Origin of the sequence: Achromobacter agilis, from assembly GCF_900496965.1 — a bacterium.
GTDB lineage: Bacteria > Pseudomonadota > Gammaproteobacteria > Burkholderiales > Burkholderiaceae_B > Achromobacter > Achromobacter agilis.
The window spans coordinates 168,781-282,178 of record NZ_UFQB01000002.1 but is presented as its reverse complement, the minus strand read 5'-3'; the positions used below and the strand labels follow the sequence as shown (position 1 = coordinate 282,178).

102 protein-coding genes and 1 tRNA gene (2 of these 103 running past the window's edge) are annotated in these 113,398 nt (G+C 66.6%); 70 read left to right on the top strand and 33 right to left on the bottom strand.

Features of this window, described 5'->3' with window-relative positions; all coding sequences use genetic code 11:
- From xseA to pcaF, 5 genes are all read left to right on the top strand, one after another.
- On the top strand, window positions 1-747 hold the 3' portion of the coding sequence (gene xseA, locus AGI3411_RS03475; RefSeq protein WP_129526019.1) for an exodeoxyribonuclease VII large subunit. The gene continues 621 nt to the left of window position 1, outside the view; 747 of the gene's 1,368 nt are visible here — the last part of the coding sequence; its start codon lies off the left edge, out of view; its stop codon occupies window positions 745-747.
- 141 nt (window positions 748-888) lie between these two features.
- Entirely contained in the window at window positions 889-1,467 is a 579-nt protein-coding gene (gene sodB / locus AGI3411_RS03470; RefSeq protein ID WP_043542151.1) for a superoxide dismutase [Fe], read from the top strand.
- 276 nt (window positions 1,468-1,743) lie between these two features.
- On the top strand, window positions 1,744-3,426 hold the full coding sequence (locus tag AGI3411_RS03465) for a methyl-accepting chemotaxis protein (RefSeq protein WP_129526018.1): 1,683 nt from the start codon (window positions 1,744-1,746) through the stop codon (window positions 3,424-3,426).
- Between the two features lie 73 nt (window positions 3,427-3,499).
- Window positions 3,500-4,894 carry a chloride channel protein gene (locus tag AGI3411_RS03460; RefSeq protein WP_129526017.1) on the top strand — a complete coding sequence of 465 codons (1,395 nt, stop codon included), beginning with the start codon at window positions 3,500-3,502 and terminating at the stop codon, window positions 4,892-4,894.
- 156 nt (window positions 4,895-5,050) lie between these two features.
- Window positions 5,051-6,256, top strand: a complete 1,206-nt coding sequence (gene pcaF / locus AGI3411_RS03455; RefSeq protein ID WP_129526016.1) for a 3-oxoadipyl-CoA thiolase — start codon at window positions 5,051-5,053, stop codon at window positions 6,254-6,256.
- Window positions 6,257-6,346: 90 nt separating this feature from the next.
- On the opposite strand, the gene AGI3411_RS03450 is transcribed toward pcaF, so the two are convergent.
- Entirely contained in the window at window positions 6,347-6,859 is a 513-nt protein-coding gene (locus AGI3411_RS03450) for a DUF192 domain-containing protein (protein ID WP_129526015.1), read from the bottom strand.
- Window positions 6,860-6,948: 89 nt separating this feature from the next.
- Window positions 6,949-7,194: a cold-shock protein gene (locus AGI3411_RS03445; protein WP_006220277.1), complete on the bottom strand. Its 246-nt coding sequence runs from the start codon at window positions 7,192-7,194 to the stop codon at window positions 6,949-6,951.
- Window positions 7,195-7,420: 226 nt separating this feature from the next.
- On the opposite strand from AGI3411_RS03445, the gene clpS reads away from it, so the two are divergent.
- From clpS to AGI3411_RS03380, 13 genes are all read left to right on the top strand, one after another.
- On the top strand, window positions 7,421-7,735 hold the full coding sequence (clpS, locus tag AGI3411_RS03440; RefSeq protein ID WP_006383989.1) for an ATP-dependent Clp protease adapter ClpS: 315 nt from the start codon (window positions 7,421-7,423) through the stop codon (window positions 7,733-7,735).
- A gap of 156 nt (window positions 7,736-7,891) precedes the next feature.
- Window positions 7,892-13,132 (top strand): alpha-2-macroglobulin family protein, encoded by a 5,241-nt coding sequence (locus tag AGI3411_RS03435; protein ID WP_129526014.1) that lies wholly within the window; start codon window positions 7,892-7,894, stop codon window positions 13,130-13,132.
- Window positions 13,129-15,351, top strand: coding sequence for a penicillin-binding protein 1C (gene pbpC / locus AGI3411_RS03430; protein ID WP_129526013.1), 2,223 nt, complete (start codon window positions 13,129-13,131; stop codon window positions 15,349-15,351). Before AGI3411_RS03435 ends, pbpC begins: the two co-directional genes overlap by 4 nt.
- 55 nt (window positions 15,352-15,406) lie before the next feature.
- Window positions 15,407-17,719: an ATP-dependent Clp protease ATP-binding subunit ClpA gene (gene clpA, locus AGI3411_RS03425; RefSeq protein WP_165359047.1), complete on the top strand. Its 2,313-nt coding sequence runs from the start codon at window positions 15,407-15,409 to the stop codon at window positions 17,717-17,719.
- A 19-nt stretch (window positions 17,720-17,738) separates the two neighbouring features.
- Entirely contained in the window at window positions 17,739-19,055 is a 1,317-nt protein-coding gene (locus tag AGI3411_RS03420; RefSeq protein ID WP_129526011.1) for a paraquat-inducible protein A, read from the top strand.
- A gap of 34 nt (window positions 19,056-19,089) precedes the next feature.
- Complete coding sequence (locus AGI3411_RS03415; RefSeq protein ID WP_129526010.1) at window positions 19,090-20,751, top strand: PqiB family protein; 1,662 nt, start codon at window positions 19,090-19,092, stop codon at window positions 20,749-20,751.
- A gap of 6 nt (window positions 20,752-20,757) precedes the next feature.
- The gene (locus AGI3411_RS03410) at window positions 20,758-21,477 is read left to right on the top strand and encodes a PqiC family protein (protein WP_129526009.1); all 720 of its coding nucleotides are present in this window, start codon (window positions 20,758-20,760) and stop codon (window positions 21,475-21,477) included.
- 158 nt (window positions 21,478-21,635) lie between these two features.
- The gene (putA, locus tag AGI3411_RS03405; RefSeq protein WP_129526008.1) at window positions 21,636-25,457 is read left to right on the top strand and encodes a trifunctional transcriptional regulator/proline dehydrogenase/L-glutamate gamma-semialdehyde dehydrogenase; all 3,822 of its coding nucleotides are present in this window, start codon (window positions 21,636-21,638) and stop codon (window positions 25,455-25,457) included.
- 239 nt (window positions 25,458-25,696) lie between these two features.
- A complete protein-coding gene (locus tag AGI3411_RS03400; RefSeq protein ID WP_129526007.1) occupies window positions 25,697-26,842 on the top strand; it encodes a branched-chain amino acid ABC transporter substrate-binding protein in 1,146 nt (381 codons plus the stop codon).
- Between the two features lie 155 nt (window positions 26,843-26,997).
- Window positions 26,998-27,927 carry a branched-chain amino acid ABC transporter permease gene (locus AGI3411_RS03395; RefSeq protein WP_129526006.1) on the top strand — a complete coding sequence of 310 codons (930 nt, stop codon included), beginning with the start codon at window positions 26,998-27,000 and terminating at the stop codon, window positions 27,925-27,927.
- On the top strand, window positions 27,924-29,012 hold the full coding sequence (locus AGI3411_RS03390) for an ABC transporter permease subunit (RefSeq protein WP_129526005.1): 1,089 nt from the start codon (window positions 27,924-27,926) through the stop codon (window positions 29,010-29,012). Before AGI3411_RS03395 ends, AGI3411_RS03390 begins: the two co-directional genes overlap by 4 nt.
- Entirely contained in the window at window positions 29,009-29,809 is an 801-nt protein-coding gene (locus tag AGI3411_RS03385) for an ABC transporter ATP-binding protein (protein ID WP_129526004.1), read from the top strand. Before AGI3411_RS03390 ends, AGI3411_RS03385 begins: the two co-directional genes overlap by 4 nt.
- A complete protein-coding gene (locus AGI3411_RS03380) occupies window positions 29,806-30,537 on the top strand; it encodes an ABC transporter ATP-binding protein (RefSeq protein WP_129526003.1) in 732 nt (243 codons plus the stop codon). The genes AGI3411_RS03385 and AGI3411_RS03380 overlap by 4 nt, the downstream gene beginning before the upstream one ends.
- Before the next feature lie 285 nt (window positions 30,538-30,822).
- On the opposite strand, the gene AGI3411_RS03375 is transcribed toward AGI3411_RS03380, so the two are convergent.
- From AGI3411_RS03375 to AGI3411_RS03365, 3 genes are read right to left on the bottom strand one after another with little or no spacing between them, the layout of a single operon-like run.
- Window positions 30,823-32,061 carry a CaiB/BaiF CoA transferase family protein gene (locus tag AGI3411_RS03375; RefSeq protein ID WP_129526002.1) on the bottom strand — a complete coding sequence of 413 codons (1,239 nt, stop codon included), beginning with the start codon at window positions 32,059-32,061 and terminating at the stop codon, window positions 30,823-30,825.
- Between the two features lie 20 nt (window positions 32,062-32,081).
- The gene (locus tag AGI3411_RS03370) at window positions 32,082-32,882 is read right to left on the bottom strand and encodes an enoyl-CoA hydratase/isomerase family protein (protein ID WP_129526001.1); all 801 of its coding nucleotides are present in this window, start codon (window positions 32,880-32,882) and stop codon (window positions 32,082-32,084) included.
- Window positions 32,883-32,924: 42 nt separating this feature from the next.
- Window positions 32,925-33,920 carry a Bug family tripartite tricarboxylate transporter substrate binding protein gene (locus tag AGI3411_RS03365; protein ID WP_129526000.1) on the bottom strand — a complete coding sequence of 332 codons (996 nt, stop codon included), beginning with the start codon at window positions 33,918-33,920 and terminating at the stop codon, window positions 32,925-32,927.
- A gap of 130 nt (window positions 33,921-34,050) precedes the next feature.
- On the opposite strand from AGI3411_RS03365, the gene AGI3411_RS03360 reads away from it, so the two are divergent.
- A complete protein-coding gene (locus AGI3411_RS03360) occupies window positions 34,051-34,755 on the top strand; it encodes a GntR family transcriptional regulator (protein ID WP_129525999.1) in 705 nt (234 codons plus the stop codon).
- 29 nt (window positions 34,756-34,784) lie between these two features.
- Here AGI3411_RS03360 and AGI3411_RS03355 read toward each other — a convergent pair whose 3' ends face one another.
- On the bottom strand, window positions 34,785-36,068 hold the full coding sequence (locus AGI3411_RS03355; protein ID WP_129525998.1) for an MFS transporter: 1,284 nt from the start codon (window positions 36,066-36,068) through the stop codon (window positions 34,785-34,787).
- A gap of 119 nt (window positions 36,069-36,187) precedes the next feature.
- Here AGI3411_RS03355 and AGI3411_RS03350 point away from each other — a divergent pair, with 119 nt between their 5' ends.
- The gene (locus AGI3411_RS03350) at window positions 36,188-36,778 is read left to right on the top strand and encodes a TetR/AcrR family transcriptional regulator (protein WP_129525997.1); all 591 of its coding nucleotides are present in this window, start codon (window positions 36,188-36,190) and stop codon (window positions 36,776-36,778) included.
- A 174-nt stretch (window positions 36,779-36,952) separates the two neighbouring features.
- The gene (locus AGI3411_RS03345; protein ID WP_129525996.1) at window positions 36,953-37,174 is read left to right on the top strand and encodes an XRE family transcriptional regulator; all 222 of its coding nucleotides are present in this window, start codon (window positions 36,953-36,955) and stop codon (window positions 37,172-37,174) included.
- Window positions 37,175-37,234: 60 nt separating this feature from the next.
- Here AGI3411_RS03345 and AGI3411_RS03340 read toward each other — a convergent pair whose 3' ends face one another.
- Together AGI3411_RS03340 and AGI3411_RS03335 are read right to left on the bottom strand one after the other, a co-directional pair.
- The gene (locus AGI3411_RS03340; RefSeq protein ID WP_129525995.1) at window positions 37,235-38,524 is read right to left on the bottom strand and encodes an Nramp family divalent metal transporter; all 1,290 of its coding nucleotides are present in this window, start codon (window positions 38,522-38,524) and stop codon (window positions 37,235-37,237) included.
- Window positions 38,525-38,655: 131 nt separating this feature from the next.
- Window positions 38,656-39,081, bottom strand: coding sequence for an OsmC family protein (locus AGI3411_RS03335; RefSeq protein WP_129525994.1), 426 nt, complete (start codon window positions 39,079-39,081; stop codon window positions 38,656-38,658).
- Between the two features lie 264 nt (window positions 39,082-39,345).
- On the opposite strand from AGI3411_RS03335, the gene AGI3411_RS03330 reads away from it, so the two are divergent.
- From AGI3411_RS03330 to AGI3411_RS03305, 6 genes are all read left to right on the top strand, one after another.
- Entirely contained in the window at window positions 39,346-40,500 is a 1,155-nt protein-coding gene (locus AGI3411_RS03330; RefSeq protein WP_129525993.1) for an ABC transporter substrate-binding protein, read from the top strand.
- 188 nt (window positions 40,501-40,688) lie between these two features.
- Window positions 40,689-41,612: an ectoine/hydroxyectoine ABC transporter substrate-binding protein EhuB gene (gene ehuB / locus AGI3411_RS03325; RefSeq protein ID WP_129525992.1), complete on the top strand. Its 924-nt coding sequence runs from the start codon at window positions 40,689-40,691 to the stop codon at window positions 41,610-41,612.
- Between the two features lie 10 nt (window positions 41,613-41,622).
- Entirely contained in the window at window positions 41,623-42,276 is a 654-nt protein-coding gene (gene ehuC, locus AGI3411_RS03320; protein WP_129525991.1) for an ectoine/hydroxyectoine ABC transporter permease subunit EhuC, read from the top strand.
- Window positions 42,273-42,944: an ectoine/hydroxyectoine ABC transporter permease subunit EhuD gene (ehuD, locus tag AGI3411_RS03315; RefSeq protein ID WP_129525990.1), complete on the top strand. Its 672-nt coding sequence runs from the start codon at window positions 42,273-42,275 to the stop codon at window positions 42,942-42,944. Before ehuC ends, ehuD begins: the two co-directional genes overlap by 4 nt.
- Window positions 42,941-43,714 (top strand): amino acid ABC transporter ATP-binding protein, encoded by a 774-nt coding sequence (locus AGI3411_RS03310; protein ID WP_129525989.1) that lies wholly within the window; start codon window positions 42,941-42,943, stop codon window positions 43,712-43,714. The genes ehuD and AGI3411_RS03310 overlap by 4 nt, the downstream gene beginning before the upstream one ends.
- Before the next feature lie 113 nt (window positions 43,715-43,827).
- A complete protein-coding gene (locus AGI3411_RS03305) occupies window positions 43,828-44,940 on the top strand; it encodes an NADH:flavin oxidoreductase/NADH oxidase (protein ID WP_129525988.1) in 1,113 nt (370 codons plus the stop codon).
- Window positions 44,941-44,942: 2 nt separating this feature from the next.
- Here AGI3411_RS03305 and AGI3411_RS03300 read toward each other — a convergent pair whose 3' ends face one another.
- Entirely contained in the window at window positions 44,943-46,043 is a 1,101-nt protein-coding gene (locus tag AGI3411_RS03300; RefSeq protein ID WP_244240239.1) for a maleylacetate reductase, read from the bottom strand.
- On the bottom strand, window positions 46,040-47,032 hold the full coding sequence (locus AGI3411_RS03295) for a tripartite tricarboxylate transporter substrate binding protein (RefSeq protein WP_129525987.1): 993 nt from the start codon (window positions 47,030-47,032) through the stop codon (window positions 46,040-46,042). Before AGI3411_RS03295 ends, AGI3411_RS03300 begins: the two co-directional genes overlap by 4 nt.
- 154 nt (window positions 47,033-47,186) lie before the next feature.
- On the opposite strand from AGI3411_RS03295, the gene AGI3411_RS03290 reads away from it, so the two are divergent.
- Complete coding sequence (locus AGI3411_RS03290) at window positions 47,187-48,146, top strand: LysR family transcriptional regulator (RefSeq protein WP_129525986.1); 960 nt, start codon at window positions 47,187-47,189, stop codon at window positions 48,144-48,146.
- Here AGI3411_RS03290 and AGI3411_RS03285 read toward each other — a convergent pair.
- The 3 genes from AGI3411_RS03285 to AGI3411_RS03275 all read right to left on the bottom strand — a co-directional run bounded on the left by AGI3411_RS03285 (window position 48,143) and on the right by AGI3411_RS03275 (window position 50,088).
- Window positions 48,143-48,793 carry a dUTPase gene (locus AGI3411_RS03285; RefSeq protein ID WP_129526127.1) on the bottom strand — a complete coding sequence of 217 codons (651 nt, stop codon included), beginning with the start codon at window positions 48,791-48,793 and terminating at the stop codon, window positions 48,143-48,145. The two genes, AGI3411_RS03290 and AGI3411_RS03285, sit on opposite strands and share 4 nt — an antisense overlap.
- Window positions 48,794-48,899: 106 nt before the next feature.
- Window positions 48,900-49,436 carry a hypothetical protein gene (locus tag AGI3411_RS03280; protein ID WP_129525985.1) on the bottom strand — a complete coding sequence of 179 codons (537 nt, stop codon included), beginning with the start codon at window positions 49,434-49,436 and terminating at the stop codon, window positions 48,900-48,902.
- Between the two features lie 13 nt (window positions 49,437-49,449).
- Window positions 49,450-50,088 (bottom strand): DedA family protein, encoded by a 639-nt coding sequence (locus AGI3411_RS03275; protein ID WP_129525984.1) that lies wholly within the window; start codon window positions 50,086-50,088, stop codon window positions 49,450-49,452.
- 106 nt (window positions 50,089-50,194) lie between these two features.
- On the opposite strand from AGI3411_RS03275, the gene AGI3411_RS03270 reads away from it, so the two are divergent.
- The 6 genes from AGI3411_RS03270 to AGI3411_RS03245 all read left to right on the top strand — a co-directional run bounded on the left by AGI3411_RS03270 (window position 50,195) and on the right by AGI3411_RS03245 (window position 55,593).
- Window positions 50,195-51,235, top strand: a complete 1,041-nt coding sequence (locus AGI3411_RS03270; protein WP_129525983.1) for a metal-dependent hydrolase — start codon at window positions 50,195-50,197, stop codon at window positions 51,233-51,235.
- 136 nt (window positions 51,236-51,371) lie between these two features.
- Window positions 51,372-52,139, top strand: coding sequence for an IclR family transcriptional regulator (locus AGI3411_RS03265; protein WP_129525982.1), 768 nt, complete (start codon window positions 51,372-51,374; stop codon window positions 52,137-52,139).
- A gap of 31 nt (window positions 52,140-52,170) precedes the next feature.
- Window positions 52,171-52,875, top strand: a complete 705-nt coding sequence (pepE, locus tag AGI3411_RS03260) for a dipeptidase PepE (protein WP_129525981.1) — start codon at window positions 52,171-52,173, stop codon at window positions 52,873-52,875.
- Entirely contained in the window at window positions 52,872-53,801 is a 930-nt protein-coding gene (locus AGI3411_RS03255) for a DUF1177 domain-containing protein (RefSeq protein ID WP_129525980.1), read from the top strand. Before pepE ends, AGI3411_RS03255 begins: the two co-directional genes overlap by 4 nt.
- Complete coding sequence (locus tag AGI3411_RS03250) at window positions 53,798-54,487, top strand: AroM family protein (RefSeq protein WP_129525979.1); 690 nt, start codon at window positions 53,798-53,800, stop codon at window positions 54,485-54,487. The genes AGI3411_RS03255 and AGI3411_RS03250 overlap by 4 nt, the downstream gene beginning before the upstream one ends.
- A gap of 119 nt (window positions 54,488-54,606) precedes the next feature.
- Window positions 54,607-55,593, top strand: a complete 987-nt coding sequence (locus tag AGI3411_RS03245; RefSeq protein ID WP_129525978.1) for a Bug family tripartite tricarboxylate transporter substrate binding protein — start codon at window positions 54,607-54,609, stop codon at window positions 55,591-55,593.
- A 311-nt stretch (window positions 55,594-55,904) separates the two neighbouring features.
- Here the strand turns inward: AGI3411_RS03245 and coaBC are convergent, their stop codons facing one another.
- From coaBC to AGI3411_RS03225, 4 genes are all read right to left on the bottom strand, one after another.
- Entirely contained in the window at window positions 55,905-57,104 is a 1,200-nt protein-coding gene (gene coaBC / locus AGI3411_RS03240; RefSeq protein ID WP_129525977.1) for a bifunctional phosphopantothenoylcysteine decarboxylase/phosphopantothenate--cysteine ligase CoaBC, read from the bottom strand.
- A 168-nt stretch (window positions 57,105-57,272) separates the two neighbouring features.
- Window positions 57,273-57,800: a signal peptidase II gene (lspA, locus tag AGI3411_RS03235; RefSeq protein WP_129525976.1), complete on the bottom strand. Its 528-nt coding sequence runs from the start codon at window positions 57,798-57,800 to the stop codon at window positions 57,273-57,275.
- A gap of 2 nt (window positions 57,801-57,802) precedes the next feature.
- Window positions 57,803-60,664 carry an isoleucine--tRNA ligase gene (ileS, locus tag AGI3411_RS03230; protein WP_129525975.1) on the bottom strand — a complete coding sequence of 954 codons (2,862 nt, stop codon included), beginning with the start codon at window positions 60,662-60,664 and terminating at the stop codon, window positions 57,803-57,805.
- Window positions 60,654-61,619, bottom strand: coding sequence for a bifunctional riboflavin kinase/FAD synthetase (locus AGI3411_RS03225; RefSeq protein ID WP_129525974.1), 966 nt, complete (start codon window positions 61,617-61,619; stop codon window positions 60,654-60,656). The genes ileS and AGI3411_RS03225 overlap by 11 nt, the downstream gene beginning before the upstream one ends.
- Before the next feature lie 124 nt (window positions 61,620-61,743).
- Between AGI3411_RS03225 and purN the strand changes: the two genes are divergently transcribed.
- A complete protein-coding gene (purN, locus tag AGI3411_RS03220) occupies window positions 61,744-62,409 on the top strand; it encodes a phosphoribosylglycinamide formyltransferase (protein WP_129525973.1) in 666 nt (221 codons plus the stop codon).
- 709 nt (window positions 62,410-63,118) lie between these two features.
- Window positions 63,119-64,414, top strand: coding sequence for an RsmB/NOP family class I SAM-dependent RNA methyltransferase (locus AGI3411_RS03215; protein WP_341867897.1), 1,296 nt, complete (start codon window positions 63,119-63,121; stop codon window positions 64,412-64,414).
- Between the two features lie 22 nt (window positions 64,415-64,436).
- Here the strand turns inward: AGI3411_RS03215 and AGI3411_RS03210 are convergent, their stop codons facing one another.
- Window positions 64,437-64,832 (bottom strand): hypothetical protein, encoded by a 396-nt coding sequence (locus tag AGI3411_RS03210; protein ID WP_129525972.1) that lies wholly within the window; start codon window positions 64,830-64,832, stop codon window positions 64,437-64,439.
- 352 nt (window positions 64,833-65,184) lie between these two features.
- On the opposite strand from AGI3411_RS03210, the gene AGI3411_RS03205 reads away from it, so the two are divergent.
- The 3 genes from AGI3411_RS03205 to AGI3411_RS03195 are packed head-to-tail and all read left to right on the top strand — an operon-like array spanning window position 65,185 to window position 68,995.
- Window positions 65,185-66,393 (top strand): DesA family fatty acid desaturase, encoded by a 1,209-nt coding sequence (locus tag AGI3411_RS03205; RefSeq protein ID WP_129525971.1) that lies wholly within the window; start codon window positions 65,185-65,187, stop codon window positions 66,391-66,393.
- Window positions 66,390-68,684, top strand: a complete 2,295-nt coding sequence (locus AGI3411_RS03200) for a UvrD-helicase domain-containing protein (RefSeq protein ID WP_129525970.1) — start codon at window positions 66,390-66,392, stop codon at window positions 68,682-68,684. The genes AGI3411_RS03205 and AGI3411_RS03200 overlap by 4 nt, the downstream gene beginning before the upstream one ends.
- Window positions 68,685-68,689: 5 nt before the next feature.
- Window positions 68,690-68,995 (top strand): chorismate mutase, encoded by a 306-nt coding sequence (locus tag AGI3411_RS03195; RefSeq protein ID WP_129525969.1) that lies wholly within the window; start codon window positions 68,690-68,692, stop codon window positions 68,993-68,995.
- 54 nt (window positions 68,996-69,049) lie between these two features.
- Here the strand turns inward: AGI3411_RS03195 and AGI3411_RS03190 are convergent, their stop codons facing one another.
- From AGI3411_RS03190 to dapC, 5 genes are all read right to left on the bottom strand, one after another.
- Entirely contained in the window at window positions 69,050-70,984 is a 1,935-nt protein-coding gene (locus tag AGI3411_RS03190; protein ID WP_129525968.1) for an ABC-F family ATP-binding cassette domain-containing protein, read from the bottom strand.
- Entirely contained in the window at window positions 70,981-71,877 is an 897-nt protein-coding gene (gene prmB / locus AGI3411_RS03185) for a 50S ribosomal protein L3 N(5)-glutamine methyltransferase (RefSeq protein ID WP_129525967.1), read from the bottom strand. The genes AGI3411_RS03190 and prmB overlap by 4 nt, the downstream gene beginning before the upstream one ends.
- A gap of 97 nt (window positions 71,878-71,974) precedes the next feature.
- Window positions 71,975-73,129, bottom strand: a complete 1,155-nt coding sequence (gene dapE / locus AGI3411_RS03180) for a succinyl-diaminopimelate desuccinylase (protein WP_129525966.1) — start codon at window positions 73,127-73,129, stop codon at window positions 71,975-71,977.
- On the bottom strand, window positions 73,129-73,950 hold the full coding sequence (dapD, locus tag AGI3411_RS03175) for a 2,3,4,5-tetrahydropyridine-2,6-dicarboxylate N-succinyltransferase (protein ID WP_043547594.1): 822 nt from the start codon (window positions 73,948-73,950) through the stop codon (window positions 73,129-73,131). The genes dapE and dapD overlap by 1 nt, the downstream gene beginning before the upstream one ends.
- A 24-nt stretch (window positions 73,951-73,974) precedes the next feature.
- Complete coding sequence (gene dapC / locus AGI3411_RS03170; RefSeq protein WP_165359046.1) at window positions 73,975-75,171, bottom strand: succinyldiaminopimelate transaminase; 1,197 nt, start codon at window positions 75,169-75,171, stop codon at window positions 73,975-73,977.
- Between the two features lie 45 nt (window positions 75,172-75,216).
- Between dapC and AGI3411_RS03165 the strand changes: the two genes are divergently transcribed.
- From AGI3411_RS03165 to AGI3411_RS03155, 3 genes are all read left to right on the top strand, one after another.
- Window positions 75,217-75,303 (top strand) — tRNA-Leu (locus AGI3411_RS03165).
- 431 nt (window positions 75,304-75,734) lie between these two features.
- Window positions 75,735-78,446, top strand: a complete 2,712-nt coding sequence (locus AGI3411_RS03160; protein WP_129525964.1) for an autotransporter family protein — start codon at window positions 75,735-75,737, stop codon at window positions 78,444-78,446.
- Between the two features lie 284 nt (window positions 78,447-78,730).
- The gene (locus tag AGI3411_RS03155; protein ID WP_129525963.1) at window positions 78,731-79,099 is read left to right on the top strand and encodes a hypothetical protein; all 369 of its coding nucleotides are present in this window, start codon (window positions 78,731-78,733) and stop codon (window positions 79,097-79,099) included.
- Here AGI3411_RS03155 and AGI3411_RS03150 read toward each other — a convergent pair.
- Window positions 79,096-79,338, bottom strand: a complete 243-nt coding sequence (locus AGI3411_RS03150) for a toluene tolerance protein (RefSeq protein ID WP_129525962.1) — start codon at window positions 79,336-79,338, stop codon at window positions 79,096-79,098. The genes AGI3411_RS03155 and AGI3411_RS03150 overlap by 4 nt on opposite strands.
- Window positions 79,339-79,958: 620 nt before the next feature.
- Between AGI3411_RS03150 and AGI3411_RS03145 the strand changes: the two genes are divergently transcribed.
- From AGI3411_RS03145 to AGI3411_RS03100, 10 genes are all read left to right on the top strand, one after another.
- On the top strand, window positions 79,959-81,416 hold the full coding sequence (locus tag AGI3411_RS03145; protein WP_129525961.1) for an MFS transporter: 1,458 nt from the start codon (window positions 79,959-79,961) through the stop codon (window positions 81,414-81,416).
- The gene (locus AGI3411_RS03140; protein ID WP_129525960.1) at window positions 81,413-82,954 is read left to right on the top strand and encodes an FGGY family carbohydrate kinase; all 1,542 of its coding nucleotides are present in this window, start codon (window positions 81,413-81,415) and stop codon (window positions 82,952-82,954) included. The genes AGI3411_RS03145 and AGI3411_RS03140 overlap by 4 nt, the downstream gene beginning before the upstream one ends.
- Window positions 82,951-84,627: a glycerol-3-phosphate dehydrogenase/oxidase gene (locus AGI3411_RS03135; protein ID WP_129525959.1), complete on the top strand. Its 1,677-nt coding sequence runs from the start codon at window positions 82,951-82,953 to the stop codon at window positions 84,625-84,627. Before AGI3411_RS03140 ends, AGI3411_RS03135 begins: the two co-directional genes overlap by 4 nt.
- Window positions 84,628-86,184, top strand: coding sequence for an FAD-binding oxidoreductase (locus tag AGI3411_RS03130; protein ID WP_129525958.1), 1,557 nt, complete (start codon window positions 84,628-84,630; stop codon window positions 86,182-86,184).
- A 2-nt stretch (window positions 86,185-86,186) separates the two neighbouring features.
- Window positions 86,187-86,771 carry a glycerol-3-phosphate responsive antiterminator gene (locus AGI3411_RS03125; protein WP_129525957.1) on the top strand — a complete coding sequence of 195 codons (585 nt, stop codon included), beginning with the start codon at window positions 86,187-86,189 and terminating at the stop codon, window positions 86,769-86,771.
- 212 nt (window positions 86,772-86,983) lie between these two features.
- On the top strand, window positions 86,984-87,691 hold the full coding sequence (gene aqpZ / locus AGI3411_RS03120; protein ID WP_129525956.1) for an aquaporin Z: 708 nt from the start codon (window positions 86,984-86,986) through the stop codon (window positions 87,689-87,691).
- Window positions 87,692-87,804: 113 nt separating this feature from the next.
- Window positions 87,805-88,494 carry an MgtC/SapB family protein gene (locus AGI3411_RS03115; protein ID WP_129525955.1) on the top strand — a complete coding sequence of 230 codons (690 nt, stop codon included), beginning with the start codon at window positions 87,805-87,807 and terminating at the stop codon, window positions 88,492-88,494.
- 77 nt (window positions 88,495-88,571) lie between these two features.
- Complete coding sequence (locus tag AGI3411_RS03110) at window positions 88,572-89,135, top strand: cytochrome b (protein ID WP_129525954.1); 564 nt, start codon at window positions 88,572-88,574, stop codon at window positions 89,133-89,135.
- A gap of 94 nt (window positions 89,136-89,229) precedes the next feature.
- Entirely contained in the window at window positions 89,230-90,087 is an 858-nt protein-coding gene (gene kdsA, locus AGI3411_RS03105; protein ID WP_129525953.1) for a 3-deoxy-8-phosphooctulonate synthase, read from the top strand.
- 102 nt (window positions 90,088-90,189) lie between these two features.
- Complete coding sequence (locus AGI3411_RS03100) at window positions 90,190-90,498, top strand: carbohydrate isomerase (RefSeq protein ID WP_129525952.1); 309 nt, start codon at window positions 90,190-90,192, stop codon at window positions 90,496-90,498.
- Between the two features lie 18 nt (window positions 90,499-90,516).
- On the opposite strand, the gene AGI3411_RS03095 is transcribed toward AGI3411_RS03100, so the two are convergent.
- Complete coding sequence (locus AGI3411_RS03095) at window positions 90,517-91,002, bottom strand: GNAT family N-acetyltransferase (protein WP_129525951.1); 486 nt, start codon at window positions 91,000-91,002, stop codon at window positions 90,517-90,519.
- A gap of 172 nt (window positions 91,003-91,174) precedes the next feature.
- Between AGI3411_RS03095 and AGI3411_RS03090 the strand changes: the two genes are divergently transcribed.
- On the top strand, window positions 91,175-92,812 hold the full coding sequence (locus AGI3411_RS03090; protein ID WP_129525950.1) for a PqiB family protein: 1,638 nt from the start codon (window positions 91,175-91,177) through the stop codon (window positions 92,810-92,812).
- A 9-nt stretch (window positions 92,813-92,821) separates the two neighbouring features.
- On the opposite strand, the gene AGI3411_RS03085 is transcribed toward AGI3411_RS03090, so the two are convergent.
- Window positions 92,822-93,385, bottom strand: a complete 564-nt coding sequence (locus AGI3411_RS03085) for a shikimate kinase (RefSeq protein WP_244240238.1) — start codon at window positions 93,383-93,385, stop codon at window positions 92,822-92,824.
- A 32-nt stretch (window positions 93,386-93,417) separates the two neighbouring features.
- Between AGI3411_RS03085 and AGI3411_RS03080 the strand changes: the two genes are divergently transcribed.
- Entirely contained in the window at window positions 93,418-93,675 is a 258-nt protein-coding gene (locus tag AGI3411_RS03080) for a hypothetical protein (protein WP_129525949.1), read from the top strand.
- Window positions 93,676-93,696: 21 nt separating this feature from the next.
- Here AGI3411_RS03080 and AGI3411_RS03075 read toward each other — a convergent pair whose 3' ends face one another.
- Window positions 93,697-94,005 carry a hypothetical protein gene (locus tag AGI3411_RS03075; protein ID WP_129525948.1) on the bottom strand — a complete coding sequence of 103 codons (309 nt, stop codon included), beginning with the start codon at window positions 94,003-94,005 and terminating at the stop codon, window positions 93,697-93,699.
- A gap of 100 nt (window positions 94,006-94,105) precedes the next feature.
- Entirely contained in the window at window positions 94,106-94,690 is a 585-nt protein-coding gene (locus tag AGI3411_RS03070; protein WP_129525947.1) for a TetR/AcrR family transcriptional regulator, read from the bottom strand.
- A 95-nt stretch (window positions 94,691-94,785) separates the two neighbouring features.
- Between AGI3411_RS03070 and AGI3411_RS03065 the strand changes: the two genes are divergently transcribed.
- On the top strand, window positions 94,786-95,976 hold the full coding sequence (locus AGI3411_RS03065) for an MFS transporter (RefSeq protein ID WP_129525946.1): 1,191 nt from the start codon (window positions 94,786-94,788) through the stop codon (window positions 95,974-95,976).
- Window positions 95,977-96,024: 48 nt separating this feature from the next.
- Entirely contained in the window at window positions 96,025-96,426 is a 402-nt protein-coding gene (locus AGI3411_RS03060) for a RidA family protein (RefSeq protein ID WP_129525945.1), read from the top strand.
- 38 nt (window positions 96,427-96,464) lie between these two features.
- Here AGI3411_RS03060 and AGI3411_RS03055 read toward each other — a convergent pair whose 3' ends face one another.
- Window positions 96,465-97,376, bottom strand: a complete 912-nt coding sequence (locus AGI3411_RS03055) for a LysR family transcriptional regulator (RefSeq protein WP_129525944.1) — start codon at window positions 97,374-97,376, stop codon at window positions 96,465-96,467.
- Window positions 97,377-97,499: 123 nt separating this feature from the next.
- Between AGI3411_RS03055 and AGI3411_RS03050 the strand changes: the two genes are divergently transcribed.
- The 3 genes from AGI3411_RS03050 (at window position 97,500) to AGI3411_RS03040 (ending at window position 99,407) form a co-directional block, all read left to right on the top strand.
- Entirely contained in the window at window positions 97,500-98,657 is a 1,158-nt protein-coding gene (locus AGI3411_RS03050; RefSeq protein ID WP_129525943.1) for a DSD1 family PLP-dependent enzyme, read from the top strand.
- A gap of 23 nt (window positions 98,658-98,680) precedes the next feature.
- Window positions 98,681-99,067, top strand: coding sequence for a RidA family protein (locus AGI3411_RS03045; RefSeq protein ID WP_129525942.1), 387 nt, complete (start codon window positions 98,681-98,683; stop codon window positions 99,065-99,067).
- Window positions 99,068-99,134: 67 nt separating this feature from the next.
- On the top strand, window positions 99,135-99,407 hold the full coding sequence (locus AGI3411_RS03040; protein WP_129525941.1) for a hypothetical protein: 273 nt from the start codon (window positions 99,135-99,137) through the stop codon (window positions 99,405-99,407).
- 13 nt (window positions 99,408-99,420) lie between these two features.
- Here AGI3411_RS03040 and AGI3411_RS03035 read toward each other — a convergent pair whose 3' ends face one another.
- Window positions 99,421-99,723, bottom strand: coding sequence for a DUF2513 domain-containing protein (locus AGI3411_RS03035; RefSeq protein ID WP_129525940.1), 303 nt, complete (start codon window positions 99,721-99,723; stop codon window positions 99,421-99,423).
- Window positions 99,724-99,844: 121 nt separating this feature from the next.
- Between AGI3411_RS03035 and AGI3411_RS03030 the strand changes: the two genes are divergently transcribed.
- The 5 genes from AGI3411_RS03030 to AGI3411_RS03010 all read left to right on the top strand — a co-directional run bounded on the left by AGI3411_RS03030 (window position 99,845) and on the right by AGI3411_RS03010 (window position 102,476).
- Complete coding sequence (locus AGI3411_RS03030) at window positions 99,845-100,243, top strand: hypothetical protein (RefSeq protein ID WP_129525939.1); 399 nt, start codon at window positions 99,845-99,847, stop codon at window positions 100,241-100,243.
- Between the two features lie 93 nt (window positions 100,244-100,336).
- Complete coding sequence (locus tag AGI3411_RS03025) at window positions 100,337-100,657, top strand: hypothetical protein (RefSeq protein ID WP_129525938.1); 321 nt, start codon at window positions 100,337-100,339, stop codon at window positions 100,655-100,657.
- A gap of 371 nt (window positions 100,658-101,028) precedes the next feature.
- A complete protein-coding gene (locus AGI3411_RS03020; protein WP_006220190.1) occupies window positions 101,029-101,232 on the top strand; it encodes a cold-shock protein in 204 nt (67 codons plus the stop codon).
- 183 nt (window positions 101,233-101,415) lie between these two features.
- A complete protein-coding gene (locus AGI3411_RS03015) occupies window positions 101,416-101,979 on the top strand; it encodes a DUF924 family protein (RefSeq protein WP_129525937.1) in 564 nt (187 codons plus the stop codon).
- Between the two features lie 290 nt (window positions 101,980-102,269).
- A complete protein-coding gene (locus AGI3411_RS03010; protein ID WP_042794090.1) occupies window positions 102,270-102,476 on the top strand; it encodes a cold-shock protein in 207 nt (68 codons plus the stop codon).
- Between the two features lie 89 nt (window positions 102,477-102,565).
- On the opposite strand, the gene AGI3411_RS03005 is transcribed toward AGI3411_RS03010, so the two are convergent.
- Window positions 102,566-103,114, bottom strand: a complete 549-nt coding sequence (locus tag AGI3411_RS03005; protein ID WP_129525936.1) for a TIGR00645 family protein — start codon at window positions 103,112-103,114, stop codon at window positions 102,566-102,568.
- A gap of 261 nt (window positions 103,115-103,375) precedes the next feature.
- On the opposite strand from AGI3411_RS03005, the gene loiP reads away from it, so the two are divergent.
- The 5 genes from loiP to lon all read left to right on the top strand — a co-directional run bounded on the left by loiP (window position 103,376) and on the right by lon (window position 110,388).
- Window positions 103,376-104,131: a metalloprotease LoiP gene (gene loiP, locus AGI3411_RS03000; RefSeq protein ID WP_129525935.1), complete on the top strand. Its 756-nt coding sequence runs from the start codon at window positions 103,376-103,378 to the stop codon at window positions 104,129-104,131.
- A gap of 178 nt (window positions 104,132-104,309) precedes the next feature.
- Window positions 104,310-105,620: a trigger factor gene (gene tig / locus AGI3411_RS02995; RefSeq protein ID WP_129525934.1), complete on the top strand. Its 1,311-nt coding sequence runs from the start codon at window positions 104,310-104,312 to the stop codon at window positions 105,618-105,620.
- Window positions 105,621-105,624: 4 nt separating this feature from the next.
- Window positions 105,625-106,278 carry an ATP-dependent Clp endopeptidase proteolytic subunit ClpP gene (gene clpP, locus AGI3411_RS02990; RefSeq protein ID WP_129525933.1) on the top strand — a complete coding sequence of 218 codons (654 nt, stop codon included), beginning with the start codon at window positions 105,625-105,627 and terminating at the stop codon, window positions 106,276-106,278.
- Window positions 106,279-106,380: 102 nt separating this feature from the next.
- The gene (gene clpX, locus AGI3411_RS02985) at window positions 106,381-107,679 is read left to right on the top strand and encodes an ATP-dependent Clp protease ATP-binding subunit ClpX (protein ID WP_129525932.1); all 1,299 of its coding nucleotides are present in this window, start codon (window positions 106,381-106,383) and stop codon (window positions 107,677-107,679) included.
- Window positions 107,680-107,937: 258 nt separating this feature from the next.
- A complete protein-coding gene (gene lon / locus AGI3411_RS02980; RefSeq protein WP_129525931.1) occupies window positions 107,938-110,388 on the top strand; it encodes an endopeptidase La in 2,451 nt (816 codons plus the stop codon).
- 103 nt (window positions 110,389-110,491) lie between these two features.
- On the opposite strand, the gene lexA is transcribed toward lon, so the two are convergent.
- Together lexA and AGI3411_RS02970 are read right to left on the bottom strand one after the other, a co-directional pair.
- Entirely contained in the window at window positions 110,492-111,142 is a 651-nt protein-coding gene (gene lexA / locus AGI3411_RS02975) for a transcriptional repressor LexA (protein WP_129525930.1), read from the bottom strand.
- A gap of 354 nt (window positions 111,143-111,496) precedes the next feature.
- The gene (locus tag AGI3411_RS02970) at window positions 111,497-112,696 is read right to left on the bottom strand and encodes an amino acid aminotransferase (RefSeq protein WP_129525929.1); all 1,200 of its coding nucleotides are present in this window, start codon (window positions 112,694-112,696) and stop codon (window positions 111,497-111,499) included.
- Between the two features lie 75 nt (window positions 112,697-112,771).
- On the opposite strand from AGI3411_RS02970, the gene uvrB reads away from it, so the two are divergent.
- A protein-coding gene (uvrB, locus tag AGI3411_RS02965; protein ID WP_244240237.1) for an excinuclease ABC subunit UvrB crosses the window boundary here: on the top strand, window positions 112,772-113,398 show its start. It continues 1,497 nt past the right edge of the window; 627 of the gene's 2,124 nt are visible here — the first part of the coding sequence; its start codon is at window positions 112,772-112,774; its stop codon lies beyond the right edge, outside the window.

Sequence of the window (113,398 nt, the reverse complement as noted above, 5' to 3'; positions counted from 1 at the left end):
CTGCTGCTGGTGCGGGGCGGAGGCAGCATCGAGGATCTCTGGAGCTTCAACGACGAAGGCCTGGCCCGCCTGGTGGCCGTAAGCGACATTCCGGTCATCAGCGGGGTCGGGCACGAAACGGACTTCACGATCTGCGATTTCGTGGCCGACGTGCGCGCGCCCACGCCAACGGCGGCCGCCGAACTGGCTTGCGTGCCGCGCGCCGAGCTGCTGGGCCGCGTCACGCACGCCGCGCAGGCGATGGCGCGGGGGCAGCAGCGCCGCCTCGAACGCGCCGCCCAAAGGCTGGACCGCGCCGCCGCGCAGCTCGTGTCCCCGGCCCAGCGGCTGGAGCACCAGCGCGAACGGCTCAATAGCCTGCGTTTCCGTCTGGCTTCCGCGTGGGCGGGGCCGCAGGGCCGCCGAACGGCCCGGGTCAACCTGCTGACCCAGCGGCTGGCGCACCGTGCGCCGGACACGGGCCGGGCCGCCGACCGCCTGAACGGCGCCCTGCGCCAACTGGGCCAGGCGCATGCGCGGCTGCTGGCGCAGCGCCGCGACAGGCTCGCGGCCGCGACGGCGCAGCTGCGCGCACTGGATCCCGGCAACACGCTGGCGCGCGGTTACGCGATCGCGCGCGACGGCGAAGGTCGCATCGTGCGCGACGCGGCGGCGCTGGCGGCGGGGCAGGCGCTGGACCTCAGCTTTGCGCAAGGCGGCGCCCAGGTCGAAGTCACGCAGACGCGAAGCACGCGCGACGCTTCCTGATCCATTCGCGGGCTTGCGCCGGCGTGGTGCAAGCGCATGTGTTCGTTAACCCCGCGCCGGCGCGGGGTTAACGCGGTATCCTCATGAGTTGCCGATACAATTGACCGGCTTGATCGTGCACTCAACAGAAGGAACTTTCACATGGCACATACTCTTCCCCCCCTGCCTTACGAACTGGACGCGCTGGCGCCGCACATCTCCAAGGAAACGCTGGAGTTCCACTACGGCAAGCATCATCAGACCTACGTCACGAACCTGAACAACCTGATCCCGGGCACGGAATTCGAATCGCTGTCGCTGGAAGACATCGTGAAGAAGTCCTCGGGCGGCATTTTCAACAACGCTGCCCAGATCTGGAACCACACGTTCTACTGGAACAGCCTGGCCCCCAAGGCGGGCGGCGCGCCCACTGGCAAGCTGGCTGACGCCATCAACGCCAAGTGGGGCAGCTTCGACGCTTTCAAGGAAGCGTTCAACAAGTCGGCCGCCGGCAACTTCGGTTCGGGCTGGACCTGGCTGGTCAAGAAGGCCGACGGCTCGGTCGACATCGTCAACACCAGCAACGCCGCCACCCCGCTGACCACGGCCGACAAGCCGCTGCTCACCTGTGATGTCTGGGAACACGCCTACTACATCGACTACCGCAACGCCCGTCCCAAGTACCTGGAAAACTTCTGGGCGCTGGTGAACTGGGAATTCGCGGCCAAGAACTTCGCCTGAGCCTCGCCGCCAGGCTGACGGGCCGGCCCGCGCCGCGCCCACAAAAAACCCCTCGTTTGAACGAGGGGTTTTTTTTCGGGCCCGCCGCAAGGCTATTCAATTTTCTTTGTCGATTGTCGAGTTCATTTTGGCGAAATAACGCGCACACATCCTTTTGTTTAGGGTTATCCCTAGGAAACCCAGCCGCTATCGTTGCCCCCGGTCTACGACTGAACCACGGGGCCCACGACCGCGGCACGCCCGCCATAAACCGGGGTAACTACAGGGAAGGGAAGCATGTTGCGGTATTTTTCGGGAATGCGCATCGGCGCACGCCTGTCGGGCGCGTTTTTGCTGGTTGCGGTGGTCGGCGGCGCGATCGGGGCCTTCGGGGTTTGGGGCCTTGCGCGCATGGATGCAATGAATGACCGGCTTTACGATACCGAACTGCGCGGCATCTCGGACATCAAGGAGGCCAATATCCACCTGATCTACGCGGGCCGCGCGCGCAACGCGTACCTGGCCGTCGCGACCGAGCAGGAGCGCCAGGCCTTGCGCAAGCAGTTCGACGACGCTGTCACGAACATGGATGCGCTGCGCGAAAAGGCCGCCGCCAATTTCTATTCAGACGACAACAAGCGCGTGCTGGCGCAATTCGTGGAGACCGAGAAGGCCTGGAAGAGCGAGTCGGCGGCATTTTTCGCCGCAGCCCAATCGCAGCCGCTGACTCAGGCCGATCCGCGCCTGGCGGAGGTCGAGGCGCGCGTGATCGGGGCCTCGCAGAAGCTGGACGACCTGATGACGACGCTGGCGCAGGGCAAGGAAAGCGCCGCCGCGCAGACCGTGAAGGCGGGTTCGGACCTGTACGGCACGGTTCGCGCCGTGATGATCGCCCTGGCGGTTGCGGGCGTGGCGGTCGGCCTGCTGCTGGGCTGGCTGGTGACGCGCGGCATCGTGCGCCCGCTGGACCAGGCCGTGAAGGCGGCGCGCCAGGTGGCGGCCGGCGATCTCACGACCGACATCCAGGTCGCCACGCGCGATGAAACCGGCGAACTGATGAGCGCGCTCAAGGCCATGAACGAAAGCCTGGCCCGCATCGTGAAGGACGTGCGCGACGGGTGCGAAAGCATCGCCTCGGCGTCCTCGCAGATCGCGCAGGGCAATGCCGACCTGTCGCAGCGCACCGAAGAGCAGGCTTCCTCGCTGGAGGAGACCGCCGCGTCGATGGAAGAACTGACCAGCACCGTGCAGCAGAACGCCAACAATGCCGGCGAAGCGGACCGGCTGGTCAACCTGGCCTCCAGCGTGGCCATCCGGGGCGGAGAGGTGGTCGACGGCGTGGTCCAGACGATGAGCGCCATTTCCGACAGCTCGCGCCGCATCGCCGACATCACGGGCGTGATCGATGGCATCGCCTTCCAGACCAACATCCTGGCGCTCAACGCTGCGGTCGAGGCCGCGCGGGCCGGCGAGCAGGGGCGTGGTTTCGCGGTGGTGGCGGGCGAAGTGCGCACGCTGGCGCAGCGCTCGGCGGTGGCTGCCAAGGAAATCAAGGCCCTGATCGATGAATCCGCGGCACGCGTCGAAGGCGGCACGCGCCAGGTCGACGAAGCCGGCCGCACGATGCGCGAGGTGGTGGACAGCGTGAGCCAGGTCGCGGCATTGGTGCGTGAAATCGCCAGCGCCTCGGAGGAACAGTCCTCGGGCATCGGCCAGGTCAACCAGGCCGTGGCGCAGATGGACACCGTTACCCAGCAGAATGCGGCGCTGGTGGAAGAAGCGGCCGCGGCCGCGGCCAGCATGCAGGAGCAGGCCGGCCGCCTGGCGCAGGAAGTGCGCCGCTTCAAGGTCGAGGCGGGGGGCTCGGCGCGCGACGCGCAGATCCGGCTGGCGCAGGCCGTGCCCGCGGCGCGCAAGCCGGCGTTGGCGCCGGCCCAGCCGGCCCGGCAGTCCGCCGGCGAGGACTGGCCCACGTTCTGACCCATTGGGCGTGCAGCAATGGTAAGGTGGGCGGCTTCCCACCCCCCCCACCTCCCCCCAGCCCGCTACGCCCATGAACCTGCCCGAATCCTTGCGCCGGATATTGGCCGCCCCGCGCCGGTGGGCGCACCGCAAAGTGCGCCAGATCAACCGCCTGTCGCGCAAGAGCGTGCAGATGGGCTTGCTGCTGGGCGGCGCCGGCCTGGTGGCGCTGATGTCGCTGGGTTTCGCGTACCTGGCCGACAAGGCGCTGGAATGGAACCGCGCCTGGGTGGCATACAACGGCTGGCTCGCCGTGGTGGTGCTGCCGCTGGCCCTGGCCGGGTTGCGCTGGCTGACGCTGCGCTATGCGCCCAATGCCTCGGGCAGCGGCATTCCCCAAGTCATCGGCGCCTTGTCGCTGCCGCCGGGTCCCAGCCAGACCAGCCTGGTGCCGCTGGGGCAGACGCTCTGGAAAATTCCCCTGGCGTTTTTCGGCATGCTGGCGGGCGCCTCGATCGGCCGCGAGGGGCCTTCGGTGCAGGTCGGCGCAGCGCTTATGCTGGCCTGGGGCGATTTCTGGAAGCGGCGCGGCGTGCAGCTGCGCGGATTCCATTCCAACGAACTGATCGCCGCCGGCGCGGCGGGCGGTCTGGCCGCCGCCTTCAATGCCCCGCTGGCGGGCGTCATCTTTGCCATCGAGGAACTGGGGCGCGGCACCGTGCTGCGCTGGCAGCGGCTGGTGCTGATCGGCGTGCTGGCCTCCGGCTTCCTGGTCGTGGCCGTGGTGGGAAACAACCCGTATTTCGGCGTCTTTGGCGGCGCGCCGCTGGCCCACGGCATGGTGACGTGGGTGGTCATCTGCGCGGCGCTCAACGGCGCGCTGGGCGGCATTTTCGCGAACCTGCTGGGCAAAGGCGTGACGGGCAGCGCGCCGCGCGCCTGGCGCGCCTGGATACGCGCGCATCCGATCTGGGTGGCTTTCATCATGGGCCTGCTCCTCGCGGCGATCGGCCTGAGCACGGCGGGCAGCGTCTACGGCACGGGATACGGCGTGGCGGCGGACCTGCTGTCGGGCCACGATACCGCGCCGGCGAGTTTCGGCCTGGCCAAACTGGCGGCCACCGTCGCTTCCTATTGGGCGGGCATACCGGGCGGCATCTTCACGCCGGCCCTGACCACCGGCGCGGGCATCGGCCACCATATCTGGCAACTCGCGGGGGAGGGCGTGGACCACCGCGTGCTGGTGCTGATCTCGATGGCCGCCTTCCTGGCCGCCGCTACCCAGGCGCCGTTGACCGCCAGCGTGGTGGTGATGGAAATGACGGGCAGCCAGCCCATGCTGTTTTGGATGCTGGTGGCGTCCCTGCTGGCGTCGGGCGTATCGCGCCAGTTCTGCCCGCAGCCGTTCTATCACCTGGCCGCGGGGCGTTTCCGCCGGCAGGCGATCGTTGACGCGGGGCGCGCGGCCCGGCCGCCCGCGCCCTGAGCGGCGCCTGGCGCCGCGTCCGCGCGGCGGCACTGAAGTGAACATCCATTGGACACTGTCCGTGCTGCGGACATCCTCTTGATGCGCCAGTATGGTGCGCGAGGCCTGCGTTAAGATCGGCCGATCCGGTTTTTTCTCACTTACTTCGAGCTTCCCATGACCGTGCATGCTTATATCTGTGATGCGATCCGCACCCCCTTCGGCCGCTACGGCGGCGCGCTGGCTCCCGTGCGCCCCGACGATCTTGCAGCCGTAGCCATCAAGGCCCTCGTGGCGCGCAATCCCGGCGTGCGCTGGGAAGAGCTCGACGACGCCATCATGGGTTGCGCGAACCAGGCGGGCGAAGACAACCGCAACGTGGCCCGCATGGCGACGCTGCTGGCCGGCCTGCCGATCGAAGTGCCCGGCGCCACCCTCAACCGCCTGTGCGGCTCGGGCCTGGACGCCATCGGCACCGCCGCCCGCGCCATCCGCGCCGGCGAAGCCGGCCTGATGCTGGCCGGCGGCGTGGAAAGCATGAGCCGCGCGCCGTTTGTCATGGGCAAGGCCGACAGCGCGTTCTCGCGCAGCGCCGCCATCTACGACACCACGATCGGCTGGCGCTTCGTCAACAAGTTGATGAAGGCGCAGTACGGCGTGGATTCGATGCCCGAGACGGCCGAGAACGTCGCCGACGACTTCAAGATCAACCGCGAAGACCAGGACCTGTTCGCGCTGGCCAGCCAGCAGAAGACCGCGCGCGCGCAGAAGGAAGGCTTCTTCGACGCCGAGATCGTGCCGGTGTCGATTGCCCAGAAGAAGGGCGATCCCATCGTCGTCAGCAAGGACGAGCACCCGCGTGAAACCAGCCTGGAATCGCTGGCCAAGCTGAAGGGCGTGGTCCGCGAAGGCGGCACCGTCACAGCCGGCAACGCGTCGGGCGTGAACGACGGCGCCGCCGCGCTGCTGCTGGCCGACGAAAAGGCCGCCGCCCGCCATGGCCTGACCCCGCGCGCCCGTGTGGTCGGCATGGCCACGGCCGGCGTGGCCCCGCGCATCATGGGCATCGGCCCGGCGCCGGCCACGCTGAAGGTGCTGGCACAGACCGGCCTGACGCTGGACCAGATGGACGTGATCGAACTGAACGAGGCGTTCGCCGCTCAGGGCCTGGCCGTGCTGCGCCAGCTGGGCATTGCCGACAACGATCCGCGCGTGAACCCCAACGGCGGCGCGATCGCCCTGGGCCACCCGCTGGGCGCCAGCGGCGCCCGTCTGGCCACCACCGCGATCAACCAGCTGCACCGCACCGGCGGCCGCTACGCGCTGTGCACCATGTGCATCGGCGTGGGCCAGGGCATCGCTCTGATCATCGAACGCGTGTAAGCGCCGTTCGCCCGTTGCGCCGCCGATTCGGGGGCGGAAACGAAAAGGGAGCCTCAGGGCTCCCTTTTTGTTGCGGGACCGCGACGCGCGTCAGGGCAGGCCGTCCAGCTTCTTGCCGGCCTTGATGCCGTGCTGGTCGAACCACCCCTGGACCATCTCGAGCGCATAGCGCACCGGTTTCTTGGCGCAATGGGGGTCTTCGGTCTGGGGCGCCATGTCTTCAATGTTGACGATCGTGCCGTCGTCGGCGATAAAGGCAATCGAGAGCGGCAGAATGGTGTTGCGCATCCAGAAGCACTGCACGTCCGGCTGCTCGAAGACGAACAGCATGCCGTCGTTGCCCGGCAGTTCGCGGCGGAACATGAGGCCGTTGCGGCGGGTTTCGTCCGAATCGGCGACTTCCGCGCGGATAATATGGATGCCGGCGGAAAGCTGAGTGGTGCGCAACTGGGGTTGCGGACCGGTTTGCTGGGCGGTCGCGGGTAGGGCTGCCGCTGTGGCTGCTGCTAGGAAAAACGCGGCCAGGGCCGGCCGGGCTGCCTTGAAGAACGATGATTCAAACAATGTACGACTGATGGAAAACAAAGCGGCGTTCTTGGACATGGGCCTGGCAGCGGAAGAAAATAACAAGGCGGGGCTCGAAAGCCCCGCCTGATAATGGCGCAACCTTGCTGTTGCGCTTTAAGGGTAACTCAGGCAGCAGTGATATTCAGCGCCTGTTTGCCCTTGGGCCCCTGAATAATCTCGAAGGCCACTTTCTGGCCTTCTTTCAGGGTTTTAAAACCATTCATTTGGATGGACGAAAAATGGGCGAACAAATCTTCACCGCCGTCGTCGGGCGTAATGAAGCCAAACCCCTTTGCATCGTTGAACCATTTGACGGTGCCCGTCGATTTGGGATTGTCCCCTTGGACGGCGGTTGCGGTCGTATCAGACATGCGGACTGCCTCATTGAATCGTATGTTGACAGAAGGGCATCGCGGCCTAGACCCCTGTCCCCCCTCCGGCTTCCTGGCAGATTTTCGATGAGTTGAAAACCCCAGAATGCGTGGATAATGCGCCGCTTTTCTTTGCGGCGTCAAGTATGGAAACTACGCATTTCTACGTGTAATTTTCCGTAAGTTACATGCTAGCCGTCCCCAGTTTAAATAGAATAGCGGCCCTATGAGTTCTACCTTGGATACCCAGCACGATTTGGCCGTCGAGAAGGCACCGGCTCGCGCCGCTCCGCCTCCGATGTATCAGGTCCTGCTGCTCAATGACGACTACACCCCGATGGAGTTCGTCGTGAAAGTACTGCAGAAGTTCTTCAATAAGAATCACGAAGAAGCAACGCGGATCATGCTGCAGGTGCATCACGAAGGGCGTGGCGTATGCGGGGTCTATCCCCGCGATCTGGCCGCCACGCGGATTGCGCAGGTGGCGCAATATGCGCGGGCGCGCCAGCATCCCCTGCAATGCGTGATGGAACCTGTCTGAAATCTGGAATCGAATACGCCGCCTGTCATGGCGGCGTTGTGCTGTTCAGATAATTTGAAAGCGGTGCCCGCGTACCGGAGAAGCGCGCGGGAGGGACGGTTGGCAGCCCCGCCGCAAAGGGGCTGCGCAATATATTAAGTAAGCGGGAGATGTGCCGTGAGTGGAAAGATCAGCAAGACCTGGCTGGCGACAGCCGGCGTCGTCGTATTGGCGGGCGCCGTTGGCCTGGGCTGGTGGATGGGGAAAGACCGCCAGGCGGCTCCCCCGGCGCCCGTCGCCGCATCCCAGCCGGCCGGCCCGGCCGCTTCGGCGGGCGCAGGCGGCAATGACGCCAAGCCGGCCTTGCCGGCCACCGCGGTCGTCGGCGCGGCGGATCCCTTCGCGGCGCTGACCTGCCAGCCGCGCCAGTACAACGACGCTCTGGCCCTTGCCGTGACGTTCACCCAGCCGGTGGATGCCAAGGCCGAGCTGAGCAGTTTCCTCCAGGTCACGGACACGGGCTCCACGTCCGGCGCGTCCGACCAGGACACCGAGTCGGCGGCCAATACCGGCGACCAGCCCGCTTCGGTCCGGCCAGGCGATTCCGCGCCCAAGGGCAAGATCCTCAAGGGCAATTGGGTGGTGGGCGACAACCCGCGCATCGTTTATTTCCCTTATGTGCAGCCGCAGCGCTCCTACGCCGTCACGATGCGCGCCGGGCTGCCCGGTGCGGGCGCTTCGGGCAAGCTGGCGCAAGTCGCGCATTGCGAAGTGACGACGCAGGCCATGCCGCCGTCGTTCTATTTCGCCAGCCGCGGCGTGGTGCTGCCGGCCGGCCAGAATGGCGGCCTGCCCGTGGCCACGGTGAACACGCCCGAGGTCGACGTGCAGTTCCTGCGCGTGTCGCCCGAGCGCGTGCCGGAGCTGTTCGAAACCGTGCTGGGCATCGGCCGCAATACCGGCTCGTCGTCTGACGAAGACGACGAGGGCGGCAGCGACTACGACGATGAATGGCGCTATTCCGACAACCGCAGCCTGAAGGGCTCGGTCAGCAACTGGGACCTGGACCGCCTGAACTCGCTCACGACCAGCGTGTACCAGGGCCGGTTCATTACCGATGACAAGCCCAACCGCCGGCACGTCACATTCCTGCCGGTCGAGGGAATCAAGGAACTGCAGGAGCCCGGCATCTATGTTGCCGTGATGAGCCAGCCCGGCCGTTTCCGTTATGAATACCAGGTGACGTATTTCTACGTCAGCGATATCGGCCTGCACGCACGCCGCTATACCGACCGTATCGAAGCCTATTCCGTTTCGCTCAAGAGCGGCACCGCGATCTCGGGGGCCGTGTTCGAGCTGGTGGACGGCGCCGGCAAGACGCTGGCCAAGGCGGCCGCCGACGGGCAGGGCCACGTCCGTTTCGACGGCAGCTTCGCCAACGCGCGCGTCATCCGCGCCTCGCGCGACAAGGAAATGACGGTCCTGGCCCTGGGCGAACCGGCGCTGGATCTGTCCGAATTCGACACGGGCGGGCACACGGCCCGCCCCAACAGCCTGTTCGTCTATGCCGGGCGCAACCTGTACCGCCCGGGCGAGACCTTCCATGTGTCCGTGCTGCCGCGCGACCTGGACGGCCGCATGCTGGCGCCGTCGCCGTTGACGGCCACGCTCAAGCGGCCGGACGGCCGCACGGTGCTGACCACGCTGTGGCAGCCCGGCAAGGACCTGCCGGGCTACATCGAGCGCACCGTCGATCTGCCGCTGGATGCGCAGACCGGCACGTGGCTCCTGGAGCTGCGCGTGGACCCGGCGGCGCGCGCGCCGGACGCCTCCTGGAAGTTCCAGGTCGAGGAATTCCTGCCTGAACGCATGAAGATGGCGCTGACCTCCACGCAGGAGGTGCTGAGCCCCGAGGAAACGCTGACGGTGGACGTGCAGGGCGACTACCTCTATGGCGCGCCCGCGGCCGGCAACCGGCTCCTGTCCAGCTTCCAGGTCAAACGCGACCGCTACGCGCTGCCCCAGCAATGGCCGGGCTTCATCTTCGGCGACGTGGCGGACGATACCCGCCGACATTTCGAAGAGCTGCCCGAAGCGGCGCTCGACGACAAGGGCCGCGGCCAGCTCGAGGTCGATCCTCGCACCGGCGGCACGCATTCGCCGATGAAGGTCCGGGTCTCGGCCAGCCTGCTGGAATCGGGCGGCCGCCCGGTGGTGCGTTCGATCGAGCGCAGCGTGTGGCCCGCCGACCGCCTGATCGCCGTGCGTCCGCAATTCGACAGCGACGTCGCCCGCGAGGGCGCGCCCGCCGCTTTCGAAGTGGTGCGCGTGGACGCCCAGGGCAAGCTTGCGCCGCTGGCGCAGGCGCAGGTGCGCCTGTTCCGCGAAGAGCGCCAGTACTACTGGCGCTTCGACGACCAGCGCGGCTGGAACAGCGGCTATACCGAAACCGAGGAATTGGTGGATTCGCGCGAGATCGCGCTGACCGACCGCGCCACGCTGACCGTGCCCGTGAAGTGGGGCCGCTACCGCCTCGAAATCGCGGATGCCGAAACCGGGGAAACGATGCGCTACCGCTTCTACGCGGGCTGGAACGCGCAGGACGCCGATGCCATGGGCAACCGCCCCGATCGCGTCCAGATGAAGCTGGAAGGCGTGCCGGCCAAGCCGGGCGACAGCGTCAAGCTGACCCTGACCCCGCCGCATGACGGCCAGGCGCTCATCACCGTCGAAGGCGACCGTATGCTGTGGTCCACCTGGGTGGCGGTGAAGGCCACGGGCACGCAGGTCGAGATCCCCGTCGACAAGACCTGGAAGCGGCACGACCTGTATATCGCCGCGGCGGTGTTCCGCCCCGGCAGCGAGGGCGACCGCGTGACGCCGGCGCGCGCGCTGGGCCTGACCTTCCTGCCGATCGCCAGCGCCGACCGCAAGCTGGAGGTCAAGCTCGAGGCCGCTCCCAAAACCGTGCCCGAGACCAAGACGACCGTGCGCGTCAAGGTGGACGGCGCCCAGGGCAAGCAGGCCATGGTGACCCTCTCGGCCGTGGACGTGGGCATCCTGAACATCAACCAGTACAAGACCCCCGATCCGCTGGACTTTTTCTTCGGCAAGCACCGCTACGCGCCCGAACTGCTGGACATGTACGGCAAGCTGATCGAGAAGATGGACGGCACCAAGGGCAAGCTGAAGTGGGGTGGCGACGCCGCCATGCGCGGCGACAGCAAGAGCCTGCCCAAGAAGGTCAAGCTGGTGGACCTGTTCTCCGGTCCCGTGAAGCTGAACGCGCAGGGCGAGGCGGATATCCCGCTGGACCTGCCCGATTTCAATGGCACGCTGCGCCTGATGGCGGTGGCCTTCACGCCCGACAACTACGGCAGCACCGACACCGAAATGGTGGTGGCGGCGCCGATCGTGGCCGAGCTGAACACCCCGCGTTTCATCACGCCGGGCGACCAGGCGGCGATTGCGCTGGACGTAACCAACCTGAGCGGCGCCGAGCAGAAGGTGACGGTCAAGCTGGAAGCGCTGGATCCGCTGGCCATCGTCGACGGCGTCAAGACCGTGACGCTCAAGGACAAGCAGCGCACCACGCTGCGCTTCAACGCCACCACCACCGGTTCGTACGGCCTGGGCCTGATGCGCCTGACCGTCGACGGGCAGGGCGGCGGCAAGCCCGTGCACATTGTGCGCGAGTCGGTGCTGCAGGTGCAGCCGGCCTACGCGGCCGAACGCCAGGTGCGGCGCCTGCGCCTGAACCCGGGCGAATCGAACGCGCCGCAGGCGTCGTGGGTGGCGTCCTACTATCCGGATTCCACGACCGTCAGCATGACCGTGTCGAACCGTCCGCCGTTCAATGTCAACCGCCTGGTCGAAGGCCTGCTCAACTATCCCTATGGATGCACCGAGCAGACCATCAGCGCGACCTTGCCGTGGGTGATGATCGACGAAGACGCGGCCAAGCAGTTCGGCCTGAAACCGCGCACGCAAGCCGAGCGCGCGGCCAAGGTGGCCGGCGCGATCGGCCGCCTGTCGGGCATGCGCAATGCGGTCGGCTCGTACAACCTGTGGAGCAGCTCGTCGTCCCGCGACGTGTGGCTGACGGCCTACGCCGTCGGCTTTATGCAGGACGCCCGCGACCAGGGCTTCGAGGTGCCGGAGGCGTCGCTGGACCGTTCGCGCCAATGGCTCCTGGAGCAGGTGCAGCAGAGCACGGGCGCCTTCGGCACGTGGTCCGCCAACCTGAAGCGCAATGTCGAGGCGGGCCGCATCAGCGGAGATGACGCCAACATCCTGCGGGAAGACCACCGCCGCTTCGCCGGCCTGGCCACCGCCGTGCTGGCGCTGGCGCGCGACAACAAGGCGCCGCTGTCCACCGTTCGCCAGCTGTACGACAACTACCAGGAGCGCGCGCGTTCGCCGCTGCCGCTGATCCAGTTGGCGGCTGCCTTCAAGCTCATGGGCGACGAAGGGCGTATGAAGGCCGCGCTCGACCAGGCCATGGCGCGCGAATACGGCATCAACGTGCGCCGTGCCGGCAACAATGCGTATTACTACGACGAGTGGCTTGGCGATTACGGCAGCGGCGTGCGCGACTATGCGCTCGCCTACGCGCTGGCCAACAAGTACGACCTGCGCCACGATCGCGTCGAAAACCTGCTGACGCAGCTGGCGGGCCGCCTGGGCAACCGTTCGTACCTGTCGACGCAGGAGCAGATGTCGCTCCTGCTGGCCGCGCGCGCGGTGAGCGGCAACAACAACGTTCCGTGGGAAGCCGCGCTGACGGTGAACGGCGCCCGGAAGGTGCTCGCCGGCGGCAAGAGCGACCAGACGGTGTCGCTGTCGGTGGCGGACCTGGCTGGCACGCAGCTGCAGAACTTGGGCAGCCAATCCCTGTTCGTCGAGTACGACATCCAGGGCAGCCCGACCTCGGCGCCCGCGCCGCGCAACGATGTCATCCAGCTCAAGCGCGGCTGGTACCGCCCCGACGGCCGTCCGTGGGATGGCGGCACGCTGCAGACCGGCGACATGCTGGTGGTGTGGGTGCAGGCCAGCTCCAACCAGAACATCCCTGACGGGCTGCTGGTGGACCGCGTGCCGGCCGGCTTCGAGGTCGAGAACCTGAACCTGTCGCAAAGCCCCGAGATGCAGGACTGGTCCATCGGCGGGCGCCGCGTGGCGGATGCCATGGCCGACTCCAACATCAAGCATCGCGAGTTCCGCGACGACCGTTACGTGGCCGCAGTGGCGCTGGGACGCGGCAAGGTGGATGTGTTCTACCTGGTGCGCGTCGTGACGCCGGGCCGCTATGCGGTGCCGTCGACGGTGGCAGAGGACATGTACCGGCCGGAAATCCGGGGCGTAGGCGAGCAATGGAGCACGGTAGAGATCCGCGACCGCGGCGCCAAGCGTCCTTGAACGCCGCCGTCACCCCAGCGGCGGGCGCCAGGCGCGCCCGCCGCTGGCGGCGGCGGGGAGTCTTCGCGGCCAGCGCGTTGTTTGCGCTGGCCGCGCTGTTATTCACGCTGGACCGCCTGTATCCCCTGCCGCCCGTGGATTCGGGGGGCGCGGCCGTGGTCGTCGCCGCCGACGGCACGCCCCTGCGCAACTACCCCAGCCGCGACGGCATCTGGCGCTACCCGGTCAAGCCGGATCAGGTGTCCGAGCGCTACCTGGAAACGCTGCTGACCTACGAAGACCGCTGGTTCTACTGGCACCCGGGCGTGAACCCGGTGGCGCTGGCCCGCGCCGGCTGGCAATGGGCCACGAACCGCCGCATCGTATCGGGCGGTTCCACTCTGACCATGCAGGTTGCGCGGCTGATCGATCCGGAACTGGCCGGCAAGCCGTCGCGCTCCCTGTCGGCCAAGCTGCGGCAAGCCTGGCGCGCCGTCCAGCTGGAGATGCACTACAGCAAGGACGAGATCCTGTCGCTGTACCTGACCCACGCGCCGATGGGCGGGATTGTGGAGGGCGTGGAAATGGGCTCGCGCCTGTGGCTGGGCAAGCCCGCGCGCGACCTGAGCCCGGCCGAGGCCGCGATGCTGACCGCGTTGCCGCAGGCGCCGTCCAGGCTGCGGCCCGATCGCCACCCCGAGGCCGCGCAGGCCGCGCGCGACAAGGTGCTGGACCGCATGGTCGAGCTGGGCCGGTGGACGCCGGCCGAAGTGGCGGACGCCAAGATCGAACGCGTGGTGGCGCCGCCGTTGCGGGCCCGCTGGCTGGCGCCGCTGGCCGCGCAGCGGCTGCTGCAGGAAGCCGGCGCGAAAGGTCCGGGCTCCCGGCGTCCCGGCGACCGGCCGGCCCTGGTGGCCTCTACCCTGGACGCGGACATGCAGGCCTCGGTGGAGCGGATGCTGCTGGACCGGGTGGACAGCCTGCCGCCCAAGGTGTCGATGGCCGTGCTGGTGATGGACAACGACACGCTCGAGGTGAAGGCATATGCTGGTTCCGCCGATTTTTCCGACGATACCCGTTATTCCCATGTGGATATGGTGCGCGGGGTGCGGTCGCCGGGGTCGACGCTCAAGCCCTTCCTGTATGCACAAGCCCTGGACGAGGGCCTGATCCATTCCGAAAGCCTGCTGGTCGACGCGCCGATGTCCTTCGGCGGCTATGCGCCGGGCAACTTCCAGGCGACGTTCTCGGGTCCGGTCAGCGTGGCCCAGGCGTTGCAGCGGTCGCTGAACGTGCCCGCGGTGGATCTGCTGGACCGGATCGGACCCAGCCGTTTCGCGTCGGTCATGCTGGCCGGCGGGGTACGGTTACGATTGCCTGCGGGCGCCCAGCCCAATTTGAGCTTGATTTTGGGCGGGGGTGGCACCACATTGGAAGAACTGGTGGGCGCTTACCGGGCTTTGGCCCGGGGCGGCATCGCCGGCCGGCCTCGCCTGAGGGCAGAGCAGCCGGTGGTGGAGTCCCGTATGATGAGCCCTGGGGCAGCCTGGATCGTCCGCGATATTCTCGAGGGCGGCGGCCACCCCGACCGGCCGTTCTACCAATCGGGCAGCCCAGCCCGGCAGCTTGCCTGGAAAACCGGGACGAGTTTCGGATTCCGGGACGCCTGGGCGGTCGGAGTGACCGACAGATGGACGATCGGCGTTTGGGTCGGCCGCCCCGACGGCACGCCCAATCCGGGATTCTTCGGGGCGAACGTCGCGGCGCCGCTGCTGCAGGACATCGTGGCGGCATTGCCGGAAGGCGCGCCGCAGTTCCGCACCCGGCCCGAAACGGTGCAGGCGGCCGTGACGTGCTGGCCGCTGGGCTACAAGCTGGGCAGCGTGCCGTCCGGCGCCTGTCCGGAGCAGCGCACGGCGTGGATCCTGAACGAGACCGCGCCGCCGTCGTTCGCGGGCTATGCCGATGCTTCGCAGGGGCCCTTGCGCCTGCAGGGCGTGGCGACGGGTTCGGTGTTGCGGCCCGTGCCCGGCGCGCGGCAGGTGGCGGTGGATGTAGAGGTGGAAGGAGCCGAAGGCGAAGTATGGTGGATGCTCGACGGGCGCGTGGTCAGCCATGGCGCGCCGGGTCATCCTTTCAAGTTAGTGCTGGCCGGAGACGGCCGGTATACGCTTACAGTCATGGATGCGCAAGGGCGCCACGACAGCGTGGTTTTTGAAATCGCTGGCGTTACGCCATGATCGGCATAGAATATGAATCGTGTATTTGACCGCTTCGATGCGTCACGGAGGAAGCGTGATTTCTCAAGAGCTTGAAGTCAGCCTGCATATGGCTTTCGTCGAGGCCCGTTCGGCCCGGCACGAATTTATTACCGTCGAGCACCTGCTGTTGTCGCTGCTCGACAACGCTTCGGCTGTCGAGGTCCTGCGCGCCTGCGCTGCCAACCTGGATGAATTGCGCCGCAACCTGCGCCAGTTCGTCTCGGAAAACACGCCCGTGATTCCTAGCGGCGCCGAAGTCGACACCCAGCCCACGCTGGGCTTCCAACGCGTGATCCAGCGCGCGATCATGCACGTATCCGCGGGCGGCACCGGTAAGAAACCGGTAACCGGCGCGAACGTGCTCGTAGCCATTTTCGGCGAAAAGGATTCGCATGCCGTGTACTACCTGCAGCAGCAGGGCGTGACGCGGCTGGATGTCGTCAACTTCCTCTCGCATGGCATTACCAAACAGCCACAGGTGGAGTCCGCCGCCGTGCAGAAAGAGCAGCAGACCAATGGTGAAGAACAGGGCGAATCGCGCCAGTCGCCGCTAGACCAGTACGCGACCGATCTGAACGCGGCCGCGCTGGCCGGACGCATCGATCCCCTGATCGGGCGCGAGCACGAGGTCGAGCGCGTGATTCAGGTGCTGTGCCGCCGCCGCAAGAACAATCCGCTGCTGGTCGGCGAGGCCGGCGTGGGCAAGACCGCGATCGCCGAAGGCCTGGCCTGGCGCATCACGCGCGGCGAGGTGCCCGAAGTCCTGCAGGCCGCCCAGGTCTATTCCCTGGATATGGGCGCGTTGCTGGCCGGCACCAAGTACCGCGGCGATTTCGAGCAGCGCCTGAAGGGTGTGCTCAAGCAGATCCGCGGCAACCCCGATGCCATCCTGTTCATCGACGAAATCCACACGCTGATCGGGGCCGGTTCGGCCTCCGGCGGCACGCTGGACGCCTCCAATCTCCTGAAGCCCGCCTTGTCGTCCGGGCAGCTCAAGTGCATCGGTGCGACCACGTACACGGAATACCGCGGCGTCTTCGAGAAAGACCACGCGCTGTCGCGCCGGTTCCAGAAGATCGACGTGCCAGAGCCCAGCGTCGAGCAGACCGTGCAGATCCTGCGCGGCCTGAAGAGCCGCTTCGAGGAGCACCACAGCGTCCGTTACTCGGCCGCCGCGTTGTCGGCGGCCGCGGAACTGTCCGCGCGCTTCATCAATGACCGCCATTTGCCCGACAAGGCCATCGACGTCATCGACGAGGCCGGTGCCGCGCAGCGCCTGCTGCCGCGCTCGCGCCAGAAGAAGGTGATCGGCAAGGTCGACATCGAGAACATCGTGTCCAAGATCGCGCGCATTCCGCCGCAGTCCGTCTCCAACGACGACCGCAGCAAGCTCGCCACGCTGGACCGCGACCTGAAGACCGTGGTCTTCGGCCAGGACAACGCCATCGAGGCCCTGTCCGCCGCCATCAAGATGGCGCGTTCGGGCCTGGGCAAGCCGGAAAAGCCGATCGGCGCCTTCCTGTTCTCGGGCCCCACCGGCGTGGGCAAGACCGAAGTGGCCCGCCAGCTCGCGTTCACGCTGGGCGTCGAGCTGCTGCGCTTCGATATGTCGGAATACATGGAGCGCCACGCGGTGTCGCGCCTGATCGGCGCACCGCCGGGCTACGTCGGGTTCGACCAGGGCGGCCTGCTGACCGAAGCCATCACCAAGCAGCCGCACTGCGTGCTGCTGCTGGACGAAATCGAAAAGGCGCATCCGGATGTGTTCAACATCCTGCTGCAGGTCATGGACCACGGTACGCTGACCGACAACAACGGCCGCAAGGCGGACTTCCGCAACGTCATCGTCATCATGACGACTAACGCGGGCGCCGAAACCTTGAACCGTCCGTCCATCGGTTTCGCGAATTCGCGCGTGGTGGGCGACGAAATGGCGGAAATCCGCCGCATGTTCACGCCCGAGTTCCGCAACCGCCTCGACGCGATCATCCCGTTCGCGGCGCTGGACCGCGAAATCATCCTGCGCGTGGTGGACAAGTTCCTCATGCAGCTGGAAGACCAACTGCACGAGCGCCGCGTGGAAGCCATCTTCACCACGCGCCTGCGCGAGCATCTCGCCAAGGAGGGGTTCGATCCGCTCATGGGCGCGCGTCCCATGCAACGCCTGATCCAGGACACCATCCGGCGCGCGCTGGCCGACGAGCTGCTGTTCGGCAAGCTGGTCGAGGGCGGCACGGTCACGGTGGACCTGGACGACGAAGGCAAGGTGACGCTGAGCTTCGACGACAGCGGCAAGCCGCCGTCCTCGGATGCGCCCGACAAGCAGGAAGTCGAATTAGTCGACTAGGCAAGGGCCTGTCTCCCTTATGACCGCGGACCGCCAGCCGCTGATCGAGTGCGAACACTGCGCTAGCATCTATCGCCGGCATCAGCTCGAACCTGGCGAGACCGCCAATTGCGCCCGCTGCGGCGCCATTCTATGGCGCTACAGCGGGCTGACTTTATCCAATTGGCTGGCGCTCGCCATCGCCGCCCTGATCATCTTCGGGGTGGCCAACGCCTATCCTGTCGCCGCCATGTCCGTGCAGGGCATGACGCAGCAGGCCTCTCTGCTGGACGCGATTTCCATTACCTGGCGCCAGGGGCACTGGGTGGTGGCGGTCATGACCGGCATGGCCGGCTTCGCGCTTCCGCTGCTGCAGCTGACCGTTCTGCTCTGGGTGCTGGGCCCCTTGTCCCAGGGCCGCGAGCCCGCGGGCTTCCGGGTGGCCATGCGGCTCCTGGGCTTCCTGCGGCCCTGGTGCATGATCCCCGTGTTCCTGCTGGGCGTGCTGGTGGCGGTGGTGAAGCTGGCCGGCATGGCGGCGGTGTCGCCCGGCATCGGGCTGGGCGCCTTCGGCATTCTTACCATTCTCCTCACGATGCTGGGCCGGCTGTCGCCGCACGTGGTGTGGCGCTATGCCGAAAGCGTGGGCGTGGTGCCGGTGCATGTGCCCCAGGCCGCGCCGGACCAGATCCTGACCGGCTGCCACGTCTGCGGCCAGGTGCAGGCCCTGGCGCGCGAGGCCGACGAAGAGGCGGAGCACCATTGCGTGCGCTGCGACGCGCTGGTGCATTACCGCAAGCCGGACCACCTGGCGCGCACCTGGGCGCTGTTGCTGGCCGCCGTGGTGTTCTACATTCCCGCCAACGTGCTGCCGGTGATGAAAGTCAGCTCCGTGCTGGGCGACAGCGCCCATACGATCCTGGGCGGCGTGGTCGAGCTCTGGGAAATGGGTTCTTGGGATATTGCGCTGATCGTCTTTATCGCGAGCGTGGCCGTGCCGCTCACCAAACTGCTCGCGCTCATTCTGCTGCTGCTGACCGAACAATGGCGCAGCACGACCAACCTGCGCCCGCGCACCCGCCTGTATCAAATGGTCGAGTTCATCGGGCAATGGTCGATGCTGGACGTTTTTGTCGTTATATTGCTGGCGGCGCTGGCGGATTTCCAGGGCTTGATGGAGATCAGCGCCGGCGCGGGCGCGGCGGCGTTCGGGGTGGTCGTGATCCTGACGATGCTGTCCGCCATGAGCTTCGACCTGCGCCGCAGCTGGGATCTCGAAGGGCAAAGTGAAATAGAATCAGCGCCGGTCGAAGGCCGGCGTCAGCCAGCGCCCGGCGCTGGCCAGGAAATGGGCTAGGCCGCGGGGTCCGCCCAGGAAAAAGGAAGAATAGATGTCCGAGCAAGCACCCGGATCCGGTGAGGAAAAGTTCGCTTCCCCCTCGATCTCGCGCAAGCAGAAGAGCCGGATTTCATGGATCTGGCTGGTGCCCATCGTGGCGGCCCTGATGGGTCTGTCCCTGGTCGTGCGGACCTGGATGCAGGCCGGGCCCGACATTTCCATTTCGTTCAACACCGCCGAGGGGCTGGAAGTCGGCAAGACCCAGCTCCGCTACAAGGACGTGACCATCGGCACGGTGAGGTCCATCGGCTTCAATTCCGACCGCAGCAAGGTCGTGGTGCAGGCCGAGCTGGCCAAGGAAGTGTCGGACCTGGCGCGCGAAGGCACCAATTTCTGGGTGGTCCGGCCGCGCCTGGACGTGAGTGGCGTGTCCGGCCTGGGCACGCTGCTGTCGGGCGCCTATATCGGTGTGGACGCGGTCGAGGGCAAGGACGGCAACAAGGCCACCAAGCTGCACTTCGACGGCCTGGAAGTTCCGCCCGCGGTCACGCATGACCGCGCCGGCAAGCGCTTCAAGCTGAAGGCGTCGGACCTCGGGTCCCTGGATATCGGTTCGCCGGTGTATTTCCGCCGCATCAACGTGGGCCGCGTGATCGGCTATGCCCTGGACCAGAACGGCAAGGCCGTGAACGTCGAGGTGTTCGTGGATGCGCCCAACGACAAGTTCGTCACCAACGGCGCGCGCTTCTGGAATGCCAGCGGCGTGGATTTCAGCGTCAACGCGGACGGCCTGAAGGTGCGCACGCAATCGCTGGTGTCGATGGCGGTCGGGGGCGTCGCATTCGAGCCGGTCCTGACCGCGCGCGATGCCGGCACGCCGGCGGCCGCCGATGCCCAGTTCGATCTCTATCCGACCGAGACGGCGGCCAAGGCCAACCCGGACGGCGAGGCATTCCCGATCCGCATGCGTTACGACCAGTCGATCCGCGGGCTGGCCGTGGGCGCGCCGATCGATTTCAGCGGCATCACGCTGGGCAACGTCACGCAGATCAACCTGGATTTCGATCCGGTCTCCAAGCGCTTCTACTCGCTGGTGGACGCCACGCTGTATCCGGAGCGGCTGGGCCGGGTGTTCGACGAAGTGCGTGAGCGCGCGGTCGAAGACGGCGACGTGGCGGGCGGCCGTCTGCTGGGCGGCATGATCAAGCATGGCCTGCGCGCCCAGCTGCGCACCGCCAATCTGCTGACGGGCCAGCTTTACGTGGCGCTGGATATTTTCCCGAACGCCAAGCCGGTCGAGTTCAAGATGTCCGAGCCCGCGCTCATCCCGACGGTGCCCGGCAACCTGGATCAGCTGCAGCAGCAGGTCAGCAACATCGTCGCCAAGGTCGAGAAGATTCCGTTCGACAAGATCGGCGAAGACCTGCGCACCACGCTGGCCAACACCTCCAAACTGATGAGCCGCCTGGACAAGCAGGTGGCGCCCGAAGCGCAGAGCATGCTGAAGCAGGCAAGGGATTCGATGGCGCAGATCAACGCCCTGCTGGCCTCCGATGCGTCGCTGCCGGTCAATACCGAGCGGGCGATGCAGGAGCTTGGACGCGCGGCCCGGTCGCTGCGCGCCCTGGCCGACTTCCTGCAATCCAACCCCGAAGCCTTGCTGCGCGGCCGCGGCCCAGACCCGATCCCCGGCGTCGGTCCTGTCAGGAACTAAAAACCCATGAATAGACGCCCATCCCGCCACGCTCGCCCGGCGAGCCCGCCCTCCAGGGCTGCCTCCGCTCCTGCCGGGCGGCAGGCGCCCCGCCTGCGCGCGGCCCTGTCTCTGCTGGTCCTGTCGGCCGCGCTGGCGGGCTGCGGATCCTCGGCACCCGTCCATTACTACACCCTGCAGGGGCCGTCGGCCGCGGCTGCCGGCGCCGGTTCGCCATCCGCCGCCTACCTGATCGACGTGCAGCCGGTCAACATCTCGACCCAGGCCGACCAGCCCCAACTCATGGTGCGCACCGGCGACGGCAGCCTGTCGGCGCTGTATTCCGAGCGCTGGAGCTCGCCGCTGGGCGACGAACTGCGCGGCGCGCTGTCCGACGCGCTCAAGCGGGAACTGGGCGCGCTGGATGTGCAGATGGTCAAGCCGGGGCCGGGCGCCGCCGTCTGGCGCGTTCAGACGGACGTGCAGCGGTTCGAACTGGTTTCGGGCAGCATGGCGCAGCTCGACGCCACCTGGCGCGTGCGGCCCGTCAACATGAAGGGCGCGGGCCTGCTGTGCCGCAGCGTGGTCACCGAAACCGTGGCCGAAGCCGGCGTTCCCGCGCTGATCGCCGCGCAGCAGCGCGCCGTGATCGCCTTGGCCGGAACCATCGCCTCGGCCATCCGCGGCCAGGCGCCCGCCGGTTCGGCGTCGGTCCAGATGCTGGGTTGTTCGCCGCTGAAAGACTGAGGCGCGCCCGAGCAAAACCCGTCGTGATCTCAAGCGGTTAACCTAGGGTTAACCGCAATACAAACACGGTTGCAACCTGTCTAGCATACGGTCCTACCCATGCTGGGTTCCGTACGGGCCCGGTATTACCTTTGCCATGCGACAGGAAGCAATCTCTTATGGCCAGCACGACCCTAGGCGTCAAAGTCGATGACGCGCTCCGCGACCGGCTGAAGGCCGCCGCGCAAAAGCTCAATTGCACGCCGCACTGGCTGCACAAGCAGGCGATTCTTGCCTACCTGGACAAGATCGAGCGCGGCCACCTGCCGGCGGAGATGTCGCACCTGGGCGCGGACGCTGGCGGCGAAGACGAAGCGGGCGATGGGCAGTCGGCACCCACGCCGCCGTTCTATGAGTTCGGCCAGGACGTGCAGCCGCAGTCGGTGCTGCGCGCGGCCATTACGGCGGCCTATCGCCGGCCCGAGCCCGAATGCGTGCCGCTGCTGCTGGGGCAGGCCCGCATGCCGAACCTGGAAAAGATCCACACGATGGCCAGCGACCTGGTCAAGAAGCTGCGCGGCAAGCGCAGCGGCGGCGGCGTGGAAGGACTGATCCAGGAATTCTCGCTGTCCAGCCAGGAAGGCGTGGCGCTGATGTGCCTGGCCGAGGCGCTGCTGCGCATCCCCGACCGCGCCACGCGCGACGCGCTGATCCGCGACAAGGTGGCCCGCGGCGACTGGAAATCCCACATGGGCGGGTCCCAGTCGCTGTTCGTCAACGCCGCCACGTGGGGCCTGATGATCACCGGCAAGCTGGTGGCGGTCAGCAGCGAGCAATCGCTGTCCAAGGCGCTGACCCGCCTGATCGGCAAGGGCGGCGAGCCGCTGGTGCGCAAGGGCGTGAACATGGCCATGCGCATGATGGGCGAGCAATTCGTGTCGGGCCAGACCATTTCCGAAGCGCTGGCCAACAACCGCAAGATGGAATCGCGCGGTTTCCGCTATTCCTACGACATGCTGGGCGAGGCCGCGACCACGGCCGATGACGCCGATCGCTATTACGCGTCGTACGAGCAGGCCATCCACGCGATCGGCAAGGCGGCCGCGGGCCGCGGCATCTACGAAGGCCCCGGCATCTCGATCAAGCTGTCGGCCCTGCATCCGCGCTATTCCCGCGCCCAGCGCGAACGCGTGATGGCGGAACTGCTGCCGCGCGTGAAGGCGCTGACGGTGCTGGCCCGCAGCTACGACATCGGCCTGAACATCGACGCCGAAGAAGCCGACCGCCTGGAAATCTCGCTCGATCTGCTCGAGGCCCTGTGCTTCGAACCGGAGCTGGACGGCTGGAACGGCATCGGCTTCGTCATCCAGGCCTATCAGAAGCGCGCGCCGTTCGTGATCGACTACGTGATCGATCTGGCCCGCCGCAGCCGCCATCGCGTGATGGTGCGCCTGGTGAAGGGCGCTTACTGGGACAGCGAGATCAAGCGCGCCCAGGTCGACGGCCTGGAGGGCTACCCGGTCTACACGCGCAAGGTCTATACCGACGTGGCCTACCTGGCCTGCGCCCGCAAGCTGCTGGGCGCGCCGGAAGCCGTTTACCCGCAGTTCGCCACGCATAACGCCTACACCCTGTCCGCCATCTATCAGCTGGCCGGCCAGAATTACTACCCGGGCCAGTACGAGTTCCAATGCCTCCATGGCATGGGCGAACCGCTGTACGACGAAGTGGTGGGGCCGCTGGCGCAGGGCAAGCTGAACCGCCCGTGCCGCATCTACGCGCCGGTGGGCACGCACGAAACGCTGCTGGCGTACCTGGTGCGCCGCCTGCTGGAGAACGGTGCCAATACGTCTTTCGTGAACCTGATCGGCGACGACACCATCCCGGTCGAGCAACTGGTGGCCGATCCCGTCGAAGCGGCCTCGCGCATCGCGCCGCTGGGCGCGCCGCACGAGAAGATTCCGCTGCCGCGCGAACTCTACGGCGACCTGCAGGAGGGCGCTCGCGCCAATTCGGCGGGCCTGGACCTGAGCAACGAGCATCGCCTGGGCTCGCTGTCCGCGGCCCTGCTCGCCAGCGCTTCGATGTCCTGGCGTGCGGCGCCGATGCTGGGCGATGGCGCAGACGCGTGGGACGCCGCCCGCGCCATCGAGGTCCGCAACCCAGCCAATCTGCGCGATGTGGTGGGCCACGTCATCGAAGCGACGCCGCAGGAGGCCGAGGCCGCCTTGCGCGGCGCGGCCAATGCCTCGCCCATCTGGCAATCCACGCCGGTCGCCGAGCGCGCCCAGTGCCTGCGGCGCGCCGCGCAATTGCTGGAAGAGCAGATGCAGACCCTGCTGGGTCTGATCGTGCGCGAGGCCGGCAAATCGCTGCCCAACGCCATCGCCGAAGTGCGCGAGGCCGTGGATTTCCTGCGCTTTTACGCGGACCAGGCGGAAACGGAATTCAGCAACGACACGCACCGCCCGCTGGGCACCGTGCTGTGTATCAGCCCCTGGAACTTCCCGCTGGCCATCTTCACCGGCCAGGTCGCGGCCGCGCTGGCCGCCGGCAACACGGTGCTGGCCAAGCCCGCTGAACAGACCCCGCTGATCGCGGCGCAAGCCGTGGCCATCCTGCGCGCCGCCGGCGTGCCGGCCGGCGCCGTGCAACTGCTGCCGGGCCGGGGTGAAACCGTCGGCGCCCAGCTGGTAGCCAGCCCGGGCGTGCGCGGCGTGATGTTCACCGGCTCCACCGACGTCGCGCGGATCATCTCGCGCACGCTGGCCGACCGCCTGGACGACGCCGGCCACACTATTCCGCTGATCGCGGAGACGGGCGGCCAGAACGCCATGGTGGTCGATTCCTCGGCGCTGGCCGAGCAGGTCGTGTTCGACGTGCTGACCTCCGCCTTCGATTCCGCCGGCCAGCGCTGCTCGGCGCTGCGCGTGCTGTGCGTGCAGGAAGACAGCGCCGACCATGTGCTGACCATGCTGCGCGGCGCGATGCGCGAACTGAGCGTGGGCAACCCCGACCGTCTGTCGGTGGATGTGGGCCCCGTCATCGACACCGAAGCCCGCAACGGCATCCAGCGCCACATCGAGACGATGCGCACGGCCGGCCACCGGGTGGACCAGGTGGAACTGAACGGCGAATGCCGCCACGGCACGTTCGTGCCGCCCACCATCATCGAGATCGACAACATCGGCGAACTGACGCGCGAGGTGTTCGGCCCCGTGCTGCACGTGGTGCGCTACCAGCGCGACGAGCTGGACGCCTTGCTCGACGCCGTCAACGGCACGGGTTACGGCCTCACGTTCGGCGTGCATACACGCATCGACGAAACCATCGCGCACGTGACCGGCCAGGTCCATGCGGGCAACGTCTACGTCAACCGCAATATCGTGGGCGCCGTGGTGGGCGTGCAGCCGTTCGGCGGCGAATGCCTGTCCGGCACAGGGCCCAAGGCCGGCGGCCCGCTGTATATGTACCGCCTGCTCGGCACCCGCCCTGCGGGCCTGCCGCCCGCGCTGGACTCCTCGGCGCCGCTGCCGCAGCGCATCGCGCTGCCGGGCCCCACGGGCGAGACCAATACCTACATGGTCGAACCGCGCGGCGCCGTGTATTGCGTGGCGGCCACCGAGGCCGGCGCGCGGGCGCAATGGTCGGTGGCCAGGCTGACCGGCAACCATGCCTGGTTCGCCGACACCCCCGCCGCGCAGGCGCTGTTGTCCACGCTGGACGCCGACCAGCGCGGTCAGGCGGGCATCCTGGCCGATGAAGACGTCGATCAGGCGGACTACCAGGCCGTGCTGTTCGAAGGCGACGGCGATGCGCTGCGGGCGCTGAACCAGCGCATCGCGCAGCGTCCCGGCGCCATCCTGTCCGTGCACGGGCTGACCCCGGACGCGATCGCGGCGGGCGCTGGCTATGTGCCGGACCGGCTGCTGGCCGAGCGGTCCATCAGCGTCAACACGGCAGCCGCGGGCGGCAACGCCAGCCTTATGACCATCGGTTGAGGGCAATGGGGCTAACCCGCCGGTATCTGAGGGTTATCTCCAATATCGGTCAAGGTTGCACTGGAAGCAAAATCCGGTCGCACCTCAAGTCCGGATGTCGCAACCCGACATCCGGACTTTGCAGAACATGCATGCGCAAGACCCCGGCAACATCGGGGCTTGCGGTAGTAAAAAACCAGAAGCCTGGCTAAAAGCTCAGGTATAACAAGGTCTTAAGTCCGACACCCCGGAGGATACCCATGAAGTTCCGCACCACTTTGAAGCTTGTCGCCGCCAGTCTCGCCGCCGCCGGCGTGGCCGCCGCCGCGCAGGCCGCCGACATCAAGTTCGGTTTTGCTGCGCCGCTGACCGGCCCGCAATCGCACTACGGCGAAGACATGCAGAACGGCCTGAACCTGGCCCTGGAAGAAGCCAACAAGAAGGGCATCAAGATCGACGGCAAGCCGGCCACCTTCGTGCTGGTCTCGCGCGACGACCAGGCCGATCCCCGGGTTGGCGTGCAGGTCGCCCAGCAGCTGGTCGACCAGGACGTCGTCGGCATCCTGGGCCACTTCAATTCGGGCACGACGATTCCCGCTTCGCGCGTCTACCACGAAGCCGGCCTGCCCCAGATCGCGATGGCCACCTCGCCCGAATACACCAAGCAGGGCTACGAGACCACCTTCCGCATGATGACCAGCGACACCCAGCAGGGCGCCGCCGTCGGCAAGTTCATGGTCGAAAAGCTCAATGCGAAGAAGGTCGCCATCATCGACGACCGCACCGCCTACGGCCAGGGCCTGGCCGACGAGGTCGAGAAGGCCGTCAAGGCCGCCGGGGGCCAGATCGTGCGCCGCGAGTACACGACCGACAAGGCGAACGACTTCACGGCCATCCTGACCAACATCAAGGGCGCCGCGCCGGACGCGATCTTCTACGGCGGCCTGGACGCGCAATCCGGCCCCATGAAGCGCCAGCTGGCGACACTGGGCTTGAAGGCGCCGCTGGTCTCGGGCGAAATGACCCGCAGCGATACCTTCATCAAGCTGGCCGGCGACGCCGCCGACGGCACCTACGCCTCGCTGGCAGGCGTGCCGCTGGACAAGATGGCCGCTGGCAAGGACTTCGAGCAGCGCTACCAGGCGCGCTTCAAGAAGGCCCCGGGCGTGTATGCCCCGTACGCCTACGACGGCGCGTGGAACATGATCACCGCCATCGAGCAGGCCGGTTCGGCCAAGCCCGAGAAGTACCTGCCGGCCCTGGCCAAGCTGAACCGCAAGGGCGCGACCAGCGAGCACATCTCGTATGACGCCAACGGCGACCTGAAGGAAATCTCGGTCACCATCTACGAAGTCAAGAACGGCAAGTGGGAGATGGTTGAAACGATGGTCAGCCAGGCCAACTAAAGGCCGCTGGCCGGGCGGGGAGGCGGCTTGGCCGCGCCCGCCCGTTATGCAGCGCGTGCGCCGTCCGGCGTGCGCGAGGCGCGGCGGCGCGGCAGGCCCGAGGGCCGCCGCGGCGCGATACGCGCGAATTTTCCAGGCTTATTTCCGCGGCCCCTATGGATATCTTCATTCAACAACTGATTAACGGCGTCACGCTCGGCAGCGTGTACGCCCTGGTCGCCCTTGGCTACACCATGGTGTACGGCATCATCGGGCTGATCAACTTCGCGCATGGCGACGTCGTCATGATCGGGGCGATGGCGGCCACCACGGTCGCCATCTCGCTGGTCGGGGGCGACCCGGGCACGTCCGCCTTCGTGGTCCTGGGCGTCGGCCTGCTGGTCTCGGTGCCGCTGTGCATGGCGGTGGGCTGGACCGCCGAGCGCGTGGCCTACCGGCCGCTGCGCCGGGCGCCGCGGCTGGCCGCGCTGATCACGGCCATCGGCGTATCCATCATCCTGCAGAACGTGGCGATGATGGCCTGGGGCCGCAACTACCTGAACTTTCCGCAAGTGCTGTCGCCGCAGGTGTTCGAGATCGCCGGCGCGCGCATGAGCTCGCTGCAGATCGCCATCGTCGTGATCGCGGCGCTCATCATGGGCGGGCTGCTGGCCGTGGTGCACAAGACCCGCCTGGGCACCGCCATGCGCGCCACCGCGCAGAACCGCGAAGTGGCGGGGCTGATGGGCGTCAACATCAACACCGTCATTTCGGCTGCCTTCCTGATCGGCTCGGCGCTGGCCGCCGTGGCGGGCATGATGGTCGCTACGTATTACGGCGTTTCGCAATACACAATGGGCTTTATGCTCGGCCTGAAGGCATTCACCGCCGCGGTGCTGGGTGGCATCGGCAACCTGGTGGGCGCGATGGCCGGAGGCCTGCTGCTGGGCGTCATCGAATCCCTGGGCGCGGGCTACATCGGTGACTTGACCGGGGGCTTCCTCGGCAGCCACTACCAGGACGTGTTCGCCTTCTTCGTGCTGGTGCTGGTGCTGATCTTCCGTCCGTCCGGCCTGCTGGGCGAACGCGTGGGAGATCGCGCATGAGCGGGAAACTGAATAGCAGCGGGTTTTCCACCCGCAACCTGATCGGCATCGCGCTGATCGGCATCGTGCTCGCCATCCTGCCGTTCGTGATCGGCATGGCCGGCCAGAGCTGGGTGCGCATCCTGAACTTCGCCCTGCTGTATGTGATGCTGTCGCTGGGCCTGAACATCGTGGTGGGCTTCGCCGGCCTGCTGGACCTGGGCTACATCGCGTTCTACGCCGTGGGCGCCTATACCTGGGCGCTGCTGGCGTCGCCGCATTTCGGCCTGCACCTGCCGTTCTGGGCGATCCTGCCGATCGCCCTGGCCGTGGCCTGCCTGTTCGGCGTGCTGCTGGGCGCGCCGACGCTCAAGCTGCGAGGGGACTACCTGGCCATCGTGACGCTGGGTTTCGGAGAGATCATCCGCATCTTCCTGAACAACCTGAACGCGCCGGTGAACATCGCCAACGGGCCGCAGGGCATCAACCGCATCGACACGTTCAAGGTGGGCGAGTTCGCGTTCGGCCGCACGGAAAGCCTGCTGGGCTTCCGGGTGACGGGGCCCGAGAAGTACTACTACCTGCTGCTGGCGCTTACGTTGATCATCGTGCTGGTCTGCGTGCGCCTGCAGAATTCACGCATCGGCCGCGCCTGGGAAGCCATACGCGAAGACGAGATCGCCGCCAAGGCGATGGGCATCAACACCCGCAACATCAAGCTGCTGGCGTTCGCGATGGGTGCGTCCTTCGGCGGCGTGGCCGGCGCGCTGTTCGCATCGATGCAGGGCTTCGTTAGCCCCGAAAGCTTCTCGCTGATGGAATCCATCTCCATCCTGTGCATGGTGGTGCTGGGCGGCATGGGGCACATCCCGGGCGTGATCCTGGGCGCGCTGATCCTGGCCGCGCTGCCGGAATTCCTGCGCGCGGTGGTCGAACCCGTGCAGCAGATGGTGTTCGGCGCCGTGGTCCTGGACCCCGAAGGCATACGCATGCTGCTCTTCGGCCTGGCGATGGTGTGCGTGATGCTGTTCCGCCCCGCGGGCCTGTGGCCGTCGGCGGTGCGCAAGCGTGAGCTTGCGAGCAAGGCGCAAGGAGGCCCGGCATGAGCAAACTGCTGCAAGCCCAGGGATTGGGCAAGCGCTTCGGCGGCCTGCAGGCCTTGTCCGAGGTCAGCTTCGATATCGAGCAGGGCGAGATCTACGGCCTGATCGGCCCCAACGGCGCGGGCAAGACCACGCTGTTCAACGTGCTGACCGGCCTGTACATCCCGGAAGAGGGCTCCTGCACCTTCAACGGCGAATCGCTGTCCGGCAAGAAGCCGCACGAGGTCGCCTTTGCGGGCCTGGCGCGCACATTCCAGAACATACGCCTGTTCGCGAACCTGAGCGCCATCGAGAACGTCATGATCGGCCGCCATATGCGTACCCGCTCGGGCGTGTTCGGCGCGGTGCTGCGCACGCGGAGCACGCGCGCCGAAGAGGCCGCCACGGAAGCGCGCGCGCAGGAACTGCTGGAATATGTCGGCATCGGACACCGCGCCAACGACGTCGCGCGGTCGCTGCCCTACGGCGACCAGCGGCGCCTGGAGATTGCGCGCGCGCTGGCGACGGATCCCAAGCTGCTGGCGCTGGACGAGCCGGCGGCCGGCATGAACGCCTCTGAAACGGTGGTGCTGCGCAAGCTGATCGAAAAAATCCGCGGAGACGGCATTACGGTGCTGCTTATCGAGCACGACATGAAGCTGGTCATGGGGTTGTGCGACCGCGTGCTGGTGCTGGAGTACGGCAAGGTGTTGGCGATGGGCAAGCCCGCCCAGGTGCAGCGCGACCCGAAGGTTATCGAAGCGTATCTGGGCGCGGGCGCAGCCCAGGATCCGCTGATTCATCAGGAGCGCCCGGCATGACGGCAGCATCCCAACCCTTATTGGAATTGCGCGGCCTGCAGGTCGCCTATGGCGGCATCCGCGCCGTGCGCGGGATCGACCTGCGCGTGGACGAGGGCGAGCTGGTGTGCCTGATCGGCGCCAACGGCGCGGGCAAGAGCACCACTTTGCGCTCCATCTGCGGGCTGGTGCCGCTGGCCGGCGGCGAAGTGGTGTACGCCGGCCGCTCCATCGGCGGCGATAAATCGCACGAACTGGTGCGCCGCGGCCTGGTCATGGTGCCGGAAGGCCGGGGCATCTTCGGCCAGCTCACCATCGAGGAAAACCTCGCCATGGGCGGCTACGTGCGCCGCGACGCGGCGCAGGTCCGCCAGGACACGGACCGGGTCTTCACCCTGTTCCCGCGCCTGGCAGAACGCCGCAGGCAGGCGGCCGGAACCTTGTCCGGGGGCGAACAGCAGATGGTGGCGATGGGCCGGGCGATGATCGCGCGGCCCCGGCTGCTGCTGCTGGATGAACCTTCGATGGGGCTGGCGCCGCTGATGGTCGAGAAGGTCTTCGAGGTGGTCCGCACCATCGCCAGCGAAGGCGTCACGATCCTGCTGATCGAGCAGAATGCGCGCCTGGCGCTGGAAAACAGCCATCGCGGCTACGTGATGGAGTCCGGCGAGATCATCCTGTCCGGCGCGGCCGGCCAGATGCTGCACGACCCGAAGGTGCGCGCCGCCTATCTCGGCGAAACCGAGTAGGGGGTTAGGGGAGGGGCAGGGCTTCGAGCTTGCGGAGGTCTGGGTTCTTTAGCCGCCGAGGCTGCCCTGCGCCATTCCGATGCTCGCCCCATTGGGGCTGTGCTTCGGATGACTCCGGGGTCCTCGGCTGACGGCGGCCTTATGCGTTGGTTTTGGGCTCCATTCATGGGCAGATGCCGTGAGCCGGTGGCCGGGCGGAGGGAGCCGAAGCGCAGCCCCACTGGGGCCGAGCATCGGAATCCCGCAGTCCGGACGCCGGCGGCTCAAGAAGCCCACCCACACGTCCTACGCCGGAGCGCGCTCCGGATCCACGGCCGCGACCACGCCGGCCTCGATCAGCGCATCGATTTCCTGCTCGCCATAGCCGAACTCTCCCAGGATTGCGATGGTGTCTTCGCCCAGCCTGGGTGCGGCGCGATGGTACTGGGCGGGCGTGGCCGACAGCTTCACCGGCATGCCCACCGTGCGCACCTTGCCGGCGACCGGATGGTCCTGTTCCACCACCATGCCGCGCGCCAGCGTCTGCGGATGCGAAAGCGCCTGCGCGATGGAATGCACCGGCCCGGCGGGAACACCGGCGGCATCGAAGATGTCCAGCCATTCCTGCGCGCCGCGCGCCTCCAGGATCGCGGACATTTCCGCCACCAGTTCCTCGCGATTGTTCATGCGGTCGCGGTTGCGGGCGTAGCGCGGATCGTCCGCCCATTCCGGTTTGCCCAGTGCCTGCGCGATGCGCTGCCAGTTCTTCTCGTTGGCGCCGCCGATGATGATCCAGTCCGTGGCGGTGGGAAATGCCTGGTACGGCGCGCTGAGCACATGCGCCGAGCCGGTGGGGCCGGGCGAGACGCCGCTGCCGAAATAGATCGCGGCGTGCCAATACAGCTGCTGCAGACTGGCCTCGAGCAGCGAGGTTTCCACGATCTGGCCTTCGCCGGTGCGCTGCTTGTGCTGGTAAGCGGCCAGCACGCCGAAGGCGGCCAGCAGGCCGGCGTTGATGTCAGCCACGGAATTGCCGGTGCGCAGCGGCGGCCCACCGGGTTCGCCCGTGATCGCCATCAGGCCGGAAAAGCCCTGGGCCACGAGGTCGAAGCCGCCCTTGTCCGCGTAGGGGCCCGTGGTGCCGTAGCCCGACACCGCGCAATAGATCAGGCCGGGATTTTCGCGCCGCAGCGTGTCGTAGCCCAGTCCCAGCTTTTCCATCGTGCCCTTGCGGAAGTTTTCGGTCACTACGTCCGCGTCGCGGATCATGCGCAGCAGGACCTTTTTGCCTTCGGGATGCTTCAGGTCCAGGGCGATGGCGCGCTTGTTGCGGTTGAGCATGAGATAGGGCGCCGAGATCCCATTGATCTGGGGATCGCGGTATTGGCGCGAATCGTCGCCGCCGTCGAGCTTCTCGACCTTGATGACGTCGGCGCCCAGGTCGGCCAGCATCATGCCGCAGGTCGGGCCGGCCATGATCTGCGAAAGTTCGATCACGCGCATGCCGGCCAGGGCGCCGGCGGGGCGGTGGGTGTCATTGTGCATGAGGACTCCTAGCGCCGCGGTCAGCGGCCGTTGAATTGCGGCTTGGCCTTGGCCAGGAAGGCGCGGTAGCCCGCGCGGAAATCTTCGGTGTCGAAGCAGTCGAAGGCCTCGTCGCGGTCGGCGTCCGTCAGGGCCTTGCCGTTCACCAGGTTGCGGATGAATTGCTTGTGCCAGCGCGCGACCAGCGGTGCGCCGTCGGCGATGCGGCGGGCGGTGGCCCAGGCTTCTTCGGCCACCTTGGCGTCGGGCTCCACGCGGGTGACGACGCCCAGCCGCAAGGCCTGCGCCGCGTCGAAGATGCTGCCCTCAAGCAGCACCTGCAGCGCCACCGACGGGCCGACCAGGCGCACCAGCGGGGCCAGTTCCGAATACGACATCACCAGTCCGAGATTCTTGATCGGCACGCCGAACCGCGAGCTCTCGCCGCAGATGCGAATGTCCGCCAGGCTGGCGATCTCCAGGCCGCCGCCCACGCAGATGCCATGGATTTGCGCCACGACGGGATGCCGGCATCCGCCGATGGCCTCGATCGTCCGGCGCATGACGGCGCCGTATTCCACCGCTTGCCGCTTGTTGCTGCGAGCCGTCTCGAATTCGCCGATATCGTTGCCCGGCGAGAAGGCCTTTTCGCCGGCGCCGCGCAGCAGTACGCAGCGCACGCTGTCGTCGGCGTCCAGCTCCAGGAAGGTATCGCCCAGCAGGCGCCAGCTATCGATGGTGAAGGCGTTGAGCTTGTCCGGGCGGTTCAGCACCACGGTCACGATGTCGCCGTCGCGTTGGCGCAGGATGAGGGGGGAATCGGAAGAGAGGGGGGCGCTCATGGCGTTCCTTTGCTTGGGCGGGGGGCGGGCCCCCCGCGAGGTTTACTGTTTGGTCAGGCCCAGGCTGGCGGTGAGCTTTCCGTACTTGCTCCATTCGTCCTGCACGTAGGTGGCGAAGGCCGCGGGGTTCTGCGGACCGCCGCCCAGGTCCATGCCCTGGTCGGCCAGCTTGGCCTTGATCTCGGGGTCGGCCAGCGTCTGGCTCAGCGCGCGATCGAGCTTGTCCAGGACGGGCTTGGGCAGTTTGGCGGGGGCGAGCACCGCGTACCACTGCACGATGTCCAGGCCCTTGATGCCGGATTCGGCCAGCGTGGGCACGTCGGGCAGCCGCTTGCTGCGTTCCGGGCTGGTCACCGCCAGCGGCCGCAGCTTGCCGGCCTGGATCTGGTTGATGGCGCCGGGCAGGGTGTCGAAATTCAGGTCCACGCTGCCGCCCAGCAGGTCTGTCATCGCCTGGCCGCTGCCTTTGTAGGGCACGTGCTCCATGGTGACGCCCGCGATCTGCGAGAAGCGGGCCGCGCTCAGGTGCTGGGGGCTGCCCATGCCGGAAGAGGCGTACAGCAACTGCTTGGGCTTGGCGCGGGCATCGTCGACCAGGTTCTGCACGGTGGTGTAGCTGTGCTTGGAAGGGTTGACGACCAGCACGTTCGGTACGGAGCCGATGTAGCGCACCGCCGTGAAGTCCTTGATCGGGTCGACGTTGGATTGCACGACATAGGGTGCGGCGACCGTGGACTGCATATTCGCCAGCAGCAGGGTGTAGCCGTCCGGGTCGGCCTTGGCCACGTAGTCGGCCGCGATCAGGCCGGAGGCGCCGGGCTTGTTCTCGACCACGACCTGCTGGCCCAACAGCGTGGACAGCCGGGCGGACAGGATGCGGGCCGACACGTCGGTACCGCCGCCGGGCACGAAGCCGACGATGAGGCGTAGCGGCCGTTCCGGCCATTTCGATGCGTCCTGCGCCAGGGCGGGGCTGGCGGCGGCCAGGCCGGCGGTCAGCGCCAGGGCGCCGGCCCAGGCGCGAGCGTGCTTGTTCATGAGGGTGTCTCCTTGGTGGTGGGAAGCCTGCCCGCGTGTTGCTTGCTCTATGATGGGGTCAGGTTGGTATGCCTTTGGTGTTTGGTATACCAGATACAAAAATAGTCGAATTCACGAGTGCGAACAACTCATGGCTAACCCTGAAGTTCCGGAACAATCCGTCCCTGATTTGGCCATCCATCACCCGACGCTGCCGGCCGTGGTCGCCGAAAAATTGCGGCAGCTCATCATCGACGGCACGTTCAAGCCGGGCACGTGGCTGAACGAACGCGATCTGTGCGAACAGCTGAAGATTTCGCGTACGCCGCTGCGCGAGGCCTACCGGATGCTGGCCTCGGACGGCCTGGTGGCCTTGCAGCCCAAGCGGGGCGCGATGGTGATCGAGTTGTCGGCGGACGACGTCGAGAACATCTTCGATGTGCTGTCGGTGCTGGAAGGGCTATCGGTGCGCAGCGCCGCCGAACGCGCGACGGACGCCGAACTGGCGCACATCGCGCAATTGCACGCGCAAATGCGCGAGAACTACGAGAAGCGGGACATCCGCGCGTATTTCGCCGCCAGCATGGGCACGCACATCGCGATCAACCGCGCGGCGCACAACCCGGCGCTCACCCATGCCTATGACCGGCTGAACCTGCAGGTGCAGGCGTTGCGCTATAAGTCCAATTTCGATAGCGATGAATGGACGGCGGCAGTGGCCGACCATGAGGCCTTCGTGCAGGCGCTGATGCAGCGCGACGGCGAGCGCGCCGAGGCGCTGATCCGCAAGCACGTGGGCAGCAAGAAAGCCTACAACCTGCGCGGGCGGCATGCGGGAGCGCCCGGCGCATCCTGAGCGCTTCCCGCCGCCCGCAGGGGGCGCGTTCAGGCCGGCTGGGGTTCCACGCGCTTCCTGCCGATCATCAGCGCGATGACGGCGGCGATCAGGCCCGTTGCCCCCGAGATGACGAAGGCCATCAGGTAGCTGCCCTGGGCTTCGCGCACCGCGCCCGCCATCCAGGCGGCGCTCGCGGCGCCCAACTGATGGCCTGCCACGATCCAGCCGAACACGATGGAGGCGTCGCGTTCGCCGAATGCCTCGGTGGTCAGGCGCAGCGTGGGCGGCACCGTGGCGATCCAGTCCAGGCCGAAGAAAATGGCGAAGATCGACAGGCTGTAGAACGAAAAGTCGGAGTAGGGCAGGTAGATCAGCGACAGGCCCCGCAGCCCGTAGTAGACGAAGAGCAGCTTGCGGGGATCGTAGCGGTCCGTCAGCCACCCCGACGCCGTGGTGCCGATCAGGTCGAAGATGCCCATCAGCGCCAGCAGGCCCGCGGCCTGCACTTCGGGCATGCCGTGGTCGCCGCAAAGCGCGATCAGGTGCGTGCCGACGAGACCGTTGGTGGTGAAGCCGCAGACGAAGAAAGTGGCGAACAGATACCAGAACGTGCGGGTTTTCGAGGCGCGCGCCAGGGCGCCGAAGGTGGCCCCCAGCAAGCCGGTGCGCGGCGCGGCGGGGGCGGGCGCGGCGTGCGGGTCGCTGCCGAATGGGGTCAGCCCGACACTGGCGGGCCGGTCCGGCACCAGCCACCACGCCAGCGGCACCAGCGCCGCGGCTGCGGCCGCCACCGTCCACACCACCCGGGTCCAGTCGCCGGACGAAGCCAGTGCGGCCAGCGCGGGCAGGAATACCAGCGTGCCGGTCGCGGAACTGGCGGTCAGCAGACCCATCATGACGCCCCGATGGCGTGCGAACCAGCGGTTGACCACGGTGGCCCCCAGCACTACGGCGACCGCGCCGGAGCCGATTCCGGAGAACACGCCCCAGGTCAGGAGCAGGTGCCAGGATTCGGTCATGTAGGCGCTGGCGGCGCTGGACGCGGCCATCAGGGCCAGGGCGCCGATCAGCACGCGCCGCAAGCCGAAGCGTTCCATCGCCGCGGCCGCGAACGGCCCGACCATGCCGTACAGGAAAATGCCCACGGCGGCAGAGAATGAAATCGTGCTGCGGCTCCAGCCGAAGGCTTCTTCAAGCGGCACCAGCAGCACGCTGGGCGAGGACCGCAGCCCGGCCGACACCAGGAGGGACAGGAACACCACGGCGACAACGACAAAAGCGTACTTCTGGCCGGCGCGCCGGAACGGCATGGGAGGGTGGGCTATACTCATGTTACTGACCGGTACGTATGAAGGTTTGCGGATAGTACGTACCGGTCAGTAACATAGTCAAGCGCTTTTTTTGGCGCGCCCGTTCCGGACAGATTCGCTATCGGAAAAGGAGCCTACGCATGGCCAGCAAGACAGCCGCCGCCAAACCGCCGCTGGCGGCCGACCGCATCCGCAAGACCGCGCGGGAAATGTTCTACCGGGATGGCATCCGCGCCGTGGGGGTGGACGCCATCGTCAACGAAGCGGGGGTGACCAAGCCCAGCCTGTACCGCAGCTTTTCGTCCAAGGACGAACTGGCGGCCGCGTATTTGCGCGACTACGACGCCGAGTTCTGGGCCCGCTTCGATGCCGCCCGCGACGCGTACCCCGGCGATCCGCGGGCGCAGATCCTGGCCTATCTGTCCGGCCTGGGCGAGCGCGCGGTGCAAAGCGGCTACCGGGGCTGCGGTCTGACCAACGCGGCGGTCGAATATCCCGAGCCCGACCATCCCGCGCGGGTCGTGGCTGTGGCCCACAAAGTAGAACTGCGCCGCCGGCTGGCGGCGATGGCTGCGGAAATGGGCGCGGCCGATCCGGACGCGCTGGGGGACGGGTTGCTGCTGCTGCTGGAGGGCGCGTTCGTGTCCAGCCAGCTATTCGGGGAGGACGGGCCGGCAGGCCGCGTCGCGCAAATGGCCGACAGGCTGATCGACGCGCATCTCGTCCGCTGAAGCCTGCGCACCGGAACGGTGCAGGGGCTGCTGCTGGATGCACTGTTATTTGGCGTTTGTACCCATTGTGCAACGAACAAAAAAATGCTTGGAAATTTTTATTGCGGCGCAGCAAGCTCGGGTCTAAGATGAATTCGTGCTGTTCCACATCGCGCTTTTCTCAAGGAGAGAATCATGAGCGATACCGCATTGAAGAACGCCCGTATGTCGGATGACCTGGAGCGGTCCCTGATCCGCGATGCCATCAACGCGGAGGCCCTGTCCGGCCCGAACGGCCGCGGCGGCTGGCGGCGTCTGAAATCGCGCCTGGCCGCGCTGGGCGGCGCCGTGGGAGAAGTCCTGCACGACATGGACGCCGGCCGGCAGCAGCACCCGGTGGTCTCCGCCTACCACTAAGGCCAAAGCGCACAAGAAAACGCCAGCAGATGCTGGCGTTTTTCATGCGCGGCGCCGCCGTCACGCCACCATGTCGATCAACAGGTAGCCGTCCAGCGCCATGATGCACGCGGTCGCCGCCATGGCGGCCCAGGCCCACGCGCCGCGCAGGGCGTGCCGTCCCATCAGGTCCTTGCGGCGGGCGAGCGCCACCAGGGGGCCCAGCGCGAAAGGCAACGCCAGGCTCAGGACCACCTGGCTCAGGACCAGCAGCCCGTCCGGATCCTCCCCGCCCGTGAAAGCCAGCAGGCCGGCGGCTGCGCCGCCCGCCACCAGGCGCGTCGCCAGCGCGCGCCGGCGGTCGGACCAGCCGCGCCGGACCTGGAATCCATTGGACAGGATGCGGCCCGCCAGCACGCCCGTAAGCGTCGAGCTCTGCCCCGCGGCGTACAGCGCCACCGCGAAGACGACGGCCGCGCCGACGCCCAGCGTGCGGCCGAGGACCGCGTGGGCGTCGTCCAGGCTGGATACGATCATGCCGGAGCCCGACAGGGATGCCGCGGCCACGATCATGATGGCGGCGTTGATCAGCATGGCCACGCCCAGCGACACGATGGTGTCGTTGCGCGCCACGCGCATGGCAAGGCCGCGCGCGGCGGGCGGCAGTTGCTGCGCGCGCTGCGCGAGCGAGCCGGAATGTAGGTACAGATTGTGCGGCATGAGGGTCGCGCCCAGGATGCCCAGCGCGATCAGGAAGCCCTGCGGGTCGCGCAGCGCGTGGCCGGTCTGGGTGACGCCGCGGGCCACCTCGGTCCACGCCGGATTCGCCTTGAACAGCAGGAACACGAACGACATCGCGACGACCGACAGCAAGAGGGCGATGACGCGCTCCTGGCGGTCCGCGTTGCCGCGCGCGAACGCCAGCACGGCAAAGGTGCCGGCGCCGGTGACGGCGACTCCGGCAATCAGCGGCAGGCCGAAAAGCAGCCGCAAGGCGATGGCGCCGCCCACGAGTTCGGCTAAGGCGGTGGCCAGAATGGCGGCTTCACCGGCCAGCCAGGCCGCCTTGGACAGGCGGGGGGAGAGGTGGCGGGCCGTCAGCGTGGCCAGGTCCTCGCCGGTGACGAGCGCCAGGCGCGACACCAGGACCTGGAAGCCGAGGGCCAGGAAGGCGGACACGATCACGACCATCAGCAGGCCGTAACCGAAGCCGCTGCCGCCCGCGATGTCGGTGGCCCAGTTGCCCGGGTCGATGTACCCCACGGCCACGAGGAGGCCGGATCCGATCATGCGGCGCAGGTTGGCCGACACCTGGACGTCTTGCGCCAGGACGGCGTTGCCGCCCGATATCGCGTAGATGAAACGTGTCATGATCGCTCCTGAGAATGATTCTCATTGTCTTGGAGCGATCGCCAGCCGTCAAATTGATTTTGGGCAAGCCGGGGATAGGGCGGTCCAATGGCGCCGCCCCGGCAGGGGCGGGCCATGGGCCGGGCGTCCGGTCAGGACTTGAGCCTGGCCTCCATCGAGATCTTCGCGTTCAGCACTTTCGAGACGGGGCAGCCTTTTTCGGCCTTGCGCGCGGCCTCTTCGAAGGCCTGGGCGCTGGCGCCGGGAATGACGGCTTCCACGGTCAGGTGGACGGCTGTGATGGCAAAGCCGTCTTCCACTTTGTCCAGCGTGACTTCCGCCTTGGTGTCGAGGCTCTGGGCGACCATGCCCGCTTCGGCCAGGATATTGGACAGCGCCATGGTGAAGCAGCCGGCATGCGCGGCGCCCAGCAGTTCTTCGGGGTTGGTGCCCGGGGTGTCGCCGAAGCGGGTGTTGAAACCATAGGGCTGGTTTTTGAGCGCGCCGCTTTGCGTGGAGATCGTGCCCTTGCCGGTTTTCAGGTCGCCCGACCAGGCGGCGGTTGCGGTTTTCTTCATGCGAGACTCCTTTAAGGGCCCGCGCCCGTTGCGAGCGGGGCCGGTGGTGGGAGCGGGCCGCCGGCGGGCGGCGCGCGTTGCCTCGAAGGCATGGTCGATGATACGGCGGGCGCAGGCCGCCGGCGCGGAAAGCGAGCGGGCGCAACGGCAAGCCGATGTAACGGCGGGCCCGAATGCCGGTTTGCTTGCGGCGCGTCGAATCAGTGCGGCCTGGCATCAGGCAAAATAGCGGCATCCCCGTCAAATCCTCTGAGAACCGTAGTCATGTCTCTCGCTTTTCTCCGCTGCGCCTGCGTCGTCGCGCTGGCCGTTCCCGTCTTTTCCGCCCAGGCCGAAGTCGTCATCGGCGTGGACGTGTCCACGACCGGTCCGGCCGCCGCGATCGGCATCCAGACCAACAATGCGATCCGCCTGTGGCCCGCGACGCTGGGCGGCGAGCCGGCCCGCTACGTGGTGCTGGATGACGGCACCGACGTCAGCCGCGCAGTGAAGAACATGCGCAAGCTGACCTCCGAGGACAAGGTCGACGCCATCGTCGGGCCCAACACCACGGCGGCCGCGCTGGCAGGCCTGGACGTGCTGGCCGAGACCAAGACGCCCATGATTGCGCTGGCGGCTTCCAGCGTCATCGTCGAGCCGCTCTCGGACCCGAAGCGCGCCTGGGCCTTCAAAATGCCGCAGAACGATTCGCTGATGGCGACGGCGCTGGTCGAGGACATGAAAAAGAAGGGCCTGAAGAACGTGGCCTTCATCGGCTTTGCGGATTCTTACGGCGACAGCTGGTGGAAAGAGTTCAGCGCCGCCGCCGGATCGGACCTGAAAATCGTGGCGCAGGAGCGCTTCCAGCGCACCGATGCCTCGGTGGTGGGGCAGGTGTTGAAAGTCATCGCGGCCAAGCCGGACGCGGTGCTGATCGCCGGCGCGGGCACGCCTTCGGCCTTGCCGCAAAAGACGCTGCTGGAACGCGGCTACACCGGGGCCGTCTACCAGACCCATGGCATCGGCACGCTGGAATTCCTGCAAGTGGGCGGGGCGGACGTGGAGGGCACCCTGTTTCCCACGGGGCCCGGCGTGGTCGCCCGTGAGCTGCCGGACGACAATCCGGTCAAGAAGGTCGCCGTGGCGTTCGCCGACAAATACGAAGCCCAGTACGGCAAGCACACGCTGACGCAGTTCGCAGGGGATGCCTACGGGGCCTGGATGCTGCTGGATTCGGCCGTGGCCCGCGCACTCAAGACGGGCGCCAAGCCTGGCACGCCGGAATTCCGCGCGGCGCTGCGCGACGCGCTCGAGCACACCCGGGACCTGATCGTGCCCAATGGGGTATTGAACATTTCCAAGGACGACCACCAGGGCTTCGACGAGCGCGCCCGGGTCATGGGCATCGTCAAGAACGGCCGGTTCTCGTACGCGCAATAACCGGGCGGGCGAGGCGTCATGCGCGCCAACCCTCGGTAACGTGTCTTAACCTCCCATAGGGCGGGGAGAGCGGAAAGCAGGCTGCGGCCTGCTTTTTTTCGATCATATCATTAGTGCCGAAATGATTTAATGTCGTATCATTTTTAGTGAATCCATGTACCTAGAAATAAATTAGGGAGAAATCACCCATGAATCCGTCCTTGACCTTGATCCGATCCCGGCGCTTCCTGTTGGCGCTGAGCCTGGCCGTGTTGGCCGCATGTTCCGATTCGGGATCGGACAAGCCCGCTGCGGCCGCGGCGAACGCGCCCGCGGGCGGCGCCACCCTGGAAGCGGCCAAGGCGGCCGGCAAGATACGCATCGGCTACGCCAACGAGGCGCCTTTCGCCTATATGGACAGCAAGGAAGCCAAGGTCACGGGCGAGTCCGTGGAGATCGCCCGCGTGGTGCTCAAGCGCATGGGCATCAACGAGGTGGAGGGGGTGCTGACCGAGTTCGGCTCCCTGATCCCGGGCTTGCAGGCTAAGCGTTTCGACATCATCGCGGCCGGCATGTACGTGACGCCCGAACGCTGCCAGCAAGTCGCGTTTTCCGATCCCACCTATGGCGTGGGCCAGGCGTTCCTGGTCAAGCAGGGCAATCCCAAGAACCTGCACAGCTATGAAGACATCGTGAAGCATCCCGACGCCAAGCTGGGCGTGGTGGTGGGCGCGATCGAGGCCGAATACGCCTCCAAGTCCAAGGTGCCGCCCGGCCAGGTGGTGGTGTTTCCGGACGCGGTCAGCGCCTTGTCCGGCGTGCAGGCCGGACGCGCCGATGCGTATGCGGCCACCGCGCTCACGGTCAACGACCTGATGGGCAAGACCAGCCAGACCAGCGGCCTGGAGAAGGCCGAGCCTTTCACGGACCCGGTCATCGACGGCAAGAGCGTGCGCGGTTATGGGGCCTATGCGTTTCGCACCGACGACAAGGCTTTCGCCGACGCGTTCAACGCGGAGCTCGCCAAGTTCATCGGCACGGAAGAGCACCAGAAACTGGTAGCGCCTTTCGGCTTTACGCCGCAAGAACTGCCCAAGGGAGTCACCGCAGCCAAATTGTGCGCCGGCCAGTAAGGGGGCGCCGATGCAGCTGATATCGGAGCATTTCGCCGAGTTGGCGCCGCCGCTGCTCGAAGGCCTGGGGGTCACACTGCAGGTCATGGCGGGCGCCATGGTGCTGGCCATTCCGCTGGCGTTGGCCGCGGGCATCTGCCGCCTGTCGTCGCTGCGCCCCGTGCGCTGGATCGCGTCGATCTACGTGGAGGTATTCCGGGGCACGTCGGCGCTGGTGCAGCTTTTCTGGTTCTATTTCGTGCTGCCGCTGTTCGGGCTGCAACTGCCGGCTATGCTGGTGGGCATCGTGGTGCTGGCGCTGAACGCCGGCGCCTACGGCGCCGAGGTGGTGCGCGGCGCGATCCGCGCGGTGCCGCCCGGCCAGCGCGAGGCGGGCATCGCCCTGAACCTCACGCGCGGACAGATCATGCGCCGTATCGTCGTGCCGCAGGCCGTGCCGGCGATGCTGCCGCCCGCCGGCAACCTGCTGATCGAACTGTTGAAGAACACGGCGCTGGTGTCGCTGGTCACTATCACCGACCTGACGTTCCGGGGCCAGCTGCTGCGCAGCGAAACCCTGCGCACGACGGAAATCTTCACCTTGATGCTGCTGCTGTACTTCGCGGTGGCCTTGCTGATCACGGCCGGCGTGCGCCTGATTGAGCGGAGGGTCAGGGTCCGATGACACCGATATTCAATTGGTCTTTCGCGCTGGAAATCCTGCCGACCCTGGGCTCTGCGTTGATCGTCACGGTCCAGGCTACCCTGTTGGGCATGCTGGTGGCGGTCACGCTGGGCCTGGCGCTGGCGATGCTGCGGCGTTCGCGGCTGCACATCGTCTCGCTACCCGTTGCTTTCGTGATCGAGTTCGTGCGCAGCACCCCCTTGCTGGTGCAGATGTATTTCCTGTTCTACGTCCTGCCGCTGACCGGCGTGCAGATGTCGCCGCTGGCGACCGGCATCCTCGCGCTGGGGCTGCACTACGCCACGTATTGCGCGGAGGTCTACCGCGCGGGCATCGAGGCGGTGCCGCGCGGCCAATGGGAGGCCGCCACCGCGCTGAACCTGTCGCGCTGGCGCACCGCGATCGACGTGGTGCTGCCGCAGGCCATTCCTCCGGTGGTGCCGGCGCTGGGCAATTACCTGGTGGCCATGTTCAAGGACACGCCCCTGCTGTCCGCGATCACCGTGGTGGAGCTGCTGCAGCAAAGCAAGATGATCGGGTCCACGACCTTCCGGTACACCGAGCCCCTTACTCTCGTGGGGCTGCTGTTCCTGGCGCTGAGCCTGGTGGCCGCCTGGGGCGTGCGGGGCCTGGAGAGCCGCCTGCAACGATATGGAGGAAAGCGATGAGCGCCAGCAGCGTAAGCATCAAGAACCTGCGCAAGCAGTATGGAGACCTGGAGGTGCTGCGCGGCATCAACCTGGAGATTCCGGCCGGCCAGACCGTGGCGGTGATCGGGCCGTCGGGCTCGGGCAAGTCCACCTTGCTGCGCGTACTGATGACGCTGGACCGTCCCACCAGCGGCGACATCGAGATCGACGGCGTGCCGATGTGGCTGGACGCCCATGGCCGGCCCGCCGGCCCCAATTCGGCACACGTGCGGCAGGTGCGCGGCAAGATCGGCATGGTCTTCCAGCACTTCAATCTGTTCCCGCACATGACGGCGCTCGGCAATGCCATGGAAGCGCCGATGCGGGTGCTGGGCATGTCGCGCGCTCAGGCCCGGGAACGCGCGGCGGAGTATCTGGAGATGGTTGGCCTGGGCGACAAGCTGGACGTCTATCCCGCGCAGTTGTCGGGCGGACAGAAGCAGCGCGTGGGTATCGCGCGGGCGCTGGCCATGTGTCCCAGCATCATGCTGTTCGACGAAGTGACCTCGGCGCTGGACCCGGAACTGGTGGGCGGGATCCTGCAGATCCTGCGCGATCTGTCCGCCCGCCGCAGCATGACGATGATCATCGTGACCCACCAGATGAAGTTCGCCGAACGCAGCTCGGACCGCACCTTGTTCTTCGACGAGGGAAATATCGTCGAGGATGCGGAATCGTCCGTGCTGTTCAGCCAGCCCCAGGAGGCGCGCACGCGCCAATTCCTGGACTGCGTGATCGAAGGCCAATAGGCCACCCGGGCGGGCCCCGGCGGGGTTTGACCCTGCCGGGGGCGCTGGGATTCGCGCCGGGCGCCCGGTTCGGGCGCTATGCTGTGGCATCCAATGCCCCGGAGGCTTCCCGCATGACCCATCTTTTCAGCCCCTTATCGATCGGCAATCTCGAGCTGGCCAACCGCATCGTCATCGCGCCCATGTGCGAATACTCGGCGGAAGCGGGCCTGGCTACCGATTGGCACATGATCCACCTGGGGCACCTGGCGCTGTCGGGCGCCGCGCTGCTGTTCACCGAGGCCACGGCCGTGGAGCCGGACGGCCGCATCTCGCCGGGAGACCTCGGCCTGTGGTCCGATGACACCGAAAGGGCGCTGGGCCGGGTCGTGGACGCGGTGCGCCGCTATTCGCCCATCAAGCTGGGCATCCAGCTGGGCCATGCGGGGCGCAAGGCCTCCAGCGACGCGCCCTGGAACGGCGGCCAACTGGTGCTGGCCAGCGACGGCGGCTGGCAGGGCTGGGCGCCGTCGGCGATGCCGCACAACGCTGCCGAGCCCGCGCCCCATGCGCTGGACGAGGCCGGCCTCAAGCGCGTGCGCGAGGCTTTCGCCGACAGCGCCCGCCGCGCGGTCCGCCTGGGCTTCGACGCGATCGAACTGCATGCGGCGCACGGTTACCTGCTGCACCAGTTCCTGTCGCCGCTGGCGAACCGGCGCGACGACGCCTACGGCGGGTCGCTCGAGAACCGCATGCGCTTCCCCCTGGAAGTGTTCCAGGCGCTGCGCGAGGTCACGCCGCCGTCCGTGACGCTGGGCGTGCGCGTGTCCGCCACGGACTGGGTGGACGGCGGCTGGGACCTGGCGCAGACGCTGGTTTTCGCGCAGGCGCTGAAAGACCGCGGCTGTGAATTCATCGACGTATCCAGTGGCGGCGTGTCGTCGCAGCAGAAGATCCCCGTGGGGCCGAACTACCAGGTGCCCTTCGCCGACGAGATCAAGCGCAAGGTCGGCATGCCCACCATCACCGTGGGCCTGATCACCGAGGCGCAGCAGGCCGAAGACATCCTGGCACGGGGCGAGGCCGATATGGTCGCGCTGGCGCGCGGCATGCTGTACGACCCGCGCTGGCCGTGGCACGCCGCCGCGCAACTGGGCGGCCAGGTCGCCGCGCCGCGCCAGTACTGGCGCTCGCAGCCACGCGAGCATAAGGCCCTGTTCGGCGAAACGCGCTTCGGGCAACGCTGATCTTAGCTCCGCGGCCGCGTGCCGTCGTAGGCGTCCTGCAACAACGCCCGCAAGGCCTCGCGATCCAGCGGCCGCGGGTTCGGGTACGGGGTCCGCAGGGCGATATCGCATGCCCGGTCCAGGTCTTCCTCCCGCATGCCGATTTCGCGCAGGGCGGTGGGGGCGCCCAACGCATTGGCGAGATCGAACACACCTTGCGCGGCGTTGGGCACGCCCAGCGCCGCGGTAATGCGTTCCATGGCCCGGGGCGCCGCCGGCGCGTTGTAGGCGAGGGCTTGCGGCAGCACGATGGTGTGCGTTTCGGCGTGCGGCAGGTTGAAGCTGCCGCCCAAGGTGTGGCAGAGCTTGTGGTGCAAGGCCATGCCGACGCTGCCCAGCACGGTGCCGCAGAGCCAGGCGCCATAAAGCGCGTCGCCGCGCGCCGACCGCAATGCCTCATCGGCGGCGCCGCCGGCGATCACGGGCAGCGCGCGCGCCAACGCCCGGATGCCTTCCTGGGCCATCAGATCCATGATCGGATTGCCGTCGGACGCATACAGGCCTTCGGCCGCATGGGCGAGGGCATTGATGCCGCTCGTCACGCTCATGGCCGCCGGCAGGGACAGGCTTAGCTCGGGGTCGTAGATCACGCTGCGCGGCAGCACGCGGTCGTCCTTGCCCGTCTTTTTCAGGCCGGCTTCGGTGATGCCGTAGATGGGCGTCATCTCGGAGCCCGCGTAGGTGGTGGGTACTGCGATGACAGGCAGGCCCGAATCGAGGGCAATGGCCTTGCCCAGGCCGATGGTGGAGCCGCCGCCCACGGCGACGGCGCAATCGGCGCCGTGTTCGCGCGCCGCCTGCCGCGCCTGGCGTGCGATCTCGATGGGCACGTGCATCGCCGCCTGATCGAAGATGCCGGCGACGCGGGAGGCGCCGAGCAGCGAGGCGACCCGTTCCGCCTGGGCGCGCTGCGGCGGGGTGCAGAGCACCAGCGCGCGCCGCAGGCCCAGCGCATCGAGCTCGGCCGTCAGGCCGCGCAGGCTGCCCGGCCCGAAGACCACGCGCTGCGCGCGGCTGGTGTAGATGAAGGAAGACATGGCGTCCCTGTGGGGGGTGTCGGTCATTGCGTAACGATGCCTCGGCTCTTGATAAGCTGCCCCCAGCGTTCGGATTCGGTGCGCACGAGCGTGTTCATCTCCGTGCGGCCGCCGGCCACCACTTCGAAGCCCGCCGCGGTGATGCGCCCCGCCACGGCCGGATCGCGCAGGGTGTCGATCGTGGCGGCTTCCAGTTTTTCCAGCACCGCGGGGGGCGTCTGCGCCGGCGCCACCATCCCCACCCAGGAATAAATCTCGAACCCCGGATAGGTTTCCGCGATGGCGGGCACGTCCGGCAGGGCGGCCACGCGCTGGGGAGCGGTCACGGCCAGCGCGCGCAGCTTGCCGCTCTGGATATGCGGCAGCACCAGGGGGAGGCTGGCGATGATGGATTCCACATGGCCGCCCATCAGGTCGGAGAGGGCCGGGCCGCCGCCGCGGTACGGGGTATGGATGCCGCTGGTGCCCGCCGCCTGGTGGAACAGTTCGGCCGCCAGGTGGTTGGAACTGCCGGCGCCCACCGAGGCGAACGATACGCCGCCTTTCTTCGACGCCGCGACGTAGTCGGCCAGCGTCTGGTAGGGCCCGCTGCCCGTCACCGCCAGGACCATGGGCGAGCGCACCATGTATGCGACGCCGGTAAGGTCGCGTTCCGTTACGTAAGGCAGCTTGGGGTGGATGAGCTGTTCGGTGGCGTAGGAGTCGAACACCATTTCCACGGTGTAGCCGTCCGCCGCCGCCTTGGCCACCAGCGCCGTGCCGATGGTTCCGCCGGCCCCGCCGCGGTTATCGATGACCACCGGCTGGCCCAGCTTCTCCTGCAGCGATTGCTGCACCTGGCGGGCCATGTTGTCGACGGTGCCGCCCGCCGCGAACGGCACGACCACGGTGACGGGTTTGCTGGGAAAGGGCTGGGCCGCGGCGGGCGCCTGGCCGGCGGCCCAGACGGCAGCCGTCAGGACGGCGCCCGCAAGCAGGGCGGGGCGCTTGCGGCGAAATGCGGAAAACGGGGGCATGAGGTCTCCTGGGCGTGTCATCGTTATATCGGCTACTGGAATCGGGCGATTTTTGTGAAAATTGCCAAGATGCAGCCGTGCACGCTATCGTAAGTGCCAACGCCTCCAGGAAAGCTGGCGCCAAACGCCAAACTCTTTTGCGCTGCATGCACAGATGAAAACCGTCAAATTCGCCGAAAGCCTGTCGATCTTCGTGGACGTCGCCCGCGCGCAAAGTTTTTCCGAGGTGGCCCGGCGCCGGGGCATGGTGGCCTCGTCCGTGGCGCGGCAGATCGGGGCGCTGGAATCCGAGCTGCAGGTGCCGCTCTTTGTGCGTTCCACCCGTGCCCTCGTGCCCACCGAGGCTGGCGAGGTGCTTTACGAACGCGCCGTGAAGATCCTGCACGACATGACCGAGGCGCGCTCGGAGGTCATTTCGCTGGAACAGACCGTGCAGGGCCTGCTGCGCGTGAGCTGCCTGCCGGCCTTCGCGCGGCGCTACGTGGTGCCCATCCTGCAGCCGCTGGGCGAACGCCATCCGCAACTGCGGGTGGAGCTGGAATTGACCGAGCGCATGGTGGATCCGGTCGTGGAACGCATGGACGTGGTGGTGCGCGTGGGGCAGCAGCCCGACAGCAGCCTGATCGGCCAGCGCATCGGCAGCCATCGCTACCTTATCTGCGCCGCGCCGTCGTATCTGGAGCGCCACGGCGTGCCGCGCACGCTGGCGGACCTGTCGCGCCACCGCCTTATCGACCGGCGCCACAGCACCAGCGTGCGGGGCTGGCGCGAGCTGGGCGACGGCCAGTGGGCGCAGGACGCCAGGTTCGTGCTCGAATGCGATGATTGCGATGCGCGGCGGCATGCCGCGCTGGAGGGCCTGGGCATTGCGCTCATGCCCAATTGGTCGGCGGGCCCGGACATCGGCGCCGGCCGCCTGGTGCAGCTCGTGCTGCAGGACGCGAGCCCGTCGCCGGATAGCGGCATCTACCTATTGCGCGCCATGCCGCGCGCGAGCGCCCGCATACGCGCATTCACCGAGCAGCTGCGGCGGCAGGTGGGCTCGCCGCCCGTCTGGGACGTGGCTATCGATTCCGTGTCCCTGCCGGCCAGAGCCGAGGCGCGCAGGGCCTAGAGGCGAGCGTAGGCCTGTTCCAGCTGTTCCTGCAGCTGGTCGGCGAAGGCGGCCTGCGCGGGATCCAGCGCCGCCATCAGGCGGGCCAGCACGACGTTGTCTTCCTCGCCGTTCCAGATCTTGACGTAGGTGCCTTCCTTGTAGCCATGGCGCTGGCGGAAGATGTTCAGCACGTTCTTGGAAACGTACTGGGTGTAGGCGTCGTTCCAGCTCATCTCGCAAGCCGTCATGGTGCGTTCCAGCACCTTGAAGCTGGCGCGGCCGCACACCGCCAGGCCGCCGATCAGTTCCAGCAGCTCGGGCACGGTCAGCGCGTCCAGCGTGTAAACCTTGCCGTCCAGCGACACCGACGCGGGCGTCGCCAGGTCGGCGACCAGCGCTTCGGCGGCGCCGGCGGTGCTGCCGCCAGCCTGAACGATCGTGTGCGACAGGTAGAAGTGCAGGATGTCCACCAGTTCCATCTGGACCTGGGGCAGGTCGATGGTCTGCTTCTTCCACCATTTCCAGCCATGGTGCTCCAGCGCTTCGGCGGATTCGACGAAGGCGGCGCGCAGGAACCGGGCGCCGCCGTTGACCCAGTCCGGATTGATCATGGTGTTCAAGTGGTCCTGCAACTTGAGCATCGTGGCCGCCTGGGCCTGGTTCAATCCGACAACGTTATTCACTTTCACTCCGGGGTTCGTGGGGTCTTTGCGACTGCGGCGGAAATGTTAGCACCATTGCCCTGGCGCGCCGCGCGGCCGGGCGGCCGCGTCAGGCACCGTTGTCCTTGCGGTGGGACGAGGGCTTCAGCGGGGGCAGTTTTTCCAGCGGCGTCTTGCGCGGATTGCGCGCGCTGCCGGCGGCCTTGAACAGCATGACCGCAAAGAACGCCAGGAAGATGGCGGGCATCAGTTCGTCCATGTCGAACTGCGGGCCGCGCAGGACTTCGAAAACGATGCGCGCCGCGGCCCAGCCGGCCAGCGCGCCGGCGATGGTCAGGATGATGCCGATCTTGCGCTGGCGGGCGCGGCGCGCCAGCGATACGGCGGCCGCGTCTTCCTGGCCCGGGGCCGGGACGGAGGGCGCGGCGGCGCCGGACCGGGAGGGCAGGGGCGGCGGCGCGGACTTGCCCCAGGGGGCGGTGGACAGCGGTTCGGAAGGCGTGGACGGCACGGGGGCGGGCTCGGACACCCGCTCGGCGGCCTTGCGCTTGGGCGGGACCCTGCCGGGGCTTGCGCCGCCGGCTTGCGTCAGGTTTTCGATATAGCGCGCGAAATCGCCGTCCTTCGGCTCCGCATCTATGGCCATTCCCTTCTCCGGTTCAGTTGCCGCGGCGTTGCCGCGCCGGCGCCCGGCGCTTGCGCAGCATGGCAACCAGCAGACCGCATCCTAGCAGCACCGAGAACCCCGCGCCGATCATCATGGCGATCTGTTGCGCGTTTTCCGCCGCGCCCAGGCTGCGCGCGGTGACATAGCCCGGCGCCAGCATCAGCGGCAGCCACAGGACGGCGGACGTGACGTTGGCCAGCTGGAAGCGGCCGTGCGCCATGCCCATGACCCCGGCCACGGTGGGGATGGTGGAGCGGATGGGGCCCAGGAAGCGGCCGATCAGCACGGAAGCGAAGCCGTAGCGGTAGAAGAACAGCCTGGCGCGCGCCACGCCGGTGCGCTGCTGTTTCAGCGGCCAGCGCCGCAGCACGCCCGGCCCGGCCCAGCGGCCCAGCCAGTAGGACAGCGCATCGCCGACGATCGCGCCGCCGATCCCCCAGGCGACGATGCTCCAGGGGCTCAGCGTGCCAGCGCCGATCAGGCCGCCGGTCAGCAGCATCAGGGCGGTGGCCGGGATGAACAGGCCCACCAGCACCATGGATTCGCCCAGGGTCAGCAGGAAAGTGATCGGCCCCGCCCATGCCTGGTTGGTCTCGATGAACAAGGCGATCTTGTCGACGTATTGGTCCATAAGCAGAAACTTGAAAATCAGCTGAATGCAATCAGGTATCTTAACGCCTGCGTGGGCGGCTGCGCGGGGTGTCGTCCGTCCGGTTGATGCTTATCGTCGGGGAATTATGGATTCGGTTACGCAAGCGGTGCTGGGCGCGGGAATACAGGGCGCGCTCATGGGGCGCTTCCAGGGGCGGCGGGCCCTGATCTACGGCGCGGCGCTGGCCACGGTGCCGGACCTGGACGTATTGATGAGTTACCCCGATCCGGTGTCGCTCATGACTTACCACCGCGGGTTTTCGCATTCGGTCTTCGTCCTGACGGGCCTGGCCGCCTTGCTGGCATGGCTGATCCGCAAGTACTGGCCGCAGGCGCCCTATGGGGGGCGCCGGCTGTTCCTGACCTTATGGCTGGTGCTGGTGACCCATCCCGTGCTGGATGCCTTCACGGTCTATGGCACGCAGCTCTTCTGGCCGCTGGCGCGCATTCCGGAAAGCTGGTCGGCCGTCTTCATCATCGATCCCGTCTACACGGTGCCGCTGCTGGCCGGGGTGCTGTTCGCCATCGCTTTCGGGATGACCCAGGCGGCGCGCCGCCTGTTGGCGGCGGCGCTGGTTTTCAGCACCGCCTATCTGGGTTTCGGCCTGGCGGGGCGGGTGGCCGCCGAACACCGCGTGCGCGAAGCGATGCAGGCCAAGGGCATCGCGGTCACCGAGCTGCGCGCCGTGTCCATGCCCTTCAATACGCTGGTATGGCGCGTCATCGCCAAGACGGCAGATGGCCACTATTACGAATCGGTCAGCAGCCTGTTCGACAAGGATCCCCCGGAATGGCTGCGCCAGCCGCTGAACCTGGACGTGGGCCGCGCGCTGGCGGGCGTGCCCCTGCATGAACGGCTGCGCTGGTTCACGGACGACTGGCTGCGCTACGACGCCATTGGCGACGCGCTGGTGGTGACGGACTTGCGGATGGGCCTGGCGGGGCATTACACCTTCCGCTTCAAGATGGCGGAGCGCAGCGCTGGCGGCGGCTGGACGCCGGTGACGCCGTCGAGCTGGCCGACCGAACGCGGAGGATGGGCCGAGTTCAAACTGGTGCTGGCCCGCATCCTGCACGAACAGCCGCCGCTGCCGCTGGCGCAGTGGTCGGAGCTGGCGACGCATTAGGCGTCAGCGCAGCACAAAAAATGCCCTCGGAGCCCCGGGGGCATTTTTCATGGCGGGTCCGTGTTGACCGCCATCGGCGGCGTGCATTATTCTTGTTCTCTTAATAGGAACTTAAGTTCCGTTTTTTGGAACAAACATGAGTATTCTCGATGGCGTCCAGCGCGTGCTGTCGCTTTACGCAGAAGGCGCGACGGACCTGAGCTTCACCGACGTGGCGGCGCGCCTGTCCATGCCCAAGAGCACGGCCTCGCGCTTGCTCAACCAGATGCTGCACTACGGCTTGCTTGACCAGGACACGGCCACGCGCCGCTATCGCGCCGGGGCGATGCTTGCCCAGGCCGTGCGCGCCGGCATGGCCGCCACGCCGCTGGACGACGCTTGCCGCGCGGTGTTGGCCCGCTTGTCCGACGACAGCGGCCTGACCGCCTATCTGTCCACCCTGAACCAGCGCGAAACCGTGGTGCTGCAGCGTCTCAACGGCTCGCATCCGGTGCAGGTGCTGTCGCCGCCGGGCTCGCGCCGCGCCGCGTCGGGCACGGCCATGGGCCGGGCGCTGCTCTCGCGCCTGAACGACACCGAATTCCAGGCGCTGTACGGCGCCGACGCGGATCAGCCGTTGCCCGTGGAAGGGCGCGATTGCCCCGCCACCGTGGGCGAACTCGCCCGCCTGGTGGCGCAGATCCGCGCGGACCATTGCGGCGTCGCCATCGACCAGGCCATGCCCGGCATCGGCGCGGTGGCCGCCGCGGTGCGCGATCCCGCCACGGGCGAACTGCGCGGCCTGTGCCTGTCCTTCGTTTCCTTCCAGGCCGATGCCGGGCGCGTCGCGCGCTTGCGCGAATCCGTACTGCAGCAGGTGGGGGCGCTGGGGCGCGAACTGAACGATCCCTACTGGCTTGCCTGAATCTCCAAACTTCCTTACGGAAATCCTCTCGATGAATCTCCTGCTCCTCAGCAATTCCAGCAGCGACGCTGGCTATCTGGCGCACGCGTTGCCCGACATCCGCGAATTGATCGCGTCGCTGCCGCCGGGCGCGCCGGCCGTTTTCGTGCCGTACGCCGGCGTGACCCGCAACTGGGACGACTACACCGCGCTGGTGGCGTCGGCGCTGGCCGACACCGGCCTGAACATCCAGGGCCTGCATCGCGCCGAAGATCCGGTGGCCACGCTGGAAAGCGCCGCCATCATCATCGTGGGCGGCGGCAACACCTTCAACCTGCTGGGGCAATTGCGCCGTCAGGGCCTGCTCGACGTCGTTGCCCGTTGCGCGCGCGGCGGCGCCGCCTATCTGGGATGGAGCGCCGGGTCCAACCTGGCCTGCCCGAGCATCTGCACCACGAACGACATGCCCATCACGGATCCGGAAGGCTTCGATGCGCTCGGCCTGCTGTCCTTTCAGATCAACCCGCACTACACCAACGCCCACCCACCCGGGCATCGGGGTGAAACCCGCGCCCAGCGGCTGGCGGAATTCTGCACGCTGAATCCCGCCATGCCCGTGCTGGGGTTGCCGGAAGGCTCGGGGCTGCGTGTGCGCGGCGCAGAGGTCGCCCTGATCGGTCCGCACGACGCGCCGCTGTTCGTCGGGCAGGAAGCGCCGCGCACGTTCCGTCCGGGCCTGCTGGAGATCCCGGCATGAAGCAGGTCATCGATACGATCGAACTCCTGTCTTCCGCCCGCGTGACGGGCGAGAGGGTGGCGCAGCAGCTGCGCGACGCGGGCAACTGCGAAGTGGAAGTGACCCGGCTGGAGCGCGACGGCGCCGCCACGGACTTTCTTTCCATCGTCATTCCGGGCGCCGATGACGCCGCCCCGCAGCTGGGCATCGTCGGCCGCCTGGGCGGGATCGGCGCGCGCCCCGCGGTCACGGGCCTGGTGTCCGACAGCGATGGGGCGGTGGTCGCCATTGCCGCGGCATTCAAGCTGATGGCCATGGCCCGGCAGGGCGACGTCCTGCCCGGCACGGTGCGCATCCGCACCCATATCTGCCCGCGCGCCGGCACGCGGCCGCATCATCCGGTGCCGATGATGCGTTCGCCGTTTCCCATGCGCGAAATGATGGCGCACGAAGTCGATCCGCGCATGGATGCGATCCTGTCCGTCGACACGACGCGCGGCAACCGCCTGGTCAACAAGCGCGGCGTGGCGCTCACGCCGGTCGCCAAGCAGGGCTATCTGCTGCGCATCCCCGAGACCATGCTGGACGTGATGGGCTGGGTCAGCGGCGAATTGCCCGTGACCCTGCCGTTGACCACGCAAGACATCACGCCCTATGAAAACGGCCTGTGGCACGTGAATTCGCTGATGCAGCCCGCGATCGTCACGGACGCGCCTGTGGTGGGCGTGGCGCTTACCGCGCAGACCACCGTGCCGGGGTGCGCCACCGGCGTCACGAACGCCGTGGACGCCGACGTCGCCATGCGATTCTGCATCGAAATCGCCAAGATGTACGGGCAGCGCGCCATGGCCTTCGTGGACGAGGCCGAATGGGCCGCGCTGCAGTCCCGCTATGGATCGATGGCGCATCTGCAGACGGTGGGCCGCGAAGACGGAAGCGCGGCATGAGCGCGGGCTCGCAGCGGCGCGTGGCCTTCTTCACCATCGGGCAATCGCCGCGCAGCGACGTCGTGCCCGAAATGGCGGCGCTTCTGGGCGCGCGTGTGCGCATCGACGAATTCGGCGCGCTCGACGGCCTGGACGCGGCGGCGCTTGCCGCCCTGGCTCCCAGGGCGGGTGAGTACCGGTTCGCGACGCGCATGCACGACGGAACGCAGATCGAGCTGGACGCCGCGGCGGCCGAGGCGCGGCTGGCGCAGGTCATGGGCGAAGCCGACGCCGCGGGCTATGACGTCCTGGTGCCGCTGTGCACGGGCACGGCCATCGCGCCGATGCGCACGCTCGTGGTCGAACCGCAGCAGGTGGTGGACCATCTGGTCGCCGGCCTGGCGGAGCATTGCCGCAAGGTGGGGCTGGTGGTGCCGCTGGAAGCGCAGGTCGACGCCTTCCATATGGTCGTGCCGCTGTCCTGCGAAACCCGCGTCGTCCACGCCTCGCCCTACGAGGCCGACGCCGGGCAGGCCGCGCGCAACTTCGAGCGAGCCGGCCGCGAACTGGCGTCCTGCGACCTGATCGTCATGCACTGCATGGGCTATGCCGAGCGCATGCGTCAGGCGGTGGCGCATGCCTCGGGACGCCCGGTGCTGCTGTCGAACCGCATGGTCGCGCAGACGCTGGCGCAAATACTGGAATAAAGCCGCCGCAACCAGCCCGCGACCCTGGCGCGCCCATCGGAATCCGGCGCGGCAGGGACGGGCGAGCGGCAAGAGGAGACGAAGCGATCTTCGTCAGTCAATCGTTGGGAGTGTTTTTCATGTTCAGCCGTACCCTGCACCGCGCCGCTGGCGCATTGTTCGCCGTCTCCGCCCTGGCGGCCTCGCCGGCCATGGCCGCAGACGCCTGGAAGCCCGCCAAGCCCGTGCGGCTCCTGGTGGGCTTCGCCCCCGGCGGCTCGGCCGACACGCTGGCGCGCCTGCTCGCCGACCCGTTGTCGCAGCGCCTGGGCCAGCCCGTCGTCGTTGAAAACCTGGCCGGCGCCGGCGGCAACATCATGGCCTACCGCCTGAGCCAGTCGCCCGCCGACGGCTACACCATCGGCATCGCCGCGGCCGGCTCCATGGCCATCACCCACGTCCTGAATCCCAAGGGCACGAACTACAAGCCGGCCGACTTCACTCCGGTCACGCTGGCCGCGGTTCAGCCCAACGTGGTCATCGTGAACAAGGACGTGCCGGCCAACAACCTGGCCGAGCTGAAGGAATACTTCCAGAAGACGCCGACCGCCACCTACGGCACCGCGGGCGTGGGCATTTCCAACCACCTGATCGCCGAAACCATGCTGTACAAGCTGGGCGTGAAGGTGCCGCATGCCGCATACCGCGGCGCCGCGCCCGTCATCACCGACCTGCTGGGCGGCCACATCGCGATGACGATGGACAACATCTCCACCGCGGCGCCGCTGGCCTCGCAAGGCAAGGTGAAGGCCATCGCCGTCGCGTCGCTCAAGCGCGCCCCGCAGCTGCCCAACGTGCCGACGCTGGACGAGCAGGGCCTGAAGGGGTTCGACATGCCGACGTGGCAGGGCGTGTTTGCGCCCGCCGGTCTGCCCGCCGACGTGCTGGCCGCCTACTACGCCGCCCTGCAAGACGTGTTGAAGCAGCCCGCGCTGATCGAGAAAATGGCCGGCCTGGGTTCCGAACCCGTCACCGGCATGACGCCCGAGCAGTTCGGCCAGTTCCTGGAAAAGGACCGCCAGCAATGGGCCGACATCGTCAAGGCCGCCAACATCAGCCTGGAATGAGCGGCGTTGGTGTCTGACACCCGGGAAGCATTTCTTCAAGCCTTGCCGTCATCGCGTAAGGGTGTCAGACACTAAGATGCTCGCAGCACCGGAATGGCGGCGTTGGTGTCTGGCACTGCATCAGTGTCTGACACCCGGGAAGCAATCCTTCAAGCCTTGCCGTTATCGCGTAAGGGTGTCAGACACTGAGGTGCTCGCAGCGCCGGTGTCTGCCACTGATCGGTGTCTGACACCCGTACGAGATCCCCGTCCGGCTGAAGCGGATTTCACCGGGTGTCAGACACCAGAACCCACGCGTCAGACACCGAAAACTACTTCCCCGGCACCCGCGCGGCGATCTCGGCGATCAGGCGCCGCGCCGCGTCCAGTTTGCCGGCGGCGGGCAGGGGATGAACGCCTTGCTCGTCGAACAGCACCAGTTCGGTGGTGTCGGCATCCATGACCTTGTGCGCCAGGTTGCCCACCAGCAGGGGGATGCCCTTGCGCGCGCGTTTGGCTTCGGCGTGCTCGGCCAGCTTTTCGGTTTCGGCGGCGAAGCCCACGCACCACGGGCCGTTGGCCAGCTTGGCCACTTCGGCCAGGATGTCCGGATTGGGCTCGAATTCCATGACGGGGGCGCCGCCGCCCTCGCTGGTCTTCTTCAGCTTCTGCGTGCTGACGTTCTTCACGCGCCAGTCCGCCACGGCGGCCACGGCGATGAAAATATCCGCATCGGCGGCGCTGGCCATCACCGCGTCATGCATCTGGCGCGCGGTGGTGACCGACAGCGACGTGACGCCGCGCGGCACCGGCAGGAAGGTGGCACCCGTGATCAGTGTCACGCGGGCGCCGGCCTCGCGCGCGGCGCGCGCCAGGGCGTAGCCGGTCTTGCCCGACGAGCGGTTGCTCAGGACGCGCACCGGGTCCACGGGTTCGGACGTGGGGCCGGCGGTCAGCAGCACATGGCGGCCGGCCAGCAGCTTGGGTTGGAAGAAGGCGATCAGGTCGGTCAGCAGCTCGTGCGCTTCCAGCATCCGGCCATCGCCGGTTTCGCCGCAAGCCTGCTCTCCGGCCGAGGGGCCGAGGACGCTGATGCCGTCGGCGCGCAGTTGTTCGACGTTGCGCTGCGTGGCGGGGTTGGCCCACATCTCGCGGTTCATGGCCGGCGCGACCAGGAGCGGACAGGCCCGCGCGAGGCACAGCGTGGACAGCAGGTCGTCCGCCATGCCGTGCGCCAGCTTGGCCATGAAGTCGGCACTGGCCGGGGCGATCAGCACGGCGTCTGCGCCGCGCGTCAGGTCGATGTGCGCCATGTTGTTGGGCACGCGCGCGTCCCAGGCGTCCACGAACACCGGCCGGCCAGACAGGGCCTGCATGGTGACGGGGGTGATGAAATGCGTGGCCGCCTCGGTCATGACCACGTCGACCGTGGCGCCTTGTTCGGTCATGCGCCGCACCAGCTCGGCGATTTTGTAGCAGGCGATGCCCCCGGTCAGGCCGAGGACGATGCGTTTGCGGGCGAGATCGAGCATGAGGACTGGGCGGCGGGTTCAGCGCCGTGTAAACGAGGAATGGACAGTGATTTTATTCTGCATTGCGGCATCGCGCCGTTCGCGATGCATTCAGGGGGCATCAAACGGAACAAAACCCGGCCGCGGGCAGCCCGTCCGGGCCGGGGCGCAAGCCCCGGCCGGCGGCCTTCAGGCCTGCGGGGGCTTGCGCGCCCGCAGCAGTTCGTCCAGCACCAGCAGCACGGCGCCGCAGGTGATGCCGACGTCGGCCAGGTTGAAGGCGGGGAATTGCCAGTTGTTCCAGTAGAACAGCAGAAAGTCCACCACGTGGCCGTGGACGACCCGGTCGATGACGTTGCCGATGGCGCCGCCCAGGATCAGCGTCAGGGCCAGGCAGAAGCGGGGCTGGCCATGGGTGCGCCGCAGGATGATGGTGATCACCACGGCGGCCACGCAGCCCAGGCCGGTGAACAGCCACCGCTGCCAGCCTTCTTCGGACGCCAGGAAGCTGAACGCCGCGCCCCGGTTGTACACCAGGGTGAAATCGAAGAAAGGCAGCAGGTTGACCCGCTGGCCGTACTGGAATTCCGTGTTGAAGTAGACCTTGGTCAACTGGTCCAGCACGATGATCGCCAGGGCGATGGCCAGCCAGCGCCCCACGCGCGCCGGCGCGGAGCGGGAGCCGGGCTGGATGCCGGTGTTGGCGGGCCCGGCCATGCTCAGGCCTTGTCGCGGGCTTCGCCCGAACCGAACAGGTTCGACACGCAACGGCCGCAGATCTCGGGGTGATCCGCGTCCTGGCCCACGTCCAGGCGCCAGTGCCAGCAGCGTTCGCACTTCTTGTGCGCCGAGGGCGTCACGTTGATGCGGGTCTCGCCTTCGCCCGCATGCACGGTGGCGCGCGAGACGATCAGCACGAAGCGCAGGTCGTCGCCCAGGCTGGCCAGCAGTTCACGGTCGGCGCCGTTGGCGTAAAGGTCCACTTCGGCCTGCAGCGACGAGCCGATGTCGCCAGCCGTGCGCACTTCTTCCAGCTTGCGCTGGACCTCGGCGCGGATGGCGCGCAGGCGCGTCCACTTGGCCGACAGCGCGTCGGCGTCGGCAAACGGCGGCAGCACGTGGTAGACCTCGGTAAAGATCGTCGTGCGGGCGGCGTCGGCCTGGTTCTTCAGCGCGGAGCCGACCAGTTCCTTCCAGGCCTCTTCCGCCGTGAACGACAGGATCGGGGCCATCAGCTTGAGCAGCGTCTGCGTGATGTCGAGCAGAGCGGTTTGGGCCGAGCGGCGGGCGCGGCTGTCCACGGCCGACGTGTACAGGCGGTCTTTAAGAATGTCCAGATAGAACGCGCCCAGGTCTTCCGAGCAGAAGGTCTGCAGGCGCGAGACGGCCGGGTGGAAGTCGTAGCGTTCGTAGCTGGCCTGGACTTCAGCCTGCATCTGCGCGGTCATGGCCAGCGCGTAGCGGTCGATCTCGAAGAGCTCGCCGTAGGGCACGGCCTGCGTCACGGCGTCGAAGTCGGCCAGGTTGGCCAGCAGGAATCGCAGCGTGTTGCGGATGCGGCGGTAGCCTTCGACCACGCGCTTGAGGATCTCGTCGGAGATCGACAATTCGCCGGAGTAATCGGTGGAGGCTACCCACAGGCGCAGGATTTCCGCGCCCAGCGAGTCGGACACCTTCTGGGGCGCAATCACGTTGCCCACCGACTTGCTCATCTTGCGGCCCTGGCCGTCCACCACGAAGCCGTGCGTCAGCAGGGCCTTGTAGGGCGGCTGGCCATACAGCATGCAGCCGGTCAGCAGCGACGAGTGGAACCAGCCGCGATGCTGATCGGAGCCTTCCAGGTACAGGTCGGCGGGCCAGGCCAGCTCGGCGCCGTGCGAACCGGCGAAGGCGCCGTCCTTGCCGCCCAGCACCGTGGCGTGCGTGCTGCCCGAATCGAACCACACGTCCAGCGTATCGCGGTTCTTTTCGTAGAGGTCGGCCTCGTCGCCCAGTAGTTCGCGCGGGTCGAGCGCCTGCCAGGCCTCGATGCCGCCTTTCTCGACGCGCTGCGCCACCTGCTCCAGCAGTTCGCTGGTGCGCGGATGCAGCTCGCCCGTTTCCTTGTGCACGAAGAAGGCCATCGGCACGCCCCACTGGCGCTGGCGCGACAGGGTCCAGTCTGGACGATTCGCGATCATGGCGTGCAGGCGGGCGCGGCCCCAGGCCGGATAGAAGGCCGTGGCGTCGATACCGGCCAGCGCCGACTCGCGCAGGGTCGGGCCGCCGTCTTTCGGGGCCACGTCCATGCCCGCGAACCATTGGCTGGTGGCGCGGTAGATGATCGGCGTCTTGTGGCGCCAGCAATGCATGTAGCTGTGCTTGTGCTTTTCGACGTGCATCAGCGCGCCGGCTTCCTTCAGGGCCTCGACGATCTTGGGATTGGCATCCCAGATGGACAGGCCGCCGAACAGCGCCAGGCTGTCCGTGTACTTGCCGTCGCCCATGACGGGGCTGATGAAGTCGGTGTCCTTCATGCCGTGTTCCTTGCACGACATGAAGTCCTCGATACCGTAGGCGGGGGCCGAGTGCACCACGCCCGTGCCGGAATCGGCCGTCACGTAGTCGCCCAGATAGATGGGCGCCTTGCGGTCGTAGGCGGCGTTGAACTGCGCCAGCGGGTGGCGGAACTGGATGCCCGACAGCGCGGCGCCGGGCGCCGTGGCGATGGCTTCGCCTTCCAGGCCCCAGGCCTTCAGGCAGTCCTCGACGCGCTCCTTGGCGATCAGCAGCAGGGGGCCGAACTTGGGCGCCGGCGACACGCGCACCAGCGCGTATTCGATCTCGGGGTGCAGGTTCAGCGCCTGGTTGGACGGGATGGTCCAGGGCGTGGTGGTCCAGATGACGATGGCGCCGTCTTCCACCGAGTCCAGGCCGAAGGCGCTGGCCAGCTTGGCGTGTTCGGCGAACGGGAAGGCCACGTCCACCGCCGGGTCGACGCGGTCCGCGTATTCGACTTCCGCCTCGGCCAGGGCCGAACCGCAGTCGAAACACCAGTTCACGGGCTTCAGGCCGCGGAACACGTAGCCCTTGTCCAGGATGCTGCCCAGCGCGCGGATTTCGTCGGCTTCATTGCTGAAGTTCATCGTCATGTAGGGACGATCCCACTCGCCCAGCACGCCCAGGCGCTTGAAGTCCTTGCGCTGGCGGTCGATCTGCTCGAGCGCGTAGGCGCGCGCCTTCGACTGCACTTCGGCCACGGGCAGGTGCTTGCCGTATTTCTTTTCGATCTGGATTTCGATCGGCATGCCGTGGCAGTCCCAGCCCGGCACGTAATGCGCGTCATAGCCGGCCATGTTGCGGCTCTTGACGATGATGTCCTTCAGGATCTTGTTGACCGCATGGCCGATATGGATGTCGCCGTTCGCGTAGGGCGGGCCGTCGTGCAGCACGAAACGCGGCCGGCCTCGGCTGGCGGCGCGGATCGCCTGGTAGACGTGGTTTTCCTCCCACTGCGAAATCCAGGCGGGCTCGCGCTTGGCGAGGTCGCCCCGCATGGGGAAGGGGGTGTCGGGCAGGTTGAGGGTCTTTTTATAGTCCATGAACGGCAAAATAGGCGCGCGCGTTTCGCGCGTCTTCGGCGATGGCGGCAGTCAGGGAAGGGAGGTCAGGAAATTTTTCTTCGTCCCGCAGCTTTTGCAGGAACTCGACGCGTACGAGTTTACCGTAAGCGTTGATCGTCTCGTCGAGCAGGTGCGCCTCGAGCAGCACGCGGCCGCGGTCCTCGACCGTGGGGCGCACGCCCAGGCTGGCGACGGCGGGCAGGGCGCGCTCGCCCAGGCCGTGGACCTGGACCACATAGATGCCCGAGCGCGCGGCGCAGCGTTCCGCCACCCGCAGGTTCATCGTGGGAAAGCCCAGCGTGCGGCCCAGCTTCTGGCCGTGGATCACGTGGCCGCTGATATGGAAGGAGTGCCCCAGCAGGTGGCGGGCGCGTTCCAGGTCGCCCACCGCCAGCGCGGTGCGGACTTCGGAACTGGAAATGCGGTGGCCGTGCCGGTCGGTCACGTCGGCCAGCGTCTGCACCTCGAAGCCATGGCGCAGGCCGGCCTCGCGCAGCAGGTCGATGTCTCCGCTGCGCTTGTGGCCGAAGCGGAAATCCTCGCCCACCAGCAGCCATTTGGCGTGCAGGCCCTGGACAAGCAGGTGTTCGATGAAGGCGTTGGCCGACATCTCGGCCAGGCGGGCGTTGAACCGCTCCACCACGACTTGCGAAATGCCGTATTGCGCCAGCGCGGCCAGTTTGTCGCGCAGCCCGGAAATCCGGGTGGGCGCCAGTTCAGGACGCTGGTTCAGGGTGGCGAAATATTCCCGCGGATGCGGCTCGAAGGTCATCACGGCGGGCGTCAGGGAGCGTTCGCGCGCGACTTGGCAGACGCGCGCCAGCATGGCCTGGTGTCCACGGTGGACGCCGTCGAAATTGCCGATCGTCAGCGCGCAAGGAGCGCGCCGGTCGGGCGGGGGCAGGGATCGGTAGATACGCAGCGATGGTTTCACGAGCGAGAGTTTACAATTTTGGATTACGGGTTTGTTCCCATTCCTTCCTGCCACGCGTCGCAGCCCTTCCGGCGCGCGGGGCCGCAAGGATGGACGGGCCCGATTTCCCTTGGAATTCCTTATCTTGCCGGAAACATCTACCACCAAGCGCCGCCTGGTCATCCTGATCTCGGGGCGGGGCAGCAACATGCGGGCGCTTACCGAAGCCTGCCGCAACGAGGGCTGGCCGGCTGAAATCGCCGCCGTCATCGCCAGCCGGCCGGACGCCGGCGGCCTGGAGTGGGCGGCCCACCAGGGCATCCCCACCGCGGCCCTGTACCACAAGGACTACCCCAGCCGCGAAGCCTTCGATGCCACGCTGGCGTCCGAAATCGACCGCTTCGAGCCCGACTACGTCATTCTGGCGGGCTTCATGCGCGTCCTGACGCCCGGCTTCGTCAACCACTATGCCGGCCGGCTGGTCAACATCCATCCCTCGCTGCTGCCCGCGTTCCCCGGCCTGCACACCCATGCCCAGGCGCTGGCCACCGGCGTGCGCGTGCATGGCTGCACGGTGCATTTCGTCACCCCGGTGCTGGACCACGGCCCCATCATCGCCCAGGGTTGCGTGCCCGTCCTGGCGGGCGATACGCCCGAAGCGCTGGCCGATCGCGTGCTGACGGTCGAGCATCAGGCCTTCCCGGCGGCGGTGCGCTGGCTGGCCGAAGGCCGGGTTACCCTGACGAGCGATCACCGGGTGAACGTCGAAGGCGATCCCGAACGCCTATTCACCTGGTCGCCGGCCGCCTGAGCGGCCCTGAATCGCTTTTACCGGGCGGAATGCCTCCGCCCCACTGGAATACGCCATGACTAAATCCCAATCTCCGCGTTCTCGTCCTGCAGGCGCCCAGCGGGCCGCCTCCGAGGGCCGCGACGGCCGGAGCTTCTTCTCGCGCCCCAAGGGCGAGGCCCGGCAGGCGGTCGAGCGCGGCCGCGAAGGCCGTCCCGGCGGCCAGCGCGACGAGCGGTCCGGCAACCGTTCTTCCCCTGACGCCCCGCGCGGCGATAGCCGCGGCGAACGCGCCTCCTACGGGTCCGAGCGCCGCGAAGGCCGTCCCGGCCAGCGCCCGTCCTACGATGCCCCGCGGGGCGCCGACAACCGCGGCGAACGCGCCTCCTACGGGTCCGAGCGCCGCGAGGGCCGCCCCGGCCAGCGCCCGTCGTACGACGCCCCGCGCGGCGCCGACAACCGCGGCGAACGCGCCTCCTACGGGTCCGAGCGCCGCGAGGGCCGCCCCGGCCAGCGCCCGTCCTACGATGCCCCGCGCGGCGCCGACAACCGCGGCGAGCGCGCCTCCTATGGATCCGAGCGCCGCGAAGGCCGCCCGGACCTGCGTCCGCCCTATGACGCCCCGCGCGGCGGCGATTCTCGCGGCAATCCGGCCCGCCTGCCGCAGAAGCCGCAGGCCAGCCGTCCGCGCCAACCGTACGCCGCCATCCGCATCGAACAGGTCCAGCGCGTGCTGGGCGAGATCCTGCAATGGACCTACCCGGCCGATGCGGCCCTGTCGCACTGGCTGCGCAATCATCCCAATTTGGGTGCGCGTGACCGTTCCGAGGTCGCTGAAGCGGTCTACGACGTGCTGCGCCACCTGCGCCGCTACCGCCAGTTCGGCGAAAGCGGCGTCGGTCCGGCTTCGCGCCGCCTGGCCATCCTCGGCCTGGCCGCCACCCTCGGGGCCGGCGAACTGGCGGAAGGCCTGGACGCCGCCGAGGCCGAATGGCTGCGGCGCGTGTCGCAGATCGACCTGGCGACGCTGCCGCGCGCGGTGCGCGGCAGCATCCCGGACTGGCTGGACGAACGCCTGGGCAAGATGGACAGCCCCGAAACGCTGATCGAAGCGCTGAACCGCCAGGCCAGCCTCGACCTGCGCGTCAATCCGCTGAAGGTCGAGCGCGACGCCATGCTGGCTGAACTGCAGCAGGGCGCGGGCCGCTACGCACCGGTCGCCATGCCGTATTCGCCCTGGGGCATCCGCATGGAAGGCCGTCCAGCCATCAATCGCTGGCCGCAGTTCGAGAATGGCAGCATCGAAGTGCAGGACGAGGGCAGCCAGTTGCTGGCGCTCCTGGTCGGGCCGCGGCGCGGCGAAATGATCATCGATTTCTGCGCCGGCGCGGGCGGCAAGACGCTGCTGCTGGGCGCATTGATGCGTTCCACCGGCCGCCTGTACGCGTTCGACGTGTCTGCGGCGCGCCTGGCGCGCGCCAAGCCGCGCTTCGCGCGCAGCGGGCTGTCCAACGTGGTGCCCGTCGTCATCGACAACGAAAACGACGCCCGCGTGAAGCGCCTGGCTGGCAAGGCCCAGCGCGTGCTGGTGGACGCGCCGTGCAGCGGCATCGGCACCCTGCGCCGCAATCCGGACCTGAAATGGCGCCAGCACCCCGAAGCGCTGGCGGAATTGGGCCAACTCCAGGAACGTATCCTGAACAGCGCGGCGCGTTGCGTGGCGCCGGGCGGCCGCCTGGTCTACGCCACGTGCAGCCTGCTGGCCGAAGAAAACGAGGTCCAGGCCGAGCGTTTCCTGGCCAGTCACCCCGATTTCGAACGCCTGGACGCGGCCGCCATCCTGGCGGCCCGCTGCGAAAACCTGAAGCTGGACGGCCCCTACGTTCAGTTGCGCCCCGACGTGCACGGCACCGACGGCTTCTTCGCCGCGGTGTTCGAGCGCAAGAAAAAGGGCGCTGCGGCCGAGGGCGGCGAGGCCCCGGAATCCGAAGAAGCCCCGGCCGGCACGCCGGACGAACCGGCCTGACCGGCGGCGGCTCCGCGCCGGGTCACGGGCCCGGCGTAATGCCTACCGTGGCGCTGTAGCGGCGGGTGCCGAGGGCCTTGTCCTGGTATTTCACTTCCCAGGCGAGGGTGTCGTCGCCCGGCCGGTCGGCCTGGTAGACCACCTGCGAGATGGGCACCGCCTTATAGGCGCAGCGCCCGGAGCTGCCGGATTGGCCCCGCGTCTGCATGACGCTGGCCTTGCCCAGGCGTGGCGCCTGGGTGATGGACACCCGTGGGGCGCGCAAGGCCAGGCAGTCCGACCCGCGGATCTCGAAGTACGAGGCCAGCACGGCGACGTCCCCCGACTTCATTGTCTGGGACGAAACGGGCGCGGACAGCGCCGTTCCCAGCAGCGCCAGGGCGAAAAACAAACGGGGACGGGCTTTTTGGGACAACATCAGTGGGGCAAATGAGACAGTTTTGGCACGCGGAGCCAGAGTGTGCGCCGGCGGCGCGGCTGGAGCAAGGCCGGAGCCAAGCTGACAGGAACTTTAATGGCGAAATATTGCCAAAACCACTTGCCTACGCGTACGCCCCCGCCTGTACCGGGGCGGCCGGCCCCAGCGCCGGATACCCGCAAGGCCTGGCCTCGCGCTTGCCCGCCTGGGTCGCGAGCAGGGATGTCTATGCTCCAAAACCGGGGCTTAGTCCTTGATTTCTCTCAAAAACTATTTTGATAGTCCCTTGTCATAAGACGGCAAAGGTAAGCTAAACTTCAGGCACTTCTCAAGCGAGGCTCATAACAGCTTTATGGATTACATCCTCTCCTTCATTGCCGGCGGTCTGACGCAAGCCACTTGGTGGCAGGTCGTCGTTTTCACGCTGGTGGTGACGCACATCACGATCGTGTCGGTCACGGTCTTTCTCCATCGCAGCCAAGCGCACCGCGGTCTGGATTTGCATCCTGCCGTCATGCATTTCTTCCGTTTCTGGCTCTGGATGACGACCGGCATGGTCACCAAGGAATGGGTTGCCATTCACCGCAAGCACCACGCCAAGTGCGAAAAGGAAGGCGACCCCCATTCGCCCATCCTGTTTGGCATCTGGAAGGTGCTGTTCCGCGGCGCCGAGCTGTACCGCGAAGAATCGAACAACAAGGAAACCATGGCCAAGTTCGGCCACGGCACGCCTGACGACTGGCTCGAGCGCAACGTCTACAGCAAGCACAGCCTGTGGGGCGTGCTGACCATGCTCGCCATCGACATCGCCCTGTTCGGCGCCATCGGCGTCACGGTGTGGGCCGTGCAGATGGCCTGGATCCCCTTCTGGGCCGCCGGCGTCGTGAACGGTATCGGCCACTACTGGGGCTACCGCAACTACAACAGCCCGGACACCAGCACCAACGTGTTCCCCTGGGGCATCGTGATCGGCGGCGAAGAGCTGCACAACAATCACCATGCCCACGGCACGTCGGCCAAGTTCTCCGCCAAGTGGTACGAGTTCGACATCGGCTGGTGCTACATCAACATCCTGAAGTTCTTCGGCCTGGCCAAGATCAAGAAGGTTGCGCCCAAGCTGAAGCTGGACGACTCCAAGACCGGCATCGACCTGCGCACCCTGCAAGGCGTGATCACGCACCGCTACGAAGTCATGGCCCGCTATGCGGACGTGATCAAGAGCGCGGCCCGCGAAGAGCTGGCCAAGCTGAAGGATTCGCGCAAGAAGGGCAGCGCCGAATGCGACTGGACCAAGCTGCACCAGGTGCGCCGCGCGATCCATCGCAACGAAGACATCCTGCAGCCGGAACAACTGGCCGCCGTGGACAAGGCCATCGCCCAGAACAAGTCGCTGGCCACGCTGGTGCAGATGCGCCGCGAACTCGGCCGCATCTGGGAAAGCTCCAGCGCCAGCAGCGAACAGCTCCTCAATGACCTGCAGGCCTGGTGCCAGCGCGCCCAGCAAAGCGGCATCGCCGGGCTCGAGCAATTCGCTCAACGTCTGCGCCGCTACGCGGCATGATGCTAGAGAAGCTCAATCCTGAACAACGCGCCGCAGTAACGTTAGAACCGCAGCACGCCCTGGTCCTGGCCGGGGCGGGCAGCGGGAAGACCCGGGTACTCACCACCCGCATGGCCTGGCTGATTCAAACCGGCCAGGCTTCGCCTTTTGGGCTGCTGGCGGTCACGTTTACCAACAAGGCCGCCCGCGAAATGCTGGCGCGCATGTCGGCCATCCTGCCCATCGATACGCGGGGCCTGTGGATCGGCACCTTCCACGGCCTGTGCAACCGAATGCTGCGCGCGCATCACCGCGATGCCGGCCTGCCGCAGAGCTTCCAGATCCTCGACGTTACCGACCAGCTTGCGGCGATCAAACGCCTCATGAAGGCCAATGGCGTCGACGACGAAAAATACCCCCCCCGCGATGTGCAGCGCTTCATCAACGGCGCCAAGGAAGAGGGCCTGCGTCCGCCAGACGTCGAGGCCTATGACGCCCATCGCCGCCGCCTGGTCGAGATCTACCAGCTCTACGAGGCCCAGTGCCAGCGCGAGGGCGTGGTGGACTTCGCCGAACTGCTGCTGCGCGCCTACGAACTGCTGTCGCGCAACGCGCCCGTGCGCGAGCACTACCAGCGCCGGTTCCGCCACATCCTGGTCGACGAGTTCCAGGACACCAACACGCTGCAGTACAAATGGCTGCGGTTGCTGGCCGGCGGCGGCGCGGCCATCTTCGCCGTAGGCGACGATGACCAGTCGATCTACGCATTCCGCGGCGCCAACGTGGGCAACATGGCCGATTTCGAGCGCGACTACGCGCGCGGCACCGTGATCCGCCTGGAGCAGAACTACCGCTCCTTCGGCCACATCCTGGATTCGGCGAACGCGCTGATCGGGCACAACACCGGCCGGCTGGGCAAGAACCTCTGGACCGAGCAGGGCGAGGGCGAGCCCGTGCGCGTCATCGAGCAGCCGTCCGACGGCATGGAAGCCCAATGGATCGTGGACGAGATCCGTTCGCTGATCCACGAAGGTAGCCTGCGCCGCGAGATCGCCGTCCTCTACCGCAGCAACGCGCAGTCGCGCGTGCTGGAACACGCCATTTTCTCCGCCGGCATTCCCTACAAGGTCTACGGCGGCCTGCGCTTCTTCGAGCGCCAGGAAATCAAGCACGCGCTGGCGTACCTGCGCCTGATGGCCAATCCGCACGACGACACGTCGTGGATGCGGGTCGTCAACTTCCCCACGCGGGGCATCGGCGCGCGCACGTTGGAGCAACTGGCCGACGCGGCCCGCGCGCACGACACCAGCCTTTACGCGGCCGTGGCCCTGGTGGGCGGCAAGGGCGGTTCCAACCTGGCGCAGTTCGCGCAACTGATCCACCGCCTCATCGAGGAAACGCGCGACCTGCCTTTGCCGGAAATGGTCGAGCACATGCTCGAGGCCAGCGGCCTGAACGCGCACTACAAGGCCGAACGCGAAGGCGCCGAGCGCCTCGAAAACCTGAACGAACTGATCACGGCGGCCGCCGTGTTCGCTTCCGAGGAAAACTACGACGGGCTGCCTGCCGGCGTCGTGCCCGAGCAGGACACGTCGTCGACGCTCATGCCGGGCGTGGTGGATGCGCCAGCCATCATCACGGACGGCCTGACGCCCCTGGCGGCGTTCCTGTCGCACGCGGCGCTGGAAGCGGGCGACAACCAGGCCCAGCAGGGCCAGGACGCCGTACAGCTCATGACCGTGCACGCGGCCAAGGGTCTGGAATTCGACGCGGTCTTCATCACCGGCCTGGAAGAGGGGCTGTTTCCCCACGAGAACAGCATTCTCGAGCCGTCCGGCCTGGAAGAAGAGCGCCGCCTCATGTACGTGGCCATCACCCGCGCGCGCCAGCGCCTGTACATCAGCCTGGCGCAAAGCCGGATGCTGCATGGCCAGACGCGCTATGCGATGCGTTCGCGTTTCCTGGACGAGATCCCGGAACAGCACCTGAAATGGCTCTCGCCCAAGGCGGGGCTGGCGCAGATCGGCGCCACGGGAGCGGGCTGGGGCGGCGGCAACCGCGGCGACGCGTTCGGACGCAAGCCCACCAATACCATTGCGCCGCGTCAAGCCCGCAGTGTCGCTACCGGCGTCACGGTGGGCGACAAGCAGTATCGTGTAGGTCAGGGTGTGCGCCACGCGCGGTTCGGCGAGGGCACGATCATCGGCTTGAGCGGCGCAGGACAGGACGCCCAGGCCCAAATCCAGTTCCGCGACGTGGGCGCCAAGACCTTGGCCCTGGGTATCGCGAAGCTCGATATTGTTCAGGGTTGAAAGACATGGCCGACAACGATTCCCCGAAAGCCGAGCTGGCGTCGCTGCGCGCCGAGGTCGATGAGATCGACCAGCAGATCATTCTGCTGCTTGGCGTGCGGTTCCGTTGCACCGACCTGATCGGCGAACTCAAGCAGGCGCACGGCATGGACCTGGTCGATGCCAAGCGCGAATCCCAGCAGGTCGCGCGCATCCGCCGGCTGGCCGAAGAGGCGGGCGTGCCGCCCGCGCTGGCCGAAACCATCCTGCGCGAAGTGATCGACACAGTGGTCGATCACCATACCCGCCTGCGCGAGCGCCCGTACTCGTAAGCGCGCCAAAGCGCCGGACGCCCTGCAAGAGCAGGGCGTCCGGGCAACTTCCTCTCAGGATTCGGACTGCTCGATCTCTTCGAGCGAGCCCTGAATCTCCAGCCACCGTTCTTCCAGCTCGTCCATGCGCTTGCCATGTTCGCCGTGTTCGGCCATGACTTTCTGGCGTTCCACGCGGCGGGCGTCCGAATAGAGATCCGGATCGGCGATGACGGCATCCAGCGCCTGCAGCTTGGCGCGCAGCTTTTCCATTTCGGCATCGACCTTGGCAAGCTTGGCTTCCAGCGGCTTGCGCAGGGCGGACAGGCGCTGGCGCTGTTCGGCCTCGGCCCGGCGTTGCGCCTTGCGGTCGATTACCGGTTCGCCGTTGGCGGCGCTTTCGCGAGCCGCTTCGGCGCGCTCGCCCGCATTGCGGGCGGCCAGCCAGTCCCGGTAGTCTTCCAGGTCGCCGTCGAATTCGCGCACGGCGCCGTCCGCCACGATCCAGAAGCTGTCCACCGTGGTGCGCAGCAGATGGCGATCGTGCGACACCAGCAGCATGCTGCCGCCGAAGTCCGCCAGCGCCGTGGCGAGGGCCTCGCGCGTTTCCACGTCCAGGTGGTTGCTGGGCTCGTCCAGCAGCAGCAGGTTGGGTTTCTGCCAGACGATCAAGGACAGCGCCAGGCGCGCCTTTTCGCCGCCCGACATGGGGCCGACCTTGCTGGTGACCGTGTCGCCCGAAAAGCCGAAACCGCCCAGGTAGTTGCGCAGTTCCTGTTCGCGGGTTTCGGGCGCCAGGCGCGCCAGGTGCGCGATCGGCGTGCTGTCCACGTCCAGCATGTCGAGTTGGTGTTGATGGAAGTAGCCGATGGCCAGCCCGCGCGATGCACGGCGTTCGCCGGCCTGCACGGGCAGTTCTTCGGCCAGCGTCTTGATCAGCGTGCTCTTGCCGGCGCCGTTGGCGCCGAGCACGCCCACGCGGCTGCCCGCTCGCACCATCAGGGTGACGTCGCGCAGGATGGGCACGGCGTTGCCAGCCGCGTCCGTATAGCCGGCCGACAGGTGTTCCAGGGTCAGGAGCGGATCTGGCACCTGTTCCGGCGAGGGAATGCGGATGTCGATGCCCGCTTCGGCCTGCAAGGGCGCCAGCACCTGCATGCGCGCGAGTGCCTTGACGCGGCTTTGCGCCTGCTTGGCCTTGGACGCCTTGGCCTTGAAGCGGTCGATGAAGCCTTGCAGCCGCGCGGTTTCGCGCGTCTGGCGTTCGTAGGCGATGTTGCTCTGGCGCAGGCGCTCGGCGCGCTGCGTCAGGAAGTCGCCGTAGCCGCCCCGGTACCGCACCAGCTTGGCGTGGTCGAAATGCAGGATGGACTTGGCGACCGCGTCCAGGAACTCGGTGTCGTGGGAGATCAGCATGACGGTGCCCGGATAGGCGCCCAGCCATTTCTCCAGCCAGAGCATGGCGTCCAGGTCCAGGTGGTTGGTGGGCTCGTCCAGCAGCAGCAGTTCGGACGGCGCCATCAGCGCCCGGGCCAGCGCCAGGCGCATGCGCCAGCCGCCGGAAAAGCTCTCGACCGGCTGCATCCATTCAGCGGGCTTGAATCCCAGGCCAGCCAGCAACTGTTCGGCGCGCGAGGCGGCGCTCCAGGCGCCGGCTTCCACCAGCGCCGCTTCCACCTCGGCGATTTGCGTGCCTTGGTCGTCCGTCAGCGCCGCGCGGCGCGCCTGCAATTCGCGCAGGTGGACGTCGCCGTCGATGACGAACTCGCGGGCGGGACGTTCGTCCGCGTCGAGTTCCTGCTCCACGCTGGCAATGCGCCAGCCGGCGGGCATAGACACCGTGCCGGCATCCACGTCCAGCGCGCCGGTCAGCAGCGCGAACAACGAAGACTTGCCGGCGCCGTTCTTGCCGACGATGCCGACGCGTTCGCCCGGGTGTACAACGAATTCAGCGCCATCCAACAGCACTTTCGTGCCGCGGCGCAAGGTCAATCCAGTAGCGCGTATCACAGGCTCAGTTGCTCGCGGGTAAGCAGCAGAAGCTGGTCCGAGGCCGCTTCCGTATCCAGCCACACTGGGGACAGTTGCGGGAACGCGGCTTCGAAGAAGTCGCGCTCGTGGCCGATCTCCAGCACCAGCACGCCGTCCTGCGTGAGGAAGCGCGGGGCCGCCTCGAGGATGCGGCGGACCAGGTCCATGCCGTCTTCGCCGCCGGCCAGCGCCAGCTGCGGTTCGTGGAGGTATTCCTGGGGCAAGGCGCCCATGGAGCCGCTGTTCACGTAGGGCGGGTTGCAGACGATGATGTCGTACTGCCGCGCCGGCAGGCTGTCGAACAGATTGCTTTCATGCAGATCCAGCCGGTCGGCCAGGCCGTAATCGTCGACGTTGCGGCGCGCCACGTCCAGGGCGTCCGGCGACAGGTCGACCGCATCCACGTGGGCGTACGGGAACGCCAGTGCGGACAGGATCGCCAGGCAGCCGGAGCCGGTGCACATGTCCAGCACGTTCTCGACTGCCGCCGGGTCCTGCACCCAGGGCGACAGGCCTTCGTCCAGCAGTTCGGCGATGGGCGAGCGAGGCACGATGACGCGATTGTCCACGTAGAACCGGTGGCCGCGGAGCCAGGCTTCGTTGGTGAGGTAGGCGGCGGGCACCCGCTCGGTCACGCGCCGTTCCAGCAGGTCCAGCACGCGGTCGCGCTCTTCGCGCACCACGCGGGCGTCCAGGAACGGGTCCAGCGTGTCCAGCGGCAGGTGCAGGGCGTGCAGCGTCAGGTAGACCGCTTCGTCCCAGGCATTGTCGCTGCCGTGGCCCAGCGCCACCTGGGCGCCGTTCAGGCGCGATACCCCATAGCGGATGAGGTCGCGCAGGGTCAGCAGTTCTTGGCGTGCGGATTGATACATTGTCAGGCCTTGTTTTCCCCGCGGGGGCGCCCCGAGGGGAAAAATGCCCCTTGTGGGGGCAGAGAGCCCGCATGGCGGGCGAAACGCGGGGGCGTTATCACTTGGTCAGGAGGTTTTCCAGCGTGCGCCGATAGATGTTCTTCAGCGGTTCCAGCGACGCGACTTCGATGCGCTCGTTGACCTTGTGGATCGTGGCGTTGCCGGGACCGAATTCGATCACCTGTGGGCAGATCTTGGCGATGAAGCGGCCGTCGGACGTGCCGCCCGTGGTGGACAGCTCGGCCGTTACGCCGGTTTCGTCGCGGATGGCCGTCACCAGGGCGTCCGTCAGCGAACCGCGTGGGGTCAGGAAAGGCTCGCCGCCCAGTTCCCAGTCCAGCCCATATTCCAGGCCATGGCGGTCGAGAACCTCGTGCACGCGCGCCTTCAGGCTTTCCGGGGTGCTCGCCGTCGAAAAGCGGAAGTTGAAGAGCGCGACCGCCTCGCCCGGGACCACGTTGGTGGCGCCCGTGCCCGAGTTCAGGTTCGATACCTGGAACGTCGTGGGCGGGAAGTATTCGTTGCCCTGGTCCCATTCGATGCCGACGATCTCGGCCAGCGCCGGCGCCAGCTGGTGCACGGGATTGCGCGCCAGATGGGGGTAGGCCACGTGGCCCTGCACACCCTTGACGGTGAGCTTGCCTGACAACGAGCCGCGGCGGCCGTTCTTGCAGATGTCGCCCAGCACGTCGCCCGAAGTGGGCTCGCCGACGATGCAATAGTCCAGCTGCTCGCCGCGCGCCTTGAGCGCGTCGCAGACGATGGCGGTGCCGTCGATCGACGGCCCCTCTTCGTCGGACGTGATCAGGAGCGCGATCGAGCCGCTGTGCTGCGGATTGGCCGCCACGAATTCCTCGGCCGCCACCACGAAGGCGGCGATCGAGCTCTTCATGTCGGCCGCGCCGCGGCCATACAGGTAGCCGTCGCGTTCGGTGGGCACGAACGGATCGCTCTCCCATTTTTCGCGCGGACCCGGAGGCACCACGTCCGTGTGGCCGGCAAATACGGTCAGCGGCGCGGCGGTTCCGCGCCGCGCCCACAGGTTGGTCACGCCGCCCTGGGCGATGGTTTCGCACGTGAAGCCGATGCGTTCCAGGCGCGCGGCGAGCGTGGCCTGGCAGTCTTCATCGGCGGGCGTCACCGATGGGCGGGCGATCAGGTCCTTGACCAGATCCAGCACGGCGCAGGCCGATGCGGACGCGGATGTGCTCATCAGGCCCTCAGCAGATCGTTGATGCTGGTCTTGGCGCGGGTCTGCGCGTCGACACGCTTGACGATGACGGCGCAGGCCAGGCTGTGCGTGCCATCGGCGGACGGCAGCGAGCCGGGGACCACGACGGAGCCCGAGGGCACGCGGCCGTAGGTGATCTTGCCCGTGGCGCGGTCATAGATCTTGGTGCTTTGCGACAGGAACACGCCCATGGCCAGCACCGAGTTCTCTTCCACGACCACGCCTTCCACGACTTCCGAGCGGGCGCCGATGAAGCAGTTGTCTTCGATGATGGTGGGGTTGGCCTGCAGCGGCTCGAGCACGCCGCCGATGCCCACGCCGCCCGACAGGTGGACGTTCTTGCCGATCTGCGCGCAAGAACCGACGGTGGCCCAGGTGTCGACCATCGTGCCTTCGTCGACGTAGGCGCCGATGTTCACGTAAGAGGGCATCAGCACCACGTTGCGGGCGATGTAGGCGCCGCGGCGGGCGACGGCGGGCGGAACCACGCGGTAGCCGCCTTGCTTGAAGGCGTTGTCGCCGTATTCCGAGAACTTGAGCGGCACCTTGTCGTAGAACTGCAGCGGAGCCTGGCCCATGATGGCGTTGTCGCTCAGGCGGAACGACAGCAGCACGGCCTTCTTGATCCACTGGTGCACGACCCAATCGTCATTGATTTTTTCGGCGACGCGCAAGCGGCCCAGATCCAGGCCGTCGATGGTGTGCTCAACCGCTTCACGCACTTCGGCGCTCGCGTCGGTGGGCGACAGGTTGGCCCGGTTTTCCCAGGCTTGTTCGATGGTGGTCTGCAGGTCGAGAGTCATAGCGGCTCAGCTTTTAAGGGTTGATCAAACAGAAGTATGCACAAAATGGGCGATGCGTTCGGCTGCCTGCACGCAGTCAGCCAAAGGCGCCACCAAGGCAATGCGAATGCGGCCCTGGCCGGGATTCACGCCGTGCGCTTCTCGCGCCAGGAAGCTGCCCGGCAGCACGGTAACACCAGTCCGGCCGTAAAGGTCGCGCGCGAACGCCGTATCCGAACCCGGCGTGGCCGCCCACAGGTAGAACGAGGCTTGCGGACGGGTCACGTCAAGCACGTTCTGCAGAATGGGCACGACGGCGTCGAATTTCTCGCGGTACAGGCGGCGGTTGTCTTTTACGTGCGCTTCGTCCGTCCAGGCGGCGACGCTTGCCGCCGACACCAGCGGGCTCATCGCGCTGCCATGATACGTACGGTACAGCAGGAAGCGGCCGACCAGTGCGGCATCGCCCGCGACGAAGCCCGAACGCAGGCCCGGCACGTTGGATCGCTTGGACAGGCTGGAGAACGCCACCAGGTTGCGGTAGTCGTCCCGGCCCAGGCGGCGGGCCGCCTGCAGGCCGCCCAGCGGCGGGTTGCCTTCGTCCAGGTAGATCTCGGAATAGCACTCGTCGGCGACGATCACGAAGCCATGGCGGTCGGACAGCTCGAAAAGCGTCTTCCATTCGTCTAGCGACATGACGTTGCCCGCCGGGTTGCCGGGCGAGCAGACGAACACCATGCGCGCCTTTTTCCAGATTTCCGCCGGAACCTGGTTCCAGTCGCTGCTGAAATTGCGCACCGGATCGGCGTTCACGAAGTAGGGCGTGGCTCCGGCCAGCAGGGCGGCGCCTTCGTAGATCTGATAAAACGGATTGGGGCAGATCACCACCGAGCCCGCAGACGGGTCGATGACGGTCTGTGTGAACGCGAACAGCGCCTCGCGCGAGCCCAGCGCCGGCAGCACCTGGGTTTCCGGGTCCAGGGCGGGGATGCTGTAGCGGCGCGCCAGCCATTCCGAAATCGCGCGGCGCAGGGCCGGATCGCCCTTGGTGGACGGATAGACGGACAGGCCGGCAAGATTGTCGCGGATGGCCTGCCCGACGCGCTCTGGCGCGGCATGCTTGGGCTCGCCAATCGACAAGTTGATGGGCGTCAGGCCGTCCGGCTGCTGGGCGGCCGAAGCCAGCAAAGCCCGCAGTTTTTCGAACGGATAGGGGTGTAGGGCATCGAGGCGCGGATTCATGACGCAAGATTTTAACAAGCAAGCTACAATAGCGGGCTTGGCTTTGCGAAGGTGGCGAAATTGGTAGACGCACCAGGTTTAGGTCCTGACGCCGTAACAGGTGTAGGGGTTCGAGTCCCCTCCTTCGCACCACTTATTGAAAACCGTTGATGGGCGAACTCAAAGCCTTTCAAATCAACGGGTTGGCGGGTGAGTTTGGCGGGTGTCCCGGTGCTGGTTGACTGCAAAAAGCAAGAATTCACAGTCTCCAGCCCCGGATCAGCCTAGCCCCAGTCCCTAGCCGCAGTCCCTGATAGCAAGCAACAACCCCGGTGCAACATCGGGCCAGATCCGGCCAACCCAGGCCACCATCAGAAGACGTAAAGCCTATCGAGCCCCGGCTTAAGCTGGCGGCGTTGGTGATGCCCGCGTTTACAACCCTTGCCGGCGTACCGCAAGCGGGCTTCCCCGGCCGCGGCGCCTGTCCGCCTATCCCTCTCTTGCGCGTAAATACCTATTAAAAATTCCTGTGCGATGCCGTACTGACCCTATATATTTTGCCTCTACTCAGCGAGGATTTATTTATGGCCGGCAGGTATTGTCATCGCGCAGGGTGGTTACCCCCCGCTATTTTCTTCATATATGCAGCAAACTGTACCTATCCCGCATACGCGCAATCGGTCTCTGGTTCCGGCGAGGTTTTGCCTGGGCCGATCCAGACCCCGCATTGGACGGTGGGGGGGGACCTGACCGTCGGAGATTCGGTTGCCGGGACGTTGAACATCGAAGCCGGCGGCACGGTGGTCAACGATTGGGCCTTTATCGGCAATTTCGATGGCGGTGTAGGCACGTTGACGGTGTCGGGCCGTGACGCTGGCGGCGCGGCATCGACCTGGACAAGCCTGGGGCCGGTGATGATCGGGGCGGATTTTGGCAGCAATGGCACGCTCAGAGTGCTTGACGGGGCGGTGGCGCAAAGCGATTCGGGCACCATTGGCGCCTATTCGGGGAGCGTCGGAAGCGCAACCGTTTCCGGGATCGGGTCAGTCTGGGACCTTTCCACGGTCTACTCCTTCCAGATCGGCTCGGGCGGCAGCGGGACGCTGCGGATCGACAATGGCGGCGCCGTGCATAGCGGCCAGGGCATTATCGGTTGGCTCGCGGGCAGCGATGGGCACGTCACGGTATCGGGCGCGAAAACGGTTTGGGATCCGTTGAACAACATCTACGTTGGTTTCGAGGGCGCTGGGGAACTGAACGTCCAGGACGGCGCGACCGTTCATACGCAAGGACCGACCGGGCCGAATTCTGCGGCATCGATCTACATCGGGCTGAATGCGGGCGGTGTCGGCGCGGTGAACGTGTCGAGCGGGACGGCCGACACTTCGACGCTCACGGCGTCCGACCGCATCGAAATCGGCTCGGGCGGCGACGGAACGCTGACGATCGCCAAAGGCGGGATGGTGGGCGTCGCCACGGACGCTTGGATCGCCATCAGCGGCGCATCCTCCGGAACGCTGAACCTGACCGGCGACGCCAGCGGCCGCGGCGTGCTTGAGACAGGATCCGTCATCAAGGGCGCCGGCAACGTGAATCTCAACCTGGACGGCGGCATCCTGCGCGCCAATCGCGATGAGGCCGATTTCCTGAAGGGCTTTACGACGCAGGCAGTGGGAAGCGGCGGCGCCTGGTTTGACACAAATACTCATGAAGTGGGCGTGGTGACAGCCTTCTCGGGGACGTCCAGCCTGAACAAGCTGGGGGCGGGCACCTTGACGCTTTCGGGCGATAGTTCGGCGTTCACGGGCAATACCGAGATCCAGGCCGGCACGTTGCAGGTCGATGGCGTCCTCGGCGGGCCCGTGAATGTGCTCGCGGGGGCGCGGTTGACCGGCACGGGACGCGTCGGCCCGACGGCCAACAAGGGAACCATCGCGCCGGGCCCCCGCAGCGGCTTCGGCACCCTGACGGTCGCCGGCGACTATGCGGCGCAGGGCGGCGGCCTGGAGATCCGCACGCAGCTTGGCGCCGACGATTCGCCGACCGACAAGCTGGTGATCACGGGCGCCAGCTCTGGCACGACGCCGGTCACGGTGACGAATATGGGAGGCTCAGGCGCATTGACTCAACGAGGCATACAGGTCGTACAGGTCAACGGCGTCTCGGCGGGCCAATTCAACCTGGCTAACGGCGATTACGTCATCAATGGGCGGCCGGCCCTGGTGGCCGGTGCCTACGGCTATGTATTGCAACAGGATCCCGCCGACGGGGATTGGTATCTGAGATCGTCTCTGACCGATCCTGGCACGCCGCAAACCGGTGGCGGTTCTCCGGTCCCCGAGCAACCCTTGCTCTATCAGCCTGGCGTGCCGGTATACGAAGCCTATGCCAACACGCTGCTTCAACTGAGCCAGCTTTCTACCTTGCGCCAGCGGGTCGGCAATCGCCTTTACGACCCGGCGGACGCCGGCCGCAGCGGCATATGGAGCCGCGTGGAGGGCGCCACAAGCCGGCTCGATCCTTCTGCGTCCACCACGGGCGAACGCCAGCACGTCGACAGCTGGAAGGCGCAATTTGGCGTCGACCGCATCCTGGCCGGCGAACAAGGAGGTTCCCGTCTCGTCGGCGGGTTGGCCTTGCACTATGGCAAGGCCGACACGCGCGTGTCCTCGGCATATGGCGACGGCACCATCGATACCACCGCCTATGGCCTGGCCCCCACACTGACCTGGTACGGCAGGGACGGTGTCTATATCGATACCCAGGCCCAGGCGACCTGGTTCGACAGCGGCCTGAATTCACGGTCGGCGGGCAAGCTGGAGGACGGGCGGAAGGCGCACAGCTATGGACTCGGTATCGAAGCGGGCAAGGCTTTCGATCTGCGGGAGGGGCTGGTCTTGATTCCGCAGGCGCAGCTGACGTATGCATCGACTCACCTTGGCCGCTTCAACGACAAATTCGGCGCGCGCATTGAAGGCGACAAGGGCGACAGCTTGCAGGGCCGCATCGGTATTGCGCTGGACTACAAGACGGATTGGGGCGCGGCCGGCGTCGACCGGCAATCGAGCGTCTATGGCGTCGTCAACGTGAAACATGAATTCCTGGACGGAACGCGGATAGAGGTTTCGGATGTGGCGGTAGCGAGCCGCATGTCGCGTACCTGGGGCAGCCTGGGAGTGGGAGCCAATTACGGCTGGGGGTCCCGCTATGCCCTCTACGGCGAGATCGGCGCCGACGCTGATTTCTCCGGCAGCTATGTCGTCACGGCCACCGCGGGTTTTAGGATGATGTTCTAGGCAGGGGAAGGACTTTCCTTCCTTCGCGCCCGCGCGCCGCAACAGGCCTAACAGGCCTTTTAGGGGTATACGCCAGTGCGAAACGAGCATTTTTTGCTATATCGTCGCGCTCTTCGGCCCCCCATGGCGTGATCGCGGGCAGGCCGCCGGCGCCAGCCTGATCGGGGCGGCGCCCATGCATTAGCTGCAACTGGCGGTCCCCGCGGACGGGGGCGTGCCCGGATTCACCGTGCTGCACACACCCGGAAACTGATTGTCCATTCGCGTTCCTTGCGAGGTGAGCCATGCATGAACTGCTGGCCGACTGGTGCGAAATGTTGAATGCGTTGCTACGGGAGGTGGCCGATACCCAGGCCACTGCGGAAGCGCGCGACCACGCGCTGCGCGACGCCCACCGGCATTCTTGCCAGGCCCCCATCTGTTTCCGGATGTCGGGCGCGACAGTCGGCCACCTGGCCGAAACGCTGAACTGCGCCGTACGCGCTTCCTGCGTCAGGCATGACAACGCCGCGTGGAGACGGGCGCTGGACCAAGCGTATGCGCAATTTCTGCAATACCTGATCCGCGACGTGGAGCGCTGGTCGAGCAGCGGCCCGGACGGAAATGCGATCTATTGCCAGCCGCCTCAATCCCATCCAGGCCGACAGGCTTAGTTCGATGCGCGGGGTGCGCCACGCACGCGCCGCTTCTCGATCTTGGCCTCCGTATCGCGGCCTTGCTCGACATCCAGCAGGATGGCCGCATGAACCTTGGCGCGGCTTGCTTCTATCCGATGCGCGCAGGACCAGCCGCGCTGGCTGGCGACGGCAAGCTTGCGATCCAGCTCCTGATGCCGGCGGCGCTTGCTTTCGGTGGACATGGTGTTGAGTTCCTGGTCGGTGATTAAACGCATGTGACGCTCCTTGAGACGGTCGATGGGTGTGGCGGCCTCTTGACGGGTTTGCGCGATGAACGTCCTCACGGCGCGAACGGCCGCGAAAGACGGGAAACGGAAAAAGAATGGGAGAGGGAGCCGGACGGCCGATTCCGCTGGGAATGGCCGCGGCTAGTTGCTACCGCATGGCGGCGGACGCAATTGCGCTTGGGATGTGCGGAGAGGGGAGAAGCGGCGAGGCGGCAGCAAGCGGTGCTGCGTCAGGGATCGACGGCACCCGCTTGTTTTGATGAAGAGGATTCATGTCCTGGACATCAGACATCGCGCGCACTCCTACCGCGGACGCGGCCGCAAGAGCATGCTCGGCCGGCCGGACCAGGCCCCGCGTGGCAGGGCCGTACTGTTCGAATGGCCCGTACTATGCCTGTTTAAATATATATTGCAAGCCGACGGGCGGAACGCGGAGGAACGGGCCCTGCTCCGGAAAGGGCGCTTGGTGTTTTTCCTCCTTGACACCTTCTCCGATAGTCCATAAAGTCACCGCACAGATTTAGATAAAAGACCATCTGTAAGATGGTCTTTTATCGCGTGCACGTTGCGTCGACCTCTTACAGAAATAATTCCAAGAGGAGACAACAGTGCAATCATCGACCGTCAAAATACGTGGCATCGACGATGTCATCGCTTTCATCGACTCACGCCCGGGCATCGTAGGCAGGGCTGGCCTCATCTGGTGGCTGGCGCTGGGTGGATTGTTCCTCGACGCATTCGCGAATTCGGCGCTGAGCGCGGGCCTGGGCCCCATGACGCGCGACCTGGCGCTCACGGCGAAGCAGGTCGCGCTGATGACGTCGTTCGCATCGTGGGTGGCCATCGCCTTCAACCCGATCGGCGGGTGGATGGCGGACCGGTGGGGCCGCATACGGCCGCTGATCATCGCCAAGCTGCTTGCCGTCATCGGCGCGCTGCTCGTGGTGTTCGCGCCGTCGTTTGAAGTCATTCTGGCGGGCCGCTTCTTCGTGGGCGCCGCCTATGGCATCGACTTCGCCATCGCGATGGCGGTGCTGGCCGAGTTCACGCCCGTCAAGCTCAAGAGCCGCCTCAATACTTGGCAAGGCATGTGGTACACGGCCGTTTGCGCGAACCTGCTGCTGGCGCTGCTGTTCTTCTCGTGGGATGTGGGCGATTCGATCTGGCGCTATTCGGTCGCCGCCACCGCCATCTTCGCCGTCGTCATTCTGGTGCTGCAGGTGAGCTACATGGTGGAAAGCCCCATCTGGCTGGCCCGCAAGGAACGCGTGGTGGAAGCCGCTGCGGCGATGACCCGCATCTACGGCCAGACCTTCGCCGCCGCGCCGGTCGAGGAGCGCGTGCCGGTCATGAACCAGGCCAGGCGCGGCCTGGCCAACGTGCTGCTGATCTTCCGCGGCGTGTACCTGCCCCGCACGATACTGGCCGCCACCGTGCAGATCGGCCAGTCGATCCAGTACTTCGCGGTGGGCTGGTATCTGCCCCTGATCAGCGCGGCCCTGTTCGGCAAGGACTTCGTCTACGCGACGATCGGCGCGCTGGTGTTCAACATCTTCGGCATTTTCGGCGGGTTCCTGTCGCCCTTCATCGGACGCAAGCTCGGCCTGCGGCGCGCCTCCGCGTTCGGGTTCGCCGCGGTGTTCCTGATGCTGCTGATCCTGGGAACCTTCCACGGCAAGATGCCGCTGTGGCTGGCCGTCGTGGTGCCGTCGCTGTTCATCCTGTTCCATTCGGGCGGCCCTGGCGCCAATGGCAAGAGCCTGTCGTCGCTGTCGTTCCGCGGAGAGCTGCGGGCCGGCGCGAACGGCATCATCGGCGCGCTGGGCTCCATCGGCGCGGCGGTCGGGTTGCTGGTCTTTCCGATTTTCCGGGAGAGCTACGGCCTGGAAAAGACGTTCCTGATCCTGTCGATCGTTCCCCTGGTGGCGAGCATCATTTGCTTCGTCATCAAGTGGGATCCGACACGCACCACGATCAACCCGGATACCGAGGCCGACGCTCCGCAATTCAAGGACGATGCGGCGCCGTCCACCCTGGATCCCGCTATCGGAAAAGCCGCGCGATGACGACCAACAAAGTGATTCTGGCCATAGACGAAGGCACGTCCGGCACCCGCGCGGCCACCGTGTCGGCCGACGGCCATGTGTCGTGCCTGGAATATTTGGCGCTGCAGGTGCAGACGCCCCGGCCGGGCGTGGTCGAGCAGGACGCCAACGTCATCCTGGAGAAGACGATCGAGGTGTGCCGCAGCGCGATCGCCCAGGCGCGGGGGCAGGGGCAGGAGATCGCCGCGCTGGCGATCGCCACGCAGCGCGCGACCGCCGTGTTGTGGGATACGCAGAGCGGCCGGGCGTTGGTGCCGGCCATGGTGTGGCAGGACACGCGCTATGTGGACGAACTGGACGAACTGGCGCCGCAATGGGACCAGCGCTTGCTGGCGCACGTGGGGCGTCCCGTCGGCGTGCGCTCGCTCTATCTCTGGGCCGCGCACCACATCAGGGAGACGCCGCAGGTGGCCGATGCCTGGCGCGAGCGGCGCCTGGCGTTCGGCACCGTTGACAGCTGGCTGCTGTGGCATTTCTCGCAGCGGCGCGAATGCGTGACCACACCCACCAACGCCACGTCCGCCGGCGCCTACGTGCTGGCCGGGCACCGTTACCACCTGGACTGGCTCGCCACGCTGGGCTTTCCGGTCGAGCTGTTGCCGGGCTTGCGCCAGGACGCCGACGATTTCGGGCGTACGCGCATGGAGGTGCTCGGCATCGACGTGCCGATACTGGCGTCGGCGGGCGACCAGCATGCGGGCGCGGTGGGGCTGGGCTGCCTGGATAGGGGCCAGGCCATGTGCGTGCATGGCACGGGCAGCTTCGTGGACTTGATCATCGGTCCGGAACCGCCGGTGAACGACGGCCTGTTCGAAGGATCGCTGACGATGACGGCGCGCCGCCAGGACGGCGTTTCCCACTTCGCCGTCGAGACTTTCGTCGCGACGACCGGCTCGGCCCTGAACTGGGTCTGCGAAAAACTGAAGTGGTTCAAGGATGCGCGGGAAATCAGCGCCCTGGCGGCCACCGTCGATTCGTCGCGGGGCGTGACCTTCGTGCCGGCCCTGACGGGCCTGCGCGTTCCCAGGATGGAGGCGGCGGCGCGCGCCTCGCTGACGGGCGTCTCGATGGCCACCACGCAGGCCGAAGTGGCCTACGCCATTCTGGAAGGCATCGCGCACTCGGTCGCCAGCTGCATCGAGGCCGACGAAGCGGTATCGGGGGTGCGCGTATGCGAACTGGTCGTGGGAGGAGGGCTGTCCGGCAGCGATGCGCTGTTGCAGATCCAGGCGGATCTGATCGGCATTCCCATCCGCCGCATGCAGGAGGCCGACCGCGCCAGCCTGCGCGGCGCGGCGTTCCTGGCCGGGTCGTCCGGCCTGCTGTGGGAGTCGCTGCAGGAGGCGCGCAAGACGACGGTGACCGACGCGGTGTTCCAGCCGTTGCTGGATGAGGGTGAACGGGTGCGGCGGCGCGGGCTGTGGCATTCGCGGGTCGCGTCGGAGCTGGAGCACGCAGGGCAATTCAAGCGGGACAAAGAGGAGGTCTTGGAAAAATGATCGGGTGGCTATCCAGAAAGCCCAGGAAGGACCGGGCTGAAATGACCCGCACCGAACCATTGCGCCTGAATCGGCAGGAACAGCTGGACCGGTTGGAATCCGAATATTTCGACATCATCATCGTCGGGGGCGGCATCACCGGCGTCTACGCGGCCTTGGACGCGAGCCTGCGAGGCTATCGCGCCGCCGTCATCGAGAAGGACGATTTCGCCTCCGGCACGTCCTCCAAATCCTCGAAGATGGTGCACGGCGGCTTGCGCTATATCGAGCAAGGAAATCTCGGCCTGGTGCGCCATTCGCTGCACGAACGCCAGCGGCTGCGGCGCAATGCCCGCCATCTTGTGCAGCGGCTGCCGTTTCTCTTTCCGATCCTGGAAAAGGACGGCGTGTTCGACAAGCGCCTGTCCAAGGCCTTTGAAAGCCTGCTCTGGACGTACGACATGGCGGGCGGCTGGCGCGAGGGCATCCTGCACCAGAAGCTGACGCCGGCCGAGGTGCTCTCGCACTGCCCGACCTTCAAGGAGGAAGGGCTGCTTGGCGGCTTCCTGTATTTCGATGCGCGGGTGGACGATGCGCGCCTGACGTTGGCCGTCGCGCGCACCGCCGCCTTTCACGGGGCCGCCGTCGTCAACCATGCCAAGGCCGTCGAGATCACGCGCAACGGCCAGGGCAAGGTCGATGGCGTCATCGTCCAGGCCGGCCAGCGGGAGATACGCGCGCGCGCCGGGGTGGTCGTCATGGCGACGGGCGTCTGGTTGCGCGATTGGAGCGGCGCAAAGCAGGGCGATGCGTCAGCGCTGAATGTCCGGCCGGCCAAGGGGGTGCACGTGGCCGTGCCCTGGCTGAAGGTGCGCAACGATTGCACCGTGACCATCCCGGTTCCCGGCCGCAGCCGCCGCGCCACGATCACGCGCTGGGGCGATCTGTCGTATCTGGGCACCACGGATGAAGACTACGAGGGCGATCTCGACGACGTGTACTGCACGCGGCGCGAGCTGGATTTCCTGCTCGAAGGGGCCCGGTCGGCATTGAAGGTCGACCTGCGCGCCGAGGACGCCGTGGGCAGCATCGCGGGCTGCCGCCCGCTGGTCGCGCCCCCAGGGGGGAAGACGCTGGAGATCAAGCGCAACCACGTCATCCGTGTGGCGGACGACGGCCTGGTCACGGTGGTCGGCGGCAAGCTCACGACATCGCGCCACATGGCCGAGCAGACGATCGACGCCGCGCAGCGGGTCATCGGCAAGATCGGAAAGTGCCAGACGCCGCGCGCCTATCTGCTGGGCGCGGCGGGCTACGACCCGCAGGCCATCGTGGCCTCGGGCGGCCTGTCCGCCCATCTGGGCGAGCGCTACGGCACCGAGGCGCGCTTCGTCAGCGACATCCTGGAACAGGCGCCAGCGCTGCTCAAGCCGATCGTCGAGGGCTTGCCCTACACCGAGGCCGAGGTCGTCTATGCGGCGCGGCATGAGCTGGCCGGCACTGTCGAAGACGTGCTGTCGCGCCGCACGCGGGCGCGCCTGATGGCGCGCGATGCCTCGGCCCGCGCCGCCGCGCGGGTCGGCCAGATATTGCAGGCAGAGCTCGGCTTGCCGGAAAGCGTTATCGCGCGGCAGGTGAACGACTACCTCGCCGCCATCAAGCACGAAAAATCCATACTCATGGGAGACCAGTAAATGATCAGTAAAGAAGCCATCAAGCGCGGCTACAACCGCGGCAAGTACGTCGTCGGCGCGCACACCCCGCCGGCCTATGCGGCAACGCTGGCGCAGACGGGAACGGAGCCCGGCCTGCAGCGCGATCCGGTGCGCGTGTCCGCCGAGCTCGTGGAGGCTTTGCGGGGCGTGTCGGACGACGTGCTGACCGCTACCGCCGATGTCGTCGCCTGGACCCGCGACTGGTGGGCGGGCTCGATGATGACGGAGACCGCCGGCAAGCCGGCGACGCCGCACGCGGCCATCGTCAGGGTATCCACGGTCGAGCAGGTCCAGGCGGTGATGCGCATCGCGAATGCGGCCGCCATGCCCGTGACCGTGTCGGCGGGCCGCAGCAACGTGACGGGCGCTGCGCTGCCGGTGCGCGGCGGCATCGTGCTCGACGTCTGCGAGCTGAACCGGCTGGTCGGCGTGGACCGGGAAAGCCAGATCGTGGAAGTCGAGGCCGGCATGTTCGGCGATGTGTTCGAGCAGACCATCCAGGGCGAGTACGGCCTGACGATGGGGCACTGGCCGTCGTCGTTCGGCATCAGCACGGTGGGCGGCTGGGTCGCCTGCCGCGGCGCCGGGCAGCTGTCGACCCGCTACGGCAAGATCGAAGACATGGTGTTCGGCATGGACGTGGTGTTGGCCGACGGCAGCCTGATCACCGTGGGAGGCTACTCGCGCGCGGCGCTGGGATCCGACCTGCAGCAGGTGTTCATCGGTTCGGAAGGCACGCTGGGCGTCATCGTGCGCGTCCGCTTCAAACTGCATCGCCTGCCGGACTACGGCCGCGCGATCGCTTATGGCTTCAAGACGTTCGCCATCGGCCTGGAGGCCTGCCGCGAAATTATGCAGCGCGGCGCGAATCCGGCGGCGCTGCGCCTGTACGACGAACTGGAAAGCGGCGTGCAGTTCAACCGGCCGGATCTCAACGTGCTGCTGGTGGCCGACGAGGGCGCGCGCCAGATCGTGGACGCCGTCATGGCGATCAGCGAAGGCGTGTGCGAGGAAATGGGCGAAAAGCTCGATGGCGCGGCGGTTTTCGAACGCTGGCTCGACACCCGCTACCTCACGGGCAAAAGCGCTGAGGGGTTCAAGCGCAGCCCGGGCTTTGTCGCGGATACGCTGGAGATGTCGGGACGCTGGAGCGATCTGCCGGAGATCTACGCCGAGGTGGTGAACGCCATCAACGCGGTCCCTGGCACCCTGGCCGGCTCGGCGCACCAGTCGCATGCCTACGTCGATGGCGCCTGCCTGTATTTTTCCCTGCGCGGCGAAGTGGAAGTGGAGATGCGCGCCAAGTGGTACCGCCAGGCGTGGGATGCCGCCAATGCCGTGCTGATTAAATACAATGCGGCGCTCAGCCATCATCACGGCGTGGGCCTGCTGCGCGCGCCGTACATGGAGGCGTCGCTGGGCAGCGGCTTCCAGGTGCTGCGCGCGATCAAGCGCACGCTGGACCCGCAGAACATCCTCAACCCAGGAAAGCTCGGCCTGAGCGACGAGCTCTTCTACGACCAGGGCAAGCGATAACCATGGACAGATCATTCGGGGCATGCCTGGCGCGCCATCCGGTCATAGCGACGTTGTACGGGGTTGAGCAGATCAACACCTTCGTGGGCAGCGTCGCCGAGATCGCCATCGTCGCCAATGTGGAACTGCGCAAGCTTGCGCCGGTGATCTCCGCGCTGAACCGGGCGGGGAAGTACGTCATCGTCAATATCGACAGCTGCGAAGGCCTGTCGCAGGACAAGGGCGGCGTCGAGTACCTGGCCGATATCGGCGTGGCGAGCCTGGTTTCCACGCGGGTGGCGACCATCCAGCGGGCCAACCGGGCGGGCATGGTGACGATGCAGAAGGTGTTCGTGACGGATCGTTCGACCTGGCCCCGCAGCGTGAAAGCCCTGGAGCAGAGCGATCCCAACCTGGTGCAGCTGATGCCCGCGCCGATGCTCTCGCATATGGCCTCGCAGGACCTGAAGGCGCTTCCGCCCATCGTCGCATCGGGGTTCGTCTGCAATGAGGGGGACGTCGGCCGCGCTATGCAGCACGGCGCGGTGGGGGTGTCCACCAGCGACCATGCCTTGTGGAGCCTGGACCCGAAACTGCTCAAGCATTGAGCGCCGTCCCCGGGTATGCTATTGGAGCGTTGCGTACCCGGGTACGGTTAATCCGTCCGGACGATGCCCGAGCCGGCCCCGCGACGTTACCTTGCTTGAGGCAGGGATGCCGGTGCTTGGCTGCGTACAAGAAATGTCAAAATTTGCATTGCTTTAATGTTGCCGTTCCCGCCTCGCGATACCGTTGGGTTTTCGTTTTTTGGGGAGAGGAAATGTATTCGCTATCGAAGCGTTGCGGCGCGGAGTTCTTTGGCACATTCTGGCTGGTACTGGGCGGTTGCGGCGCCGCGGTGCTGGCGGCGGGCTTCCCGGAACTGGGCATCGGCTTTGCCGGCGTGGCGCTGGCGTTCGGCCTGACGGTGCTGACCATGGCGTTCGCGGTAGGCCATATCTCGGGCGGCCATTTCAATCCGGCGGTCACGGTCGGGTTGGTGGCGGGCGGCCGTTTCCCCGCCAAGGAAATCGCGCCTTATGTCATCGCGCAGGTGCTGGGCGCCATCGCGGCGGCCGCGGTGCTGGCGTGCATTGCCAGCGGCAAGCTGGGGTTCGATCTCAAGGCCAGCCACTTCGCGGCCAACGGCTACGGCGAGTATTCGCCCGGCAAGTACTCGATGGTGTCCGCGCTGGTGACGGAAATCGTCATGACCGCAGGTTTCCTGTTCGTGATCCTGGGCGCCACCAGCAAGCGCGCGCCCGCCGGATTCGCGGCGATTCCGATCGGCCTGGCCCTCACGCTCATCCATTTGATCAGCATCCCGGTCACGAACACGTCGGTCAATCCGGCCCGTTCCACCGCGCCCGCGCTGTTCGTGGGCGGCTGGGCGGTGGAGCAACTGTGGCTGTTCTGGGTTGCGCCCATCGCTGGCGCGATCATCGGCGCCATCGCCTACCGCCTGGTAAGCGATTCCACGAAGGAATAGGGCAGGGCCGGGGGCTCCAGGAGAGGGGCGGGCGATAATAGGGTCAGGCCGGTTTCGCCGGCGGCGGCCCTGCCGTGCCCTTCCTGGAATAACAAGAATCGCCAATCGCCCCCATGAGTGACTTTTCCATCGCTATCCATCTCGCGCTCGCCATGCTGCTCGGCGCCGCTGTCGGCCTCGAACGCCAGTGGCGGCAGAATTACGCGGGCGTCGTCACGCACGCACTGGTCGCCCTGGGGGCGGCCGCCTACACTGCCTTGCCTGCGCTGCTGGATGCCAGCAACGACATGCGCCTGGGCAGCCAGGTCGTGACGGGCATCGGGTTCCTGGGCGCCGGCCTGATCATGCGGGACGGGCTGACCATCCGGGGCCTCAGCGCCGCCGCCACCATCTGGGCCACCGGCGCGGTCGGTGTGCTGGCAGGCTACGGGTTCTTGGCCGAAGCCGGCGCGGTCACCGCTCTGATCCTGGTGACCAACGTGCTGTTGCGGGGCGGGGCCAGGCTGGTGGACCGTTACGTGCCCGAAGCGGAAACGGAAGAGCGCTACTACAACATCGCCCTGACCTGCGCATCGGCGGACGAAGCCCTGATGCGGGCGGAGCTGTTGAACGCCCTGGGCAGGCATAGCCTGCGCCTGCGCGGCGTGGAAAGCCAGCAGCGCGACGGCGGCCGCTCGGAGGTGACCGCGGTGGTCTATTCCATGCGCCAGGAAGACGAGCGGGTGGAAAAGCTGGTGGGCAGCCTGAGCCTGCTGCCCCAGACGTTTTCGGCGAGCTGGACGTCCGATACCGGCAACGCCTGATTCCGGGCGCAATCAGGACGCCGTAAGTCTGATCTCAATACGCTTGCAGACCGTATTCCAGACCACGAGCGTAGCCTGTGATCCAATCCTCCTCCGCCGCAGCGCCGGCCGATCTTGCGCACTATGACCGGGCATCCATCGTCTTTCATTGGCTGACTGCCGTGCTGGTGGTGGGCCTGTTCGTCCTGGCCGAGGTTTGGAGCTTCCTGCCGCGCGGGACGTCCACGCGGCGCCTGCTGCAGTCACTGCATATTTCGTTCGGGCTGACCTTCGCCGCGGTGTTCGTGCTGCGCGCGGCATGGCGCCTGACCGCCGGCCGGCGCTTGCCGCCGGCCGCGGCCGGCTGGTTGCGCGTCGCCAGCACCGGCATGCACGGGCTGCTCTATGCGCTGATGGCGGCGCAGATCGTGCTGGGCTTTCTGTTCCGCTGGGCTCAGGGTGAGCCGTTCGCTTTTTTCGGCCTGTTCGACGTGCCCACGCTGATCCCCATCGACCGGGAGCAGCGCCACTTCATCGGCGGGCTGCACAATACCGTGGCGTGGACGATCATCGTCCTGGCGCTCCTGCATGCGCTGGCGGGGCTGTTCCACCACTACTTCCTGCGCGACGGCGTGCTGCGCCGCATGCTTTCGGGCCGCTGAGCCGGCCGGATGACCCCGGGGGCGTGATGGGCGGGCGGGGCAGGTTGTACATTACGCACTATCACCCGCTTCATTTCTACAGGATTCACCCGTCATGACCGCCCCAGAAGTCGTTATTTCCCCCTCGATCAGCTGCGCGAACGATCGGCCCTTCGTGCTGTTCGGCGGCATCAATGTGCTGGAATCGCGGGATCTGGCCCTGCGCGCCTGCGAGGAATACCAGCGCGTGACGAGCAAGCTGGGCATTCCCTACGTGTTCAAGGCGTCCTTCGACAAGGCCAACCGCTCCTCCATCCACTCCTACCGCGGCCCGGGGCTGGAAGAGGGCATGAGGATCTTCGAAGAGGTCAAGAAGACCTTCGGCGTGCCGGTCATCACCGATGTACACGAGCCCTGGCAGGCCGCGCCGGTGGCCGAGGTCGCCGACATCCTGCAGCTGCCTGCCTTCCTCGCCCGCCAGACGGACCTGGTGGTCGCGCTGGCGAAGACGCAGCGCGTGGTCAATATCAAGAAGCCCCAGTTCCTCAGCCCGACCCAGGTGCTGAACATCGTCGAGAAGTTCACCGAGGCCGGCAACGACAAGCTGATCCTCTGCGACCGCGGCACCTGCTTCGGCTACGACAACCTGGTCGTCGACATGCTCGGCTTCGGCGTGATGAAGAAGGTGTCCGGCAATCGCCCGCTGATTTTCGACGTGACGCATGCCTTGCAGCAGCGCTCGGCGCTGGATGCCGCGTCGGGCGGCCGCCGCGAGCAGGTGGCCGAACTGGCGCGCGCCGGCATGGCGGTGGGGCTGGCAGGCCTGTTCCTGGAAGCCCACCCCGATCCCAAGAACGCGAAGTGCGACGGTCCCAGCGCCTTGCCGCTGGACAAGCTGGAGCCCTTCCTGGCCCAGCTGAAGCGGCTGGACGATCTGGTGAAGTCCTTTGCCCCCATCGATATCGAACCCTGATTCCGGCGGTCATAACGGCTGCGCAAAGTTGTTATACGATCCAGGCCTGGGGTCCCGCGGGAGGCAAAGGCGCCTCGCACAGATCCATCATCGGGGAGCTGGATGTCTTTGTACGTAATCGTCGCCGTTCGAAAAGAGCCCGTCAGCGGGCATGTGGCCTATGTGCGCTGGGGGCAGGCCGAGCGCGGCGTGCCCGGCTGGGTCACCGAGCCGGTAACGGCGGCGGCGTCCGAGGTCATCGAACTCATCAAGGACGGGGTCGAGGTCGAAACCGCCATCAGCCTGGACGGCATGAGCGTGGCGTCGCGTCCGGTGCGGGTCCTGGTGGACGATGACGGGCGCGAACACCTCGCGTCCGTGCCCGTCCCCAGTTCAACCCTGCATACGCTGTTCGACCTGCCGGAGTTCTGACCCGGCGCGGGCTGGCCGTCAGCGCCGGCCCTGCGCGAAGTTCTGCAAGGCGTCTCCAGCGAGGCGATAGCGCACCCACTCATCCTGCGCAAGCGCCCCGATCGACTTGTAGAAGTCGATGGCGGGCGTGTTCCAGTCCAGCACGCTCCATTCCAGCCGTCCGCAACCGTTGGCCACCGCTTCCTGCGCCAGGTGGCGCAGCAGGTCGCGTCCGGCGCCGATGCCGCGATGCTCCGGCGTGATGTACAGGTCTTCCAGATAGATACCGTTCTTGCCGAGCCAGGTCGAATAGCTGTAGAAATAGACGGCATAGCCGATGGCCTTGCCGTCCAGCAGGCACATCAGCGCCCGGGCGGGCGCGCCTTGCGCGAACAGGGTGCGCTCGACGTCGCCGGCGCTGGCGATCACCTCATGGGCGGCGCGCTCGTACACGGCAAGCTCGGTGATGAAGGCATGGATCTGGGCCGCATCCGAAGGCGCGGCGGGGCGGATTTCGATAGTCACGGGTATTTCCTGCTTTTTGGGATGCATATCCTACCTGTGAACGCCCGGCCTTGCCGGGCGTCCCGCGCGGCGACATCGGGAATTCCCTTACTTGCGCGCCGGGCGGGGGGGCGCGATTCTTGGGCAGGATCTTGCCCTCGCGTCTGGATGGATACAACAGAGGACGTCCTCTATGCCTGAGCCTGGCTCTGCCTCCGCCCATGCGCCCGCCGCAAGGCATAAGGGGCGCCGTCTGTCGTGGATTTGGCTGGTGCCGATCATTGCGGCCGTAGGCGGCTTGTTCCTGGTGGTGCGCGTCTGGATGGAGGCGGGCCCCACGGCCACCATCAGTTTCCAGACCGCCGAAGGGCTGGAGGCCGGCAAGACGCAAGTGCGCTACAAGGAGGTCAACGTCGGCCTCGTCGAGCGTGTGGCCCTCAATCCCGACCGCACCGGCGTCATCGTGACGATCCGCGTCGACAAGGACGCGAGCAGCCTGCTGCAGGACGGCACCCGGTTCTGGGTGGTGCGGCCCCGGCTGACCCTGAGCGGCGTGTCCGGCCTGGGCACCTTGCTGTCCGGGGCCTACGTCGGCGTGGATCCGGTCAGCCCGAACGGCAAGGAAGGCGCGCGCCCCGCCGCCAAGTCCGCCTTCGTCGGCCTGGAGATCCCCCCCGAAGTCACGCAGGACCGCGCGGGCAAGCGCTTTACGCTGAAGGCCCGCGACCTGGGGTCGCTGGACGTCGGATCGCCCGTGTATTACCGGCGCATTCCGGTGGGGCAGGTGGTGGGCTACCACCTGGACAGCACCGGCCAGGGTGTCGACGTGCAGGTTTTCATCGATGCGCCCAATGATGCCTACGTCAATGGCGGCTCGCGGTTCTGGAACGCCAGCGGCGTGGACTTCAGTGTCGACGCGCGTGGTCTTCAGATGCGCTCGCAATCCCTCCTGTCGGTGATCGTGGGGGGCGTCGCGTTCGACACGGTCGAGCAACGCGAGCGCGTGAGCGCCAAGGCCGATGCGGAGTTCGTCATCTTCCCGTCCGAGAGCGCGGCCCGGGCGCAGCCGGATGGGGTGCCGTTGCACATCCGCATGCGCTTCGACCAATCGGTCCGCGGCCTGGTGGTCGGAGCGCCTATCGACAGCTACGGCGCCACCATCGGACAGGTGGATTCCATCGGGCTGGAGCTGGACCGGACGACCAACCAGTTCTACGCCGTGGTGGGGGCGACGCTGTATCTCGAGCGCCTGGGGGCGAAGACGATGGGCGAGATCAAGGAGTACTCGGGGTCTTCACTGGAACACCCGAGCGGAAAACTGCTGTCGGCGATGATCGAGCATGGCCTGCGGGCGCAGTTGCGCATCGGCAATCTGCTGACCGGGCAGTTGTATGTCGCCATGGCGGTATTCCCGGACGCCAAGCCGGTGTCGTTCAAGATGGAAAACACGCCGACGATCCCGACGGTGCCCAACAACCTCGACCAGTTGCAGCATCAGGTCAACAGTATCCTAGTCAAGCTGGACAGAGTGCCGTTCGATGCGCTGGGCGCAGAGCTGAGCAATCTGTTGCGCGGCACCGCCAGTCTGGTGAAGCGCCTGGATACCCGGCTGGCGCCGGAGGCGCAGGCCATGCTGAAGCAGGCCAGCAAGTCGCTCGCCGCGATCGGCGGCGTGCTCAGCCCCGATGCAGACCTGCCGGCAAGCGCGGGCTCGGCCGTGCAGGAACTGGCGCGCGCCGCCAGGTCGTTGCGGGAGCTGGCGGATTATTTGCAGGCCTATCCCGACGCGCTGCTGCGCGGGCGCGCGCCGGACGGCCAGGCGCCGCGCTAGCCGCCGCGCTTAGCCGGCGGCGAGCCAGCGGGCGATCTCGCGCGCGCTGGACGCCGGATCGCTGCGCGACGTGTCCAGCACCCAATCGCTGAAAGGACGCGAAGCGTAGCCTTCGCGGTACATCTGTACAACGCGTTGACGTTCCCATTCCGTCAATGTGCGTCCGCCTCTGTCGGATTGGGCGGCCGCGAGCGTGGGAGCAAGCGTAATGACGCGCAAGCGGGCGCTGCGCCGCTCGCAGGCGGCCAGGATTCGTTCGTAGCCCTCTTGGTCCAAGGGGTAAGCGACGACCAGGTAGGAATCCCGCGCTGCGCCGATCAGGCGAGTGATGCGAGCAAGCGCCAGCTCCCACTGTTCGGTATGCGGCAGGTGGCTGGGCGCATCGTGGTCATCGCCATCGATGAACCGCGCGGCCGGCAGCAGGGCCGCCAGCGCGGCGCCGACGGTGGATTTCCCGCTGTTGATCGGACCGTTGAGGTGGATGACATTCAATGCAGGGGGGGAAATGGGAAACTCCTTGGCTGGGGCCGGGAACGGCGCTTGCTGCTGGGCGCCGTGAACGCCGTCGCTCATGGCAAGGGCGAGGCGCCCGAGAGGGACAGAGCATGGATCATAGTGAAATGATGGCGCGCATGATCACACAGCCCGTCGCGCCGGGCAGATTTGACCACTGGGATGGCATTCTTTCCGCCTATGCGGACTGCCTGATTCAGGTGCAGGCCAAGCTGACGGATGCGGATATCAAGCGCTTCCTGGACGTGGGGGCGCTGGTGTTCCGCAGCTGCTGCCAGGAAGAGGCGCGGCGGCGATGGACCGCCGAGGAAATGGCGTTGTACCAGCACAAACGCCGGTTCGAAGCATAGGGCGCCGCGCAGCCGCGCGCTTCAGAACAGGCAGTGGCGCAGGGCGAACTTGCGCCCGAAAGCGCGGACCTCGTCGCCCTCCACCGAGGCCGTCACGTCCCAGCGGTCGCCGCGGGTGACTAGTATCGACCGGCTTGAAAAGACATGGCGCAGCGCAAAGCGCCAGAACTCGGCCTCGGAGCCCACCGGTTCGAGGTCGTGCGGGCCGATGAGGAGCCGCGCAGGGCGGGGCGTTGCGCCGAGAGACCATCGCAGGGCGACCGTAAGAAACGCGAAACGCGCCGAGAACGACGATGGCTGGACGCACAGCACGCGGATTCTGTTGTTCATGGCCGGACCCTCTCCAGGTAGGGCCAGCGTAGCAAATGTGTCCGGACGCTTCCATACCGCCTTTGGCGGATTCGGGCCCGCGCCGCCGGGCAGCAACCGCTCAGCCCCGCCGCAAGCCCCGCAGCATCAAGTCCAGCGCCTGCAGCGCCTGGGGCAGCCGCGCTTCGTCCGCGGGATCCTCCGCGATCCAGAAGGCGCTTTCGGACAGGCTGCCGTTGACCAGCCGGGCAAGCGCTTCCGGCGCTGCGGCTTCGATCGCGTTTTCGTCCATCATCCGCTGCAGCAGCGCGCCCAGCGATGCCAGGCACTGCTGCTGGGCGGCGTCCGGGGCAGGGCCCAGCACGGCCCGGGCGTCCTGCAGCACGATGCGCCGGATCTCGGGCTCGGCCGCCATCTGGAGGTAGGCGCGGCACCGTTCCCGGAATGCCGTCCAGGCGTCGGGCGCCCGCGCCGAAATCGCGTCCAGCCGCTCGTCCATTTCGCCGTCGATCTGTTCGACGACCGCGGCCAGCAAGCCTTGCTTGCCGCCGAAATGGTGGTACAGGGCGCCCCGGGTCAAGCCGGCGGCCGCCGTGAAATCGTCCATGGACGTCGCCGCGTAGCCCGCTTGCCGGAAGGCCCGCCGCGCCGCGGCCAGCAGTTTTGCGCGGGTGGCTTCGATCATCTCGGCGCGGGAGCGGGACATGGCGTCCTCCTGTGAGGCATACGAGGCGTAGGTAAATTGACATACGCAATGTATGTGAATACGATCTCGTTGTCTACACGATCCAAAGGTTTCCGGTGTCCAATCCGTATCGCGAGCTGTTCAGGGCGCCTGGCGCTATCGGCTTCGTGCTGGCCGGCGCGGTCGCGCGCCTGCCCCTGCCCATGATCGGTATCGGCATCATCACGATGCTGTCGGCGGTGCGCGGCGCCTATGCCCTGGCAGGCGCCGTCGCGGCAACCTTCGCGCTGGCCACGGCCCTGCTGGCGCCGCGCATTTCGCGCCTGGTCGACCGGCACGGCCAGGGCAGGGTACTGCCGGTGGCGGCGGGTTTGTGCGTCCTGGGGCTCGCCGGCCTGGCCGCCTGCGTGCGGTGGCAGGCGCCGGACTGGGCCTTGTTCGTTTGCGCCGCGCTGGCGGGCTGCCTGCCCAGCATGCCCGCAATGATTCGCGCACGGTGGACAGAGATCTTCCGCGACCAGCCGCAACTGCGTACGGCCTATGCACTGGAGTCGGTGGCGGACGAACTCAGTTTTATCGTCGGGCCGCCGCTCTCCGTAGGCCTGAGCGTCCTGTTTTTTCCCGAGGCCGGCCCGCTGACGGCCGCGCTGCTGCTGGCGGCCGGCGTCACCGCCTTCGTCCTGCAGCGGGCTACAGAGCCCGCGGTGCTGGCCCGCCGGCAGGGGCGCGAGGCATCGGTGTTGCGCATGCCCCTCATGCGGTCGCTGTTGACGATGATGGCGGCGATGGGCGTGATCGTGGGCACCATCGACGTCCTGAGCGTCGCCTTCGCCCGGCAGCAGGAGATGCCGGCCGGCGCCAGCCTCGTGCTGTCCGCATACGCCCTGGGCTCCTGCGTGGCCGGTCTGGCGTTCGGCGTCCTCAAATTCCAGATGCCGCTGGCGCGCCTGCTCGCGGTGGCGGCCGGCGTGACGGCGTTCACGACGATTCCCCTGCTGTTGGTGAACGATCTGCTGGGCCTGTCGCTGGGCGTGTTGCTGGCCGGCCTGTCGCTTGCGCCGACGATGATTATCGCGATGGCGCTGGTGGAGAGCAATGTCCCGGACCATCGCCTGACCGAAGGGTTGACGTGGCTGGTCACGGGCCTGGGCGCCGGCGTGGCGGCGGGGGCGGCGCTGGCCGGCTGGGTGGTCGACCACCACGGCGTGCAGGCGGGGTTCTGGACGGCCGTGGGCGCGGGGGCGGTCGTGCTGCTGGCCGCCTTGCCGGCGGCGCGCCGTCCCTGCGCCGGGCGCGTCGGCGCTTGACGGGGCGCGGATAGAATGGCGGATCCCGGCCATCAGCAGGAGCAGGCAATGTCCAGAATCGTCGTCAATCCCGATACCGTATTCGACTCCGTGCAATACGGCTTCAGCCAGGCCGTGATTGTGACCGGGCAGCGCCGCATGCTGTTGTCGGGCCAGGTGGGCGTGGACGCCAGCGCGCGCACGGTGGGCCCCGGGCTGCAAGAGCAGACCGAAGCCGCGCTGGACAACGTCGAACGCGTGCTCGCCGCAGCGGGCGGCACGCTGGCGCAGGTGATCATGCTGCGCATCTACATCTGCGAGACGGCGCGGGAAGACCAGGAAGTGATCGCGCAGGCGCTGCGCGACCGCTTCAAGAAGGATCCGCCGCCGTCGTCCTGGATCATCGTCAGCGGTTTGTCGCTGCCGGAATGGCTGATCGAGATCGAAGCCGAGGCCATGCTGGACTGCTGAGCGCGGGGTTCGCGCGCCGCCGCCGACGCTGGCGGACCCTAAGGCTTTTCGCGCCAGGGCGGCGTGGCGAAGGCGGCGCGCAGGTGGGCCAGGAATCCGGCGGTCCGCGCGGGCAGTTCCTGGCGCGACTTGACCAGAGCCACCACATTCGCCTGCGGTAGGCTCCAGCTGGCCAGCAGGGGCACCAGCCGGCGCTCGCGCACGTGCGCCGCAACGTCCCATTCCGAGCGCACGATGATGCCGTGCCCCGCCAATGCCCATTCCACGGCGGTTTCCCCCGCGTTGCTCGACAGTACCGGGGAAACGCGCACGCCGACCGCGGCCCCGCGGCCCTGTTTGAACCGCCACAGGGTCACGTCCTCGTCGTTTTCGCGTAGGGCGATGCAGTCATGCCCCCGCAGGTCCTCGGGCTTGGCGGGGGCGCCGCGGCGCGCCAGGTAGGCGGGCGAGGCGCACAGGACCCGGCGGTTGGGCGCCAGCGGGTAGGCGACCAGCGTGGAATCGCGCAGCTCGCCGATATGCACCATGACGTCCCAGTCGTCGGCGGCGAGCCGGGGAGGGCCGTCCGACAGCGTGAGGCTGGCCGTGACGTTTTCGCTGTGCCCGCGGAATTCCGCCACCAGCCCTGCGATATAGCGCTGGCCGAAGCCCAGCGGGGCAACGACGCGCAGGTGACCCGCCACCACGCCGCGCCTGCCCGCCAGTTCGTCCGCGAGATCGCCCAGCTCGCCGCAGATCTGTTCCGCCCGCAGCGCCAGGAGCCGGCCTTCGTCGGTCAGGGCCGTGCCGCGCCCTGAGCGGTTGACCAGCCTGACGCCCAGCCGCTTTTCCAGCGCATGCAGCCGTTGCGTGACGGCCGGCGGCGTCACGTCCAGCGCGCGCGCCGCCTCCGCCAGGGAGCGGGTGACCGCCAGGCTCAGGAAGAAGCGCAGATCGTCGGTGGTGATCATTCAGACAGGCATTAATTGATGATTAAGTCCTTATTAAACACGCGCGGCGGGCGCCGCGCCATACTTCCGCCATGCGGATGCCGGATGCCCGGCGTCCTCCCGATTCGCCATACCGAGGCCTTCATGAACCTAGCTACCGCCCCGTCCACCGTGGACTCCCTGGATACGCCGTGCCTGTTGCTGGACGAAACCCGCATGACGCGTAATATCGAGCGCCTGAACGCGCTGATGGCGGGGCATGGCGTGCAATTGCGTCCCCATCTGAAGACGCCCAAATCCATCGAGGTGGCGCGCCGGCTCATGTCCACGCCGCAGGGCCCCGCCGCCGTTTCCACGCTGCAGGAAGCCGAGCAGTTCGCCGCGGCTGGCGTGACGGACCTGCTGTATGCGGTCGGCGTGTCGCCCGCGAAGCTGGAGCGCGTGCTTGCGCTGCGCCGGCGCGGCGTCGACCTCACCGTGGTGGTCGATAGCATCGACGCCGCGCTTGCGGTGGCCCGCCGCGCGCGGGAGGCCGGCGACGCCATTCCCGCGCTGATCGAAATCGATTGCGACGGCCATCGCGCGGGCGTGCAGCCCGGCAACACTGAACAGCTGCTGGCCATCGCGCGGGCGCTGCACAACGAGGGCGCGTGCCTGCGCGGCGTCATGACGCACGCCGGCGAATCCTACGGTTGCGACAGCGTCGAGGCGATCGCGGACATGGCCGAACAGGAGCGCCTGGCCGCCGTCGGCTGCGCCGAGGCCATCCGCGCGGCCGGCCTTCCGTGCCCGGTGGTCAGCGTGGGCTCCACGCCCACGGCCCATTTCGCGCGCAGCCTGGAGGGCGTGACGGAAGTCCGCGCCGGCGTGTACGTCTTCTTCGACCTGGTGATGGCGGGCCTGGGCGTCTGCGCGGTGGATGACATCGCGGCCAGCGTATTGACGACCGTGATCGGCCATCAGCCCGACAAGGGATGGATACTGGTCGACGCCGGATGGATGGCCATGTCGCGCGACCGGGGAACCGCCAGGCAGCGGGTGGACCAGCTGTATGGGCTGGTTTGCGACGCGGATGGCAAGGTCTATCCCGATGTGCTGCTCGCCGAGACCAACCAGGAGCAGGGCATCATCAAGGTGCGGCCCGGCAGCGGCGCCGTTCTGCCCGATCTGCCGTTGGGCGCGAAGCTGCGGATCGTGCCCAATCACGCATGCGCCACCTGCGCCCAGCACGACGCCTATGAGGTCGTGCGTCGCGGTTCGCCCGATATCGTGGCGCACTGGGAACGGTTCCGCGGCTGGTAGGCGCGCTTTACAAGGACGCATTCATGGAACTGATCCATACGCACAAGGCCACGCCGCCCGCCGGCCACTATTCGCAAGCGGTGCGCGCCAACGGCTTCGTATTCGTCTCGGGGCAGCTCGGATTCCTGCTGCCCGCGGCGCCCGGGGAGCGGCCCGCGCTGGCCGGCGGCGCGGCCGCCCAGACCCGGGAGGCGCTGCGCAGCGTGCGGGCGATCCTGGACGCCGCCGGCTCGTCGCTTGCTGCCGTCGCCAGCGTGACGGTGTACATCCCGGACGTGGGGCTCTGGGATGAGGTCAACGGCGTCTACGAGGAATGTTTCGGCGCGCATCGCCCGGCGCGCGCGATCGTGCCCACCCGTGAATTGCACTACGGGGCGCTGGTGGAAATCAGCGTCGTCGCGGTGGGGTGAAGGCGGGCGCCCAGCGGCCCGCGCCTATAATGCGAGCGCCTGAATGCCTTCGGGGGAGATCGTTCGCATGCAGTACGAATATCTGTTCTGGTCCATGGCCGCGATGGTGGCGGCAGCCCTGGCCGGCGGCTCGCTCTGCGGCCGCCTGCGTTCCGTCAAGCATGCGCTCGGTGGTGTCGCCGCGCTCGCGGCGGCGGTCTTCGTGGCGGTGTTCGTGCTGTCCCGCCGAGGCGGCTTCAGCGATCTGTCGGTGATGCTGTCGATCGCCGCCTTCATGTTCAGCCTGGTGATCGGCACCGCGGCGTCGCTGCTCACGCGGCGCATCCTGCGGCGCCGCTAAGCCGCCTGGCGCGTCATTCCTCCGCGTCGTCGAAGTCTTCGTCCTCGTCGTCTTCCTCGTCCTGCTCCAGGGCGTCATAGCCCTTCCAGGTGATGCGCCAGCGCGTGGCGCCCGCGTTGGCGGCGGTTTCGCTTACCTGCTTGACCAGCCCAGCGTCCTCCAGCAGGTCCAGGTGATGCGCGATCACTTGCAGGCCCTGTTCTTCGGGATGCGGCGCCAGGGCCGCGTTCTTGATGTCGTGCGTGCTCAGGTTGGGGCCCGGCGCGTCGCGCAAGGCTCCCAGGATCGTGACGACCAGATCGAAATCGCGTTGCATGATGTCCACCATGTAGGGAAAGGATAGGGCGACGATAGCAGAGTTCCATGGCGGCGACGCGACAGTCCGCGCGGCCGGGTTACAGTCCAGGATTCTCGATAACCGACATATGCTGACACCTATGAAGAAACCCGCAGAACGCGATTGCCTGGCGCTGGTCCCCGGCTATTCCGGGCAGGCCGCCAAGCTATTCCTTTCGCGCGGCGGCGACGACCGCATCGATGGCGTAACCGTGTTCGACTTGCTGGGGCACGTCAAGCTGCAGGGCAGCGCCGAGGAGGCCGCGGCCTGGGTCGGCGAATGGCTGGCCCAGGAGGCCGGCAACCGTAAGGCCCGCCGCACGCAGCTGCTGGCGCAGATGTTCCTCTGCAAGCTCGCCGGGGACGAAAAGGACGCCTTCCTGGCGGCGCAAAAGCCGCTGCTGGGGGTGCTGGCCGCCGCCGGCGTGCGCAGCCGTGGCGTCGCCGCGACGTCAGGCGTGGCCCGCCAGTCGCTTGGGCCGAATGTCAAGAAGCATTAGCCCAAGGCTGTTATAGTCGCGCCTGGGCGTGCGTGTGCACCTGCGAGGTGCGTGCCCAGGCGGGCTCTGCCCGCGAATTTAGGAAGATGGATCATGGAAATTGTAAGTCGGCAGGTTGCCGACGTGGCGGGCGGCGTTGAACTGCACACCACGCTGGATGGCGAAAGCATAAGCGCCTACGTGGTTGTGGGCGTGACCGATCTGAATGCGATCGCAGACATCGTGCCGCGCGCAAAGGTCGAGGCCGGGGCGGATATACACGCCACGAATGTCGACGATGTTGATAATGCGCAAGAACAAATCGACCAAGTCCTGGAAAATATGAATCCCGGTGACGTGGCGGTTTTCCTTTGCTCGGGTCCCGACGCTTTCAGCGCGGCGCTCGATCTGCTGGGTTTACCTATCGACGAGTAAGCCTGGCGGCAAACCAAAGTGCTAGCCCAAACGGCGTATGAAGGATCGTACGCGGGCAGGCGGCATTTATATAAGCCTTGATTGTTTTTTTATGATGCGTGGGTGTTAACACCTATGCAGGACTCCTTATTGCCTATGAAATCGTGTGAATTTTGTGCGCCGTTTCTCTTTGTTGCATTATTGGCACGCATTTTTTAGGATTATGTTGACTTATGAGGGGAACCTAACGATAGTGTCGGCACACGATCACAAGCGTTGCGATTTTCGTTCAGTGCCGTGCCTTTTCCGGCTCAGCGTTATTGTTCTACTGTCCCCTCCTTGATTGATTCGTGACCTCCGGGCATTTGCCCATTATCTCTAGGAAATACAGTATGGAAACCGGCGTCGTTAAGTGGTTCAACTCGGAAAAGGGCTATGGCTTCATCACTCCGGAAGCGGGTGGCAAGGACCTGTTCGCTCACTTCTCCGAAATTCAGGGTTCGGGCTTCAAGTCCCTGGAAGAGAACCAGCGCGTCAGCTTTGTGACGGCCAATGGCCCCAAGGGCCCGCAAGCCACGAAGATCCAGGTCCTGTAAGGTCCTGAGTTTTCGAGAAAAGCCCCCTCGTGGGGCTTTTTTGTTTTTTTGCGCGAAGGGTTTCGGCCCGCAGCCGTTGCTCAAATGCAAATATCGGGTAAATACCTATTTGCACAGCATTCTCTCGCTATACCGGCGACAGATCATTCCACCGCCGGCCACTTTTCGCAGGATCGCGCCGCCATGACTTCTGCTTTTTCCAAGCCGTCCGTAATGCAACCGCAAGATGTCATTTCATTTTGGCTCGATGCGGGTCCGCAGCAATGGTTCACCAAGAACGCCGCATTCGATACCGTGTTCCGCGAACGCTTCGAGGGCGCGCACTTCGCCGCCGCCGCTCGCCAATTGGACGGCTGGCTGGAAGACCCTGCGGGCGCGCTGGCGTTGATGATCCTGCTGGACCAGTTCCCCCGCAATGCCTATCGGGGCACGGCGCACATGTTCGCAACCGATCCTTTGGCGCAGTATTTCGCCGACCGCGCCATTGCGGCCGGCCAGGATCTGGCTGCGGATCCGCAGCTGCGCCAGTTCTTCTACATGCCGTTCGAACACGCCGAGAGCCTTGCCGCGCAGAACCGCGCCGTTGCCCTGATGGAGCCCCTGGACGCGGATTCGCTGCGCTGGGCGGTCCTGCATCGTGACATCATCAAGCGATTCGGACGTTTTCCGCACCGCAATGCCGTGCTGGGCAGGCAGACGACGCAGGCCGAGCAGGAATTCCTGGAATCCGGCGGATTCGCCGGCTAGAAAGGCCGTGCCAGGCACTGAGTATCTTTGTGTATCGTTGCGTGGCAACTTGAAAATTACGAGGGGCGGCGAGGCATGGCGCTGCGCTTTCCGGTAGTCCGGGTGCAAGGGGGCGCGCGCATATTTGACGGTTTTCGAGGTTCGCCAATACACTGGGTTCAGCGAGATTTTCAAGCGACGCGGTCTGCGTTTCTCTTGTCGCCGTCAGTGGTGCAACGGTTGCTTCCTCTCCCATCCTTGATGATCTGGCGCCCCGCGAGCAATCGCATTTCATAGGTCAAGGACACTCCATGGCAACCGGCATCGTTAAGTGGTTCAACGCCGAAAAGGGTTATGGCTTCATCATGCCCGACGACGGCAGCAAGGATCTTTTCGCTCACTACTCCGAGATCCGCAGCGAAGGCTACAAGTCGCTGCAGGAAAACCAGCGCGTCACGTTCGACGTGGGCACCGGTCCCAAGGGGCCCAGCGCAAAGAACATCAAGGTCGCAGCCTGACCTTCGCCGGGCAGCGCTCCGGGCGAGCCCGGCGTTCCGCCTATAAAAAAGCCCCCACACGCAATGTGTGGGGGCTTTTTTTGCCTTGATCAGTGTTTGGCGTGGCTGGCCGGGGTGGACAGCTTGTCGACCAGCGCGATGCCCAGCGCCGACAGAATGAACAGGCCGTGGATGACGGTCTGCCACATGACGCCGGCCTCGGAGAAGCGCGCGTTGGGCGTGCCCAGCGTGCCGGCCTCGATGAAGGTGCGCAGCAGGTGGATCGACGAGATGCCGATGATGGCCATCGCGAGTTTGACCTTGAGCACGCTGGCGTTTACATGGCTGAGCCACTCCGGTTGGTCCGGATGGCCCTGCAGGCGCAGGCGCGACACGAAGGTCTCGTAACCGCCCACGATCACCATGACCAGCAGGTTCGAGATCATGACCACGTCGATCAGGCCCAGCACCAGCAGCATGATCTCCATTTCGCCGAAGCTGTTGGCGTGCGTGAGCAGGTGCCACAGCTCTTTCAGGAACAGCATGACGTAGACGCCCTGGGCAACGATCAGGCCCAGGTATAGGGGCAGTTGCAGCCAGCGGGAACTGAAGATCAGGCTGGGCAACATGCCCAGGCGGGGAGGGGTATTAGGGATCATGGTGGGTGCGAGCCGTATGGTGTGTGTGCGAAAAAGCGGGCGCAATTCTATCAATGCCGCATGGCAGCGGGCATCAGTTTTTTATGACAGGATCCGTTGCTGCCGCATCGCGGGCTAACACGATTGCGTGGGCCTTGCCGGGGTTTTGTGTAAGAAAAACTGGCATTTGCGAAACTGTGTGCCGAAACGTTCAGAGCGCATTGGCCATATATAGAATTGCCGCCTCGTTGGCATAGAGCCAGTCAAGAGGAGTTTGTTCCCATGAAGATCCGCTACGCCGTTGCCGCGTTGGCCGTTGCGCTTGCCCCTTATTCCGCCTCGCATGCGTTGGACATCGGGGGATTGGTGGGCGCCGGCACCAAGGTCGTCCAAGCCGCCACGTTGAGCGACGCCGAAATCAAGACCCTGTCGGACAAGGCCTGCGCCCAGAGCGACTCGCAAGAGAAGATCGCCGCTCCCGGCAGCAAGTACGACGCCCGCCTGCAGAAGATTGCCAAGTCGCTGGGCAGCACGGTGAACGGCCAGAAGGCCAGCTACAAGGTCTACATCACGAAGGACGTCAATGCGTGGGCCATGGCCAACGGATGCATCCGCGTCTATAGCGGCCTGATGGACATGATGACCGACGACGAAGTGATGGGCGTGGTCGGCCACGAAATCGGCCACGTGGCGCTGGGCCACAGCAAGAAGGCGATGCAGACCGCCTACACCGTCTCCGCCGCGCGCGACGCCGCCGGCGCCGCGGGTGGAGCGACCGTCGCGGCCCTGAGCTCCTCGCAGCTGGGCGACCTGACCGAGAAATTCATCAACGCGCAGTTCTCGCAATCGCAGGAAAGCGCCGCCGACGACTTCTCCTTCGATCTGCTGCAGTCCAAGAAGCTGAACACCCGCGGCCTGGTGACCGCGTTCCAGAAGCTGGCGGAGCTGGATGGCGGCAAGAGCGATATGATGAGCTCGCACCCGTCCTCGGCCAAGCGCGCACAGCACATCGAAGAGCGCATCGCCAAGGCAAAATAAGGCGGTAACAAGGCGCCGGAAGGCGTTTTTTCTCCCCATCCGGGGCGGAAAACGGGGCGCGAGTATCCGGACTTATCCGGGTGCTCGCGCCTCTTTGCGTCAGCGGTCCGGAAGTTTCCGGTAAAATGGCGCGTTTATCCGCCCGTTTTCTCTTATCTCTCGGAATATAGGTCTTTTAATGCAGCCTGTGGTTGAAACCCTCTCCGGCCTGGAGCGCCGTGTTGATCTGGCCGTCTCGGTGGCCGACGTCGAAAAGGAAGTCCAGGCGCAATTGAAGCGCGTGGCTCGGACCGCCAAGGTCCCCGGCTTCCGTCCGGGCAAGGCCCCGCTCGCCATGCTCGAGCGCAGCCATGGCCCCGGCATCCGCTACGACGTGATCAATAGCCAAGTCGGCCGTGCTTTCGAGCAAGCCGTTGACGGCGCCAAACTGCGCGTCGCCGGCGCTCCCAATCTCGAACCCAAGACCGAAGGCGTCGCCGACGACACGCTGGCGTTCACCGCCACGTTCGAGGTGTACCCCGAAGTCGCCGTGCCCGATCTGTCGGGCCTGGCCGTCACCCGCTTTGAGACGGCCGTCACCGACGCCGAAGTCGAAAAGACGCTTGACGTCCTGCGCAAGCAGCGCGCCACGTTCGAAGCCCGCGAAGGCCGCGCTTCGGTCGACGGCGACCGCGTCACGCTGGACTTCGCCGGCACCATCGACGGCGTGCCGTTCGAAGGCGGCAAGGCTGAAGATTTCCCGTTCGTGCTGGGCCAAGGCCGCATGCTGCCGGAATTCGAAGAAGCCGCCCTTGGCCTGAAGGCCGGCGAGACCAAGGTCTTCCCGCTCAAGTTCCCCGATGACTACCAAGGCAAGGAAGTTGCCGGCAAGACGGCCGAATTCACGATCACAGTGAAGGAAGTCGCCGAAGGCGTCCTGCCCGAACTGAACAGCGAATTCGCCAAGTCGCTCGGTCAGCCCGAAGGCGACGTCGAAAAGCTGAAGGCCGACATCCGCAGCAACATCGAACGCGAAGTCAAGGTGCGCTCGCAAGGCCGCACCAAGTCCAGCGTGATGGACGCTCTGGTCGAAGCCGGCAAGTTCGACGTGCCGAAGGCCCTGGTCGACAACGACGTGCAAGGCCGTGTGGCCGCCGCCCGCGAAGAGCTCAAGCAGCGCGGCATCCCGAACGCCGAGTCCGTGCCGATCCCGGCCGAAGCCTTCACGACCGAATCCGAACGCCGCGTCCGCCTGGGCCTGCTGGTGTCGGAACTGGTCAAGCAAGCCCAACTGCAGGCCAAGCCCGAGCAGGTGCGCGCTCGCATCGAAGAGTTCGCCGAGAACTACGAACAACCCGCCCAGGTTGTCAGCTATTACCTGGCCGACCGCCAGCGTCGTGCTGAAATCGAGGCGATCGTGCTGGAAGACAACGTCGTCGCGCACGTGCTGGACAAGGCCAAGGTCACCGAGGAAAAGGTGCCTTTCGATCAGTTGATGGGGATGGCGTAACACTATGCAGAGATTCACCGATTTCTATGCGGCAATGAATGGCGGGTCGTCGGTGACCCCCACCGGCCTGGGCTACATTCCCATGGTGATCGAGCAGTCGGGGCGCGGCGAACGTGCCTACGACATCTATTCGCGTTTGCTCCGCGAGCGGCTCATTTTCCTGGTGGGTCCGGTCAACGATGCGACGGCCAACCTGGTCGTCGCGCAGTTGCTGTTCCTGGAATCGGAGAATCCTGACAAGGACATTTCCCTGTACATCAACTCGCCTGGCGGGTCGGTCTACGCGGGAATGGCCATCTTTGACACCATGCAGTTCGTCAAGCCGGACGTATCCACCCTGTGCACCGGCCTGGCGGCCAGCATGGGGGCGTTCCTGCTGGCGGCGGGCAAGAAGGGCAAGCGTTTCACGTTGCCCAACTCGCGCATCATGATCCATCAGCCCTCCGGCGGCGCCCAGGGGCAGGCCTCCGACATCCAGATCCAGGCCCGCGAAATCCTGGACCTGCGTGAACGCCTGAACCGCATCCTGGCCACGAATACCGGCCAGACGATGGAGCGCATCGGGGTAGACACGGAACGTGACAACTTCATGTCGGCCGAAGATGCGGTATCGTATGGACTGGTGGACAAGGTGATGACCTCCCGCTCGGAAGCCTGACTTCCCGGTTGATCCAGACCCGCTGCCATCACGTTTGAGTAAGCGCATGCGCTAGGCCTCTTTCCCGGCCTGGCGCATCTTTACCTGAGATACGAAACAAATATGCCTGAAAAAAAGGGATCGGCAGACGCAAAAGTGCTGCATTGCTCGTTTTGCAATAAAAGCCAGCATGAAGTCCGCAAGCTGATCGCGGGTCCGTCGGTATTCATCTGCGATGAATGCATAGACCTGTGCAACGACATCATCCGCGAGGAGGCGCAAGCCACCGCGCGCGCGGCGATTCGTTCCGAACTGCCCACTCCGGCCGAAATCAAGACCTTCCTCGATCAGTACGTCATTGGGCAGAATTCGCCCAAGCGCATGCTGGCCGTGGCTGTTTACAACCATTACAAGCGCATCCGCCACGGCGAGATCAAGGGCGACGAAGTCGAACTGTCCAAGAGCAACATCATGCTGATCGGCCCCACCGGGTCGGGCAAGACGCTCCTGGCGCAGACGCTCGCGCGCATGCTGAACGTGCCCTTCGTCATGGCCGACGCCACCACGCTGACCGAAGCCGGCTACGTGGGCGAAGACGTCGAGAACATCATTCAGAAGTTGCTGCAGAACTGCAACTACGAAGTAGAGAAGGCGCAGCGCGCCATCATTTACATCGATGAAATCGACAAGATCTCCCGCAAGTCCGACAACCCGTCCATCACGCGCGACGTGTCGGGCGAGGGCGTGCAGCAGGCTTTGCTGAAGCTGATCGAAGGCACGGTGGCTTCGGTGCCCCCGCAGGGCGGCCGCAAGCACCCCAACCAGGACTTCGTCCAGGTGGACACGACCAACATCCTGTTCATCGTCGGCGGCGCCTTCGACGGATTGGAAAAGGTCATCCGCGACCGTACCGAAAAATCGGGCATCGGCTTCTCGGCCTCGGTGCGCGCCAAGTCGGAACGCGGCGTGGGCGAGCTGTTCTCCGAAGTCGAACCGGAAGACCTGATCAAGTTCGGCCTGATTCCCGAGCTGGTCGGCCGCCTGCCGGTGGTCGCCACGCTGGACGAGCTGGACGAAGCGGCCCTGGTCCAGATCCTGACCGAGCCCAAGAACGCCCTGCTCAAGCAGTTCCAGAAGCTGTTCGCCATGGAAGGCGCCGAACTCGACGTGCGGCCCGCCGCGCTGAAGGCGATCGCCCGTAAGGCGCTCCGGCGCAAGACGGGTGCCCGCGGCCTGCGTTCCATCATCGAACAGGCCTTGCTCGACACCATGTACGACCTGCCCTCCCAGGGCAACGTCAAGCGTGTGGTGCTGGACGAAGGCGCGATCGAAGGCGAGGGCAAGCCGTTGCTCATCTATGCCGACGAAGCTGCCCCTTCGGACAAGCCGGAGCGGGGAGAAGTCCGGGACGCCGCAGCCTGATATTTCAAAAAAGCCCGTTCCCGTAACGGGTTTTTTTATCTCAAGGTCCGTCCTGGGTGGAAACACGCTTTTCTCATGGCCTCGACCCTTGCATACTGAAGGTGCCGCCCTTGGTTTTTTTTAACCCTTGGGCTATCGAGGCGCCGAGATCTTGAATTTTCGGCTATTGTTCCCATAACAGACGTAACTGACGTGGCTGGCTCGGGTATACCCGGGTCACCTGTCCCCGATACGCCGAGTCATACCGAGGAACCTCCTATGTCTGCCAGCCAGACCCTGCCTTCCGACCCGATCGACCTGCCCCTGCTTCCGCTGCGCGACGTCGTGGTGTTCCCGCACATGGTCATCCCGCTGTTCGTCGGCCGTCCGCGCTCCATCCGCGCGCTCGAGGTTGCGATGGAAGCGGGCAAAAGCATCATGCTGGTGGCCCAGAAATCCGCCGGCAAGGATGACCCCACGCCCGAAGACGTCTACGAAATCGGCTGCGTCGCCGGCATCCTGCAAATGCTCAAGCTGCCTGACGGCACCGTCAAGGTGCTGGTCGAGGGCACCCAGCGCGCCCGCATCAACAGCATCGAAGACGCCGATTCGCACTTCACCTGCCAGGTGTCGCCGATCGAGCCAGACGCCATGCAGGGCTCCGAAACCGAGGCCCTGCGCCGCGCGATCGTCGCCCAGTTCGAGCAGTACGTAAAACTGAACAAGAAGATCCCTCCGGAGATCCTGACCTCGCTGGCCGGCATCGACGATGCCGGGCGCCTGGCCGATACGATCGCCGCGCATCTTCCCCTGAAGCTCGAGCAGAAGCAGAAGATGCTCGAGATCGTCGGCACCTCCGAACGCCTCGAAGGCCTGCTCACGCAACTCGAAACCGAAATCGACATCCTCCAGGTCGAGAAGCGGATTCGCGGCCGCGTGAAGAAGCAGATGGAAAAGAGCCAGCGCGACTACTACCTGAATGAGCAGGTCAAGGCCATTCAGAAGGAGCTCGGCGAAGGCGAAGAGGGCGCGGACATCGAAGAGCTCGAAAAGAAGATCATCGCTGCCCACATGCCCAAAGAGGCGCGCAAGAAGGCCGATGCCGAGCTCAAGAAGCTCAAGCTCATGTCACCCATGTCGGCCGAAGCCACCGTGGTGCGCAACTACATCGATACGCTCATCAACCTTCCCTGGAAGAGAAAGAGCAAGATCAACAATTCCATCAGCAACGCGGAAACGGTGCTGGACAACGATCACTACGGTCTGGAAAAGGTCAAGGAACGGATCCTGGAATACCTTGCCGTGCAGCAGCGCGTGGATAAGGTGAAGGCGCCCATCCTCTGCCTGGTCGGCCCTCCTGGCGTGGGCAAGACCTCGCTGGGGCAGTCCATCGCCAAGGCGACGAACCGCAAGTTCGTGCGCATGGCGCTGGGCGGCGTGCGCGACGAGGCCGAGATCCGGGGCCATCGTCGCACGTACATCGGCTCCATGCCTGGCAAGATCGTCCAGAACATGTCGAAGGTCGGCGTGCGCAATCCCCTGTTCCTGCTCGATGAAATCGACAAGCTGGGCATGGATTTCCGCGGCGATCCCTCGTCGGCCCTGCTCGAGGTGCTGGATCCGGAACAGAACCACACGTTCCAGGACCACTACATCGAAGTCGACTTCGACCTGTCCGACGTCATGTTCGTGGCCACCAGCAACACGCTGAACATTCCCCCGGCCCTGCTGGACCGGATGGAAGTGATCCGCCTTTCCGGCTACACCGAGGAAGAAAAGATTCACATCGGCCGCGACCATCTGCTGCCCAAGCTGATGAAGAACAACGGCGTGAAGGATAGCGAGCTGACCGTCGACGACAGCGCCCTGCGCGACATCGTGCGCTACTACACCCGCGAAGCCGGCGTGCGCGCGCTCGAACGCGAAGTGGGTAAGATCTGCCGCAAGGTCATCAAGCAGCTGCTGACGCAGAGCGATCGCGCCAAGGCCGAGGGCAAGGCGCTCGAGGTCGAACCGGTCAACGTGACGGGCGACAACCTGAGCGACTTCCTGGGCGTGCGCCGCTATGCCTTCGGCATGGCCGAGAAGGAAAACCAGATCGGCCAGGTCACTGGGCTGGCGTGGACGGAAGTCGGCGGCGACCTGCTGACGATCGAAGTCGCGGATATGCCCGGCAAGGGCGTCATCCAACGCACCGGCTCGCTGGGCGACGTGATGAAGGAGTCGGTCGAGGCAGCCCGTACGGTGGTGCGTTCGCGCGCACGCCGCTTGGGCTTCGCCGACAGCGTCTTCGAGAAGCACGACATGCACGTGCACGTGCCGGAAGGCGCGACGCCCAAGGACGGTCCGTCCGCGGGTATCGCGATCACCACGGCCATGGTGTCGGCCCTGTCGCGCATCCCGGTGCGCGCCGACGTCGCCATGACGGGCGAGATCACGCTGCGCGGCGAAGTGCTGCCTATCGGCGGCTTGAAGGAAAAGCTGCTGGCGGCCCATCGCGGCGGCATCAAGACGGTCTTGATCCCGGAAGAAAACGTCAAGGATTTGGCGGAGATCCCGGACAACGTCAAGAACCATCTTGAGATCGTGCCGGTGCGCTGGATCGACAAGGTGCTGGAACTGGCCCTGGAACGCCTGCCCGAGCCGCTGGCCGAGGAAGAGGCTGTCAAGGAGCCCCTGGTGGCCAAGCCGGCCGAACCGGGCTCGACCGATCCGGTGCTCAAGCACTGATCGGGTTGCCGGGCGCCTCCGCAAGGAGCGCCCGGTAGCGATGGCCCAAAAAGAAGCCCGCCATATGGCGGGCTTTTTCATGCGGGCCGGATTCGGCCAAAAATCAGTGCAGCGCGTGCGTGCGGATCAGGCCCACGGCGATGCCTTCCAGGGCGAAATCCTGGTCTGCGCCGACCACGATGGTCTGGAAGTCGGGGTTCTCGGGCAGCAGTTCGATGTGGCCGTTCTGGCGCTGCAGGCGCTTGACGGTGACGTCGTCGCCCAGGCGGGCGACCACGATCTGGCCGTTGCGGGCCTCGGACGCTTTTTTGACGGCGAGCAGGTCGCCTTCCAGGATGCCGGCGTCGCGCATGCTCATGCCGCGGACCTTCAGCAGATAATCCGGTGCCTGGGCGAACAGGTTGGGATCCACGCCGACTTCGCGTTCGACGTGTTCGGCGGCCAGTATGGGGCTGCCTGCGGCCACGCGGCCCACCAGTGGCAGCAGTAGCTGCGCCAGGGCGGGCAGGGGCAGCGAGGCCTGCGCGGGCGCGGCGGCGACATCTTTCAGGCGGATGCCGCGAGAGGCGCCAGCCGTGAGTTCGATGGCGCCCTTGCGGGCCAGGGCCTTGAGGTGATCTTCCGCCGCGTTGGGGGAGCGGAAACCCAGGGCCTGAGCGATTTCGGCGCGCGTGGGCGGAAAGCCGGTGCGCGCGACGGTCTGCCTGATGAGGTCCAGGATTTGTTGTTGGCGATCGGTGAGTTTGCTGGCCATGGCGGTGATCCGGTGCTAGCGGACTGTACATATATACAGCGCCATTCTGGGGGACGCAGCGCAAAAAAGCAAGTTGCTGCCCGAGCCGCCTGGCCAGTCGCCTCGAAGAGAGGGCTGGCCGGTCAGGTGTCGTTTGGGCACACTCGGCGAAATCGGGTTTTGCGGTAGCGTTGGACAATCGCCTGACGCAAAAGCGTCAGGAAGCCGTGGCCCAGATGAGCCGCGAAGAGATGAACCGGTTCCTGGAGTAGGCGTACGCGTGTCTGCCCGGCAGGCTGGCGCAAATGAAAACGGGACCCGAAGGTCCCGTTTCTTGCGGCGGGGCCCCAAGGGAGCCCGTGTGCGGCTGGCGGTTTACAGCACCGCGGCGATGCCCGCGGCGACCTTGTCGATGTTGCCGCTGTTCAGCGCGGCGACGCAGATGCGGCCGCTGGACACGGCGTAGACGCCGTGTTCTTCACGCAGGCGGTCGACTTGCGCGGAAGTCAGGCCCGAGTACGAGAACATGCCGCGCTGGCGCAGCACGAAGCTGAAGTCCTGCTTGCCGCCGTGTTCCTGGATCTTTTCGACCAGTTGCTTGCGCATCAGGCGGATGCGGTCGCGCATGCCGGCCAGTTCCTCTTCCCACATGGCGAAGAGTTCGGGCGAGTTCAGGACCGTCGACACCACCGTGCCGCCGTGAGTGGGCGGGTTGGAGTAGTTGGTGCGGATCACGCGCTTGAGCTGGCTCAGGACGCGGGTGGCTTCGTCTTTGCTGCCGGCCACGACCGTCAGCGCGCCGACACGCTCGCCATACAGCGAGAACGACTTCGAGAACGAGGAGCTGATGAACATGGTCAGGTCCAGGTCGGCGAACATGCGCACGACCGCGGCGTCTTCCGTCAGGCCGTCGCCGAAACCCTGGTAGGCGATGTCCAGGAACGGGACCAGGTTGTTGTCCTTGACCACGGAGGCGATCTGCTTCCATTGGTCCATGGTGGGATCCACGCCGGTGGGGTTGTGGCAGCATGCGTGCAGCACGACCACGGTCTTGGCGGGGGCGGCCTTCAGGTCCGCCAGCATGGCGTCGAAGTCCAGGCCGCGGGTGGCGGCGTCGTAGTAGCCGTAAGTGCCGACCTCGAACCCGGCGCGCTCGAACAGCGCGCGGTGGTTTTCCCAGCTGGGGTTGCTGATCAGGACCTTGGAGGCCGGGAGCAGCTGGCGCAGGAAATCGGCGCCGATCTTCAGCGCGCCCGTGCCGCCCAAGGCCTGGGTGGTCAGCACGCGGCCGGCGGCGGCCAGGGCGGAATCCTTGCCCAGCAGCAGGGCCTGCGCGCCTGCGTTGTAGCCGGCGATGCCTTCGATCGGCAGGTAGCCGCGGGCGGCGGCGGCCTCGATGCGGGCGGTTTCAGCTTTGCGGACTGCGCTCAGCAGGGGGATCCGGCCCTGATCGTCGTAGTACACGCCCACGCCCAGATTGACTTTACCGGGACGCGTATCGGCGTTGTATTGTTCGTTCAGGCCAAGAATGGGATCGCGCGGCGCGAGTTCGACGGAATCGAAAAGGGTGCTCATGGGAGTCTGATGAGGTGGGTGGACGCAGTACGGAGTGCTGTGGATAATGGGGGGTTTACCCTGGAACAGTCTAGCATGTCTAAACGCGCAATAGACCCGAGCGCAATAGACCCGATTGCGGAAGATCCCGCGCCCGGGAGCAATGGCGCGCCCGCTGTATCGGCGCAAGCCCCGGCGGGAGCAGGATTCGTCGACTTCCCGGGAAGCCCGTTTCACCTCTACCAGCCCTATCCGCCGGCGGGGGACCAGCCTGCCGCCATCGAAGGCCTGGCCCAGGGGATGCAGGACGGCCTGATGTTCCAGACGCTCCTGGGCGTCACGGGCTCCGGCAAAACCTACACCATGGCCAACGTGATCGCCCGGCTCGGGCGCCCCGCGCTGGTGCTGGCCCCCAATAAGACGCTGGCCGCGCAGCTCTACGCCGAGATGCGGGAGTTCTTCCCGAAGAACGCGGTCGAGTACTTCGTGTCGTACTACGATTATTACCAGCCCGAGGCCTATGTGCCGACGCGCGATCTGTTCATCGAGAAGGACTCGTCGATCAACGAGCATATCGAGCAGATGCGCCTGTCGGCCACCAAGAGCCTGCTGGAGCGCCGGGATACGATCATCGTGGGCACGGTTTCCTGCATCTACGGTATCGGCAACCCCGGCGACTACCACGCGATGGTGCTGATCCTGCGCGCTGGGGACCAGATTTCG

Coding starts and splice junctions, on each gene's coding strand:
- sodB (WP_043542151.1), top strand. CDS start 889: ATGGCACATACTCTTCCCCCCCTGCCTTACGAACTGGACGCGCTGGCG.
- AGI3411_RS03465 (WP_129526018.1), top strand. CDS start 1,744: ATGTTGCGGTATTTTTCGGGAATGCGCATCGGCGCACGCCTGTCGGGC.
- AGI3411_RS03460 (WP_129526017.1), top strand. CDS start 3,500: ATGAACCTGCCCGAATCCTTGCGCCGGATATTGGCCGCCCCGCGCCGG.
- pcaF (WP_129526016.1), top strand. CDS start 5,051: ATGACCGTGCATGCTTATATCTGTGATGCGATCCGCACCCCCTTCGGC.
- AGI3411_RS03450 (WP_129526015.1), bottom strand. CDS start 6,859: ATGTCCAAGAACGCCGCTTTGTTTTCCATCAGTCGTACATTGTTTGAA.
- AGI3411_RS03445 (WP_006220277.1), bottom strand. CDS start 7,194: ATGTCTGATACGACCGCAACCGCCGTCCAAGGGGACAATCCCAAATCG.
- clpS (WP_006383989.1), top strand. CDS start 7,421: ATGAGTTCTACCTTGGATACCCAGCACGATTTGGCCGTCGAGAAGGCA.
- AGI3411_RS03420 (WP_129526011.1), top strand. CDS start 17,739: ATGACCGCGGACCGCCAGCCGCTGATCGAGTGCGAACACTGCGCTAGC.
- AGI3411_RS03415 (WP_129526010.1), top strand. CDS start 19,090: ATGTCCGAGCAAGCACCCGGATCCGGTGAGGAAAAGTTCGCTTCCCCC.
- AGI3411_RS03410 (WP_129526009.1), top strand. CDS start 20,758: ATGAATAGACGCCCATCCCGCCACGCTCGCCCGGCGAGCCCGCCCTCC.
- putA (WP_129526008.1), top strand. CDS start 21,636: ATGGCCAGCACGACCCTAGGCGTCAAAGTCGATGACGCGCTCCGCGAC.
- AGI3411_RS03400 (WP_129526007.1), top strand. CDS start 25,697: ATGAAGTTCCGCACCACTTTGAAGCTTGTCGCCGCCAGTCTCGCCGCC.
- AGI3411_RS03395 (WP_129526006.1), top strand. CDS start 26,998: ATGGATATCTTCATTCAACAACTGATTAACGGCGTCACGCTCGGCAGC.
- AGI3411_RS03390 (WP_129526005.1), top strand. CDS start 27,924: ATGAGCGGGAAACTGAATAGCAGCGGGTTTTCCACCCGCAACCTGATC.
- AGI3411_RS03385 (WP_129526004.1), top strand. CDS start 29,009: ATGAGCAAACTGCTGCAAGCCCAGGGATTGGGCAAGCGCTTCGGCGGC.
- AGI3411_RS03380 (WP_129526003.1), top strand. CDS start 29,806: ATGACGGCAGCATCCCAACCCTTATTGGAATTGCGCGGCCTGCAGGTC.
- AGI3411_RS03375 (WP_129526002.1), bottom strand. CDS start 32,061: ATGCACAATGACACCCACCGCCCCGCCGGCGCCCTGGCCGGCATGCGC.
- AGI3411_RS03370 (WP_129526001.1), bottom strand. CDS start 32,882: ATGAGCGCCCCCCTCTCTTCCGATTCCCCCCTCATCCTGCGCCAACGC.
- AGI3411_RS03365 (WP_129526000.1), bottom strand. CDS start 33,920: ATGAACAAGCACGCTCGCGCCTGGGCCGGCGCCCTGGCGCTGACCGCC.
- AGI3411_RS03360 (WP_129525999.1), top strand. CDS start 34,051: ATGGCTAACCCTGAAGTTCCGGAACAATCCGTCCCTGATTTGGCCATC.
- AGI3411_RS03355 (WP_129525998.1), bottom strand. CDS start 36,068: ATGAGTATAGCCCACCCTCCCATGCCGTTCCGGCGCGCCGGCCAGAAG.
- AGI3411_RS03350 (WP_129525997.1), top strand. CDS start 36,188: ATGGCCAGCAAGACAGCCGCCGCCAAACCGCCGCTGGCGGCCGACCGC.
- AGI3411_RS03345 (WP_129525996.1), top strand. CDS start 36,953: ATGAGCGATACCGCATTGAAGAACGCCCGTATGTCGGATGACCTGGAG.
- AGI3411_RS03340 (WP_129525995.1), bottom strand. CDS start 38,524: ATGACACGTTTCATCTACGCGATATCGGGCGGCAACGCCGTCCTGGCG.
- AGI3411_RS03335 (WP_129525994.1), bottom strand. CDS start 39,081: ATGAAGAAAACCGCAACCGCCGCCTGGTCGGGCGACCTGAAAACCGGC.
- AGI3411_RS03330 (WP_129525993.1), top strand. CDS start 39,346: ATGTCTCTCGCTTTTCTCCGCTGCGCCTGCGTCGTCGCGCTGGCCGTT.
- ehuB (WP_129525992.1), top strand. CDS start 40,689: ATGAATCCGTCCTTGACCTTGATCCGATCCCGGCGCTTCCTGTTGGCG.
- ehuC (WP_129525991.1), top strand. CDS start 41,623: ATGCAGCTGATATCGGAGCATTTCGCCGAGTTGGCGCCGCCGCTGCTC.
- ehuD (WP_129525990.1), top strand. CDS start 42,273: ATGACACCGATATTCAATTGGTCTTTCGCGCTGGAAATCCTGCCGACC.
- AGI3411_RS03310 (WP_129525989.1), top strand. CDS start 42,941: ATGAGCGCCAGCAGCGTAAGCATCAAGAACCTGCGCAAGCAGTATGGA.
- AGI3411_RS03305 (WP_129525988.1), top strand. CDS start 43,828: ATGACCCATCTTTTCAGCCCCTTATCGATCGGCAATCTCGAGCTGGCC.
- AGI3411_RS03300 (WP_244240239.1), bottom strand. CDS start 46,043: ATGACCGACACCCCCCACAGGGACGCCATGTCTTCCTTCATCTACACC.
- AGI3411_RS03295 (WP_129525987.1), bottom strand. CDS start 47,032: ATGCCCCCGTTTTCCGCATTTCGCCGCAAGCGCCCCGCCCTGCTTGCG.
- AGI3411_RS03290 (WP_129525986.1), top strand. CDS start 47,187: ATGAAAACCGTCAAATTCGCCGAAAGCCTGTCGATCTTCGTGGACGTC.
- AGI3411_RS03280 (WP_129525985.1), bottom strand. CDS start 49,436: ATGGCCATAGATGCGGAGCCGAAGGACGGCGATTTCGCGCGCTATATC.
- AGI3411_RS03275 (WP_129525984.1), bottom strand. CDS start 50,088: ATGGACCAATACGTCGACAAGATCGCCTTGTTCATCGAGACCAACCAG.
- AGI3411_RS03270 (WP_129525983.1), top strand. CDS start 50,195: ATGGATTCGGTTACGCAAGCGGTGCTGGGCGCGGGAATACAGGGCGCG.
- AGI3411_RS03265 (WP_129525982.1), top strand. CDS start 51,372: ATGAGTATTCTCGATGGCGTCCAGCGCGTGCTGTCGCTTTACGCAGAA.
- pepE (WP_129525981.1), top strand. CDS start 52,171: ATGAATCTCCTGCTCCTCAGCAATTCCAGCAGCGACGCTGGCTATCTG.
- AGI3411_RS03255 (WP_129525980.1), top strand. CDS start 52,872: ATGAAGCAGGTCATCGATACGATCGAACTCCTGTCTTCCGCCCGCGTG.
- AGI3411_RS03250 (WP_129525979.1), top strand. CDS start 53,798: ATGAGCGCGGGCTCGCAGCGGCGCGTGGCCTTCTTCACCATCGGGCAA.
- AGI3411_RS03245 (WP_129525978.1), top strand. CDS start 54,607: ATGTTCAGCCGTACCCTGCACCGCGCCGCTGGCGCATTGTTCGCCGTC.
- coaBC (WP_129525977.1), bottom strand. CDS start 57,104: ATGCTCGATCTCGCCCGCAAACGCATCGTCCTCGGCCTGACCGGGGGC.
- lspA (WP_129525976.1), bottom strand. CDS start 57,800: ATGGCCGGGCCCGCCAACACCGGCATCCAGCCCGGCTCCCGCTCCGCG.
- ileS (WP_129525975.1), bottom strand. CDS start 60,664: ATGGACTATAAAAAGACCCTCAACCTGCCCGACACCCCCTTCCCCATG.
- AGI3411_RS03210 (WP_129525972.1), bottom strand. CDS start 64,832: ATGTTGTCCCAAAAAGCCCGTCCCCGTTTGTTTTTCGCCCTGGCGCTG.
- AGI3411_RS03205 (WP_129525971.1), top strand. CDS start 65,185: ATGGATTACATCCTCTCCTTCATTGCCGGCGGTCTGACGCAAGCCACT.
- AGI3411_RS03200 (WP_129525970.1), top strand. CDS start 66,390: ATGATGCTAGAGAAGCTCAATCCTGAACAACGCGCCGCAGTAACGTTA.
- AGI3411_RS03195 (WP_129525969.1), top strand. CDS start 68,690: ATGGCCGACAACGATTCCCCGAAAGCCGAGCTGGCGTCGCTGCGCGCC.
- prmB (WP_129525967.1), bottom strand. CDS start 71,877: ATGTATCAATCCGCACGCCAAGAACTGCTGACCCTGCGCGACCTCATC.
- dapE (WP_129525966.1), bottom strand. CDS start 73,129: ATGAGCACATCCGCGTCCGCATCGGCCTGCGCCGTGCTGGATCTGGTC.
- dapD (WP_043547594.1), bottom strand. CDS start 73,950: ATGACTCTCGACCTGCAGACCACCATCGAACAAGCCTGGGAAAACCGG.
- dapC (WP_165359046.1), bottom strand. CDS start 75,171: ATGAATCCGCGCCTCGATGCCCTACACCCCTATCCGTTCGAAAAACTG.
- AGI3411_RS03160 (WP_129525964.1), top strand. CDS start 75,735: ATGGCCGGCAGGTATTGTCATCGCGCAGGGTGGTTACCCCCCGCTATT.
- AGI3411_RS03155 (WP_129525963.1), top strand. CDS start 78,731: ATGCATGAACTGCTGGCCGACTGGTGCGAAATGTTGAATGCGTTGCTA.
- AGI3411_RS03150 (WP_129525962.1), bottom strand. CDS start 79,338: ATGCGTTTAATCACCGACCAGGAACTCAACACCATGTCCACCGAAAGC.
- AGI3411_RS03140 (WP_129525960.1), top strand. CDS start 81,413: ATGACGACCAACAAAGTGATTCTGGCCATAGACGAAGGCACGTCCGGC.
- AGI3411_RS03135 (WP_129525959.1), top strand. CDS start 82,951: ATGATCGGGTGGCTATCCAGAAAGCCCAGGAAGGACCGGGCTGAAATG.
- AGI3411_RS03130 (WP_129525958.1), top strand. CDS start 84,628: ATGATCAGTAAAGAAGCCATCAAGCGCGGCTACAACCGCGGCAAGTAC.
- AGI3411_RS03125 (WP_129525957.1), top strand. CDS start 86,187: ATGGACAGATCATTCGGGGCATGCCTGGCGCGCCATCCGGTCATAGCG.
- aqpZ (WP_129525956.1), top strand. CDS start 86,984: ATGTATTCGCTATCGAAGCGTTGCGGCGCGGAGTTCTTTGGCACATTC.
- AGI3411_RS03115 (WP_129525955.1), top strand. CDS start 87,805: ATGAGTGACTTTTCCATCGCTATCCATCTCGCGCTCGCCATGCTGCTC.
- kdsA (WP_129525953.1), top strand. CDS start 89,230: ATGACCGCCCCAGAAGTCGTTATTTCCCCCTCGATCAGCTGCGCGAAC.
- AGI3411_RS03100 (WP_129525952.1), top strand. CDS start 90,190: ATGTCTTTGTACGTAATCGTCGCCGTTCGAAAAGAGCCCGTCAGCGGG.
- AGI3411_RS03090 (WP_129525950.1), top strand. CDS start 91,175: ATGCCTGAGCCTGGCTCTGCCTCCGCCCATGCGCCCGCCGCAAGGCAT.
- AGI3411_RS03085 (WP_244240238.1), bottom strand. CDS start 93,385: ATGAGCGACGGCGTTCACGGCGCCCAGCAGCAAGCGCCGTTCCCGGCC.
- AGI3411_RS03080 (WP_129525949.1), top strand. CDS start 93,418: ATGGATCATAGTGAAATGATGGCGCGCATGATCACACAGCCCGTCGCG.
- AGI3411_RS03075 (WP_129525948.1), bottom strand. CDS start 94,005: ATGAACAACAGAATCCGCGTGCTGTGCGTCCAGCCATCGTCGTTCTCG.
- AGI3411_RS03070 (WP_129525947.1), bottom strand. CDS start 94,690: ATGTCCCGCTCCCGCGCCGAGATGATCGAAGCCACCCGCGCAAAACTG.
- AGI3411_RS03060 (WP_129525945.1), top strand. CDS start 96,025: ATGTCCAGAATCGTCGTCAATCCCGATACCGTATTCGACTCCGTGCAA.
- AGI3411_RS03055 (WP_129525944.1), bottom strand. CDS start 97,376: ATGATCACCACCGACGATCTGCGCTTCTTCCTGAGCCTGGCGGTCACC.
- AGI3411_RS03050 (WP_129525943.1), top strand. CDS start 97,500: ATGAACCTAGCTACCGCCCCGTCCACCGTGGACTCCCTGGATACGCCG.
- AGI3411_RS03045 (WP_129525942.1), top strand. CDS start 98,681: ATGGAACTGATCCATACGCACAAGGCCACGCCGCCCGCCGGCCACTAT.
- AGI3411_RS03040 (WP_129525941.1), top strand. CDS start 99,135: ATGCAGTACGAATATCTGTTCTGGTCCATGGCCGCGATGGTGGCGGCA.
- AGI3411_RS03035 (WP_129525940.1), bottom strand. CDS start 99,723: ATGCAACGCGATTTCGATCTGGTCGTCACGATCCTGGGAGCCTTGCGC.
- AGI3411_RS03030 (WP_129525939.1), top strand. CDS start 99,845: ATGAAGAAACCCGCAGAACGCGATTGCCTGGCGCTGGTCCCCGGCTAT.
- AGI3411_RS03025 (WP_129525938.1), top strand. CDS start 100,337: ATGGAAATTGTAAGTCGGCAGGTTGCCGACGTGGCGGGCGGCGTTGAA.
- AGI3411_RS03020 (WP_006220190.1), top strand. CDS start 101,029: ATGGAAACCGGCGTCGTTAAGTGGTTCAACTCGGAAAAGGGCTATGGC.
- AGI3411_RS03015 (WP_129525937.1), top strand. CDS start 101,416: ATGACTTCTGCTTTTTCCAAGCCGTCCGTAATGCAACCGCAAGATGTC.
- AGI3411_RS03010 (WP_042794090.1), top strand. CDS start 102,270: ATGGCAACCGGCATCGTTAAGTGGTTCAACGCCGAAAAGGGTTATGGC.
- AGI3411_RS03005 (WP_129525936.1), bottom strand. CDS start 103,114: ATGATCCCTAATACCCCTCCCCGCCTGGGCATGTTGCCCAGCCTGATC.
- loiP (WP_129525935.1), top strand. CDS start 103,376: ATGAAGATCCGCTACGCCGTTGCCGCGTTGGCCGTTGCGCTTGCCCCT.
- tig (WP_129525934.1), top strand. CDS start 104,310: ATGCAGCCTGTGGTTGAAACCCTCTCCGGCCTGGAGCGCCGTGTTGAT.
- clpP (WP_129525933.1), top strand. CDS start 105,625: ATGCAGAGATTCACCGATTTCTATGCGGCAATGAATGGCGGGTCGTCG.
- clpX (WP_129525932.1), top strand. CDS start 106,381: ATGCCTGAAAAAAAGGGATCGGCAGACGCAAAAGTGCTGCATTGCTCG.
- lon (WP_129525931.1), top strand. CDS start 107,938: ATGTCTGCCAGCCAGACCCTGCCTTCCGACCCGATCGACCTGCCCCTG.
- lexA (WP_129525930.1), bottom strand. CDS start 111,142: ATGGCCAGCAAACTCACCGATCGCCAACAACAAATCCTGGACCTCATC.
- AGI3411_RS02970 (WP_129525929.1), bottom strand. CDS start 112,696: ATGAGCACCCTTTTCGATTCCGTCGAACTCGCGCCGCGCGATCCCATT.